General features: G+C 55.0%; 96 protein-coding genes, 3 pseudogenes and 1 riboswitch (1 of these 100 running past the window's edge). Of the genes and pseudogenes, 50 read left to right on the top strand and 49 right to left on the bottom strand.

Annotation, left to right across the window (positions count from 1 at the left end; translation table 11 throughout):
* Positions 1-66 precede the first annotated feature (66 nt).
* From melB to FY046_RS05370, 6 genes are all read left to right on the top strand, one after another.
* On the top strand, positions 67-1,521 hold the full coding sequence (gene melB / locus FY046_RS05395) for a melibiose:sodium transporter MelB (RefSeq protein WP_133842986.1): 1,455 nt from the start codon (positions 67-69) through the stop codon (positions 1,519-1,521).
* Between the two features lie 835 nt (positions 1,522-2,356).
* Positions 2,357-3,880, top strand: a complete 1,524-nt coding sequence (locus FY046_RS05390) for an ABC transporter substrate-binding protein (protein WP_446185844.1) — start codon at positions 2,357-2,359, stop codon at positions 3,878-3,880.
* A complete protein-coding gene (locus FY046_RS05385; protein ID WP_133842990.1) occupies positions 3,877-4,812 on the top strand; it encodes an ABC transporter permease in 936 nt (311 codons plus the stop codon). The genes FY046_RS05390 and FY046_RS05385 overlap by 4 nt, the downstream gene beginning before the upstream one ends.
* Positions 4,812-5,612: an ABC transporter permease gene (locus FY046_RS05380; RefSeq protein ID WP_446185948.1), complete on the top strand. Its 801-nt coding sequence runs from the start codon at positions 4,812-4,814 to the stop codon at positions 5,610-5,612. Before FY046_RS05385 ends, FY046_RS05380 begins: the two co-directional genes overlap by 1 nt.
* On the top strand, positions 5,609-7,018 hold the full coding sequence (locus FY046_RS05375; RefSeq protein ID WP_446185843.1) for an ABC transporter ATP-binding protein: 1,410 nt from the start codon (positions 5,609-5,611) through the stop codon (positions 7,016-7,018). Before FY046_RS05380 ends, FY046_RS05375 begins: the two co-directional genes overlap by 4 nt.
* Before the next feature lie 128 nt (positions 7,019-7,146).
* Positions 7,147-7,566: an ASCH domain-containing protein gene (locus FY046_RS05370; protein ID WP_446185842.1), complete on the top strand. Its 420-nt coding sequence runs from the start codon at positions 7,147-7,149 to the stop codon at positions 7,564-7,566.
* Positions 7,567-7,606: 40 nt separating this feature from the next.
* Here the strand turns inward: FY046_RS05370 and FY046_RS05365 are convergent.
* Together FY046_RS05365 and FY046_RS05360 are read right to left on the bottom strand one after the other, a co-directional pair.
* Positions 7,607-7,756 (bottom strand): annotated as a pseudogene (locus tag FY046_RS05365) (helix-turn-helix domain-containing protein); the annotation flags it as partial.
* 32 nt (positions 7,757-7,788) lie between these two features.
* Positions 7,789-8,250 carry a GNAT family N-acetyltransferase gene (locus FY046_RS05360; protein ID WP_446185947.1) on the bottom strand — a complete coding sequence of 154 codons (462 nt, stop codon included), beginning with the start codon at positions 8,248-8,250 and terminating at the stop codon, positions 7,789-7,791.
* Between the two features lie 221 nt (positions 8,251-8,471).
* Here FY046_RS05360 and FY046_RS05355 point away from each other — a divergent pair, with 221 nt between their 5' ends.
* From FY046_RS05355 to FY046_RS05345, 3 genes are all read left to right on the top strand, one after another.
* A complete protein-coding gene (locus FY046_RS05355) occupies positions 8,472-8,783 on the top strand; it encodes a hypothetical protein (protein WP_167864418.1) in 312 nt (103 codons plus the stop codon).
* Positions 8,784-9,293: 510 nt separating this feature from the next.
* Positions 9,294-10,517: a hypothetical protein gene (locus FY046_RS05350; protein WP_446185841.1), complete on the top strand. Its 1,224-nt coding sequence runs from the start codon at positions 9,294-9,296 to the stop codon at positions 10,515-10,517.
* Positions 10,495-12,711 carry a hypothetical protein gene (locus tag FY046_RS05345; RefSeq protein WP_446185840.1) on the top strand — a complete coding sequence of 739 codons (2,217 nt, stop codon included), beginning with the start codon at positions 10,495-10,497 and terminating at the stop codon, positions 12,709-12,711. Before FY046_RS05350 ends, FY046_RS05345 begins: the two co-directional genes overlap by 23 nt.
* A 492-nt stretch (positions 12,712-13,203) precedes the next feature.
* Here FY046_RS05345 and FY046_RS05340 read toward each other — a convergent pair whose 3' ends face one another.
* The 5 genes from FY046_RS05340 to FY046_RS05320 form a co-directional block, all read right to left on the bottom strand.
* Positions 13,204-13,686 (bottom strand): hypothetical protein, encoded by a 483-nt coding sequence (locus tag FY046_RS05340; RefSeq protein WP_446185839.1) that lies wholly within the window; start codon positions 13,684-13,686, stop codon positions 13,204-13,206.
* A gap of 798 nt (positions 13,687-14,484) precedes the next feature.
* A complete protein-coding gene (locus FY046_RS05335) occupies positions 14,485-15,087 on the bottom strand; it encodes a site-specific integrase (protein ID WP_167864420.1) in 603 nt (200 codons plus the stop codon).
* 110 nt (positions 15,088-15,197) lie between these two features.
* On the bottom strand, positions 15,198-16,193 hold the full coding sequence (locus FY046_RS05330; protein WP_167864421.1) for a serine hydrolase domain-containing protein: 996 nt from the start codon (positions 16,191-16,193) through the stop codon (positions 15,198-15,200).
* A 386-nt stretch (positions 16,194-16,579) separates the two neighbouring features.
* On the bottom strand, positions 16,580-16,963 hold the full coding sequence (locus FY046_RS05325; RefSeq protein WP_339457126.1) for a lysozyme inhibitor LprI family protein: 384 nt from the start codon (positions 16,961-16,963) through the stop codon (positions 16,580-16,582).
* A 100-nt stretch (positions 16,964-17,063) separates the two neighbouring features.
* The gene (locus tag FY046_RS05320; protein WP_167864339.1) at positions 17,064-17,345 is read right to left on the bottom strand and encodes a hypothetical protein; all 282 of its coding nucleotides are present in this window, start codon (positions 17,343-17,345) and stop codon (positions 17,064-17,066) included.
* 606 nt (positions 17,346-17,951) lie between these two features.
* On the opposite strand from FY046_RS05320, the gene FY046_RS05315 reads away from it, so the two are divergent.
* The 4 genes from FY046_RS05315 to FY046_RS05300 all read left to right on the top strand — a co-directional run bounded on the left by FY046_RS05315 (position 17,952) and on the right by FY046_RS05300 (position 19,397).
* A complete protein-coding gene (locus FY046_RS05315) occupies positions 17,952-18,161 on the top strand; it encodes a hypothetical protein (protein WP_242462162.1) in 210 nt (69 codons plus the stop codon).
* 48 nt (positions 18,162-18,209) lie between these two features.
* Positions 18,210-18,632, top strand: coding sequence for a hypothetical protein (locus FY046_RS05310; RefSeq protein WP_167864424.1), 423 nt, complete (start codon positions 18,210-18,212; stop codon positions 18,630-18,632).
* A gap of 116 nt (positions 18,633-18,748) precedes the next feature.
* Entirely contained in the window at positions 18,749-18,985 is a 237-nt protein-coding gene (locus tag FY046_RS05305) for a hypothetical protein (protein ID WP_446185838.1), read from the top strand.
* Between the two features lie 13 nt (positions 18,986-18,998).
* Positions 18,999-19,397 (top strand): hypothetical protein, encoded by a 399-nt coding sequence (locus FY046_RS05300; RefSeq protein ID WP_197931298.1) that lies wholly within the window; start codon positions 18,999-19,001, stop codon positions 19,395-19,397.
* Between the two features lie 152 nt (positions 19,398-19,549).
* On the opposite strand, the pseudogene FY046_RS05295 reads toward FY046_RS05300, so the two are convergent.
* The 5 genes and pseudogenes from FY046_RS05295 to FY046_RS05275 all read right to left on the bottom strand — a co-directional run.
* Positions 19,550-19,717, bottom strand: a pseudogene (locus FY046_RS05295) (integrase core domain-containing protein); the annotation flags it as partial.
* A gap of 200 nt (positions 19,718-19,917) precedes the next feature.
* Entirely contained in the window at positions 19,918-20,661 is a 744-nt protein-coding gene (locus FY046_RS05290) for an SDR family oxidoreductase (protein WP_167864747.1), read from the bottom strand.
* A gap of 192 nt (positions 20,662-20,853) precedes the next feature.
* A pseudogene (locus tag FY046_RS05285) lies at positions 20,854-21,087 on the bottom strand (tyrosine-type recombinase/integrase); the annotation flags it as partial.
* 110 nt (positions 21,088-21,197) lie between these two features.
* On the bottom strand, positions 21,198-22,391 hold the full coding sequence (locus FY046_RS05280; protein WP_446185837.1) for an MFS transporter: 1,194 nt from the start codon (positions 22,389-22,391) through the stop codon (positions 21,198-21,200).
* A gap of 133 nt (positions 22,392-22,524) precedes the next feature.
* Positions 22,525-23,661, bottom strand: coding sequence for an alpha/beta hydrolase (locus FY046_RS05275; protein ID WP_133843018.1), 1,137 nt, complete (start codon positions 23,659-23,661; stop codon positions 22,525-22,527).
* A 199-nt stretch (positions 23,662-23,860) separates the two neighbouring features.
* Here FY046_RS05275 and FY046_RS05270 point away from each other — a divergent pair, with 199 nt between their 5' ends.
* Positions 23,861-24,745, top strand: coding sequence for a LysR family transcriptional regulator (locus tag FY046_RS05270; protein ID WP_133843020.1), 885 nt, complete (start codon positions 23,861-23,863; stop codon positions 24,743-24,745).
* Positions 24,746-24,852: 107 nt separating this feature from the next.
* Here FY046_RS05270 and FY046_RS05265 read toward each other — a convergent pair whose 3' ends face one another.
* Positions 24,853-25,116, bottom strand: a complete 264-nt coding sequence (locus FY046_RS05265; RefSeq protein WP_133843014.1) for a DUF2798 domain-containing protein — start codon at positions 25,114-25,116, stop codon at positions 24,853-24,855.
* A gap of 129 nt (positions 25,117-25,245) precedes the next feature.
* Between FY046_RS05265 and FY046_RS05260 the strand changes: the two genes are divergently transcribed.
* Positions 25,246-26,148: a LysR family transcriptional regulator gene (locus tag FY046_RS05260; RefSeq protein ID WP_171149905.1), complete on the top strand. Its 903-nt coding sequence runs from the start codon at positions 25,246-25,248 to the stop codon at positions 26,146-26,148.
* On the opposite strand, the gene FY046_RS05255 is transcribed toward FY046_RS05260, so the two are convergent.
* The 8 genes from FY046_RS05255 to FY046_RS05220 all read right to left on the bottom strand — a co-directional run bounded on the left by FY046_RS05255 (position 26,145) and on the right by FY046_RS05220 (position 33,752).
* Positions 26,145-27,230 carry a mechanosensitive ion channel family protein gene (locus FY046_RS05255; RefSeq protein WP_159337028.1) on the bottom strand — a complete coding sequence of 362 codons (1,086 nt, stop codon included), beginning with the start codon at positions 27,228-27,230 and terminating at the stop codon, positions 26,145-26,147. The two genes, FY046_RS05260 and FY046_RS05255, sit on opposite strands and share 4 nt — an antisense overlap.
* A gap of 239 nt (positions 27,231-27,469) precedes the next feature.
* Positions 27,470-27,790, bottom strand: coding sequence for an addiction module antidote protein (locus tag FY046_RS05250; RefSeq protein WP_238337045.1), 321 nt, complete (start codon positions 27,788-27,790; stop codon positions 27,470-27,472).
* Between the two features lie 185 nt (positions 27,791-27,975).
* On the bottom strand, positions 27,976-29,097 hold the full coding sequence (locus tag FY046_RS05245; RefSeq protein ID WP_446185836.1) for an ABC transporter substrate-binding protein: 1,122 nt from the start codon (positions 29,095-29,097) through the stop codon (positions 27,976-27,978).
* 117 nt (positions 29,098-29,214) lie between these two features.
* Complete coding sequence (locus FY046_RS05240; RefSeq protein WP_227536050.1) at positions 29,215-30,429, bottom strand: FAD-dependent oxidoreductase; 1,215 nt, start codon at positions 30,427-30,429, stop codon at positions 29,215-29,217.
* 192 nt (positions 30,430-30,621) lie between these two features.
* Entirely contained in the window at positions 30,622-31,557 is a 936-nt protein-coding gene (locus tag FY046_RS05235; RefSeq protein ID WP_212814071.1) for an ABC transporter substrate-binding protein, read from the bottom strand.
* 34 nt (positions 31,558-31,591) lie between these two features.
* Positions 31,592-32,341, bottom strand: coding sequence for an ABC transporter permease (locus tag FY046_RS05230; protein WP_159337026.1), 750 nt, complete (start codon positions 32,339-32,341; stop codon positions 31,592-31,594).
* A complete protein-coding gene (locus tag FY046_RS05225; protein WP_133843034.1) occupies positions 32,338-33,066 on the bottom strand; it encodes an ABC transporter ATP-binding protein in 729 nt (242 codons plus the stop codon). The genes FY046_RS05230 and FY046_RS05225 overlap by 4 nt, the downstream gene beginning before the upstream one ends.
* Positions 33,063-33,752 (bottom strand): TenA family protein, encoded by a 690-nt coding sequence (locus FY046_RS05220; RefSeq protein ID WP_446185946.1) that lies wholly within the window; start codon positions 33,750-33,752, stop codon positions 33,063-33,065. Before FY046_RS05220 ends, FY046_RS05225 begins: the two co-directional genes overlap by 4 nt.
* A 66-nt stretch (positions 33,753-33,818) precedes the next feature.
* A riboswitch (TPP riboswitch) is annotated at positions 33,819-33,923 on the bottom strand.
* A 136-nt stretch (positions 33,924-34,059) separates the two neighbouring features.
* Between FY046_RS05220 and FY046_RS05215 the strand changes: the two genes are divergently transcribed.
* A complete protein-coding gene (locus tag FY046_RS05215; protein WP_167864434.1) occupies positions 34,060-35,085 on the top strand; it encodes an LLM class flavin-dependent oxidoreductase in 1,026 nt (341 codons plus the stop codon).
* A gap of 80 nt (positions 35,086-35,165) precedes the next feature.
* Here FY046_RS05215 and FY046_RS05210 read toward each other — a convergent pair whose 3' ends face one another.
* Positions 35,166-37,097, bottom strand: a complete 1,932-nt coding sequence (locus FY046_RS05210) for a methyl-accepting chemotaxis protein (RefSeq protein WP_446185835.1) — start codon at positions 37,095-37,097, stop codon at positions 35,166-35,168.
* Positions 37,098-37,452: 355 nt separating this feature from the next.
* Complete coding sequence (locus FY046_RS05205) at positions 37,453-38,406, bottom strand: LacI family DNA-binding transcriptional regulator (RefSeq protein WP_133843041.1); 954 nt, start codon at positions 38,404-38,406, stop codon at positions 37,453-37,455.
* A 293-nt stretch (positions 38,407-38,699) separates the two neighbouring features.
* On the opposite strand from FY046_RS05205, the gene FY046_RS05200 reads away from it, so the two are divergent.
* From FY046_RS05200 to FY046_RS05180, 5 genes are all read left to right on the top strand, one after another.
* A complete protein-coding gene (locus FY046_RS05200; protein WP_133843043.1) occupies positions 38,700-39,014 on the top strand; it encodes a PTS sugar transporter subunit IIB in 315 nt (104 codons plus the stop codon).
* An 11-nt stretch (positions 39,015-39,025) separates the two neighbouring features.
* Positions 39,026-40,354 (top strand): PTS sugar transporter subunit IIC, encoded by a 1,329-nt coding sequence (locus FY046_RS05195; protein WP_133843045.1) that lies wholly within the window; start codon positions 39,026-39,028, stop codon positions 40,352-40,354.
* 20 nt (positions 40,355-40,374) lie between these two features.
* Positions 40,375-41,775: a glycoside hydrolase family 1 protein gene (locus FY046_RS05190; RefSeq protein ID WP_446185834.1), complete on the top strand. Its 1,401-nt coding sequence runs from the start codon at positions 40,375-40,377 to the stop codon at positions 41,773-41,775.
* A complete protein-coding gene (locus FY046_RS05185; RefSeq protein ID WP_446185945.1) occupies positions 41,768-42,070 on the top strand; it encodes a PTS lactose/cellobiose transporter subunit IIA in 303 nt (100 codons plus the stop codon). Before FY046_RS05190 ends, FY046_RS05185 begins: the two co-directional genes overlap by 8 nt.
* Before the next feature lie 214 nt (positions 42,071-42,284).
* A complete protein-coding gene (locus FY046_RS05180; RefSeq protein ID WP_171149902.1) occupies positions 42,285-43,712 on the top strand; it encodes a carbohydrate porin in 1,428 nt (475 codons plus the stop codon).
* Positions 43,713-44,378: 666 nt separating this feature from the next.
* Here FY046_RS05180 and FY046_RS05175 read toward each other — a convergent pair.
* Entirely contained in the window at positions 44,379-45,506 is a 1,128-nt protein-coding gene (locus FY046_RS05175; RefSeq protein WP_133843051.1) for an ABC transporter ATP-binding protein, read from the bottom strand.
* Positions 45,507-45,832: 326 nt separating this feature from the next.
* On the opposite strand from FY046_RS05175, the gene FY046_RS05170 reads away from it, so the two are divergent.
* From FY046_RS05170 to FY046_RS05145, 6 genes are read left to right on the top strand one after another with little or no spacing between them, the layout of a single operon-like run.
* Positions 45,833-47,053 carry an extracellular solute-binding protein gene (locus FY046_RS05170; RefSeq protein WP_133843053.1) on the top strand — a complete coding sequence of 407 codons (1,221 nt, stop codon included), beginning with the start codon at positions 45,833-45,835 and terminating at the stop codon, positions 47,051-47,053.
* A 43-nt stretch (positions 47,054-47,096) separates the two neighbouring features.
* Entirely contained in the window at positions 47,097-48,401 is a 1,305-nt protein-coding gene (locus tag FY046_RS05165; protein WP_167864749.1) for a carbohydrate ABC transporter permease, read from the top strand.
* A 10-nt stretch (positions 48,402-48,411) separates the two neighbouring features.
* Positions 48,412-49,263 carry a sugar ABC transporter permease gene (locus tag FY046_RS05160; RefSeq protein WP_133843057.1) on the top strand — a complete coding sequence of 284 codons (852 nt, stop codon included), beginning with the start codon at positions 48,412-48,414 and terminating at the stop codon, positions 49,261-49,263.
* A gap of 36 nt (positions 49,264-49,299) precedes the next feature.
* Positions 49,300-50,460, top strand: a complete 1,161-nt coding sequence (locus FY046_RS05155; protein WP_425306603.1) for a glycoside hydrolase family 53 protein — start codon at positions 49,300-49,302, stop codon at positions 50,458-50,460.
* 47 nt (positions 50,461-50,507) lie between these two features.
* The gene (locus tag FY046_RS05150) at positions 50,508-52,565 is read left to right on the top strand and encodes a beta-galactosidase (protein ID WP_446185833.1); all 2,058 of its coding nucleotides are present in this window, start codon (positions 50,508-50,510) and stop codon (positions 52,563-52,565) included.
* A gap of 57 nt (positions 52,566-52,622) precedes the next feature.
* A complete protein-coding gene (locus FY046_RS05145) occupies positions 52,623-52,937 on the top strand; it encodes a glucose PTS transporter subunit EIIB (RefSeq protein ID WP_212814081.1) in 315 nt (104 codons plus the stop codon).
* Between the two features lie 80 nt (positions 52,938-53,017).
* Here FY046_RS05145 and FY046_RS05140 read toward each other — a convergent pair whose 3' ends face one another.
* Complete coding sequence (locus FY046_RS05140; protein WP_133843065.1) at positions 53,018-54,277, bottom strand: maltoporin; 1,260 nt, start codon at positions 54,275-54,277, stop codon at positions 53,018-53,020.
* A gap of 265 nt (positions 54,278-54,542) precedes the next feature.
* Here FY046_RS05140 and FY046_RS05135 point away from each other — a divergent pair, with 265 nt between their 5' ends.
* On the top strand, positions 54,543-55,613 hold the full coding sequence (locus FY046_RS05135) for a LacI family DNA-binding transcriptional regulator (protein ID WP_133843067.1): 1,071 nt from the start codon (positions 54,543-54,545) through the stop codon (positions 55,611-55,613).
* Positions 55,614-55,666: 53 nt separating this feature from the next.
* Here FY046_RS05135 and FY046_RS05130 read toward each other — a convergent pair whose 3' ends face one another.
* Positions 55,667-56,668: a substrate-binding domain-containing protein gene (locus FY046_RS05130; protein WP_167864442.1), complete on the bottom strand. Its 1,002-nt coding sequence runs from the start codon at positions 56,666-56,668 to the stop codon at positions 55,667-55,669.
* A gap of 9 nt (positions 56,669-56,677) precedes the next feature.
* The gene (locus tag FY046_RS05125) at positions 56,678-58,285 is read right to left on the bottom strand and encodes a methyl-accepting chemotaxis protein (protein WP_446185832.1); all 1,608 of its coding nucleotides are present in this window, start codon (positions 58,283-58,285) and stop codon (positions 56,678-56,680) included.
* A 384-nt stretch (positions 58,286-58,669) separates the two neighbouring features.
* On the opposite strand from FY046_RS05125, the gene FY046_RS05120 reads away from it, so the two are divergent.
* On the top strand, positions 58,670-58,951 hold the full coding sequence (locus FY046_RS05120; RefSeq protein ID WP_133843476.1) for a type II toxin-antitoxin system RelE/ParE family toxin: 282 nt from the start codon (positions 58,670-58,672) through the stop codon (positions 58,949-58,951).
* On the top strand, positions 58,951-59,268 hold the full coding sequence (locus FY046_RS05115; RefSeq protein ID WP_133843073.1) for a HigA family addiction module antitoxin: 318 nt from the start codon (positions 58,951-58,953) through the stop codon (positions 59,266-59,268). The genes FY046_RS05120 and FY046_RS05115 overlap by 1 nt, the downstream gene beginning before the upstream one ends.
* A gap of 71 nt (positions 59,269-59,339) precedes the next feature.
* Here FY046_RS05115 and entS read toward each other — a convergent pair whose 3' ends face one another.
* Positions 59,340-60,614, bottom strand: coding sequence for an enterobactin transporter EntS (gene entS / locus FY046_RS05110; protein WP_167864444.1), 1,275 nt, complete (start codon positions 60,612-60,614; stop codon positions 59,340-59,342).
* A 171-nt stretch (positions 60,615-60,785) separates the two neighbouring features.
* On the opposite strand from entS, the gene fepD reads away from it, so the two are divergent.
* The 3 genes from fepD to FY046_RS05095 are packed head-to-tail and all read left to right on the top strand — an operon-like array spanning position 60,786 to position 63,680.
* Positions 60,786-61,811 (top strand): Fe(3+)-siderophore ABC transporter permease, encoded by a 1,026-nt coding sequence (gene fepD / locus FY046_RS05105; protein ID WP_167864445.1) that lies wholly within the window; start codon positions 60,786-60,788, stop codon positions 61,809-61,811.
* Positions 61,812-61,821: 10 nt separating this feature from the next.
* The gene (gene fepG / locus FY046_RS05100) at positions 61,822-62,856 is read left to right on the top strand and encodes an iron-enterobactin ABC transporter permease (protein WP_133843079.1); all 1,035 of its coding nucleotides are present in this window, start codon (positions 61,822-61,824) and stop codon (positions 62,854-62,856) included.
* A gap of 2 nt (positions 62,857-62,858) precedes the next feature.
* Positions 62,859-63,680, top strand: coding sequence for an ABC transporter ATP-binding protein (locus FY046_RS05095; protein WP_133843081.1), 822 nt, complete (start codon positions 62,859-62,861; stop codon positions 63,678-63,680).
* A 626-nt stretch (positions 63,681-64,306) separates the two neighbouring features.
* Here FY046_RS05095 and FY046_RS05090 read toward each other — a convergent pair.
* The 3 genes from FY046_RS05090 to fes all read right to left on the bottom strand — a co-directional run bounded on the left by FY046_RS05090 (position 64,307) and on the right by fes (position 74,458).
* Positions 64,307-72,829, bottom strand: a complete 8,523-nt coding sequence (locus FY046_RS05090) for an amino acid adenylation domain-containing protein (RefSeq protein ID WP_446185831.1) — start codon at positions 72,827-72,829, stop codon at positions 64,307-64,309.
* Positions 72,830-72,921: 92 nt separating this feature from the next.
* The gene (locus tag FY046_RS05085) at positions 72,922-73,134 is read right to left on the bottom strand and encodes an MbtH family protein (RefSeq protein WP_133843085.1); all 213 of its coding nucleotides are present in this window, start codon (positions 73,132-73,134) and stop codon (positions 72,922-72,924) included.
* 1 nt (position 73,135) lies between these two features.
* Entirely contained in the window at positions 73,136-74,458 is a 1,323-nt protein-coding gene (gene fes, locus FY046_RS05080) for an enterochelin esterase (RefSeq protein ID WP_446185944.1), read from the bottom strand.
* A gap of 334 nt (positions 74,459-74,792) precedes the next feature.
* On the opposite strand from fes, the gene FY046_RS05075 reads away from it, so the two are divergent.
* The 7 genes from FY046_RS05075 (at position 74,793) to FY046_RS05045 (ending at position 85,045) form a co-directional block, all read left to right on the top strand.
* Complete coding sequence (locus FY046_RS05075) at positions 74,793-76,982, top strand: TonB-dependent siderophore receptor (protein ID WP_446185830.1); 2,190 nt, start codon at positions 74,793-74,795, stop codon at positions 76,980-76,982.
* A 506-nt stretch (positions 76,983-77,488) separates the two neighbouring features.
* Positions 77,489-79,675 carry a TonB-dependent siderophore receptor gene (locus tag FY046_RS05070; protein WP_446185829.1) on the top strand — a complete coding sequence of 729 codons (2,187 nt, stop codon included), beginning with the start codon at positions 77,489-77,491 and terminating at the stop codon, positions 79,673-79,675.
* 134 nt (positions 79,676-79,809) lie between these two features.
* Positions 79,810-80,448 (top strand): DUF998 domain-containing protein, encoded by a 639-nt coding sequence (locus FY046_RS05065; RefSeq protein ID WP_159337007.1) that lies wholly within the window; start codon positions 79,810-79,812, stop codon positions 80,446-80,448.
* The gene (locus FY046_RS05060; RefSeq protein ID WP_446185828.1) at positions 80,445-82,391 is read left to right on the top strand and encodes a sigma-54-dependent Fis family transcriptional regulator; all 1,947 of its coding nucleotides are present in this window, start codon (positions 80,445-80,447) and stop codon (positions 82,389-82,391) included. The genes FY046_RS05065 and FY046_RS05060 overlap by 4 nt, the downstream gene beginning before the upstream one ends.
* 15 nt (positions 82,392-82,406) lie before the next feature.
* Positions 82,407-83,153: a lipoyl protein ligase domain-containing protein gene (locus FY046_RS05055; protein WP_446185827.1), complete on the top strand. Its 747-nt coding sequence runs from the start codon at positions 82,407-82,409 to the stop codon at positions 83,151-83,153.
* A gap of 912 nt (positions 83,154-84,065) precedes the next feature.
* Complete coding sequence (locus FY046_RS05050; RefSeq protein WP_242462164.1) at positions 84,066-84,332, top strand: hypothetical protein; 267 nt, start codon at positions 84,066-84,068, stop codon at positions 84,330-84,332.
* 266 nt (positions 84,333-84,598) lie between these two features.
* The gene (locus tag FY046_RS05045) at positions 84,599-85,045 is read left to right on the top strand and encodes a putative T6SS immunity periplasmic lipoprotein (RefSeq protein ID WP_167864451.1); all 447 of its coding nucleotides are present in this window, start codon (positions 84,599-84,601) and stop codon (positions 85,043-85,045) included.
* Positions 85,046-85,136: 91 nt separating this feature from the next.
* Here FY046_RS05045 and FY046_RS05040 read toward each other — a convergent pair whose 3' ends face one another.
* From FY046_RS05040 to FY046_RS05015, 6 genes are all read right to left on the bottom strand, one after another.
* Positions 85,137-86,192 (bottom strand): 2,3-butanediol dehydrogenase, encoded by a 1,056-nt coding sequence (locus tag FY046_RS05040; protein WP_167864452.1) that lies wholly within the window; start codon positions 86,190-86,192, stop codon positions 85,137-85,139.
* A gap of 305 nt (positions 86,193-86,497) precedes the next feature.
* Positions 86,498-87,253: an alpha/beta fold hydrolase gene (locus tag FY046_RS05035; RefSeq protein WP_167864453.1), complete on the bottom strand. Its 756-nt coding sequence runs from the start codon at positions 87,251-87,253 to the stop codon at positions 86,498-86,500.
* Positions 87,254-87,517: 264 nt separating this feature from the next.
* Positions 87,518-87,982, bottom strand: coding sequence for a hypothetical protein (locus FY046_RS05030; protein WP_159337002.1), 465 nt, complete (start codon positions 87,980-87,982; stop codon positions 87,518-87,520).
* 169 nt (positions 87,983-88,151) lie between these two features.
* A complete protein-coding gene (locus FY046_RS05025; RefSeq protein WP_159337001.1) occupies positions 88,152-88,637 on the bottom strand; it encodes a GNAT family N-acetyltransferase in 486 nt (161 codons plus the stop codon).
* A gap of 221 nt (positions 88,638-88,858) precedes the next feature.
* Positions 88,859-90,316, bottom strand: coding sequence for an AMP nucleosidase (locus tag FY046_RS05020; RefSeq protein ID WP_133843115.1), 1,458 nt, complete (start codon positions 90,314-90,316; stop codon positions 88,859-88,861).
* 151 nt (positions 90,317-90,467) lie between these two features.
* The gene (locus tag FY046_RS05015) at positions 90,468-91,658 is read right to left on the bottom strand and encodes a LacI family DNA-binding transcriptional regulator (protein WP_167864454.1); all 1,191 of its coding nucleotides are present in this window, start codon (positions 91,656-91,658) and stop codon (positions 90,468-90,470) included.
* Between the two features lie 539 nt (positions 91,659-92,197).
* Between FY046_RS05015 and FY046_RS05010 the strand changes: the two genes are divergently transcribed.
* From FY046_RS05010 to FY046_RS04995, 4 genes are all read left to right on the top strand, one after another.
* Positions 92,198-92,641, top strand: a complete 444-nt coding sequence (locus FY046_RS05010) for a PTS sugar transporter subunit IIA (RefSeq protein ID WP_133843119.1) — start codon at positions 92,198-92,200, stop codon at positions 92,639-92,641.
* 19 nt (positions 92,642-92,660) lie between these two features.
* The gene (locus FY046_RS05005) at positions 92,661-92,948 is read left to right on the top strand and encodes a PTS sugar transporter subunit IIB (protein ID WP_133843120.1); all 288 of its coding nucleotides are present in this window, start codon (positions 92,661-92,663) and stop codon (positions 92,946-92,948) included.
* A gap of 11 nt (positions 92,949-92,959) precedes the next feature.
* Positions 92,960-94,219 (top strand): PTS ascorbate transporter subunit IIC, encoded by a 1,260-nt coding sequence (locus FY046_RS05000; RefSeq protein ID WP_133843122.1) that lies wholly within the window; start codon positions 92,960-92,962, stop codon positions 94,217-94,219.
* Positions 94,220-94,407: 188 nt separating this feature from the next.
* Positions 94,408-95,706 (top strand): NtaA/DmoA family FMN-dependent monooxygenase, encoded by a 1,299-nt coding sequence (locus FY046_RS04995; protein WP_446185826.1) that lies wholly within the window; start codon positions 94,408-94,410, stop codon positions 95,704-95,706.
* A 27-nt stretch (positions 95,707-95,733) separates the two neighbouring features.
* On the opposite strand, the gene FY046_RS04990 is transcribed toward FY046_RS04995, so the two are convergent.
* Together FY046_RS04990 and FY046_RS04985 are read right to left on the bottom strand one after the other, a co-directional pair.
* Positions 95,734-96,333, bottom strand: a complete 600-nt coding sequence (locus tag FY046_RS04990; RefSeq protein WP_159336998.1) for a hypothetical protein — start codon at positions 96,331-96,333, stop codon at positions 95,734-95,736.
* 16 nt (positions 96,334-96,349) lie between these two features.
* A complete protein-coding gene (locus FY046_RS04985; protein ID WP_133843129.1) occupies positions 96,350-96,646 on the bottom strand; it encodes a hypothetical protein in 297 nt (98 codons plus the stop codon).
* 309 nt (positions 96,647-96,955) lie between these two features.
* Here FY046_RS04985 and FY046_RS04980 point away from each other — a divergent pair, with 309 nt between their 5' ends.
* The gene (locus FY046_RS04980; protein ID WP_446185825.1) at positions 96,956-99,319 is read left to right on the top strand and encodes a membrane-bound PQQ-dependent dehydrogenase, glucose/quinate/shikimate family; all 2,364 of its coding nucleotides are present in this window, start codon (positions 96,956-96,958) and stop codon (positions 99,317-99,319) included.
* 33 nt (positions 99,320-99,352) lie between these two features.
* Here the strand turns inward: FY046_RS04980 and FY046_RS04975 are convergent, their stop codons facing one another.
* From FY046_RS04975 to FY046_RS04930, 10 genes are all read right to left on the bottom strand, one after another.
* Positions 99,353-100,507 carry a sugar diacid recognition domain-containing protein gene (locus FY046_RS04975; protein WP_446185824.1) on the bottom strand — a complete coding sequence of 385 codons (1,155 nt, stop codon included), beginning with the start codon at positions 100,505-100,507 and terminating at the stop codon, positions 99,353-99,355.
* A gap of 89 nt (positions 100,508-100,596) precedes the next feature.
* Positions 100,597-102,039: a pyruvate kinase gene (pyk, locus tag FY046_RS04970; protein WP_167864458.1), complete on the bottom strand. Its 1,443-nt coding sequence runs from the start codon at positions 102,037-102,039 to the stop codon at positions 100,597-100,599.
* Positions 102,040-102,103: 64 nt separating this feature from the next.
* Positions 102,104-103,255: a glycerate kinase family protein gene (locus FY046_RS04965; RefSeq protein ID WP_202879938.1), complete on the bottom strand. Its 1,152-nt coding sequence runs from the start codon at positions 103,253-103,255 to the stop codon at positions 102,104-102,106.
* A 115-nt stretch (positions 103,256-103,370) separates the two neighbouring features.
* Positions 103,371-104,072 carry an ArsR/SmtB family transcription factor gene (locus tag FY046_RS04960; RefSeq protein ID WP_446185823.1) on the bottom strand — a complete coding sequence of 234 codons (702 nt, stop codon included), beginning with the start codon at positions 104,070-104,072 and terminating at the stop codon, positions 103,371-103,373.
* A gap of 2 nt (positions 104,073-104,074) precedes the next feature.
* Complete coding sequence (locus FY046_RS04955) at positions 104,075-104,467, bottom strand: amino acid-binding protein (RefSeq protein ID WP_446185822.1); 393 nt, start codon at positions 104,465-104,467, stop codon at positions 104,075-104,077.
* The gene (locus tag FY046_RS04950) at positions 104,460-104,783 is read right to left on the bottom strand and encodes an antibiotic biosynthesis monooxygenase family protein (protein WP_167864461.1); all 324 of its coding nucleotides are present in this window, start codon (positions 104,781-104,783) and stop codon (positions 104,460-104,462) included. The genes FY046_RS04955 and FY046_RS04950 overlap by 8 nt, the downstream gene beginning before the upstream one ends.
* Before the next feature lie 131 nt (positions 104,784-104,914).
* Positions 104,915-105,703, bottom strand: coding sequence for an inositol monophosphatase family protein (locus FY046_RS04945; RefSeq protein WP_446185821.1), 789 nt, complete (start codon positions 105,701-105,703; stop codon positions 104,915-104,917).
* Between the two features lie 22 nt (positions 105,704-105,725).
* Complete coding sequence (locus FY046_RS04940) at positions 105,726-106,787, bottom strand: ABC transporter ATP-binding protein (RefSeq protein ID WP_133843147.1); 1,062 nt, start codon at positions 106,785-106,787, stop codon at positions 105,726-105,728.
* Positions 106,784-109,015: an ABC transporter permease gene (locus FY046_RS04935; RefSeq protein ID WP_133843485.1), complete on the bottom strand. Its 2,232-nt coding sequence runs from the start codon at positions 109,013-109,015 to the stop codon at positions 106,784-106,786. Before FY046_RS04935 ends, FY046_RS04940 begins: the two co-directional genes overlap by 4 nt.
* Positions 109,016-109,076: 61 nt before the next feature.
* Positions 109,077-110,105 carry an ABC transporter substrate-binding protein gene (locus FY046_RS04930; RefSeq protein ID WP_133843149.1) on the bottom strand — a complete coding sequence of 343 codons (1,029 nt, stop codon included), beginning with the start codon at positions 110,103-110,105 and terminating at the stop codon, positions 109,077-109,079.
* 232 nt (positions 110,106-110,337) lie between these two features.
* Here FY046_RS04930 and FY046_RS04925 point away from each other — a divergent pair, with 232 nt between their 5' ends.
* From FY046_RS04925 to FY046_RS04905, 5 genes are all read left to right on the top strand, one after another.
* Entirely contained in the window at positions 110,338-111,378 is a 1,041-nt protein-coding gene (locus tag FY046_RS04925; RefSeq protein WP_167864753.1) for a LacI family DNA-binding transcriptional regulator, read from the top strand.
* A 282-nt stretch (positions 111,379-111,660) separates the two neighbouring features.
* Positions 111,661-112,269, top strand: a complete 609-nt coding sequence (locus FY046_RS04920; RefSeq protein ID WP_241008326.1) for a TetR/AcrR family transcriptional regulator — start codon at positions 111,661-111,663, stop codon at positions 112,267-112,269.
* 204 nt (positions 112,270-112,473) lie between these two features.
* Positions 112,474-112,695: a hypothetical protein gene (locus tag FY046_RS04915; protein ID WP_171149654.1), complete on the top strand. Its 222-nt coding sequence runs from the start codon at positions 112,474-112,476 to the stop codon at positions 112,693-112,695.
* Between the two features lie 298 nt (positions 112,696-112,993).
* Positions 112,994-114,601: an AMP-binding protein gene (locus FY046_RS04910; RefSeq protein WP_446185820.1), complete on the top strand. Its 1,608-nt coding sequence runs from the start codon at positions 112,994-112,996 to the stop codon at positions 114,599-114,601.
* A 36-nt stretch (positions 114,602-114,637) separates the two neighbouring features.
* On the top strand, positions 114,638-115,343 hold the 5' portion of the coding sequence (locus tag FY046_RS04905; RefSeq protein WP_238337043.1) for a thioesterase II family protein. 17 nt of this gene lie beyond the right edge of the window; 706 of the gene's 723 nt are visible here — the first part of the coding sequence; the start codon lies at positions 114,638-114,640; its stop codon lies beyond the right edge, outside the window.

Here is a 115,343-nt window from a genome sequence, read left to right as displayed (position 1 = left end):
GCGCTTTGGCTCGTGGCGGCCACTTACGGTCGCCATTTACGATGACACTGGCAGGGATTAATCACGATGACAGTTTCGGTAAAAACAAAAATCAGCTACGGGCTGGGGGCATTCGGTAAGGATTTTGCCATCGGCATTATCTATATGTATCTGATGTACTACTACACCGATGTGGTTGGGGTATCGGTCAGTATGGTGGCCTCACTGTTCCTGGTGGCGCGCATTCTTGATGCCTTCTTTGACCCGGTGATGGGCTGGATTGTTGAGCGCACCCGCACCCGCTGGGGCAAGTTTAAACCCTGGATATTGATTGGTACGCTGAGCAATTCGGTGGTGCTGGTCTCCGTTTTCTGTGCGCATAACTTCGAGGGCGGTGCGCTGATTGCGTGGATCTGGGCGACCTATCTGCTGTGGGGTTTTACCTATACCCTGATGGACGTGCCGTTCTGGTCGCTGGTGCCCTGCATTACCCTCGACAAACGGGAACGTGAAGCGCTGATCCCGTGGCCGCGTTTCTTCGCCAGTCTTGCGGGTTACACCACCGGGGTGATCGGTCTGCCGCTGGTGAACTACCTGGGTGACGGCAACAAAGGGCAGGGGTTTATGCTGTTCTCGCTGATCCTGGTGGTGTTCTTTATCCTCTCTGCGATCATCACGCTGCGTAATATCGAAGAGAAATACTCTTCCTCTGCCGTGCCGAATGCGCCAGAGCAGACCACCATTAAAGCCGTACTCAGTATGATTTTCCGCAACCGCCCCTTGTTTGCGCTGCTGCTGATGGCGCTGGCCTGGAATCTGGCACATAACGTGATCACTGCGTTTGCCATCTACTACTTCACCTATGTGGTGGGCCGGGCAGAGCTGTTCCCGTGGTACATGATGTATGCCGGGATCGCCAACCTGATCGCCATCCTCTGCTTCCCGAAACTGGTGGCGCGCTTCTCACGGCGGGCGATCTGGATTAGCGCCTCGGTGCTGCCGGTGATGAGCTGTCTGCTGCTGCTGGTGGTGGGCATGTATGCGCCACAGAGCGCGACGCTGATTTCACTGTCCGGGATTCTGGTCAACATTGGCGGGGCGTTCTTCTGGGTGATGCTGGTGATTATGGTCGCGGATACCGTGGATTATGGCGACTACGCGCTGGGCGTTCGCATTGAAAGTATCGCCTTCTCGGTGCAAACCATGGTGGTGAAAGCCGGTGCCGCGTTTGCCGGGCTGCTGATTGGCGTGATGCTGGGTGTGGTGGGGTATGTTCCGGGCGCGCAGCAGTCAGCCAGCACCATCATGGGGATGCAGGGGATTATGATTGGCCTGCCGCTGGTGTTCTTTGTTCTCACGCTGTGGATCTACCTGCGTCACTACAAGCTGGATGGCGAAATCCTGCATGAAATGCAGCGGGCCTTACAGCATAAATATGGCGAAGGGCAGGGGGTGATGACGGCGCAGGTCAGGCCGCTGGAGAGTGACGCTGAGGGCAGATATGCATCTGAGACGTTGAATCCGGGTCACCTCAAACCGTAGGGGGTACCCTTTTCTCCGGTCGCCCCGTGGTAATGGCCTGCCGATGGTGCAGGTCAAGGTCCAGGTCAACGTCAAGGGCGTTTCGCTTTCCCGCTGCGCGGGCTGAGCGACCCAGGGTGGGCAGTCGCCCCCACCCTGGGGACCCGGGCTTGCGGCTGGCGCTGCGTCCACTGCGTGGATGCCTTCGCAAGCGCGGTTCACCGACGGACTGGTCGTGACGGCACATCCCTGTGCCGGCTCTCCCTCTCACCGCCGTCCTGGCGGTTCGTCCTGGTTCACTGTGCTTCCTCAGCGCTGCTGAATGCCGCCTCAACGTCAAAACCCAGGTCAACACCCAACCCGAAAACAACTCAGGGCGCGTAGATACCGTCTTGCCCGTAATGTTGAGCAGGACGCCAATCCGGAGTTACGGGGCGATCGGAAAAGATGATCGCCCCCTACGAAAGATCGCCATGCAGTCGGGGTTTTAAAATTTACAGCGAGCGCTATCTTGCGGGGATGGGGCCAGTTTGAGGTAAGCCGGACGTCACGCGACAGGACGTCGCGTGCCGAGGCCCGCAGGGAGGCGGATTTTGCCGATCCGGCGTGCTCAAACTGGCCTCAGACCTGAAGCCAGACTGCCAGCGACAAAAATGGCTGGGGATCCCTCAGTGGAAGACCTTTTTTCGGTCGTCCCGTGGCAGGCGTTATCTCCAGGTACACAGAATCCCCCGTTAAATACGGGGAATTGTAACCATAGATTGTCAATTGTAATGTTATAAAGTAACAGTTATCATCCGCAGCGCGGGCGTCAGCCTGCGTTGTTCCCTTTCTCTGGATAAAGGATTGATAACGGATGCACAAATTTTTACGCTCGCCGCTGCTGGCCCTGATGCTGGTGGCCGTTGCCGCCCCGGCCAGCGCAGCCCCTGAGCGGGTCGCCGCGCTGGTCGCCCCCTTCGAAATCAAAGGCACTGACCCGACGCTGTCTGGCGATATTTTCCTGAAAATGTCGATTGTCGAAACCCTCGTCAACGCGGATAGCGCCGGGCAGCCGCTGCCTGGCCTGGCGACCAGCTGGACGGTGTCTGACGATGGTCTGCAGTGGCGCTTTACCCTGCGTCCTGGCGTGAAATTCCATGATGGCAGTCCGCTGACTGCTGAGAGTGTGGTGAATGCGCTGGAAGTCTCACGCAGTAAACCCGGCCTGCTGGATAAAGCTCCGGTCACCGCCATCCGCGCCGAAGCAGGGCAGGTAGTGATTGCGCTCAGCCAGCCGTTTACGCCGCTGCTCAGTATGCTGGCGGAAAACCGTGCTCAGATCCTGGCGCCTGCTTCTTACGATGCCGCGCACAAAGTCGTGCAGATTATCGGTAGCGGCCCGTACCGGATGACCTCCTTGCAGGCACCGCAGAAGCTGACCGTGACCCGTTTCCACGACTACTGGGGCAAAGCCCCTGCCATTGAGCAGGCCAGCTACATGGCCGTGGGTCGCGCGGAAACCCGTGCCCTGCTGGCTGAAAGTGGCAATGCCGATATGGTGCTGAATCTCGATCCTGCCAGCCGCAGCCGTCTGAAAAACAACCGCAACGTGCAGTTGCTGTCAGTCTCGATCCCGCGCAGCGTACTGCTGAAAGTCAATGCCGGGCATCCGCTGCTGAATGATGTGCGTGTGCGCCAGGCACTGAGCATGGCGCTCGATCGTCAGGGCATTGCACGTGCCATCCTGCGTTATCCGGCGGCAGCCGATCAGCTGTTTCCTCCTTCCGTGGCACAGTGGCATAACGCCAGCCTGACGCCTCTGGCGAATCAGCCGCAGCAGGCCCAGGCGCTGCTGGCGGAGCTTGGCTGGAAACCGGGAGCAGACGGCGTGCTGCAACGTGACGGCAAGCCATTCTCCCTGACGCTGACCACCTATCCTGACCGCCCGGAGCTGCCACTGATCGCGGCGGCCATCCAGCAACAGCTGCGTGAAGTGGGCGTGCAGGTGGCGATCAACTCGACCAACTCCGGGGAAATTGCCGCGAAGCATCATGACGGCACGCTGGCGCTGGCGCTGGTGGCACGTAACTTTGCGCTGACGCCAGATCCACTGGGTACGCTGTTGCAGGATTATCCACCACAGGGCGGAGAGTGGGGCGCAATGAACTGGAGCAACGCCACGTTCAATCAGACCCTGGCCGACCTGGTGCAGGGCCGCGACCCGACGAAAAGCCAGGCAGAACGTCAGCAGTTAACGCGCATTCTGCAAACCGATCTGCCCACCATTCCGGTGGCCTGGTATCAGCAGACCGCCGCCGTGTCTAAACGTTTGAGTGGTGCCACGCTGGACCCGTTTGAGCGCACCTTCGGACTGGAAAAAATGAGGTGGGCTGAATGATACGCATGCTGGGCTACCGCTTGTTGCAGGCCGGACTGGTGGCGCTGCTGGTCGGCGGCCTGACCTTTGTACTGATGCGCTCGCTGCCGGGGGATATTGCCTACCGTATTGCGGCGGGGCGTTACGGTTATGACCGCGTTGATGCGGCGGCGGCCAGCGCGGTTCAGCAAGAACTGGGGCTGGATCGCCCGGCCTGGCAGGCGCTGGCAGACTGGTTTGTGCAACTGCTGCACTTCAATCCCGGTAACTCGCTGGTGTCCGGTGCGCCGGTGATGGAAGAAATAGGTCATCAGCTGGGGCAGACCCTGCTGCTGGCGGCCGTGGCGCTGCTACTGTCACTGCTGCTCGGCCCGCCGCTCGGCATTCTGGCCGGGCTGTCCCCCGGTGGGAAGCTGGATCGTGCGCTGCTGGCGATCTCCACCACGCTGCGTGCGCTGCCGCACTTTGTGCTGGGGCTGATTCTGGTGGTGATCTTTGCGCTCAACCTGGGGCTGCTACCTGCGGCCGGCTATGGCGATGTGCAGCATGTGCTGCTGCCCGCCCTGACGCTGGCCCTCGGGCTGGCAGCAGTGTCCAGCCGGGTGGCGCGCAACGCCATGCGTCAGGTGACTGACTCGGCCTGGTATCAGTTTGGCCGCACCAAAGGGCTGAAAGAGGGCACGCTGTTCTGGCGGCACGGTCTGCGCAACGTCAGCGTGCCGCTGGTGACGTACCTCAGCGTTCAGTTTATCTACCTGATTGAAGGCGTGATCGTGGTGGAGACGCTGTTCGCCTGGCCGGGGATTGGTCATGCACTGGTGCATGCGATTTTTGCCCGCGATGTCCCGATGATTCAGGGCACGGCACTGGTTATGGGGCTGATGTTTGTGCTGCTCAACGCACTCAGTGACGGGCTGTGTTACTGGCTCGATCCGCGAAGGAAAAACGCATGATGATGACGATAGTGCGCCGCAGTTCGCTGGCGCAACGGACTGGGGCAGCACTGTTACTGTTGCTGGTGGTGTTTGCTTTTGTGCTGCCGCTGTTGTGGCCGCAGGACCCGGTGCGGCAGAAGCTGATGCTGGCACTGCAATGGCCTGACCTCAGTGCCCCCTTCGGTTATGACCATCTGGGGCGCTCCCTGTTTGCCCGTCTGACAGCGGCGATCCGCCTGTCGCTGGGGCTGGCCTTTGTCAGCGTGCTGAGTGCGATGATCCCCGGCATTCTGCTGGGCGTGCTGGCAGCCTGGCGCGGGGGTGTGGTGGATCGTGGCGTCTCACTGCTGGCCGATGCGTTTCTGGCGCTGCCCGGCCTGCTGCTGGTGCTGCTGCTCACCGCGTTGGTGCCTGACTCGGCCGTGATGCTGTATGTCGGGATTTCTCTGCTGCTGTGGGTGGAGTATTTCCGTATCAGTCGTGCTATTGCACGCCCGCTGCTGAGCTCACCCGCCGTACAGGCATCGCGTCTGCTGGGTCTGAGTCAGTGGCTGATTTTCCGCCGTCATTTGTGGCCGGAGATGGCACCCGTGGTGCTGACCGTAGCGGCCTTTGGGGCGGCCAGCGCGATTATGGCGATTGCTGCGTTAGGCTTTGTGAGCGTTGGCGTTCGCCCACCGACCCCGGAGCTGGGGCTGATGATGACCGAGCTGCAGCCCTATTATGAAGAAGCGCCATATGCGCTGTTGCAGCCCGTGGTGGTGGTGTTTTTACTGGTGTTAAGCCTGCTGTTGCTGGCAGGCAGGGAGAAAGCATGATCCTGATGGATATTGAACAGGCGGCCGTTAGCGGCGGCGATTTACCGGTGCAGCCGCTGTCGTTTACGCTGCGTGCCGGGCAGCCGTTTACGCTGTTAGGGGAAACCGGATCGGGTAAAAGCCTGCTGGCGCAGGCGGTGATCGGCACGCTGCCCGCCGGACTGAAGGCCAGCGGCACGCTGCACGTTGATGGTCAGGCGCTGCCGCTGGCTTCTCGTCCGGCGCGTGCCTTCTGGGGGCATCGGCTGGGCATTCTGCCGCAGGAGCCGTGGCTGGCGCTGGACCCGACCATGCGTGCAGGCGAGCAGGTGGCCGAGAGCTACCGCTTTCTGCGTGGCATGAAAGCACAACCGGCCCGCGAGTCCGCCCTGCGCGATCTGGATGCGCTGGGCGTGGTCGCCGCAGCCGACCGCCTGCCGCAGGCGCTGTCCGGCGGGATGGCCCAGCGGGTGGCCTTTGCCGCGGCGCGGGCGGGTGGGGCGAACATTATTGTCGCCGATGAACCGACTAAAGGACTGGATGTGGCGCGGCGTGATGAAGTGATCGCCTTGCTGTTGCAGGAAGTACGCGCAGGCGGTGGGTTGCTGACCATCACCCATGATATCGAACTGGCCCGCCAGATCGGCGGTGAAGTGGCAGTGATGCTGCGCGGTGAAATCATCGAGCGCGGCAGTGCAGAGCAGGTACTGACGAAGCCGCAGCATCCTTATACCCAGGCGTTGCTGGCTGCCGATCCGGCTCGCTGGGCCGCACGTTTACCTGCTGCACACGCGCGTGACGTGGTGCTGGAAGCCCATAACCTGAGTATCACGCGCGGAGGCCGTCAGTTGTTCAGCGACCAGTCACTGCGCGTCCATGCCGGGGAGGTGATTGGCATTACCGGCCCCAGCGGCTGTGGCAAGAGCAGCTTCGGCGATATCCTGCTCGGGCTGCTTGCCGCTGACAGCGGGGATGTGGTGCGCGACCGCCAGTTAGCCGCGGTGAAATACCAGAAGATTTTCCAGGACCCGCCGTCGGCTTTTGCCCCGCGTGTCACGCTGCGTCAGGCATTAAGTGATGTGGTGAAACGTCATCGCCTGGACGGCGCACGCATTGCGCCATTGATGGAACGACTGAAGCTGCGCCCGCTGCTGCTGGACCGTTATCCCGGTGAGATTTCCGGCGGTGAGCTGCAGCGTTTTGCCCTGCTGCGCGTGCTGCTGCTCGACCCGGTGTTTCTGTTTGCCGATGAACCCACCTCGCGGCTGGATCTGCTGACCCAGCAACAGACCATTGAGCTGTTAGTCGAGGTCGCCGCAGAGCAGAACTGTGCGCTGCTGGTGGTCAGCCACGATGAAGCGCTGATTGACCATATCAGCCATCGGCGCATTCGTTTTGGGGAGGAGGGGATCCGTAGTGGAGGGTAACACCGCCACGGCATGGGTCACCTTTAATATTGAACGGCCCCATCGTAAACATTCATGTCAGGTCTTGATTGTGAGGGGCTGATGCTGGCTAATGTAGACTCAAAAATCTGTTTAAAAAGGATTTAGTGATGAGCATGATTGAACAATTAACCGTTAAGTACCCGGGCGCGATCGCATGGGCATTTGGGGACTCGCCAGAAATGGCAGATGAACTGGCTGAACTGGCTGAACTGGTAATTAAAGGGAAAAAAACGGCATCGTGTGGATCGCTTTCGTCGTTTAAAAACGAAGAGGGATCACCCACCATTGGCGGTTACAGCATCATCCTTAACGGCAGAGACGAACCGGTATGCGTCATCAGGACTATTTCGCTGCGTATCGTTCGCTTCTGCGATGTCGCTGAAGATCTTGCAAAGAAGGAGGGCGAAGGGGATCTCAGCCTGAAATACTGGAGGACAGAGCATAAAGCATTTTTCTCAAGAGAGGGCACATACCAGGAGGATATGGAGCTGGTTGCAGAAGAATTCGAGCGGGTTGAAGTCCTGTAGCAGGCGATTGTTGTGCCCGTCGCGTGCGCAACGTCTGTTATTACCGTCTTATTATTTTCCGGTAAACCGCAGGCGTGACGCCAGTCAGCCGGCTGAAAACACGCCGCATCACGTCCGGCCCGGAAAAGCCGCATTCTGCGGCCAGTTTTTTCACGGGCAGCATTTCTCTCTCGATCAGAAGCCGCGCTTTTGATACCCGTTCATTTTTCTGTGGACGAGTGGTTACTGCGCTTTGACATGATAGATATCAGGCCGGGTTATCGCCCATGCATAATTCGGTTTATTGACAGGCTCATAACCGAACTTTTCATACAGCCAGGGCGCGGTGGTGGTGAATAGCGTGATCCTGCGGAGCCGGACAAAAACCGGGTGACTGTGGATGGATTGCATCAGCCATTTTGCCAGCCCCTGGCCCTGATGTTCTTCCAGCACGTAGACGTCGCACAGGTAGGCAAAGGTGGCGTAATCCGTAATAAGGCGGGCAAACCCCACCTGCACCCCATGATGATAAAGGCCAAAGTTAAGGCTGTGACGGATCGCGTTCGCCACGGTATCTTTATCGATTCCGGCAGCCCACGTTGATCGGGTCAGATACTGGTGTATTGCCACCGCGTCTAACTTTTCGCTGTCGGTGCTGATCAGGTAAGCGTTGCTGTGCCACTCATGTATCGCGTTTTCGCCCATTTTTGCCTGTTTATCCTGTGACAGTTTGCGTGATTTCAACCTTATCATGGGGCGGAAGGGCCAGGGGGAAAATTCAGGAGGTGAGGGGCGGGGGAGTAAGAGGAAGCTGGCTGATCCTAATAATTAGTGTTTGAGTTACAAGAGATGTTATTTGGAAAATACGCCATAAAGTGACTTCCGATGGTATGGTTACATTCTTACCAATAAAAGGGGAAACGCTAATGATTGTAAGGACCTGGCACGGTTGTGTTCCACTAAAATATGCTGAAGCTTTTGCGAAACACCTTGAGAAAACAGGTGTAGAGCATTCAAAAAGCATATCTGGGAACAGAGGCGCTTGTGTGCGTCGAGAGACCCAGGGTGGCTGGGAGCATTTTTTTCTGGCTACTTACTGGCAAGATCTGCAATCGGTTAAGGCATTTGCCGGAGAAAGTTATCACGTCGCGGTGACTTACCCAGATGACGAAGAATTTGAACTACTTTCCGATCCCTATGTTTTCCAGCATGTCGTGGAAAACATTGTGCCGCTTTAGCTTCTTTTCCCGGGCAACCTGTCCGTTACCCAGGTTTTGTATAATATCCATACTTATTCAAATCGCTAAGGTCTGCTCCTGGCACTGAGCGAGCTGACGCAAGTAGAGGAAGGTCAGCTGTGAGCGATCAGCAGACGTTCGTAGTTGAGTCGCCATGGATTTCGCTAACAACGCCGTGTATCAATTCACTGGGAACAGGTCAACACTCGTTAGCAAATGCGGTCGTAGTCTTGCTAGCAGGTTCACTTAATTATATTGTCAAATGGCTGATGAACTAAATGTTGTTATAAATTTAGCTCTGTTTTTCAATGATGGTATTGCTCGAAAAGATCCAGAACTAGTGAGAAACCATTGGTAAGGGGCGCTGCAATGCCATACACTACAGAAAATGGATCTACATGATTTTTAACATTTTTACTGAAATAACTGTCGAATGAACCGATAACAGTATGATCACAGCAACAAATGTTTAAATGGGCCTAATGAGATTCATTAGATGGACTTAAACACATGTGGGAACCTGAAATGACCCCCATTCATGATGAAAGAATATTAACATTAGAAGATATTGAAAATGTTATAGATAGGGCGCAGGAAGATGCCATTGTAAGATTTTCAGCAGAAGCAATTAGTAAACGCCATGGGGCTCTTCGTGATGCAGCTCGGCTTCAGGCTCTTGTAACTATCGCTAAGAAATCAAAAGACCAACAATTGCATCTGAATGCAACACAGAACCAAGAGTCTACCCTGAGTGAACTATGCACTTATGCTCCTGGGCTGACAGCATTAAGGATCAATGATGCAGGGGTCAACCTTGGGGGAAGGGTGATTTCAAGAAGAAATATCCTGCCTTATGCGACAAAAAAAATGGTTGAAACAGACAATCAGGATTTTGCTAAGGTTCTTAATGGAAGGACTATAGATATTTGCTGTATTAGTGGTGCAGAACGACAATATATGTCTCCCCTTTTTACTGCAAAAAAATCCCTGGCTGTGAAATCACCAGCCGCAATGAGCAGAACAATTGTTGATATCTTAAAGTTGGTGACCACAAGCGATTTCAACCTCCTTGATTCTGGTCTATTAGATGCATTTGGTGTATTTGCCAACGAGTTGTTTAAAAATACTCAGGAACATGCTTGTCGAGACGAGTATGGTCAGGACTATATTAGTCACGTTGAGGGTATGATTACCTCCTTTATCGAAATGGATGCATCAGTTTACAAGAGGGATTATAGCGGACATAAGAGGCTACTTGATTACTGGGATTCTCGTTCAGAGAATAATGATGAAGGAACGCGTGAAAAATTTCGTTGTTTCCAAATTAGTTTTTTTGATACAGGTCCTGGCATAACGGGAAGGGCTTTTGGTGATAAATATAAAAATGCGTCATATCAGGAAGAGAGAAAAGGTCTTCTTAAATGTATAGAGAAGAATTTTTCATCTAAAAATCAAGTGGGTGCTGGGCATGGCTACCCCACAATATTAACTCAGCTTAGTAAAATTGGCGGGTTGATACGTATCCGTACGGGACGGCAATGCATATTCAACTGTTTCACTAAAGAAGATCAAGATAATTGGATGACAAATCCAACAGAACAAGTGGAATTACTTGAAGAGAAGCTAATGAATTTTGATGATTGGTCAAACAGGGAGTTATCCCCAGTTGCTGGAACAGTCGTTTCTGTAATTGTGCCTTTAAGGAAAGAAAGTGATCAGTACAGTTTATTTTAACATCGCACATGCAAGCAGTGATCATGATCTCGATCTTCTTTGTATTTATCTTTCAGATAAATCAATCCAGAATAATTCTGACTTTTATGAGCAGTTAACAGATTCAATAAGAGGTAGCAATACGCTACCTGACGCTATAATTGTTTTTTACTCTACAACTATTGAGTCGAAAGTGATTAATGCATGGAGTGATTTATCTCAAAATAAAGCTTTTTTACCAAGACTAGGTCCAGGAACTGGTATATCTGCTAAATCAATATTTTTTATCTCAATGAGTCAGGATGGGCTGAAACTAGATGGCTCGATTGGATTTAATAAAGGATCAATTTATTTAAAAGAAAGTGATTATTATAATTTATACCTTTCCGGTATGAATGGTCTTGCCGTAAAAAATAAGATATTACATGTTGCTCCCTCTGGTCATAGTTTTAGACATCCTTCAGGAACAACCAGTAAGCTATTCATTCAGGCAAAAGAAATTGCACGAAATGAAGCAGAGTTGCAATTCATTGCCAGAGGGATATGTCTTTCTTCAAAAGAGATAGCATGGAATGAGTTGAAAAGCGTGTTCATTGATTCGATGGGAATTTATGGAATAGTAAAAGAAGCTCTAAAATTTTCAGGATCAGATGCTAAAATTATTAACTTCCATTCGTATGAAAAAGTTGGAGAGATTAACGCTCCTGCAGATGACTATTTAGTTATCATTTCTGCATCTACTTCTGGTGGAATGGCAAAGTTACTCGTCAAATCTGGGTTTTCGCACAAAAGAATTATTACTCTTGCCGAGGTTAGTCTTCGCAACAAATTATGCTCCACACCAATTATAATCCCTCTTGAGAAAGATATTCAGAAAAAAACTGATTCTACTAAGAATCATGAAACTGAAATTGAACTGGTTGGGGAACAATTCACATCCAAAGCAAAGCAGCCGAGAGAAATTATTCTAGGCATCCGGCATAAACCAGATGCGCTTGAAGATGTTTTAAATACTTTTGCTTTTAATGGTCTCAATGATCTTAATACTAAGTTAGATTCATTTTCATCATCCGTTCCAGTACTAAGTTTGAAACCAGAAGCATTAATGGAATGTAAAGCATTTAATGAATGGCTTGAGGCTGAACTCAAATGGGAAGTTGCGGCTTCTATCTCTACCATTGTGTATAAAAAAGATGGTGCTTCAGAACTACTTGCTGCGAAAGTTAAAAAATTGTTGGATGAATTGAGACAGAGCAAGAAAGGTCTATCACTAATTGAAGCAGATGATTTAAAACATGACTCATTAATGGACTGTTCTGGAGTGATGGTGGTTTCTGCGTTCACAGGAGATGGCGGTCAATTAAGGCAAATAAGCAGAAGCTTAAGAGAGTATGAACCTCGTGTCATTCCTCGTCATTTCCTGACCGGCGTTGTTATTTCGCAGACAATGGAAGAGTGGAGCCGGCTTAAAAGATTCTTAGTTCAGAACGCAATGGATAGAAAATATGGTTTTTCAGCTTGGAAAACCCTACCCATAGGGCCTGACATAATGTCTGACTCCTGGAGTGATTTAACAGGCCTCGTTGCATATTTGAACTCATTATCATTAAGTGAAGATGGTCCTGTACTATCTGAAGAAGAAAGTCAATCCATTGCCTTACTTCAAAAGGTTGTTAAAGAATCAAGGAGTAGACTTCTTCCTAATACAGCTAATATCCCATTAAAGCTAACGAGTGGTTTTGTGTTTTTTTCAGAAACGCTTGAAAATAGGCTTTCTGAAATAAATCAGAGTGTTGTTTTGCTGGCAATTGCATCTGTGTTACAAGCTGCTCGAGAGCACTCAGTAGCTGAATTATGTCTTAAGTCAGATAATTATCAATCTGTAGTGCTTTCACCTGAAAATTTCCTTCGTTTTAACGATGATATCCTTCAGGCTTGCATATTAAGAGCCAGTCTTCCAAATGAAATTGACTATTCATTTGACTACGACCTGAGTTTAGTAATGAGTGAGTTTCTATTAAAGCTATTTAACCGACATAACCGTCCATACGGATATGCAGCGTTAGAGTTTGCCGCCGCATTAGCGACCGGAAAACTAAGGCTGAAAGAACAGCATTTGAAAAGTTTGATACATGATGTTTTATATCAAGGGAGGCTAGAACAAGGCTGTTTGTATGCTTTACTAATCGCAGCTAAAATCAAAAACAAGTTATAGACCAGTTCTAAGTTCTTTCAAAATTAGGTGTGCGGAGTTTCGATATACCCGCACCCTCATTTAATCCGGGTTAATCGGATGATATGAGCCAGTCAACAATATTGACTCTCGAACCCTATGCCATTTAATAACTGAACGGATTACCGGGACTGCGCTATCCGGCATGAACCGCCAGTTGCGGCGTTTCGGGCCTCACGGCTGGTGTCTGATGGCAACGTCCAACACTTGTAGCTAGCTCGCGCCGGTGCGCTCACTGCCCACTAGTCTCAGCGGCCGCTAAGGACCGGACCGGCAAAAAGCTGCCGCCCGGGGCTGTGTTCTGTCCATCACTGCTGCTCTGTTATAAATGGAATAATTTTCCTAGCGTGCTCGTATGTTAAATATCACAACTATTTTTGATCTTCAACTTTGTTTAAAATTTCGCTCTTTTGTTGCATTCTGCCCTTGTTTTCAGCCATAAGAAACATTGCAGCATTCTGCTCCCAGGAAATTTTAGATAAAAAATGATTTTTTTGAAAATGATTCTTCCAATTTACCTAAAAAGGAATCAAGCCACCAATAATACTCCCAGCCTTTAGTTGTTAGTAACGACCAAACATTAAAATCCACAGTAACCATCAATCTCACGGAATATGTTGACAATGAATGAAGTTCCTTACCTAAGGATAGCTTCTCAAAATTTCTTGGTAGATTGTCACCCCATCCTTCGAACAAAGGTCGATAATTTATTTTAAATCTTTTGGTAATAACACTTATGCTGGAGTCTCTCTCTCTTATGATCGAACTGCTTTTGGGAAGAACCATTTCAAAATGGTCAAAAATCGCGCATCCTTTGCCATGCGCATATACAATCTTACCTTTAGATGGTGAAGGACCATGGTCAATAAATTGCTCGCGTTCGTCCATGGGTCTAGAGAAAGTATCAATAAATCTATTCTGCATAAGAACACCGGGGATACTCTTTCTATCTAACATTAATAAATAATCCTCAGAAATGGACTTATTGCCATTAAAATGACTGCTTAAATGTAGCGCGAGCATTTTCAATACATAGCATTCTATTGCTTCAATATATAGGTCATTTGCTTTGCTTTTTTCATGGTTACCATGCCACCCTGAATATCATAACTAAAACCAATTGGGTTTTCAGTCCATAATTTATGGATGGCTTTATTTTCAGCACACAAACCTTTTAAGTAATGACTGACTTCCTCTGCGAAGTCATAACCTTCAATTGATATTAACTCTTTGCTTTCTATATCTAAGCAGACCACTCCTTTGATGTCATACTTTCCATTATTCCTGGGTAAGCGTTGCGTAGGAAAATTACGGAACCTAAAGTCATTAGTAGAGAGCCAACTATAACCATTGTCAAAAATGAGAGTCCGAAATATACAACAATCCCTGATGATAGTATGTTCACGCCCAAAGCAATTAAAACTGCCACAACGAAAACTTCGAGTATGTTTTTTTAAAAGACAGTAAGTCCGCTATTTTTCTATGCATTCCCCCCCCAACCTTAGCTTTAAATAAATTGGTTATCTATAACTTAACTAAAATTAGCACTTTCACTGCGATTCGATTCTTAACATTAAATCTTTTATATTATTTTTACAATCGGTTAAACATCTAGTAATGGCTTAGGTGCCGTTATTTTACGTCGAGCAAGAAAGAAGAATAGAGTTAGATGTGCTAACCTCACCCAGGTTAACACCCTAACTCTGTAGCTATGTCTGCCTTTGGCACAGGGCTGCTATTGCAGCCCTGACAACCTTAGACTTCAATCGATTCAGAGATCTCTAACGCATCATCGACTTCAATGCCCAGATAACGGACTGTGCTTTCCAGTTTCCTATGGCCCAACAGAAGTTGGATCACCCTGAGATTCTTAGTTTTCTTGTAGATAAGGTAAGGTTTTGTTCTTCTCATGGAATGAGTGCTGTAAAGCGCATCGTCGAGACCAAGTTTTGCTACCCACCCATGAAAAATCCGGTTGTATTGCCGGGTTGATATGTGCTGATTAGTACCGACCCGAGATCGAAACAAGAAGTCATTACTGTGCAAATTGCCAAGCTTTATCAATGCAGCAACAGCTTCTCTTGTCCCTTTAGTTATCTCAAATTGCACAGGGCTACCGGTTTTCTGTTGCAACACCGTTGCCCTGCTTGAAACAGAGCTGCCATATGCAACATCAGATACTTTAAGTTTTACCAGATCGCAGCCTCGTAGCTTACTGTCCAGGGCCATATTGAACAGAGCCAAATCGCGCGTCTTACCTTCCAGTTCAAGCCTGATTCGGATCCCCCAGATATGAGATATCTGAAGTGGTCTTTTTTGGCCTACGATACGGCCTTTGTTCCACGATGACGTGTTCATACTCAAATCTCCTGCATTGTGGGAGATTTGAGTATGGCTGTCCCTTTTGAGCGAGGAGCGGACGTGCAACTTATGCCCTTATCATTGAGCCAGATAAGAAAAAATATTTTTCATGCAGTTATTGAAGTCATGTTATTAAACAATCTTACAGCTATTGAACAGACATCATAATCTTCGATGTTTGATAATACTGCCAGAGTATAGGCTGCTTCCTGTGAGCGCAAAAAATATGTTTCTCTTCCAAACGTAGAACCCTGGTGACAATAAATTTTCCCTGATTTATCCTCATCGAGTTCAATGCCAAAGCAGTATGAATTATGGTCTTCAATCATAATGTTGGTGTCAGTAGTCAGGGGAAGAGGGATAAGCATTTTTCTTATCAACTCCTTTCCTCCGACCAAACCCGAAGAAAAATTCAGTCCCCATTTCATTAAATCATTAGCAGATGAGTGTACAAGGCCTGCTCCGGTAACGCCCCATGGGCTGTGAACAGGGAAAAATATATTGTTATCTTTTTCTTGATATCCGCTGACAGATTCCTTCTCCATAGAAACCCCATCGGAAACAAAGGAATCATTCATATCCAGAGGTGAAAATATTTCCTTTTTAACAAAGTCCGGGTAGCTTAGTCCTGAGACTTTTTCAACCACTTGAGCAAGTAAAATATATCCAGTATTACTGTACTCGTACCTGGTTCCGGGAGTAAATTTTAAATATTTCCTTTCGCTAATTCCTTTGATTATATCTTTGGTTTTAAATGGTGAGTAATAGTCAACACCTTTATCTTCAGCAATATCAAAAAGACACGGGAGTCCAGAGGTGTGATAGATTAAGTTTTCAAGTGTTATATTATCTGGAAGGGCTTTAACTTCTGGAATAAAGTCGAAGAGGTTGTTATTTAAATTCAGTAATCCATTTTTTTCCAGGAGAAGAATACTGAATGCTGTAAACTGCTTTGATACTGAAGCAAGATCGAATATGCTATTTTTATTGATTGGTACACCGGTCAGCATATCTTCAACACCCATGCTGAACTCGATAGTTCTGCCATCATCAAAGTGCATAAGTGCAATAACACCGGGTCTGTTAAATAATGAGTTGGTCATAATTATCCATCAAATCTGTTAGTTATTAATACATGCAATTTAATAATCAAAGAGATATTTTCAAAGAGGTAATTGTTCCTTCCTTGCAGTGTTTCTGAGTCGCGTTCGTCATACAAGCGTGGTTAATAGAGACATAATAATCGCCTTAAATACCATAATGTGTTAAATCTTTATAACTCCAGAACCGAAAGCATCTGTGGCTCGCGCGCGGTTTTCTTGTTATACAATATTCCAATGTTTGCATCTGGCACGAAGCAGGCCCTCTAAGGGTTAATATGTCCGCCAGAGCGAAGAGCGGACATAATTTGCAATACAGAAAAATCATAATCGCACTAACTCTGCCCGGGTCGAATTCGAATATCATTTAAAGGATCAATGCGAATTCTTCATAATGGACAGCTCACATCACCTTCAGGGCAGCTAAGCATGTCTTTCAGTTCTTTGGTACGTTGTTCAGTTTTTGCCTTGAGGCAGAGCCCGATATTCATTGAATTAACGGAACCTTCACGCGATGCAAAAGTCTGAAACTGACAATCAGCATCACGATATTCGATCCATTTTTTCTGGGCCTTCCGAAAAAGTGCTGTTTGTTCTCCAGAGGTGGATTTCAGAACCTGCTGATAGGTAGAATTCAATTCCTTGTCAGCTTTCTTGTAATCTGCATTCGCGCACTGGTTCATTTCAAGCTGGGTTTCTGCATTGTCACAGTCTGCTGCCGAGACCTGAGATACAGGCCAGAGAAGCAGCGAAGCAAGAATCAGTTTTTTCATAAATACTCCATTAATATGATGAACTCACGTTTAATTTGAAACGCCAGACGCAGGCTAAAGCAATGGGGGTTGCTGGTTTGCTGAATATGTCAGCAAAATTTTATCTGGTACTGAACGGCTTTTCATCTATTTTTACACGCATAAGTGCATAGGGTTTCTGGTGCATATCTTTATTCATATGAAACGCCGGCTGGCGATACGGCTGGTTCACAATAAAGTACAGATAGCCGTCTGACCTGCCCCCGGCCTGTCGCCACAGGCCTTTTTCGATTCGGCGTCCGAAACGGACACAGATACCGGTAGTTGCCGCCGACACTTCCTGAGTAAGACCTTTATTTCGTTGAGTTATGGAAAAATCGACCTGTCTGATGTTGAGCGTCACAACCTCTCCATGGGAAGAAGAAACATGACGCTAAGATTACAAACAGGCCAAAGTAATTGTCGCCTAATACCTCAGATTCAGACTGGTTATATAATAATGATATTTGCTTCTGCTTTTTTTGAATTTAGGGTTGTCACTTACTACTGCTGTTAAGAATAGCGCTTAATAAAAATGTAATATGTATCATTTCATGAAAAGAGTAAATTGTTAACAGAGTAATCATTAGCATTAAATGTCGTTTAATATCAATAATTTAGCCTAGCATTGAAAGCTTATAAACTTTCTTTTTAAATTAAAAAAACATTCTAAAACAACGAAAAACGTTTCATTACACTCCATGGTTTTTATTTTCCAGTTAATTTAACTTTAATGAAGTAGCTCATTAGCTACGGGGTGGGCCAACGATTATCTCATGTATTTATTACCTTTAAGGATGGATTATGAGACATAAAAAATTAATTCTTGCTTTAGGTGTTTTTGTCCTCTCTGCGACGCGACTTTCTGTCGCCGCACCCTTACATAACGAACCGTTTACGGATCACTCCCCACATACCTTCTTGCTTGTCGGCGATGCTAATGGCGGTGACGGCGGGAACGGGGGTTCTGGTGCCAATTCTCCTGGTGGTCCTGGAGGAGACGGAGGAAATAACAGCGCCAGCGGTAACGGGAACGGCAGTGGTAATGATAACGGTACTGGCAATGGCTCAGCTAATGGCAATGGTTCCGGAGACGGTGACGGCGGCGGTGATGGTGGCGACGGCGGTGGCGATGGTGGTGACGGCGGCGGAGCGTAATCAGGCTGCAGAATCTAACTAAAAATGGTCGCCTAATGAAGGCGGCCATTAATTAAAGGATGAAACTTTTATGTCAAAGCTACACAACACTCTGATTTTTCTTCCGCTGTCTGCAGGGCTGCTCCTTTCCCTGCCGGTATTCAGTCAGACACTCCCGCAGGACACTATCCAGCTGTCTGCCTGTGAGAGCCAGAACGGACAGGATGGGAACGGCACTTCGCCTGACGGAGAAAATGGTAAAGACGGCGTGCCTGGTACAGGCTGTCTGAACGGAGGTAACGGCGGTAACGGCTCTGCTTCAGGTGGTAACGGCGGAAATGGGGGAAATGGCGCAGGCGCCGCGAATGAAACCCATCACAAACACCACAAACATCATAAAAATACACACGGTAGCGCTAATGGTGGAAACGGTGGTGATGGTGGGTCAACAGACAATGCGCCCGGAGGTGCTGGCGGTGATGGAGGTAACAATGACCAGTCAGAACATCTGTAAACGATGCCGTACCGTACTAAGGTGCTCCACGCTGATACTGGCGGTTTTAACTCACTACGGTTATGCCTCTCCGGCATACCCGACCCCTTTTCCTGATTCCTTATCACTGATTTCTGATGGTGGAAACGGCGGGGACGGTGGTCCGGGTGAAAACGGAGGGGATGGCGGTAACGGCGGCAATGCTGGGACAGGCTCCAACTCAAATGGCGGAAATGGTGGAAATGGAGGCACAAACGGAGCCGATGGAGGGGATGGTGGCAACGGAGGAAGCGGGAATAATTCATCCGGTGGTGATGGTGGTGATGGTGGTGATGGTGGTGATGGTGGTGATGGTGGCGGCATATAATTTATAACGCAGAGGATGATATGAAAAACCTTCTCATGAAAGTTGTTTACCTCATTATTCTGACCTCAGCATTACTGAGACCTTTCATTGCCGTATTCACTGTAACGTCCTCTCTGGCGGCCGGAATATTCAGCACGGCGGCATGGGCAGACGGTGATGGTGGCGACGGTGGTGACGGTGGCGGTGAAGGAAACGGCGGAGACGGAGGGAATGCTGGCTCTGGCAGCAACGGAGATGGCGGCGATGGCGGTAATGGAGGTGAGAACGGAGGAAACGGAGGGAACGGCGGTAATGGTGACGGATCAGGTAATGGAGGAAACGGAGGCGATGCGGGTCCTGGCGGCGTCGGCGGTCAGGGTGGCAGTGGCGGGAATGAGGGAGGACATGATGGTTCTCCCGGGATTAGTGGCGCTAAATAGTTATCCGTCTGCCGTTAACGTGGTCTGCCGGAGGTTAATTACCCCGGCGACCTCATGCATACAGACTGAGCAGAAAGTAAGGCAATGCTGAGACACCGTGCTGCAGGGCCTAAACTGCGAAAGCCAGCACTGAACAAAGGGAACAGATCACTTCATTCTGGCTGCATATTCTGGCAACCGGCAGATTTTTCGGCAAATTCACAGGGCGTCATCCAGCCCGGTGCAGAATGAGGACGACTCTGGTTATAGTGTATGCGCCAGGCCCCGATTTTGCACCGTGCATCCTCCAGAGACATGAACCCGTTCTCGTTTAGACATTCCTGTCACTTCTGTTGAACGCAGATTCTGCCCCACACCGATCGCCAGGGCTACTCAGCCCTAAAGGGTTGCTTACCGGACTGAGTAGCCCTGGCTCAGGGATTAATCAATATCCTCTCCTGGCACGATGTAGACATGATGGTGCGAGTGGTCCGCTGTGAGCGAGGAGCGACGTTGAGTATTCTGCTCAACGTCACCCAGTTCAGCTCCTGGCGTTAAGATCTTCGCGAGTTGGACCTTGAAAGTAGATGCTACTTATATGGCAACTACGCGGTTGTGTCAGCACAAAACGAATCGTTTCCCAGATCGATCGTCCATTCATTAAACGTTCTCCCATTCTGGGTTGACTATCGACAGACGTATCTAACCCTGTCAATTCGAAATCCGGAGGGTACAACCCGGTAACACGGATATTTTCTTCAGGTAACTGCTGTGCCAGTTTAGTTGTAAACCCGCTAAGCCCGTGTTTACTGGCGAAAAAGGCTGGGTGGGCAATAGAATCCGTAAAATTCGGGATCCCACATGAAGATATAATTGAGACAATATCAGCATTTTCTGAACGTCTTAACCCAGGCAGCAGAGCCTGAGTCAGTAGAATCGAACCTGTCAGGCCTGAACTGACGGTATTGATAATTTCTGTGTCAGGCTGATCGTCCAATCTCCCTGACAACCACTGAGCAGCATTCAGGATTAAAATGTCTACAGGCTTGTCTGAAGTTAACAACTGTGAAGAAAACTGAGAAAGGGATTCAGGCCGGGTTAAATCACAGATATACCCTTTTGCAATGCCGCTTTCAGCAGCGATGATGCTGCAGGTTTTTTGAATATCTTCAGCCCGCCGTGCGCAAAAATCCACCTCGACGCCCTCTCGTGCCAGCCACACGCACAGCGCCTGGCCAAATCCCCCGCCTCCACCGGTAATAACAGCTCTTTTACCTCTCAGCATCTTCATTCATCCTTTTCCTGATGACTATGTGTGGATGTAGATATACATGAGAGAGTTAAGTGACATCTTTCAGTTAATGCTCTTTTTGCATGAGGAACAGAAATAAGCTGCACTGCAAATTGTTTAAGCGTGTGTCAGGGGATTAGCAACGTCCGCTTCTGGCACAGGGCTGTTGTTGCAGCCCTGACAACCTTAGACTTCAATCGATTCAGAGATCTCTAGCGTATCATCGACTTTAATGCCCAGATAACGGACTGTGCTTTCCAGTTTCTTATGGCCCAACAGAAGTTGAATCACCCGGAGATTCTTGGTTTTCTTGTAGATCAGGTAAGGTTTTGTTCTTCTCATGGAATGTGTGCTGTAAAGCGCATCTTCGAGACCAAGTTTTTCTACCCACCCATGAAAAATTCGGTTGTATTGCCTGGTTTTTCGTTATCCCACCGATGGACGTTTTCTCCCCTGGCAATCGGCGCTGAATTCAAAGGTAAGAGCATTTATTGCGTTTTTAGAAGAGGCGATTTAAGACGCTGGACGATCTAAAGTGCGCAGCGTGTTTGACGTGAAGTGAAAAATGTCAGCCCGGCTGCGCTAATCAGTAACAGGCCACTCAGTGCAAAAGCGCTCTGCCAGCCGAGGTGGTCAAACACCATCCCCCCAGTCATTGAACCCAGGGCTATAGAGAGCTGAACGACGGCAACCATGAGCCCGCCTCCCGCTTCTTCATTCCCTGGCAGCGTCCGTGCGATCCATATCCACCACCCCGTTGGCGCTGCAGTGGCAAGCATCCCCCAGCAGCCTAACAGTAGCGTAGCGGCCCAGACGCCGTGTCCGGTCAATATTAACCCCACGGCAATGGAGGCCATAAGGCAAGGGATGGCAATCAACGTCGGATAAAACCGCTTGTTCAGGAATGGGGTGATGACCAGCGTGCCAACCACCCCCATGAAACCGGTGGTGAGCAGAATCAGTGACAAACTGGACGTATTGACCCGGGTTACTGTTTCCAGAAAGGGGCGCACATAGGTAAATAACGCAAACTGCCCCATAAAGAATAATCCGCAGGCCAGTAAGCCCGTTGTCACGATAGGGTGCCTGAAAAGACGAAACACCGATCCGCGCGATGCGTCACTTTTATTGTTGTCCATGTTGGGCAGGCTAACCCACTGCCAGATGAAGGTCACAACCGCGATTGGGACCAGGCACAGGAAAGCGCCGCGCCATCCAATGCTTGCCCCAAGATAGCTGCCAAGCGGCGCCGCCACGACAGTCGCCAGCGCGTTACCGCCATTAAAAATGGCTAACGCACGGGCGACCTGATGCTTTGGCACAAGGCGAATAGCCGTTGCCGCAGACATTGACCAGAACCCACCAATCGCGATACCAATCAGGGCTCGTCCTGCCATATAAACCAGGTAGCTGGAGGCCAGGCCGATAATGGCTCCCGATATTGCCATCAGAACCGTCATCCCCAGCATCAGATGCTTACGATTAACGTTTCCGGCAAGGCCAGACAGTGTCAGGCTGGTCAGGACCGCAAACGCACCGGAAATGGCAATTCCCAGGCCCGCCAGCCCCTCCGTTACGCCCAGGTCTGTGGCTAAAGGCGTCAGTAAACTGACCGGCATAAATTCTGATGCAATCAGTACAAACACGCACAAGGTCATGGCAAAAACGCCGTTCCAGTGTGCAGGTTCTTCATGTTGTGGTGTTTTAAGACTCAGTGTGGACATTATCAGCATCTCTGAAGATCGCTCCGGCTCTGTTAAGGCAAACCGGGACGGACGCTATTCACAGAATAACGATCAAGCATCAAGGCCACCTTCACGATGTGGGTGGCCTTTGACGGGTTGAGGAGGACGGTTTTTATTTCAAGCTGGTTTTGAAGAACTGTTCAAAACGGACAAACGGTATCTTACCGGCGACATTGTCGTATAAATCCACATGGTTGGCCCCAGGGACAATCACCAGTTCTTTCTTGTTACTGCCAACGGCTTTATAGGCATCCTCTGCAAAATAGCGCGAGTGTGCATTTTCACCTGTCACGATCAACGTTGGGATCGTGATTTCCTTTGCATAGCTCAGCAGCGGCATATTCATAAAGGATAAGGGCGTTGTCGCCGTCCATGCGCCAGTGGAGTTCACGGAACGCTCATGGAAACCGCGCGGCATCCGGTAATAATCGAAAAATTCTTTGAGTATCGGGTTTGGATTTGCGGGTAACGCTTCCGGCAGAATACGCGCTGAAGTGCTTACGCTACCGTTCTTATCCACATAAATATCATGACCGGCGTGTGCGATAGTGCCGTTTTCCGCATCCTTCCAGCGCTGCTCATTAAGATACTGCAAAACGGCGCGGCGATCGGCAGTTGAATAACGGTCTTTGCCCTCGCCAACGCCATGCCCCATCGCCCGGCTCATATCGTACATCACGCTGGTGGCAACCGCTTTAACGCGTGTATCCATGGCTGCCGCGTTCAACGCCATTCCCCCCCAGCCACAGATGCCGAGTAAACCGATGCGGTTGCGATCCACCTCTTTTTGTAACCCAAGGAAATCAACTGCGGCACTAAAGTCCTCGGTGTTGATATCCGGAGAGGCGACATTACGCGGGTAGCCACCGCTTTCGCCGGTATAAGAGGGGTCGAATGCCAGTGTCACAAATCCCTGTTCTGCCAGCGTCTGCGCATACAGGCCGCTGGATTGTTCCTTCACCGCGCCAAAGGGACCACTCACGGCAATCGCAGCCAGTTTGCGTTCCCCTCGATTTTTGGGCAGGTAAAGATCCGCGACTAACGTGAGCCCATACCGGTTCTGGAATGACACTTTGCGATGATCAACTTCACTGCTGAGAGCGAAAGTTTTATCCCATTTTTCTTCCATTGAAACGGGGGCATTCGGATGGGCTGTGTCAGCATAACTCATCGTTGTTGTTCCTGATATTGATGCGCATAGCAGTAGGGCTGGCATTGCGGCGGTCAGTTTACGGGTGAAAACGCGCATTAAAAACTCCCCTGAAAACATGAGACAGGTACAGGTTTCATACGGACAACGCTGCGGTGTGTGATATCAATGTGCTGATTATAATGGGCATAAATAGTGCTGATTAGCCGGGCTAAAATGCTAAGATTAATATCATTTTGTTATGAATTCAGAGGCGGTCGTGGCGGCACCTTTGGCCAGATACGCTGAGGACACACTGATGGCGAAACGCGAGAACTATAATGATCTCTACTTGTTTATGCTGGTCGTGCGAGAGGGGAGTTTTACCGCCGCAGCGCGTCGGCTTGGGCTGGCACAATCAGGGATCAGCCGCGCTGTGCGCGAACTTGAAGAGCGGTTAGGGATACAGCTTCTGGTTCGAACCACGCGCAAATTATCATTGACGCAGGCAGGGGAACGGCTCTATCAGACCGTAGAATCCGGGTTTGATGCTTTAGATACGGGCCTTGCAACACTGGCATATTATCGGAGTATCCCCTCGGGTACGGTACGCATCAATGCCAGCCAGCATGCTATTGATAAAGTGCTGCTACCGAAGCTGGCCGTCTTTAAACAACGCTATCCGGATATCGAACTTGAGCTGATCAGTGAAAGCCGGTTTGTCGATATTATTGCTGAGAGATTCGATGCCGGTGTCCGTCTCGGGCCGGAGGTGGGCAGTGGCATGGTGGCGGTACGTATTACCCCGGATATGGAGATGGTCGTGGTGGGCACGCCCGAGCATTTTCGTCGCTATGGTTTTCCACAAACCCCGGCTGATTTAGTGATGCATCCCTGCATTGCCTACCAGTTTGCCGACGGCAGTCTGTACCAGTGGGAGCTTAATCAGGACGATAAAAAGATCACGCACCGGCCACAGGGACAATGGGCCTTTTCTGACAGCTATATGGAAGCAAAGGCAGCCAGGCTGGGGCTGGGACTGGCGTATGTCCCTGAGGAACTGGTGGCTGAGGATTTGGAGCAAGGGACGCTTATCAGAACCTTACGGCCTTACAGCCAGCGGATGGAAGGTTCGTTCCTTTATTATCCTCATCGCAATGTGTCACCTGCGCTCAGAGTGGTCATTGATACATTGAAAATCTGATGTGTCGCTAACCCGTCCCCTGTATGAGGACGGTAGCGCTGAGTCACCCGGAGATGCGTCGTGTCCGGGCCTTAATCTGGCAGGAGGATATGGGCACAGGGAAGGGCTCAGTGACCGTGAACCGTTAATCCGACCAGCCGGATAACAATCGGACGCACAACGAGTATGCAGACAAAGGCAGCAGGCATGGCAACCTTGTACGCATTCATCACACTTTCCATGTAATGTGGCCCCATGCCAAATTCCGCGAGAGTGATGACCAGGCTCATCATAAATGCCATGATGGTCGCCATATAAAGCGCAAAGATGTAGGGTGAAGTGTGCTTTGGAAGGCGCACGCGTGGGGTATTCCTGGCGACAGCATTCGTCATTACATTATCCTGTTTTATCAAGGGAGGGGGAAACGGCCACTAACCTAACAAGCTAACCAGGACGGCGGTAGAGCCGTTATGCTTTAATCATTATTAAGTAAAAGTGACGAATGAGGCATTGGGAACACTATGGATCTGTTGGGGCTGATGAGTAATTTTATCCGCGTGGTGGAGAACGGCAGTATCGCCGCAGCGGCGCGTGCCAAAGGAATGAGCCCGGCGGCGGTGAGCCAGAGCCTTTCCCGGCTTGAGGCTCATCTGGGCGTGCGTCTGCTATCACGCACCACCCGCAGCATGACCTTAACCGAAAGTGGTCAACGTTATTTCGAGAAAGTACGTCACATTCCTCATGATATTGACCTCGCCTCGCAGGCTGCTGCCATTGAAACCAAACCGCAGGGCCCACTTTGTATCGCGACGACGGCTGCATTTGGTCGGTACGTCATTGCTCCACTAATGCCTGCGTTCAAAGCGTCTTACCCTGATATTGATATCGAACTGATCAGTACCGATCGTAACGTCGATCATCGTCTGGAAGGCGTCGACGTCAGTATTCGTATTGAGGCGCAGCTCAACGATCAGCTGATTGCCAGAAAAATCGCCTCATTACCCTTTATATTCTGCGCCGCCCCCGCTTATCTGGCGCGTGCGGGCACTCCCCGGACTCCCGAAGAACTTAGCCAGCACGCCTGCCTGGTTTTTCGTTATCCCACCGACGGACGTTTTCTCCCCTGGCAATTTATCGTCGATGGACAACCTGTTAACGCGAAACTTAATCCCGAATTTGTCAGTGATGATATTGATATCATTGCAAAAATAGCAGAAAGCGGCGGAGGGGTTGCCCGTCTGGCAAGCTTTATTGCCCAGCCGTTAATCGACAAGGGGCGACTCACCCCTTTATTCTGCTCAGGCCTCAGCGGTGAGAGCGACATCGCGTCTTCACCGATGAATATTTATGCCTGCGTCAACGAACGTTCGGCGCTGAATTCAAAGGTAAGAGCATTTATTGCGTTTTTAGAAGAGGCGATTTAAGACGAAACGTCGGAGGATCGCACAGCAGAATCGGTCAGTGTGGCCCTCACATGAGGAAGGCTTTGCGGATAATTCTGCTGAATAAACTCAATCATCTTTTCCCGCACGTGGCAGCGTAAATCAAAGGCCGTGGGGGAATTCTGTGCCGTCATTAATAATCGGATCGTCATGGTTTTGTCAGTCGTATCGGTGACCTGGAGCACCTGAGTCTGTTGATCCCAGAGCTTTGTTTCACTGAGGACTTTTTCAAAATATTTACGCAGAGGATCTAATGGCATGGAATAATCAAGGTAAAGAAAAACAGAACCTAATATTTGTGCGTTATTACGCGTCCAGTTCTGGAAGGCGTTTTCGGTAAAGTAGGTGATGGGCAGTACCAGTCGGCGCAGGTCCCAGATACGCACAACAACATAAGTCAGATTGATCTCCTCAATCCATCCCCATTCATTTTCAACCACCACGGCATCATCAATTTTTATCGGTTGCGTGAAGGCGATCTGAATGCCGGCAAACAGGTTAACCAGCGACTTCTGCAGGGCAAAACCAATGATGATCCCCGCCACCCCAGCACCGGCCAGGATTGTGGTGCCGAATTTTCGAACCCCAGGAATACTCAGTAACACCAGGGAAAGACAGAATAGCACCAGTAATACGATAGCGACCTTTTTGACATACATTATCTGCGTGCGAATTTTACGGGCGCGAAGATTATTTGAAAGGTTAATGTCATAGCGAATAAAAAGCATATCCTGCGCGACATTAGTCAAGCGGATTAAAATAGAGCAAAATGATAATATAATAAATATATTAATGACTGTACTTATAAAAGAAAGTGAGTTCGGATTAACATTAATATAATTAACCCCTACATTGATTAACAGTAAGGGGATGAAAAGAAACATTGATCCACGAAGATGCTTTTCAAGTGATTTGAAGAGCTTTCTGTCACGACTCTGCCAGTATCGGATGAATCTTAAAAGTATAAATCGGGCCAGGAAACCCACTGCAAATGAGAGCGTGACGAGCAATACAGCAGGCACCCATGATGGAGCACCAGATAACTCACCGAATATCATTGGCATTCTTTTTCCCTTATCTTCCGCCAACAACCCATTGGTTGTCAGGTCAGTAATAAAACTCAGTAACCGCTCTCTTCTCAGTGATCTGCGGATGAAATGGTGAATACATGAGTGTATGAAAAATTGAGTGTCCTGACTGTCTTAACACAAAAAAACGTTGAAAAGAAAACGATTTTTGTGGGGCATCAGCGTGATCCAGCTCACCCCCGCATTCAGCAGTATGTCCGCCCAGGATGGCCTGCTTAACTTGCCTGACCCGCCGCTTTGGCAAACAGACGCACATCTGCTGCGCGGGTGATCGCCGTGAGTGTTTTGATGGTCGGGTTCCCTTTTTCGGAAAGCGTGCGGTAAAGTTGCTCACGGGACAGACCGGACTTAGCCGCAATTTCACCGATGCCGCCACGGGCATTGACCACGTGGCGCAGGGCGGTCAGAAAAGCACCGACGCCACCGTCTTCATAAATATCTTCCAGTGCTGTTTGCAGGTAAACCTGCGCGAATCCGGGATCCTCACGGAGCATGTCGATAACGGCAGTATCATGTTCAATTGCTTTACTGTGCATATCTTTACCTCGTCAATGGTGATATTTCATCCTTGATAATTCTAACTGTAGTTTAAATACAACAGACAGGCAAGTGACTACCTCGCAAGAAAAGCTGTACACGAATAAGTACAAATAATTGTTTTTTTTGAAATAAAAAAATCGCGCTGAATTTCAGCGCGATTGACGAGTTCAATGCAGGCAGTTTACTGCGGATGATATTCGATATTGATCGGCTCATCCGGCAGCTTAGTAAAGGTGCGGATAATGTAGTGATAGTCAGCGGTCGGATTCGTCTGGCTGAACTGCTGCGGGTAGAGGTCCTTCGCCAGCATCTCAATGCCGATAATGTTGTACGGATGGTTATAGAAGTGGTGATACACCGCCGCCACTTTGCCTGCTTTTACCGCCGGAATATCTTTCACCCCGGTACGATTGCGCAGGTTGTCAAAGCTGGCCTTAATCTCGCTCACCTCGGTGTTGTAACCCAGCGGGATCACCGGGCTGGTTTTACCCCCGCGCTTCGAGCCACTCATCACGTAGTAATCCGGGTTCAGGTTGATGACCTTTTCCACCGCGATGGTGCCGCTGGTGCCGGGCAACAGATCGGAACCGATATTTTTCGCGCCGGTAGCTTCTATCAGCGCGCCCCAGCCGTTATGGCCGTGGGTGAAGCAGCACTCACCGCCGCCGCCTATCCCGGCAATCGGCTCAACGAATACGCTCGGTTTAGGTGATACGTTTTTGACCGCGGCCTGAATGGCGTTGAGTTTCTGGGTATAAAAATCGGTGTAGGCGCGGGCATTGTCTTCCTTATTCAATACCTTGCCCAGCAGGGTAATGCTGGCCGCGGTATTCTGTACCGGGTGCAGCTCATCATCAACAAACAGCACCGGGATATTCAGCGCACTCAGTTGAGTCAGTACCCCGGTCTGTTTCAGCGCCGGTTTGGCGCGCAGCTGGGCAATCATCAGGTCTGGTTTTTTGGCGATCACCGTTTCAAGGTTGACCTCACCCTGGTCAGAAAAGCCCATATCGAGGATTTTTTCCGCGTCCGGCCAGCGTTTTTTTAGCAGGTTCCAGCTACCGGTATCCTGCTTTTTCATCAGGTTGTTCCAGGAGACGACACGCTGGAAAGGGTTGTCACGGTCAAGTAAGGCGAGGCTGAGGATTTCACGTCCGTCCTGGAGGATCACCCGCTGCGGTTCATGGTTGATGACCACTTTTTGCCCGTCCATATCGGTGACGGTCAGCGGGTAAGTGGTGGCGAATGCCAGTGAAGGCAGCGTCGCCAACAGCAGAGCGGGTAAGGTTTTCAGCGTTGTCATGGTACAAATATCCCGGCCAGTTAATAAACGATAATTGTTATCATTATTATTGGCCGGAGAGTAAACGAAAGTTAAACAGAATGTAAACGGCGCACCCGAAAATCGTGACGGGATTTGTCAGGATGGGGTTTTAAAGCGGCGCGGCTTCTCACGACGAAAACCCAGCCCGATGATCCAGCCGAAAACATAAGGCAGGAAAGGAAAGCGCTTGATGATACGCGGCAGCGGGCTGGATTCGCCCTCTTTGCGTTTTTTTCCGCTCATTTTGATCTGGATAAATTGCGTGGCGCAGGTCGGGAAATGGCGGCGTTTTTGCACTTTTTGCAGCAGGCGCAGGCTGACTTTCCCCTGGCGTAACGCGGGCGTCAAAATGTTGGCGCAGGCAACGGCATCCTGGATCGCGAGGTTGACGCCAACGCCGCCGATAGGCGACATCGCATGGGCGGCATCCCCGATGCACAGCACGCCGGGCTTCATCCACGCATCCAGTCTGTCGATGCGGATATCGAGTAGCCTGACCTGCTGCCAGTCGGTCATCTCTGCCAGCCTGGCGGCCGGAAAGGGCGCCACGGCGGCAACCTGCTGTTTAAACGCCTCGATTCCTGCGGCCTTCATTGGCCCGAACTCACCTTTGGTAATGGAGTAGCCGCACTGCCAGAAACTGCCGCGATCGAGCATGATAAAGTTTTGTTTGGGGCCTTTGTGGCCCATATTCCATTCCGGGTCCTCATCGCGTTTATCCAGCGGGAACCACAGCACATCGCGCGGCGATCCAAACGAGCGACCGGTCAGCCCGGCCTGCTGCCGGACCAGCGAATGCCGTCCGTCACAGCCGATCACCAGCTGTGCGTGGATGTCGCAGGTGCCGCTGTTGCTGCTGGCGCGCACGCCGCATACGCTGCCATTGTCATACAGTAATTCGCTGAATGCGGTGGACTGGCACAGGGTAAACGCGGGCAGGGCAGACGCTTTCGCCGCCAGAAAATTGAGGAAGTCCCACTGTGGCATAAAAGCAATAAAGCGGCATTTCACCGGCAGGCGGGAAAAATCGGCCAGCGTGACCTCTTCACCCCCTACTTCTGCCTGTAAACGCGGGGCACGCTGATGAGGCAGGCTGAGTAACTCCTCCAGCAGGCCCAGGTGATGCATGATTTGCAGCGTGGAGGGGTGGATAGTGTCACCCCGGAAGTCGCGCAGAAAATCGCCGTGTTTTTCGATCACGGTCACCTGCACGCCTGCGCGCGCCAGCAGATAACCCAGCATCAGTCCGGCCGGGCCGCCGCCTACGATACAGCAGTCAGTGGTGATGCGTTCAGGGGACGTTGCGTTCATGTTGGCTCCGGGTAGGTAATCGCTGGTTTATGGTAATGGTTATCATTATCTTTGGCGAGCGGTGATTTGCGCAGATTGGCTGGAACTGGCGACCCGGAACTGAAGGTCCATCATGACAGATTAATGCCTGCGAAGGGTTCGACCTTTTACCGGTCGAACCCTGTTGAGGGGGTGCGTCAGGGTTTTAGTCGATTAGCGCAACTCAACTGCATACTGCGCAACGGGCGTGATCTTCTTAATCAGCTTATTCTTCAACAAAAACTGTTCGTAAGCGTCATACCGTTTCACGTCCAGTGCCGCCGGGTCTCTGGCAAACAGCGGCAGGGTTTTCTGCCACGCCACATGGTTCAGCTCGGTATTCAGCTCCGGGTGCGCTTTGGCGAACACCTGCCAGCTCTCTTCCGGGTGGGCCTGTAAATAGTCGTTGCCTTTCTTCAGCGCCGCGAGGAATTTCTTCACCTTCGGTTCATTGACGCTATCGCGATTCGCCACAATCACCAGCTCGTCATAGGCCGGAACGCCGTAATCCTCAACGTTAAATACCACCGGATCTTTGCCCTGTAGCTTCAGCTCTTGCGCTTCAATATTGCGGTAACCTCCAATCACCGCATCCACCTGCCCGGCCAGCAGGGCGCTGGTCAGCTGGAAGTTAACGTTGACCAGCTTAATCTCCTTCAGGCTGGCGCGCTCCTGCTTCAGCATGGTGGTCAGCGTTGCCTGTTCAATACCGCTCACGGAATAACCCACCGTTTTCCCTTTCAGTTTTGCCGGTGAGGTGATGCTTTTATCGAGCGTCATCACCGTGTTCAGCGGGGTATTGATCAGCGTGCCCACGCGCACCAGCGGCAGGCCTTCATCGGCGAAAAAGTGCAGCTGCGGCTGATAAGTAATGGCGAGATCCGCCTGTTTCGCTGCGACCAGGCGCGGTGGCAGGGAAGGATCGGACGGGGGGACAATCTTCACGTCCAGCCCTTCCGCCTTAAATGCCCCGATCTGATCGGCAACCATAATCGGTGCGTGGTCCGGGTTGATATACCAGTCGAGCACCAGCGTCAGTTTCTCGTTGGCCATGACGCAGGTGGAGCAGGCACCGCTTAACAGCAGGGCAGCGCAGGTTTTCATCATCATTCTGTGTTCCTTTCAGATTTAAGGGGAATCAACATTATTCGGGTGCCCAGTTGATCAGGCGATGGAGCAGGGCATCGACCGCCATCCAGAGTAAGACGGTCATCAGCACCAGGATAAACAACGCGGCAAAGCACTGATCGGTTTGCATGCGCGCATTGGCATTCAGCATTACGTAACCCAGCCCTTCGGCCGAACCCACCCATTCGCCGATAATTGCGCCAATCGGTGCCACGGCAGCCGCCATGCGCAGGCCGGAGCCAAAAGCAGGCAGCGCCGCCATCAGCCGGACATGGCGCAGCTGCGCCCAGCGTGAGGCACCCAGGGTGCGGGCAAGGTCCAGATAGTCCTGATTAACCCGCCTCAGCCCGTCAAAGAAAGCAGAGGTCACCGGGAAGAAGATCACCAGCACCGCCATCGCCACTTTGGCGCTGATGCCAAAGCCAAACCACAGCACCAGCAGTGGCGCGAGGGCAAACACCGGAATGGCCTGGCTGGTCAGCACCACGGGCATCAGCCAGCGTTGCAGGCGGGGGGAGAAGATCATGCCGATCGCCAGCAGCGACCCCAGCAGTACGCCCAGCACCAGCCCGATCAGGACTTCTGAGGCCGTAACCAGGCTGTGATACGCGAGGAAAGCGCGGCCATCCCACAGCGCGCGGGCAACAGCGGCGGGCGACGGCAGCAAAAAGGCGGGAATATCACTCAGTGTGGCCAGCCACCACAGCAGCAGCAGCCCGGTAAAAATCATGACGCCACGTGCGCTGGTGGCGATTTTTCCGCTCATTCTGCGGCCCTCAGCAACTGCTGCAACAGTTCGGCCTGGCTTTTCAGCACGTCAGCATCATCCGGCGCACGGGGCGGCTGGCCACCAATGGTGTGAGTGTCGTCGATCCCGGCAGGATAACCAGACAACACCAGCAGGTGGTGACTCAGACGGCAGGCTTCCATCGGGTCATGGGTAATCAGCAATACGGTGTGGTCGGCCAGCAGTTCAGCGGCCAGCGTCTGGATTTTGGCCCGCGTCAGCGTATCCAGCGCGGAGAACGGCTCATCCATCAGGACAACGGGGCGTCTTTCATACAGCGTACGGGCAATCGCCGCCCGCTGGCGCATGCCGCCGGAGAGCGCCGCAGGGAGGTCGTTGCCGTGTCCGTGCAGTCCGACGCGTTCCAGCAGATGGGCAGCCCAGGCGGCATCCACGTTTTCGCCGCGCAGACGCGCACCCAGTGTGATGTTGTCGCTGATCGACAGCCAGGGATAAAGCAGATCTTTCTGCCCCATATAAGCAATACGCCCGGGCAACGGCAGGCCATCGCTACCGCAGACGGTGCCGGAGGTGGGCTTCGCCAGCCCGGCGATAATCTTCAGCAGGCTGGTCTTGCCGCTGCCGCTGGCCCCCAGCAGGGCAACAAATCGCCCCGGCGGGAGGGTAAAACTGAGACGGTCGAAAATCTGACGCGGGCCGAAGCACAGCGTCAGATCGCGCACCTCAATGCCGGGTGGGTTCATGTCCGGTGCACCGCATTCAGTCCCATCTGCCAGAATGCCGACTCGAGGCGCGTGGCGGTGGTGAAAATCTCAGACAGGGCGGTGAAGCGGCTTTCGGCCCCGCGCTGCTCACCGACCGTTTCCAGTAAACCGAGGGCGGCACGAACGCCGTTCAGATAGTCTGCATCACCATAGTTGCGGATCCAGGAGGCATAAGGGCTGCCTTGTAAAACCGTCTCCGGGGCGTTCAGCAGGCGCAGGCCAATCTCGGCGTAGCCCGCCACACAGGGCAGCAGCGCCACCAGCAGATCCAGCGCATCACCCGAGTGACCGATATCCAGCACGTAGCGGGTGTAGTTCATGGTTTCCGCCGCTTCCGGTTCGCGCATGATTTGCGCTTCGCTCAGCCCCCAGCTTTCGCAGTAGCCAACGTGCAGCGGCAGCTCAGCCACAATGGCGTTCAGCGAAGCCGTCGCCGCGCGCATTTCCGGCAGCGTGCGCAGTTTGCTGACCAGCAGCGCCCAGGCACGGGCAAAGTGAATCAGAAAAAGATAGTCCTGCGTCAGATAACGACGAAAGGCGCTCTCGGGCAGCGTGCCGCGTGAGAGTTGGTGAATAAACGGGTGCGCCACATAGTCCTGCCAGTCGTTACCGGCCTGCTGGCGTAAACGTCCGTACAGACCCTGGCTGAAATCAACAGGCTGAATAGTTTTAGACACTGAATCCCCTCATTTAAGTGGAGATCCGGGCACGCGGAGGTGTGAACAGGGCAGAGGTAACTGCCAACCCGTCCCTTCGCTGGCATGACCCAGATCAGGTTCAAAGGGTTCGGCTTGTTACGCCATCTCAGCCCATACAGGACACCCCTCGGAGGGCTCTTTTATACGGGATTTCATTTTTCATTACAATCCACCCGTCAGACTTCGAGCCGCAGATGCGTTGGCTGCACCTCGAATTATTTTGGGTATATACTGCTAATCAATCGTCATTTGTTTCACCCCACAGGATACCCCCATGAAAAGTATTGGATTTCTGTCGTTCGGCCACTGGACCCCTTCGCCGCAGTCCGGCACCCGTTCGGCGGCCGATGCGCTGTTGCAGTCGATTGATCTCGCGGTCGCCGCTGAAGAACTCGGTGCGGACGGTGCTTATTTTCGCGTGCATCACTTTGCCCGCCAGTTAAGCTCGCCGTTCCCGCTGCTGGCCGCCATCGGCGCGAAAACACGCCGTATTGAGATCGGCACCGGGGTGATCGATATGCGTTACGAGAATCCGATGTATATGGCAGAAGATGCTGGCTCTGCCGACCTGATCTCCGGTGGGCGTTTGCAGCTGGGCATCAGCCGGGGTTCTCCTGAGCAGGTGATCGACGGTTGGCGCTATTTTGGCTATCAGCCTGCGGAAGGGGAAAACGAGTCGGATATGGCGCGTCATCACACCGAAGTGCTGCTGGATGTGCTGCGTGGCGAAGGCTTTGCCAAACCAAACCCGCAGCCGATGTTCCCGAACCCGCCAGGGATGCTGCGCGTGGAGCCGTTCTCGGAAGGGCTGCGTGACCGTATCTGGTGGGGGGCCGGTTCCAATGCTACCGCCGTCTGGGCGGCGAAACTGGGGATGAACCTGCAAAGCTCAACGCTGAAAGATGATGAAACCGGTGAGCCTTTCCATATCCAGCAGGCGCAACAGATCCGCGCCTACCGGGAAGCGTGGAAAGCCGCCGGACATACGCGCACCCCGCGTGTTTCGGTGAGCCGCAGTATCTTTGCGCTGGTGAATGATATGGACCGTGCGTACTTTGGCAACAGCGGCAAAGAAGGGGACAAAGTGGGTTACCTCGATGAGAAAACCCGCGCCATCTTTGGCCGCAGCTACGCCGCAGAACCGGACCAGTTGATTAAACAACTGGCGCAGGATGAAGCCATCGCCGAAGCCGATACCCTGCTGTTAACCGTGCCGAACCAGTTGGGTGTGGACTACTGCGCGCACACTATTGAAGCAATCCTCAAGCATGTGGCGCCCGGCCTTGGCTGGCGCGAGTAGCACGTGCTGTCAGGCTCTCCCGGTATCCGGGGGAACCTGACAACGATGATCTTATTCACACTCGCCGGGGCGTAGTCGGTTTAAAACGAGGTCCACTCTTCCTCAAGGGCTTTAGACGTTTGTGCGCGGAGGGGAAGGGGGTTATGGCTTGAGGATCCGACAACAAACTCGCCTTCATGCACCCGGCTGGTGTTGATCTTAAAGATAGCGACCATCTCACTCAGTTTCTTTGCCTGCTGCTCCAGCGAAATAGCGGCGGCAGACGATTCCTGAACCAGGGTCGCATTTTGCTGCGTGGTCGAGTCCATCTCGGTCACGGCTTTCCCTATCTGTTCAATGCCCTGACGCTGTTCGTGAGAGGCACTAGAGATTTCATCGATAATCTGGCTGACATGGCTCACGGAGTTGACGATATCTCCCATGCTGTCACCGGCTTTATTCACCAGTTCAGTCCCTGTCCCAATACGTGCTACCGACTCGTTGATCAGCGACTCTATCTCTTTCGCCGCATCTGCGCTGCGTTGCGCCAGCGTTCTGACTTCACCGGCAACAACGGCAAAACCGCGCCCCTGTTCACCGGCCCTGGCGGCTTCGACAGCGGCATTCAATGCCAGAATATTGGTCTGGAAAGCAATACCGTTGATCACGCTAATGATTTCAGTGATTTTCTTTGAGCTACCTGCGATGCCATTCATGGTGCTGACCACCTCACTGACGATCTGACCCCCTTTACGGGCATCGGCGCTGGCGCTGGCAGCAAGCTTGCTGGCTTGCAAGGCATTATCGGCGTTAAGGCGTACCGTCGAGGTGAGCTCCTCCATACTGGAGGCGGTTTCCACCACGGCGGCGGACTGTTGCTCCGTTCTGGACGCTAAATCCGTATTCCCTGCGGCAATCTGTGATGAGGCACTGGCTAAGTGACTGACGCTTTCACGTATGCCCGAGATCATGTCGCATAAACGGGTATTCATCGCGCCCATTGTTTGGGTTAGCTCACCCAATTCATCTTTGGAGGAGGCGGTGATCTGAGCCGTAAGATCGCCACTGGAAATGCGCTGTGCCAGGGCAAGATTTTCACTCACAGGTCGTGTGATTTTACGCGTGATCGCCCAAGCGGTGACCAGCCCGGTAAACACCGCCAGTAATGAAAGGAGGGTGATAATGGTGATCGTGCGAGAAATTACCTGGGTGTTATATTCCGTCTGCATTTCAATTAATGTGGCTGCAGTGGTGTTCAGTTCGTTAGCACCCTGGGCCATGTTGTCGGCAGATAGTTGTGTTTTCGCGATGGCAGATAAATACGTTTCTGCACTCGCTTTCAAAGCCTCGTAGCGCATCCATACCGGGGTCAATACGTTTTTTGTCGCCTCTGGCCATTGTGCCAGGCTGTCATTATACAGCGATTCAGTGCGGCGATATAATGCGTCAAAGTCCGATATGGTTTCAGGAGTATGCTTTGCGATCAGTGTGTTGCCAGCCTCACTGAGCAGGGAAAACGCGAAGAGTAAATCAAAAATTTTATCGAGAGAGTCACTATCCGATGCGGTATTTTTTAAGTCATCTTGCAGGTTGGGGAGAAAGCGATTATCACTTTGTTGCAGCAGTTTTTTAGCGAGTTGATTACTGTGGCGGCTTTTATCGTAATAGTCAGTTCGTAACTCACTGTAGCGTTCAATATTGGCGCTGAGCTGTTCAAACTGCTTTTGAGCTTCTCCGCGCCAGGTGAACTGACTGGCATCCTTAATCAGCGTTTGCATCGATTTAATGGCATCGCCGTTCGCTTTCATTTTCTCATCATCACCCGTATGCATGTAAATCAAACGGTTTTGCCGGGCGGCATCCAGCTGGTTGCCAATATCATTGGTCAGCGTTGTTTTTATTGAGTTATGTTCTATCGTTTTTAACGCGTAAATACCGTAACCTGATATACCGATAATAATGCAGATTAAAAGAATAAATCCTGAAAAAAGTTTCTTACCTATTGAAAAGTCGTTAAATTTTAAAATAATCATATTAAGTCCTTTATTAAACATAATTAGTGTTATTGAAATAATTCTGCTTCCGGAGGTAAAACACGTGCCTGCAGGATTTTATCGGCAGTGAGAGCGGTTTCATTAAAAATGACTTTTATTGGGCAGTGATGGGATTTAGTGTGTTGATTTTAAAGTTTTTTTAATGTTAATAAGGGGGCTGATTATAAGATTGATGCGCGTTATTTCTGATGAAATAACGCGTTTTCTGATGTTTTGCTGGCAGACAGGGTACTTTTGTCAGTGGAATTAACTTTATGTAAATGGAGTTTTACATTTTTTTACATTTATATTGCAAGGTATCAGCGTTCTTTCTCGCAAACAGGCTGTTTATTTCTTAGCGTTTGCGGCTATCAGGAATAATCAAATCCCCGCGTAGCACGCATGCACCCAGCATGTCGCGGGTTTTCTCTGTCAGCCAGCTGACGATACGTGCTGCCATCGCATCCATGGAGTATTCAATCGAAGGAATGGACGGAATGCCCGGCAGATCCAGCGAACCGGCAAGGCTGAAGATCATAATGTCACCCGGTACGGTTTTATTAAACGCCTGCAGCTGGCCGATCACCCGCTGTGCTTCCTGCTCGTCAGCCACCAGCAGGGCGTTGAAATTAACGGTAGTGGCGTTATTCAGCAGCACCTGTACCGCAACGGACGAGGTGGTGGAATCCATAAACACCAGATTGCGGTTAAACGGCAAAAAGTTGTTTTCCAGCGCCAGCTTATAGCCCAGCAGCACCTGATCGGTATGACCGCTGGCCTCCGGATGGATCAGGGCAATCTGACGGCGGCCCTGGCTGATCAGATAATTACAGGCGGTCTCTGCGGCAAACGCATGGTCAAACTGGATGCTGTTTGGCGTGTCGGCAGCGACACAGTCAATCAGGATGACGTTGTCATCCGTAATATTCAGCGGGAAACGTGCGCCGATAATCAATACATCATCACAGAGGCCGCAGGAGAGTTCATCCAGCGCATTCATCACGCCCGTTTTGCTGTTGGCGAAACGCAGCAGCAGATGCTTTTGATGCTGGCTGAGGTGTTTTTCCAGTGCATAGAGATAACCGGTGGTCTGGTTAATATTCTCCTGTGCGCAGATCACGCCAATGCAGCCCGTCGACTGCGACAGTAGTGACTGCGCGATAACATTTGGCCGGTAGCTGAGTTCTTCGGCTGCTTTCAGCACCGCAAGGCGACTGGCTTCTTTCACTCCGCGCGATCCGCTCAACACCCGTGATACTGTGGCTTTAGACACCCCAGCTAAACGCGATACATCGTTGATTGTTGACATTTTTCTCCCCTGACACCCGGTAACAGCCTGCAAAAAATACCGCAAGAATGGCGCAAAATATCGCCACTGCCAGTATAGCGGCTTTGCATTTTCATGGAAACCGATTTTCCATATCACCTCAAAACTGTCCATATCGACCGCATTTTTGTGATGGGAATCCAGGAAAAAACCCTTTAACACCTGCGTTTATGATGAGTATCACATTTTTGTTTTCCTTAAATGGAAAACGGTTTCCGTATGGTGTCCAATCGTTTCCACATTTACGTTCTATTACATTTCGAGGATAACGGATTATGGTCAGGATTATGCTGTGCTGCTCTGCCGGGATGTCCACCAGTATGCTGGTGAGAAAAATGGTGGAGGCCGCCAATGAAAGAGGGCTGGAGGTGGACATTGAGGCGTATGGCGTCGCAGAGTTCGATACCCAGTTTCCCCGTTATCAGGTGGTGCTGCTGGGGCCACAGGTTAAATATATGCTGAAAACACTGTCAGAAAAGGCTGCCACGCAGGGTATTCCGGTTCAACCCATCGATCCGATGGATTACGGCATGCAGCGCGGTGACAAGGTGCTGGACTTCGCGCTGTCGTTGATTAACGCAGCAAACTAAAGGGTGTTCATATGAGTTCGCTATATCAGTCAATGATTGCCGTTATCGAGCAATCCATCACCCCGCTGGCGGGGCGTCTGGGTCAGCAAAAATACGTTATCGCCATCCGCGATGGCTTCACTGCCGCGCTGCCGTTTATGATCATCGGCTCGTTTATGCTGGTGTTTATCTTCCCGCCCTTTTCGGCGGATACCACCAACAGCTTTGCGCGTGGCTGGCTGGATTTTTCACTGACCTACCGTGAACAGCTGATGCTGCCGTTTAACCTGAGCATGGGGGTGATGACCTTCTTCATCTCTGTCGGGATTGGTGCCAGCCTTGGGCGGCAGTTTAATCTTGACCCGGTGATGTCCGGTCTGCTGGCGTTTATGGCATTTCTGCTGGTGGCGGCCCCTTATGCGGATGGTCATATCTCCACGCAGTATCTCTCCGGGCAGGGTATTTTCACCGCGTTGATCACCGCGATCTACTCGACGCGCGTCTATGCCTGGCTGAAGCAGAACAACATTACCATTCGCCTGCCAAAAGAAGTACCCACCGGGGTGGCGCGCTCCTTTGAAATCCTGATCCCGGTGGTGGTGGTGATGGGCACGCTGCATCCGCTGAATCTGTTTATTGAAGCGCAAACCGGCATGATTATGCCGCAGGCGATTATGCACCTGCTGGAGCCGCTGGTGTCGGCATCGGATTCACTGCCTGCGATCCTGCTGTCGGTGCTGCTGTGCCAGATTTTCTGGTTCGCCGGTATCCACGGTGCCCTGATTGTGACCGGGATTATGAACCCGTTCTGGATGGCGAACCTGTCGGCCAACCAGGCTGCGCTGGCCGCCGGAGCGGCGTTACCGCATATCTATTTACAGGGCTTCTGGGATCACTACCTGCTGATCGGCGGTGTGGGTTCAACACTGCCTCTGGCTTTCCTGCTGTTGCGCAGCCGCGTGACTCATCTGCGTACCATCGGCAAAATGGGCGTGGTGCCCAGCTTCTTCAATATCAATGAACCTATCCTGTTCGGTGCACCGATCATTATGAATCCGATGCTGTTCATCCCGTTTATCTGCGTGCCGATGATCAACGCCTGCCTGGCGTATGGCGCGACCAAACTGGGCTGGCTGGCGCAGGTGGTGTCGCTGACGCCGTGGACCACTCCCGCGCCAATCGGGGCTTCCTGGGCAGCTAACTGGGCGTTCAGTCCGGTAGTGATGTGTCTGATTTGTATGGTGATGTCGGCCCTGATGTACCTGCCATTCCTGCGCGCCTATGAGCGCTCGTTAATGAAAACCGAAGAGCAGAAAGCCCAGGCCAGCGCACCGTTAAGCGGCACCGTCAGCAGCAACTGAACATCATGGAGAACACAACGATGAAATATCAATTTCCCAAAGACTTCTGGTGGGGCAGCGCCAGCTCTGCGCTGCAAACCGAAGGGGAAAGCCAGCCCGCTCGTGGGGAAACCACCTGGGATGCCTGGTACCGCCAACAGCCAACGCGTTTTCACCAGCAGGTGGGGCCGCAGGATACCTCGACCTTTTACCAGCACTGGCGTGACGATATTGCCCTGCTGAAGCAGCTCAACCACAACAGTTTCCGTACCTCATTGAGCTGGTCCCGTCTGATACCGGACGGCACGGGAGAGGTTAACCTGGAAGCGGTGGCGTTCTATAACAACGTGATTGATGAACTGCTGGCGCAGGGGATCCAGCCATTTATCACCCTGTTCCATTTTGATATGCCGATGGCGATGCAGCAGCAGGGTGGCTGGGAAAGCCGGGACGTGGTGGCGGCTTTCAGTCGCTATGCGAACCTCTGCTTTGAGTTGTTCGGTGACCGCGTGCTGCACTGGTTCACCTTCAACGAGCCGATTGTCCCGGTGGAAGGGGGATATCTTTACGACTTCCATTACCCGAACGTAGTGGACTTTAAGCGGGCAGCGACCGCTGCATACCACACGGTGCTGGCCCATGCGCAGGCAGTGCGTGCATTTCGTGCCGGGCAGTACCCGGGGGAAATTGGCATTGTGCTGAATCTGACGCCGTCCTATCCGCGTTCGCAGAACCCGGCGGATGTGAAAGCGGCCCACCATGCCGACATGCTGTTTAACCGCAGCTTCCTTGACCCGGTGTTGCGCGGCGAGTATCCGGCCGATCTGATGGTCCTGCTGCAAAGCTACGATCAGCTTCCGGCTTGCCAGCCGGGGGACCGGGCGTTAATCGCTGACGGTAAGATCGACCTGTTGGGGATTAACTATTACCAGCCGCGCCGCGTCAAGTGCCGGGACAGCGCCGTGAATCTGCAATCGCCATTTATGCCAGAGTGGTTATTTGATAATTACGAGATGCCCGGTCGTAAAATGAATCCGTATCGCGGCTGGGAAATCTATGAGCCGGGTATTTACGATATTCTGACTAATTTACGTGTGAATTATGGTAACCCGCGCTGCTTTATTTCCGAGAACGGCATGGGCGTGGAAAATGAACAACGATTTGTTGATGACGGCCAGATTAATGACCACTACCGCATTGAATTTGTATCTGAGCATCTGAAGTGGCTGCATAAAGGCATCAGTGAAGGGAGTCATTGCCTCGGTTACCACATGTGGACCTTTATTGATAACTGGTCATGGTGCAACGGTTATAAAAATCGCTACGGCTTCGTACAGCTCGATTTAGCCACGCAGCAGCGCACGGTGAAAAAAAGCGGAGAGTGGTTTGCCCGCACCGCCGCCCGTCATGGATTTAATGAAGAAGGGGATAATGATGATTGATTTAGAAGAGGCAGTGATGGATATCATCGTCAACGCCGGACAGTCGCGCAGCCTGTGCTTTGAAGCCCTGCATGCCGCGCGTGGTGGGGATATTACCCGGGCGAAAGCCCTGTTGCAGGAAGCGGATGGCTTTTCGCGGCAGGCCCATCAGATGCAAACCAAACTGATCGAGCAGGATGCCGGAGAAGCCCGGCAGCCGATGACCTTGATTATGGTGCATGCGCAGGATCATCTGATGACCTCATTACTGGCCCGTGAATTATCCGAAGAAATTATCCATCTCTATCAGCGATAGAATCAAACATTCAGTGAGGAAATTAATTACCAGAATATATTAATCCGTCTTTACCTCTGTGTATTATAAAATAAACTGCTGGTTATGGTAGTGGGGTTGGTATTATTTAAACCATAACAAGACAGTTATTATCCAAAATAACATCGCTCACGCACACGTCTTTGCGCGGCATTGTGACGCGCAAAGACCACGGCTGGGTAATATTGAGATAATTATGAAAATATTTAAAAAATTGCCCGTGACGCTGGCGGTCATGGCAGCCCTTTGTTCTGGATCCGTCGTTGCACAAGAATTTACTCAGGCACAAATCGACGCCATCGTGGCGCGAGCCGTGGATAAAGCGTTAGCCGAACGTCAGGTCAAAATAGACACTGCCGTCGATAAAGCCCTGGCAGAACGTCAGGCCAAAGCCGACAGTGCCATGGCTAAAAAAGCGGATGTGATCACTGAGCCACAAACTACGGCACAGTCGCCTGACAAGGCAATTCCGTTTGGCGTGCAGTTCACGGGCTACGCTCGCTACGGTGCACAGTTCCAGGGGGGTGACCAGAAGTTTGTCGGCGTCGACGGTTCCTATAATGGTTCTTCTGCGATAGGCCGTCTGGGCAATGAAGGCAATGGCGGTGAGTTCCAGCTTTCCAAAGCCTTTAAAGGCGATAACGGCGCAATCTGGGACGTTAACGTGATGATCGATCACTGGGGCGATGAGGTTAACCTCAAAAAAGCCTACGCGGGCGTCACGAATCTGTTCGAGTCGAACCCCAATGCGTATCTGTGGGCCGGACGTGATTTCCACCAGCGTCCACAGCAGGGGATTAACGACTACTTCTGGATGAACCATGATGGGCAGGGTGCGGGGGTGAAAAACTTCGAACTCGGCGGCGTGAAGTTTGATGTGGCGACAGTGGCCGCTGTAGAGTCCTGTAATCCTGAAGTGATGGACGAAGATGGCAACCCGTCACGCATCAGCTGTACCGGCGGCTCGGGCACTGGCGACAAAGGTAACTATGCGGTCACCTCCAAAATCCACGGCATGAAGGTCGGCCCGCTGGATCTGGAGTTGTACGCCAACTACGGCTTTGATTCCAAGGCGGTGGAAAGTGAAGAGCGTCTGAAAGCCTGGCAGGGCGGTGTGGTTCTGAGCCACACAGGCGAAAACGGCGTGAACAAAGTGATCACCCGTTACTCCAACAACGCCGATAACAGCGTGTTTAATAAAACCGACGAGCTGACGGCGATCTATGCCAGCTTTGAAGGGAACTACAAGTTCACGCAGCAGGCGCAGGTGGAGTATCTGCTGGCCTTCCACGACTACGCGAATAAAGCGGATAACACGGATGATCGCCGTAACTACGGGGCAATCGTGCGCCCGATGTACTGGTGGAACGATGTGCACTCCACCTGGCTGGAAGCGGGTTATCAGCGTGTTGATTACGATCAGGGCGGCGATAACCACGGCTGGAAGCTGACGCTGTCGCAGAACGTCTCCATTGATATGGGGCCGGAGTTCCGTCCGATGCTGCGCTTCTACGTCACGGGGGGCGAAGTGGATAACAAGCGTACCGCACGTATCAACGGCAACGATGATAATACGCAGCTCGACTCCTTTAACGTCGGTGCGATGTGGGAAGCCTGGTTCTGATTGTCAGCGGATGAAACGGGAACAGAGGGGCGACCAGTGACGCTGGTCTGCACGCTGGTTCAGGTTCAGGTTCAGGTCAACGTCAAGGGCGTTTCGCTTTCCCGCTGCGCGGGCGAAGCGACCAAAGGGCGGCAGTCGCCCCGCCCTTTGGAATCCGGGCTTGCGGCAGGCGCATCGCCCGCTTTCAGCGGGTGCCATCGTCAGCTTCGTTCACCGACGGAGCGGTCGTGACGGCACATCCCTGTGCCGGCTCTCCCTCTCACCGCCGTCCTGGCGGTTCGTCCTGGTTCACTGTGCTTCCTCAGCGCTGCTGAATGCCGCCTCAACGTCAAAAGCCAGGTCAAAACCCAGATCCAAAACCCTGATTCAAATCAATCCGCAGAGACTGTCACGTGGTGGGGGTTGTAATACCCGCAGCGAGCAGACGTTCTGCGGGGATGGGGCCAGTTTGAGGTAAGCCGGACGTCACGCGGCAGGGACGCCGCGTGCCGAGGCCCGCATGGATGCGTCTTTTGCCGATCCGGCGTGCTCAAACTGGCCTCAGACCTGAAGCCGAATGATCAGCCATTCATTTTTGTGGGGATCTCTTAGGGGGCGGCCACTTGTATCTTAATAACGTAACGGGTTAGCTACCGTTACGCGAAGCGGGGTGACCCTTTTTTCCGGTCATCCCGTCATGGCTGCCTGGTCCTGCGGTAAGGGGATATCGGCGCTGATGCGCAGCCCGTCGCCATCAAACACCATACACTGGTGCGGATAGAACGCGGGGCGCAGCATCTGATAAGGGCGGAAATGCACATCACCCGGCAGCAGCATCTTAAAGCCGTCGTAGCCGTAAATCTGCCCGAACAGATAGGTATTGTTACCCAGCCGTTCGACCACCTCACAGTGAAAATCCAGCTGTAACGGCGCATCGCTGTTGATGCGCAGATGCTCAGGACGGATACCCAGCGTCAGTTCCTCACCCGGCTGCAACAGGCGTGCAGGTGCAGGCAACGTCAGCGTGTTCGCCCCCTCATTCACCGTAACGATCAGCCCCTGAACGCTGCAGTGCTGCACGCGTGCAGGCAGGAAATTCATCTTGGGTGAACCGATAAAGCCCGCGACAAAGCGGTTCACCGGGTTGTAATACAGTTCCATGGGTGACCCCACCTGCTCCAGCTTGCCGTAGTTCATCACCACGATTTTATCCGCCAGCGTCATCGCCTCAATCTGGTCGTGGGTCACATACACCATGGTGGTTTTCAGCTCCTGGTGCAGTTTGGCGATATGCAGACGCATATCGACGCGCAGCTCGGCGTCCAGGTTTGACAACGGCTCATCAAACATAAAGACCTGCGGATTACGCACGATAGCCCGTCCAATCGCCACGCGCTGGCGCTGGCCGCCGGAAAGCTCTTTGGGTTTGCGTTCAAGCAGATGGGAGAGTTGCAGGGTTTTCGACACCATCTCCACCTGATGGCGGATCTTCTCTTTCGCCACACCGTTCACTTTCAGCCCGTAACCCATATTTTCGGCCACCGTCATATGTGGATAAAGCGCATAGGACTGAAACACCATCGCCACGCCGCGATGGGCGGGCGCCACATCGTTCATCAGCTCATCGCCAATCAGGATCTCGCCATCACTGACCTCTTCCAGCCCGGCAATCAACCGCAGAAGGGTGGACTTACCACAGCCAGAGGGACCGACGAAGACGGTGAACTCACCGTCTTCAATATCCAGATGAATATTATTGAGCGTTTCTGTTTTACCAAAACGCTTGGACACGTTTCTCAGTCTGATGCTGGACATGCGGAACCTCATCGAAAGGGGGATTTAAATAATAAATGTATTACGTATTACAATTTATCTTGTGACACGCTAACCCTTGTGGCGTCTGGCGTGACTATAAACCCCTGATGCAGAGCACCCTAGAGTCGATTTTGATTTCTGTAATATTGATCACATATTAGCGAGAACAGGGTGGAGGAGTGACGCTGTTCCGCGTAGCGTATGACATCACGCGCTGTGACACTCTCCCTTCTGCAAGTGACGCTATATGGGGCTTGCGATGTGTAGGTCAGAAATTCAGCGGATTGAAAAACAGTTAAATGTTATACCTTCACATGAGGTCAGCAATGAAAGTCAAAACCGGCATCACTCTGCTTCTGTCTGCTCTGGCTCTGGGGCAGGCTGCACACGCAGCGCAGCAACTTACCGTCTGGGAAGATATTAAAAAATCCGAAGGTATCAAAACGGCGATTGCTGATTTTCAGAAGCAATACAACGTTGAAGTCAAAGTGCAGGAAATGCCCTTTGCCCAGCAGATAGAGAAGCTGCGTCTTGATGGCCCGGCGGGGATTGGCCCGGACGTGCTGGTGATCCCTAATGACCAGTTGGGCAGCGCGGTGGTGCAGGGATTGCTGTCACCGCTGGCTGTCGATGCGGCACAGCAGGCGGCCTATACCCCATCAGCGATGGCCGCGTTTATTCAGAATAAAGTGGTATATGGCGTACCAAAAGCCGTCGAAACTCTGGTGCTGATTTATAACAAAGATCTGCTGCCGCAGCCGTTTAAAACGCTGGATGAGTACCGTGCCTTCTCGCAGAAGCAGCGCGAGGCGAAGCAGTATGGCCTGCTGGCAAAATTTGACCAGATTTATTACAGCTGGGGGGCTATCGCCCCGATGGGCGGTTATATCTTTGGCCAGGACGGCAAGGGCGGGCTCAACACCCTGGACATCGGGCTGAACACACCGGGCAGCGTAGACGCGGTCAGCTATCTCAAGAGTTTCTTCACCCAGGGGCTGCTGCCCAGCGGCATCCTCGGTGACAACGGTCTGAACGCCATCGACTCCCTGTTTACCGAGAAAAAAGCGGCGGCGGTGATCAATGGTCCCTGGGCATTCCAGCCTTACCAGGCGGCAGGCATCAACTATGGCGTGGCGCCGTTGCCTGAGCTGCCTAACGGCAAACCCATGAGCTCCTTCCTCGGTGTGAAAGGCTATGTGGTGTCCACCTGGAGTAAAGATAAAACGCTGGCGCAGCAGTTTATCCAGTTTATTAACCAGCCGCAGTATGTGAAAGAGCGCTTCCAGAAAACGCAGGAAATTCCGCCGGTCGTCGCCCTGATGAATGACCCGCTGATTAAAAATGATGAAAAAGCCAATGCGGTGGCGGTGCAGGCGGCGCGTGCCGTTGCGATGCCGGGTGTGCCGGAGATGCAGGAAGTGTGGGGCCCGGCCAATGCGGCACTGGAGCTGAGCGTGACAGGCAAGCAGGAGCCAAAGGTCGCACTGGATAATGCGGTGAAGCAGATTGCCATGCAGATTGAAGCGATGCAGGCCAGCAACCAGTAAGCCCCTGCCGCTCGCGGTTTGAATAAATAAGGAAAAGGTTGTGATGATTTCCCCCAGTGAAAAACTGACGCTGCACAAGCGCTCACGCCAGCATGCTCTGGCAGGCGTGCTGCTGGCGCTGTTACCCGGTTTTGGCCAGTTTTACCACCGCCAGTGGGCAAAAGGGCTCTGCTATCTGATCCTGCTGACCAGCTTTTACGGTGTGTTTCATAACTTCCTCCAGCACGGGCTGTGGGGGCTGGCAACGCTGGGGGAAGAAGTCCCCCGCGATAACTCCATCTTTTTGCTGGCAGAAGGCATTATCAGCGTCCTGATTATCGCCTTTGGCCTGACGATATGGGGACTGTCGCTGCGCGATGCCTGGCTGAACGGCTGCCGCCGTGATGAAGGCAAACCGCTGCACGGGGTGCGTAAGCAGTATCAGCTGCTGCTGCGAGAGGGGTTCCCGTACCTGATGATCACGCCGGGGTTTTTCCTGCTGGTGTTTGTGGTGGTGTTCCCGATCCTGTTTGGGTTCGCCATCGCCTTTACCAACTATAACCTCTACCACACGCCGCCCGCGAAGCTGGTGGATTGGGTGGGGCTGAAAAACTTCGTCAATATCTTCACCCTGTCGATCTGGCGTTCGACCTTCTTCGACGTGCTGCAATGGACCGTGGTCTGGACGCTGCTGGCCACCACGCTGCAATGTTCGGTGGGTGTGATGCTGGCGATTCTGGTGAACCAGAAAGACCTGCGTTTTAAACCGCTGATCCGCACCATTTTTATCCTGCCGTGGGCGGTGCCGGGCTTCGTCACTATCCTGGTGTTTGCCGGCATGTTTAACGACAGTTTTGGCGTGATTAACAATGCGATCCTCGATTTCTTCGGCATTGCGCCGAAAGCATGGATGACCGATCCGTTCTGGACCAAAACCGCACTGATTATGATGCAGACCTGGCTGGGCTTCCCGTTTGTGTTCGCCATGACGACCGGCGTATTGCAGGCGATCCCTGACGATCTGTATGAAGCGGCGATGATGGACGGTGCCGGGCCCTGGACGCGTCTGAAAACCATCACTCTGCCGCTGGTGATGTACGCCATTGCGCCCATCATCATCACGCAGTACACCTTCAACTTTAACAACTTCAACATTATCTACCTGTTTAACAACGGCGGTCCGGCGGTGGCAGGGTCAAACGCAGGCGGCACCGATATTCTGGTGTCGTGGATCTACAAGCTGACCATGTCGTCATCGCAGTATGCGATTGCCGCAACCATTACGATTTTGCTGTCGATCTTTGTGGTCGGTCTGGCGCTGTGGCAGTTCCGCGCCACCAAATCGTTTAAACAAGATGAGATGGCGTAAGGGAACCGTTATGGCGAAGTCAGTCAGTATTAAACGTGAAAAATGGCTGCGTCTGTCGCTCACCTGGCTGGTGGTTCTGGTGGTCTCGACCATCATTATCTACCCGCTGGTGTGGACGGTCGGGGCGTCGCTGAATGCGGGCAACAGTCTGCTGAGTAGTTCGATTATTCCTGAGAACGCATCGTTACAGCACTACCGCGACCTGTTTAACGGCACGGTGCCGTACCTGACGTGGTACTGGAACTCGATGAAAATCAGTTTCTTTACCATGGTGCTGACCTTAATCAGCGTGAGCTGCACCGCGTATGCATTCTCGCGCTTTCGCTTTAAGGGACGGCAGAACGGTCTGATGCTGTTTCTGCTGTTGCAGATGATCCCGCAGTTCTCGGCACTGATTGCCATCTTTGTGCTGTCGCAGCTGCTGGGATTGATCAACAGCCATCTGGCGCTGGTGCTGATCTACGTTGGTGGCATGATCCCGATGAACACCTATCTGATGAAGGGTTACCTGGACGCGATTCCAAAGGACCTGGATGAGTCAGCGCGCATGGACGGGGCAGGGAACTTCCGTATCTTTATCGAGATCATCATGCCGCTTTCGAAGCCGATTCTGGCGGTGGTGGCGCTGTTCTCCTTCACCGGCCCGCTGGGGGACTTCATTCTTTCCAGCACCATTCTGCGCAGCCCGGATCAGTTCACGCTGCCCATCGGGCTGTACAACCTGGTCTCGCAGAAAATGGGGGCCAGCTACACCACTTACGCCGCCGGGGCGGTGCTGATTGCCGTACCGGTCGCCGTGCTCTATCTGGCGCTGCAAAAATACTTCGTTTCCGGCCTGACCTCAGGAAGTACAAAGGGATAAACCATGACACCTAAAACGCTGTTACTCGCCCTGGCAATGGCCTGGGCGACGCCTCTCTTCGCCGCAAATCCGCCTGTGATTCGTCCCATCGGCCCGGTGCCGGCCGATTTTGTCAAAGGGGCTGATATCTCCACGCTGCCGGAACTGGAAAAGCAGGGGGTGAAATTTTATAACGCCCACCATCAGCTACAGGACCCGATTGCCATCCTGAAAGCCAACGGCATCAATACTATTCGCCTGCGCCTGTGGGTTGACCCCTATGACAGCAACGGCAAAGCCTACGGCGGTGGCACCAACGACCTGCCCACTACCCTGGCGCTGGCGAAACGTGCCAAAGCCGCCGGGATGCAGATCCTGCTGGACCTCCACTACAGTGATTTCTGGACCGACCCGGGTAAGCAGTTCAAACCGAAAGCCTGGGAAAAACTGACTTTCCCGCAGCTGGAAACGCGCGTGCATGACTACACACGCGACACCCTTGCCCGCTTCAAAGCCGAGGGCGTGCTGCCGGATATCGTCCAGATTGGCAACGAGCTGAACGGCGGCATGCTGTGGCCGGAAGGGAAAAGCTGGGGGCAGAACGGTGGGGAGTTTGACCGTCTGGCGGGCCTGCTGAAAGCGGGCATCACGGGCGTGCGGGAAAACCTCAGCGATCCGGGCCAGGTCAAAATCATGCTGCACCTGGCTGAAGGCACCAAAAATGACATGTTCCGCTGGTGGTTCGATGAGATCACCCGCCGTCAGGTGCCGTTCGATGTGATTGGTCTGTCGATGTACACCTACTGGAACGGCCCGATTAGCGCCCTGAAAGCCAATATGGACGACATCAGCCAGCGCTATCAGAAAGACGTGATGGTGGTGGAAGCGGCCTATGCATACACGCTGAAAAACTGCGACAGCGCCGAAAACAGTTTCCAGGCGAAGGAAGAGAAAGATGGCGGCTACCCGGCCACCGTTGAGGGGCAGGCGGCCTATCTGCACGACCTGATGCAGGCGGTGCTGGCGGTGCCGAATCACCGCGGTAAGGGCGTGGTCTACTGGGAACCGACGTGGATTGCCGTGCCGGGTAACACCTGGGCGACGCCGGAAGGCATGAAGTATATCCACGACGAGTGGAAGCAGGGCAACGCCCGTGAAAACCAGGCGCTGTTTGACTGCCAGGGCAACGTGCTGCCGTCAATTCAGGTATTTCATTAATTTACAGGCCTGAGGGCCGGTGTCACTGACACCTCAGAGGAACCGCAATGACTAGATTTCCACCGCTCTTTGCCGGGGTCAACACGCTGCTGCACGGCGCGGATTACAACCCGGAACAGTGGCAACATACCCCGGGCATCATTGATGATGACGTCGCGATGATGCAGCAGGCGAACTGCAATGTGATGTCGGTTGGCATCTTCAGCTGGGCGAAACTGGAGCCGGAAGAGGGGCGCTATGACTTCGGCTGGCTGGATGACGTGATTGAAAAACTGCATCAGCGGTCGATTCGGGTGTTTCTGGCCACACCCAGCGGCGCGCGCCCGGCGTGGATGTCGCAAAAGTATCCGGAAGTGTTGCGCACCGGGCGCGATCGCGTGCCTGCGCTGCACGGCGGGCGGCATAATCACTGCATGACTTCGCCGCTGTACCGGCAAAAAGTTCGGGCGATCAACAGCCAACTGGCGGCGCGCTATGCGCACCATCCGGCGGTGATCGGCTGGCATATTTCCAACGAATACGGCGGCGAGTGCCACTGCGGGCAGTGCCAGCAGGCCTTTCGCGGCTGGTTGCAGCGCCGCTACGGCACTCTGGAGCAGCTTAACCACGCCTGGTGGAGTGATTTCTGGAGCCATACCTACAGCGACTGGTCGCAGGTGGTATCCCCTGCACCGCAGGGTGAAATGTCGATTCACGGGCTGAATCTCGACTGGCGGCGCTTTATGACCGATCAGGTCACCGACTTTTGTACCGAAGAGATCAAACCGCTGAAAGCGGCCAACCCGGACCTGCCTGCCACCACCAACTTTATGGAGTATTTCTACGACTACGATTACTGGAAGCTGTCGCAGCCGCTCGATTTTATCTCCTGGGACAGCTACCCGACCTGGCATAACGAGCAGGATGAAACCACGCTGGCCTGTTATACCGCCATGTATCACGACCTGATGCGCACCCTGAAACAGGGGCAACCGTTTGTGCTGATGGAGTCGACGCCGGGGGCGACCAACTGGCAGCCCACCAGCAAGCTGAAAAAACCGGGGATGCACATTCTCTCTTCATTGCAGGCCGTGGCCCACGGGGCGGATGCGGTGCAGTATTTCCAGTGGCGTAAAAGCCGCGGCTCGGTGGAGAAGTTCCACGGTGCGGTGATTGACCACGTCGGGCATCTGGATACGCGTATTGGCCGCGAAGTCAGCGAACTGGGTCGGATGCTGGCAGCAATGGCCCCGGTGCAGGGTAGCCGCGTTGACGCGAAAGTGGCGATCGTTTTCGACTGGGAAAGCCGCTGGGCGATGGACAATGCCCAGGGGCCGCGCAATACCGGCCTGCACTATGAGCGCACGGTGGCCGAACACTACCGCACGTTCTGGGAGCAGGGCGTGGCAGTAGACGTGATCAATGCCGATGTTGACCTCAGCGGGTATGCGCTGGTGATCGCCCCGATGCTGTATATGGTGCGCGACGGCTTTGCCGCCCGCGTGGAGCAACATCTGCGCCAGGGCGGGCAGTTTGTCGCCAGCTACTGGACGGGCGTGGTCAATGAAAGCGACCTCTGCCATCTGGGCGGTTTCCCGGGGCCGCTGCGGCCGCTGCTGGGGATCTGGGCGGAAGAGATCGACAGCCTGACGGACGACGAAACCAACGGCGTATGTGCTGTCGAAGGCAACATGCTGGGCCTGCGCGGCAGCTATCAGGCCCGTGAGCTGTGCGAACATATTCATCTGGAAGGGGCAACCGCGCTGGCCGTTTACCAAAGCGATTTCTATGCCGGCCAACCGGCGGTCACCGTTAACGACGTGGGCGCCGGGCAGGCCTGGTATATCGCCTCACGTAATGACCAGGCTTTCCATCGGGATTTCTACGGTGCCCTGATTGCCAGGCTGGCGCTGCCACGTGCGCTGGCGGTGGACCTGCCTCCGGGGGTGACCGCGCAACGCCGCACCGACGGCGAGTCCAGCTTTATCTTCCTGCAAAACTTCACGGCGCAGACGCAGACGGTCACGCTGCCTGCGGGTATCAGCGATCTGATTGACGGTGTGCCGCTCTCCGGCGAGCAGATCATGCCGCCGTGGGGCTGCCGCGTGCTGCGCGCGCCGCTGTAAACAGCTGTTCACCAGCGGGCGCAAGCCCGCTTTTTTTATGTCTGAAAGGAGAGGTATATGGTCAGTCTGAAATCGTTTAAGCATTACTTCAGCCGGCAGGAAACCCCGGAGGAAGCCGACGCAGCGGAGTGTGCGCTGCTGGATCAGTTAATGAGCTGCTTTGGCGGGCGCGAGAATATCGTGCAGGTGGATGCCTGCCTCACGCGACTGCGCGTCACGGTGAAATCGGTGGCGGCAGTGAATGCCAGCGGGTTACAGCAGGCAGGGGCAACGGGAGTGGTGATTCTGGGCCATGAAGTGCATGCTATTTTTGGCACGCGCTCTGACCGTCTGCGTCAGCTGATGGAAGCACACTATTTCCGTCAGCCATAAAAAAATGGATAACCGGTGACGGTTATCCAAATTAACGATCCAGTGCTTATCCAATGATGATGAAGGCGTTGATCAGGGCATTACCACCAGGCTTCAACCTGCACACCAAAGTTCCAGGTGTTGCTGGCCGTGCCGTCCTGGAAGCTGTTCCCCTGCTCGGAGTCATTCAGGTAAGAAGTGAAGATGCGCAGTTCCGGGCGTGACATAAATTCCGGACCCGCGGCCAGGCCCAGCGCGAGGGTATATTTCTGCCCGGCCTGTTTGTAGTCGCTGCCGTCTTTGTTCTGATCTTTCTGCATAAACGTCCCGGCTTCACCGATACCGCGCACATAGTCTGTAAACTGGTACTGGGCGCGCCCGACCAGGGAGAGCAGGGTACTTTTATCGGTGAACGCGGTGACGTTATCGGCGGAACCCCAGGTCACGACCTGATTCAGCGACAGGCGATCAGTGATCGGCAGCAGGCCGGTGTTGATCACGCGATAGCCTTTGGCATCACGGGTATCGTTCCACATGTCATACCAGCCGCCGCCCTGCGAGATCATATTCTGCGCCAGCCCTTTGTTGGCGTATTGCAGCACCAGTTTCTGATAGCCGCCCCACATATCCTGGCTGATTTCCCCGGTGACCATCACGCCGTTATCCGCGTCATACAGTTCGCCGTACTCTTTCTGTTTGTTGGTCGGGTTCGGCATGGCGTAGTCCACACCGAACTCTGTCCATGCGCCGTTCCACGGCTTCCAGCCAGCGTAACGGACATCGAGGTAGTTGATATTCACGTCGTTATCGCCGTCGGCACGGTAGTCAACATCGTTGGCATCACCGCGTATCCAGGCGACGGAGACGGCGCCTGGGCCAAAGGTGTAGTTTTCAATACCGGCACCGGAGCCGGAGATATTCCAGTATTTGGTATCAATGATATGCAGGTCATGGCGCTGGTAGTAGCGTTTACCGCCCCAGATGACGGCGTTTTTATCCCCGGGGATCAGGCCTTTGATTTGCAGGTTGAGCTGACGCAGCCCGAACTGGGCGTCGTCGCCGAAGGTGGTTTCATTATCGTTGGAGCCGTCGGAAAACATGCTGACCATTGAGTCGACATAGAAACTGACGTCATCCTTTTTGTACACTTCGCTGCCCAGTTCGATTTCACCGTAGGTATCGGCTTCGTTACCCAGACGACCAATCTTATTTTTTTGCCACTCCTCCATGCCTCCATCGCGCGAAACGCCCACACCGCCGCGCAGATAGCCGTGGAAATCAATGTTGTCGATGGCTGCGAATGCAGGAGAAGTCAGTGCTGCGGCAAGTGCCACAGCGGTCGCTGTCAGTCTTGTGTTCATGTCACCCTCTGTTTATATTTGTCATACGTTCACACGATGGCGACAGTAAACGCCTCACGATGAGCGTGAAGCAATTGGAGTAACGAAATTGTGTGATTTAGTGCAAGTATTTACCCGTTATTTGTAACGATTGGTGAAGTTGATCACCGAATTATGTATGTGAACGTCTGACTTTACTGTGGGTTTTTGACAGTGTGACCGACTTAACCTGAACGTCATTTGCACTGTGATACAATCCGGCCATCTGTAAACAGGGAAGCGAACCATGAAATCAAAGAGTGCCACCTTGGAAGATGTCGCCCGTCGCGCTGGGGTGTCTTATCAAACGGTTTCCAGGGTGCTGAATAAGTCTGCGAACGTTTCGGAAGGTACGCGCAGCAAGGTAACAAAGGCGATAGAGGAGCTGCGCTATGTGCCTAACCGCCTTGCGCAACAGCTGGTGGGAAAACAGAGCACCACGCTCGGTCTGGTGACCACGTCTCTGGCTCTCCATGCCCCTTCTCAGGTGGCGGCGGCGATTAAGCGCTACGCCAATGCGGCGGAGTATCAGGTGCTGATCGCCATGATCGGTGAGAACGTCAATCAAAGTTTGCAGGAGTCGATCAACGAGCTGAAATCGCAGCTGGTCGACAAAGTGATTATTAACGTTCCGCTGGATACCGCCTGTGCCGAGCAAATCGTCGAAGAGAACCAGGACATTATTTGCCTGTTCCTGGACGTCGACCCTTATTGTTCGGTGTTTAACGTTTCGTTTAACCCGGCGGATGGCACCCGTGCCAGCGTGAAATACCTCTACGAACAGGGGCACCGTGAGTTTGCGCTGCTGGCGGGGCCAGAGCACTCCGTTTCGGCGCGGCTGCGGCTCAGGAGCTGGCTCGAGACACTGGAGAGCTACCGGTTGGCCCCGGTGAGCGTTATTCACGGTAACTGGGATGCGCAGAGCGGCTACAGCGGCATCTTGCAGCTGCTGCGTGAAACCCCGCACTTCAGTGCGCTGCTGGTGGGGAACGATCAGATGGCCTTAGGCGTGCTGAGTGCATTGCATCAGCAGGGCGTAACCGTGCCGGGGCAGGTGTCCGTGGTGGGGTATGATGACACGTATGAGAGCGCGTTTTTCCATCCCTCGCTGACCACCGTGTCGCTGGACCTGGACTTACAGGGAAAAGAGGCAGTGCAGCGTATTTTACAGGCCAGCGAGGATGACCATAGCCGCTCATCCTCCATTCTGCCTGCACGTCTGGTGGTGCGCAGCTCAACGTCAGCAGCAGGTCAGCAGCAGCAGGATTTAAAACAGATAGCCGAACAGCTGCGCCTGATTGCCAGCCGTCTGGGATGACGGCTGAACGGTGATGGCTTCCGGTTGACCGACGTCCGCCGGAAGCTGTCGCGTTATTTCGCCCCAAAGCAGGCGTTCAGCCCGGCCTGGGTATCCTTGCTTGCCAGGCCGGGCATCGGTTTATCCGCGATAAGTGTGACACCGGTATCCACATACCCGGACACTTTCTTACCGTGCCGGGCGTAAGCCACCGCCGCATCAACGCCCATCGCTGCCATGGTTAAGGGATATTGCTGCGCTGTGGCAGCAATCTTCCCTGAACGCACGTTGTTCACTCCGGCACAGCCCCCATCGACCGAGACGATCATCGCCTGTTTACCGGCTTCCTGTAAGGCCTTGTACGCGCCGGCAGCGGCCGGTTCGTTGATGGTATACACCAGGTTGATATCAGGATGGCTTTTCAGGCAGCTGGCCATTACCTCATAGCCTTCCTTCTCGGCGCCTTGAGAAAAACCGGCACAGACGGTTTCAGCGGTGACCGACAGCTCACTGGAGTCGGCACCTGCTGCCGCTAATCCCAGCCCGCTCATAAAACCATTATGACGTCTTGCCCCGACTAAATGTCCGGGCGATAAATCCAGCATGGCAATCTTCAGTGGCTGTCCGGAAAATTTTAACGGCATGGCGGCTTTGGCATATTCGCCAATCAGCTGCCCGGCTTTATAGTTGTCAGTACCAAACAGCGCATCCACCGCCGTCATCGGATCGGTCGGGGAGTCCAGTGCGATGACCTGCACCCCTTTGGCACGCACTTCATCCAGTGCGGGCACAATGGCTTTGGCATCGCTCGGGGTGATCAGCAGAGTGGTCGCCCCTGCGGCCACCATCTCCTGGATGGCCTGAATTTGCGCCGGATAATCGCCGTCTTCTTTGCCTGCCGCCGTCAGGAGTTTCACCCCATGCACGGTAGCGCCCAGCATGGCACCTTCTTTCATTTTCAGGAAAAAGGGGTTGGTATCTGTTTTAGTGATCAGGCCAATAGTGATGCTGTCGTTACTGGCATACGCCGCTGAACTGACCATCGCGGCGAGAGCAAAAGCACAGGTTATTTTCATCTCAGATCCTTAGCGCATCGCTGCTGTTGTATCGTTGAGACGGCCTGCACGTGAAATATCAAACGCAGAGATCCCTTCCAGCAATAAATAAGCCTGCTGCTTAAGGCTGGCGGCAGCGGCGGCACTCTCTTCCACCAGGGCGGTATTTTGCTGCGTGGCTTCGTCCATATTGACCACGGCTTTATTCACCTGATCGATACCCGTGTGCTGTTCGCTGGAGGCGAGGGTGATTTCGGCCATCAGGCTGTTAACGCCCTTAACCGCATTGACCACTTCCTGCATGGTACTACCCGCCTCATCGACAAGCTTAGAACCGGTATTGATCCGCTCGACAGACTCATCGATCAGGTTTTTGATTTCCCTCGCGGCGGTGGCACTGCGCTGGGCGAGGATGCGAACCTCACCGGCCACAACGGCAAATCCACGGCCCTGCTCACCGGCGCGGGCGGCTTCCACGGCCGCATTAAGCGCCAGGATGTTGGTCTGGAAAGCAATCCCTTCAATGACGGTAATAATCTGGGTGACCTTGCCGGAACTGCTGGCAATGTCGTGCATGGTGCTGACCACACGTTCGACCACATTGCCGCCACGCTGTGCCACCTGAGAGGCACTGGTCGCCATCAGATTTCCCTGGTGGGCATTATCGGCGTTGTGCTTCACGGTGGCGGTTAACTGCTCCATGCTGGCAGAGGTCTGCTCCAGTGAAGAGGCCTGCGCTTCGGTGCGGCGGCTTAAGTCTTCATTGCCCAGGGTAATTTCACCTGACGCGGAAACTATGCTCTCAGCCGAGTTTGCCACCTGGCTGATCAGGTTATGCAATTTCTCCTGCATCTCACCCAGGGCAGCCAGCACGCTACCGGCCGGGGCAGTGACCGCGCCGTTAACCTGGCTCAGGTCGCCCTGAGCAATGCGCTGAACGACCTGACCTAAAATGGCCGGTTCTTCGCCTAAGGCACGGAACAGGGAGCGGATGATCATTGCACCGAGAATCACTGCCAGACTCAGCGCCAGCAGGCTGATCGCGATGAAAATAATCCGCGTTTGCTGATAGGCGCTCTCTGCGGTACTCAGACTCTCCGCCGCGCGCTCGGTGCTGTATTTAAGGTACTGATTCGCCGTGGTCAATAAGGTGGTGAGCTGAGGGCGTAATTCACGGTTCATACGGTCAATCGCTTCCGCCTTTTTCTCCGCCAGGGCTAACTCAACAATGTGGTGAGCAATGGGGCGATACCCCTCTTCCGCCTGTGCGATGGCGGAAACAAACTGTCGATCCTGGTCGGTTACGTCAGTGTGCTGCTTGATGGCTGCCTGTAACTGAGTCAGCGCTGCGGCGGTTTTCTCTTCTGCTGCGGCCACCTGTTTTTTACCGGCTTCAATGTCGGCGGCCTCACTGACCAGCACCAGACCGTACAGACTCAGTGAACTGTCCTTCACACCGCTGAGAATAAGATTGACGGAGGACTCACGTGCCGCCACCTGCTGCACATGGGTTTTGAATCGGTCATTCGCATTGCTGAGGGCGTTCATCGCGAGAAGAACGACGGCAAGCACAATCACCACTAACACGCCGAACCCGAGGAGGAGCTGAGTTCGTACGGTGGTATTTTTGAATTGCATAAATGGACACCCCTAAAATGGCAACTTGAAGGTCAGCCAGCGGCCGTGAAAACCGGCATGGCGCAGAATATATATTGTAATTGAATCGATTCAGCTACCCGGTTTGATGACACAGCAAAAAAGTGAGAGTGAAATGTCATTCAGACTGCGGATAGAATTTTGAAAATGCTGATCGGATTAACGGCGTGCAGGGGGGAAACTTGACGGTTCGACGCAGGCAAGACGCGGCTTTTTTGAAAAGTGTGATGAGAATCGCCTTATTGGTCAGTCGGCGATGGCCGGGTTTACTCGCGATACAATTCAGAGGATCGTGCCGGGAAAGCTGTTTCCTTCCGGGAAACAACTGTTATACTGTTTCCCGGAAGGAAACAAGGAGTGTTAGCCGTGATCAAAAGCTGGAAGCATAAGGGATTGCAAAAACTGTTCGAAACAGGAAATCCCAGTGGTGTGCAGGCCAAAGATGCCGAACGGATCAGAACGCGTCTGCTGGTTCTTGACGAAGCCCTGTCGGTAGAAGAATTCAGAAACTACCCTGGCTTCAGGTTCCATCCGCTGAAAGGCGACAGGCAGTATCTTTACGCCATTACTGTTCGTGCCAACTGGCGTATCACTTTCGAGTTCAGAGACGGTGATGCTTACATACTTAATCTGGAGGACTACCACTAATGGCTATGATGACCCCCCCGCATCCCGGCAGCCTGATTACCGAGTATCTTGAGGACTATAACGTCAGCCTGCGGACGCTGGCCGGAAACCTCGGGGTATCCCCCTCGGCGTTGAGCAAAGCGGCGGCAGGAAAAACCGCTATTACCCCTGAAATGGCGGTACGACTGGAAGCCGGGCTGGGCATTGCGGCCCGTCTCTGGCTGGCGATGCAGGCAACGTACGATATTAGCCGGGTCCGCGAAACGATTGATATCACGCAGGTCGTGCCCGCCTGCTATGACGAAACCGATGGTCAGCCAGTGAAGACCTGTGGATGATGACCTGAACCTGGCCTCATTACGCTCTTCACCGGCATCAGCACTCTTCATGCTAGTCGCATGATGCCCGGTTACGGATTGGTCACCGGGTCCTGCTCATCAGTCGGGCCTGCCTCCTCCGGCGGTGACATTGTCGCCCGGCGCAAGGTGCCGACCAGGCTTGCCAGCACCAGCGCTACGCCTGCGGCCACCGCGCCAAATGACAGTACGCTCACCACTGGCGTAAACAGCTTACCTAACACGCCTAATCCCAGAGCACCGACAGAATCCCCGGTTACATCCTGCGCGGTGCCCAGACTGTTCACGCGACCGAGCAAAGCGTCAGGGGTATGGTGTTGAATCAGCATATATTGCAGCAGCGAAGCGATCGCGTTGCAGTAGCCATACACCACCAGTGCCAGCAGGGCCGGGATAAAGTGGCTGTAAAGCCCCAGTGAGGCAATGGCCAGAAACGCGCAGGTGGCGCTGATCAGGACCAGCACACCTGGACGGGCATAACCCGGTACCCAGCCGCTGGTAAAGGCGCCAATCATGGCCCCCAGCGGCACGGCGGAATACATCAGACCAATCGCCGAAGCGTCAGCGTGATAGCTGATAGCCAGCGCCGGGAACAGAATACGCACCGCGCCGACGATGCTCACCAGCATGCCCAGCAGCACCACGGAACCCACCACCTTCTGCTGGCAGACAAACTGAACGCCGCTGGCCAGGGCGCGCAGCGGATGCTCCGGCTCCTGCACTTCCGGCTTCATCGACGGCAGACGCACCAGCGGGATTAACGTTGCCAGCGTACCGACAGCCGCCACGGCAAAGGCCCAGCCCACGCCGCCCGCCACAATAATCACCCCGCCAATGGCCGGGGAGAGGATAGCCCCGAGACGTACGGTCACCATACTCAGCGCACCGGCCGCGCCGAGGTTCTCACGCCCGACCAGCAGCGGGATCACCGCCATTAATGCCGTCATCCCCAACGCCCCGAAGAAACCGTCCCAGGCGGCCAGCAAATATAGTGCCCACAAAGAGGGTTCCGGCAGAAACGCATTCAGACTGAGGGCCGCGAAGCCGATGCCGCAGGTACCACGGGCAAACAGAATCAGCTTACGACGATCGAGGCGGTCTGCGAGGATGCCACCCAGCATCAATCCGATAAACATACCGATGCCATCCAGCATCACGGCCACACCCACCTGAAGCGTGGAGCCTGTCATGGCCTGGATCTGAATCGGTACGCCGACTGCCAGCATACCGAGTGAGAACACGGACAGCATGCGGGCACAAAAGATGGCGCGGAAATGGGCGTTATTTTTCAGCAGGCTGAAATCAAGCAGAATGGAGGGCTTTGCCATGAGTATCCATGTAGTTAATAGGGCTCAATGCCTGGCGGCCGGAATGCTGTCCGGTGCGGCGCGTAAGGATGCCGATGTTTTTCTGGCGGGGCGCATGGTAACATATTTGGTTAGTAACGTTAATGATAATAATACTCATATTCATTTGCATATGAAGAGGATCTCTCAGGGATGTCATTGCAGCAAGCTTCCCCCCCATCTGCTCCGTTGTCGCAAGGCCTTTCGCGCAGCGCGGGTGTCATCATCTGTCTGATATTACTGACGGCGGTCAGCCTGGCGAGTCTGATGCTTGGGGCCAAACCCATCGCGCCTGCCCTGGTGTGGCAGAGTCTGTCCGGCCAGATCACTAACGCCGATAGCATCATTATTCTCAATGCCCGTCTGCCGCGTACGCTGGCCGGGATCCTCGTAGGCCTGGCGCTGGGCGGCGCAGGGGCGGTGATCCAGGCACTGACGCGTAATCCGCTGGCAGACCCCGGCATTCTCGGCGTCAATGCCGGGGCCAGCTTCGCGATGGCGATTGGCATTACCCTGTTTGGCGTCAGCGGCATGGCAGGCTGGCTTGGCTTTGCCTGGGGCGGCGCGCTGATTGCCAGCATGGCGGTCTGGGCGATTGGCACACTGAGCGGTGGCCGGGTCAATCCGGTACGGTTGACGCTGGCCGGGGTGGCACTGAGTGCGGTATTGGGCGGGCTGACTTCGTCGCTGTCGCTGCTTAATCCGCAGACCTTTGACCAGCTGCGCTTCTGGCAGGCGGGAACGCTGGATATCCGTTCCTCAGCGAACCTGATGCTGGTGGCCCCGGCGATAGTCGTCGGCGCGGTGCTGGCACTCGCGGCATCGCGTTCACTGAACAGTCTCAGTATGGGTGAAGACATTGCCGCCGCGCTCGGCACCCGGGTGCTGCTGGTGCGCCTGCTGGCGCTGCTGTCGGTGATGCTGCTGTGTGGATCGGCCACGGCGCTGGTGGGGCCCATTGGTTTTGTTGGCCTGATGGTGCCCCATGTTGCGCGCTGGTGGGTGGGGGCCGACCAGCGCTGGATCCTGATTTATTCGTTTCTCATGGCCCCGGTGCTGTTGCTGACCGCCGATATTGCCGGGCGTTTTATGGCACAGGGTGAGCTGCGGGTGTCGATTGTCACCGCATTGATCGGTGCGCCAGTCTTAATCTGGTTAGTCCGTAGCCGCAAACATTAAGGATGACAGGATGCACAGTAAAACCTTACTGATCGGCCGTGCTGACGGCTGGCTCAATCTGCGCCTGGCGTCCCGGGTGCTGTGGGCGAACCTGACGCTGATCGTTCTCGCTGCACTGCTGGCGCTGTTTGCGCTGTGCTACGGCACGCTGAGCATCAGCCCGGGGCAGGTGTGGCAGGCGTTGCAGGGGGAAGGGCCTCGCGGATTTATGACCGTTATCGCACAGTGGCGTGCACCGCGTGCGGTGATGGCGCTGGTGCTGGGGGCGGGCCTTGGCGTCAGCGGGGCGATCTTCCAGTCGGCGATCCGAAACCCGCTCGGCAGCCCGGATGTGGTGGGTTTTAATACCGGGGCGTTTACCGGGGCGCTGGTGATGATTATCGGCTTTGGCGGCAGCTACTATCAGATTGCCGCCGGAGCGCTGGTGGGCGGTATTGGTTCGGCGGCGCTGGTTTATCTGCTGGCGTGGCGCCAGGGGATTGTGGGTTTCCGCCTGATTATTGTCGGGATTGGCGTGGGCGCGGTGTTGTCGGCGCTCAATACCTGGCTGATTGTCAGCGCCTCGCTGGAGAGTGCCATGAGTGCTGCGCTGTGGGGGGCGGGATCGCTTAACGGCATCACCTGGGCGAAAGGGCAGCCTGCGCTGCTGCTGGTGCCACTGACCATTATGGTGTCGCTGGCGCTCAGCCGCCGTTTGCAACTGATGGAAATGGGCGACGACAGTGCGCGGGCGCTGGGGGTGAATGCTGAGTCCAGCCGTCTGTGGCTGATGCTGTGCGGCATTATTCTCACGGCAATTGCCACCGCCAGCGCCGGGCCGATTGCCTTTATTGCGCTGGCCGCGCCGCAGATTGCCCGCCGCCTGACCGGTGCCAGCGCGGTGCCGCTTTTTTCCGCCGCCACCACCGGGGCGCTGTTGTTGCTGACGGCCGATGTGATCGCTCAGCATGCGTTTAACGGGGTACAACTGCCGGTGGGGGCTGTTACCGTCAGCATCGGTGGTGTTTATCTCATCTGGTTACTTATCAGGGAGTCACGACGTTGATCATGGATACTTCTTTATCCCCCCGTCTTCAGGCCGCTGGCGTGACGCTGGCCTACGATCAAAAAGTGATCGCCAGTGAGCTTAGCGTGCAGATCCCCGACCGCCAGTTTACGGTGATTATTGGCCCTAACGCCTGCGGCAAGTCAACGCTGTTACGCGCCCTGTGCCGCCTGCTGAAACCGCGTAGCGGGCAGGTGCTGCTTGATGGTCATGATATTCATCAGATGGGCACCAAAGCGCTTGCCCGCCAGCTGGGTCTGTTGCCACAGCATGCGATTGTCCCGGAGGGGATCAGCGTGGCCGATCTGGTGGCACGTGGACGCTATCCACATCAGAGCTTACTGAAGCAGTGGAGTGAAGCCGACCGTGAGGCGGTGGCGGCGGCAATGCAGGCCACCAACATCAGTGAACTGGCCGCGCGCAGCGTGGATGAACTGTCCGGCGGCCAGCGTCAGCGCGTGTGGGTGGCGATGGTGCTGGCGCAGCAGACGCCGCTGCTGTTACTGGATGAACCGACCACCTGGCTGGATATCGCCCACCAGATTGAGCTGCTGGATCTGTTCCGTCAGTTAAATCAGGAGCACGGGCATACGCTGGTGGCGGTGCTGCATGATCTGAATCAGGCCTGTCGTTACGCCGACCACTTAATCGTGATGAAGGAAGGGCAGATTATCGCCCAGGGTAAACCCGCTGAGATTGTGGATGCACAGCTGGTGCGGCAGGTGTTTGGCATGAGTAGCGTGGTGATTGACGATCCGGTATCACATACACCGATGATCGTGCCGTGCGGGCGTTATCATCAGCCTTTACAGGGATCGTTGTAGGGGTGAGGCACGCCTCGTCCGGTGCGGAATAACAAGGGTCGGGCATGCCCGACCCCTACGGGTATTGTTCCAGGGGCGAGGCACGCCTCGTCCGGTGCGGAATAACAAGGATCGGGTATGCCCGACCCCTACGGGTATCGCTGTAGGGGCGAGGCACGCCTCGTCCGGTGCGAAATAACAAGGATCGGGCATGCCCGACCCCTACGGGTATTGTTCCAGGGGTGAGGCACGCCTCGTCCGGTGCGGAATAACAAGGGTCGGGCATGCCCGACCCCTACGGGTATTGCTGCAGGGGCGAGGCACGCCTCGTCCGGTGCGGAATAACAAGGGTCGGGCATGCCCGACCCCTACGGGTATTGTTCCAGGGGTGAGGCACGCCTCGTCCGGTGCGGAATAACAAGGGTCGGGCATGCCCGACCCCTACGGGTATTGTTCCAGGGGTGAGGCACGCCTCGCCCGGTGCGGAATAACAAGGATCGGGCATGCCCGACCCCTACGGGTATTGCTGCAGGGGCGAGGCACGCCTCGCCCGGTGCGGAATAACAAGGGTCGCGCATGCCCGACCCCTACGGGTATTGCTGTAGGGGCGAGGCACGCCTCGCCCGCTGCGGGGCGGTCCCCCTTCTTTACGCCAGGTCCTGGCACGCCTCCATCAGCCCAGCCAGCAATGGCCCCAGCGTCACCAGCGTTTCCGGTGACAGGATATCCATATGCTCGCAGGCCAGTTCGTGGATCTGCACTTGCTGAAGATAAGGCGCCCAGCTGTCTTTCACATCCATTCCCTCAGGCAGGGTATTTTTCGCCACAAACAGCGTGGCCTGCCCTTCAAAGCGTGGTGTCCTGGCGGTACTCAGGCGCTCAACCGCATCGGCATAGTTTGCGACGATAGTGCTGAACATTTCCGCCTTCTCTGCCAGTAACAGCGCATCGTCATCAGTGGAGGCCATAAACTCGGCCTCCTCGCGCGCCATTTCGGCACGCGCATCCTCTTCCGACGGGCTGGTCCAGTCCTGGCCTTCCGGCGGATAGGTATCCAGCAGCCCGAGGAAGTTCACCTGTTCTCCCTGCTGTTGCAAACGTGCCGCAATACCGTGGGCGAGGGTGCCGCCCAGCGAGTAGCCCAGTAAGTGATACGGACCGTGCGGCTGAATGCTGCGCAGCGTCGCCAGATGGCGTTCGCACATTTCATCCACACTTGCGCAGCGGGCAATCACGCCGTTCGGGCGTGGCGATTGCAGGCCAACAATCGGGAAATTGCCCCCGAGATGACGCATCATGCCGGAGTACTGCCAGGCAAAGCCGGAAGCCGGGTGAATACAGAACAGCACCGGTCCTGTACCGCTGCGGAACGGCAGGCTTTCGCCGTTGGCACGGTTGTCCGCGTTCACGCCACGCGCGCTGTCATCCAGCAGGCGTGCCATGTTTTCCACGCTACGTGCGGCCATGATCTGCCCGATAGAGAGCGGTTGTGGCAGGCGACGGCGCAGCTCGGCGGCCAGGCGCATCGCCAGCAGCGAGTGCCCCCCCAGCGCGAAGAAGTCATCATCGGCATAGACCGTGTCACGCGCCAGCAGGCTGGAGAACAAGGTCACCAGCAGTTGCTCATGCAGGCCCTCTGGTGGACGACCTTCAGACTGCGGCGTCTGCGGCAACGGCAGGGACTTACGGTCCAGCTTGCCGTTAGCGCTGAGCGGGAAGTGGTCCGTCAGCACATAGCTGACGGGCAGCATATGCGCCGGTAAGCGCTGTGCCACTTGCTGATGCACAACGGCGGTATCCAGTGTGACACCGGGCTGTGCGATCAGCCACGCCACCAGCTGACGCGCATCGGCACCCACGGATGCCACACTGCCCAGTTCACGGGCGGCCACAACGGTCTGTGCCACGCCATCAACGGTTAACAATGCCTGTTCAATTTCGCCCAGCTCAATACGCTGCCCACGAATTTTCAGCTGATCGTCACTGCGTCCCAGATACTCAACGGCCCCGTTCTCCAGCCAGCGGGCAATATCCCCGGTACGGTACATCCGTTCACCGTCGGCAAACGGGTCGGCGACGAAGCGTTGCGACGTCAGGTCGGCGCGATACAGATAGCCGTCTGCCAGCTGCACGCCGCACAGGTAGAGATCGCCCGCCACGCCGAGCGGCACCGGGCGCAGCAGCCCGTCGAGGATGCGCAGTTCCGTGTTCCACACCGGGTAACCAATCGGCAAGCCTGCGCCGCTGCATTGTCGCAAGCTTTCGCCGCTGGCCGGATGGTATGTGACATCAACGGCGGCTTCGGTTGGGCCATAGAGGTTGTGCAGCGGTGCCGCGATCAGCGCCTCATAGCTGGCGGCCAGATCGCAGGAGAGGGCTTCACCGCTACAGAACACGCGTTGCAGGCTGTGGCACCCTTTGTCGCTGCCGTCACGGCTTTCCAGCGCGGTGACCCACGCGGCGAGCATCGAAGGCACAAAGTGCATTGTCGTCACGGAATAATCTTCAATCAGCTGTACCAGCGCATCCGGATCGCGATGGGCTTCCGGCGGTGCCATCAGTAACTGAGCACCGACCATCAGCGGCCAGAAGAACTCCCACACGGAGACGTCGAAGCTGCACGGTGTTTTCTGCAACACCACGTCATTCGCCTCCATCGGGTATTCATCCTGCATCCACCACAGGCGGTTAACAATCGCCTGCTGACCGACCACCACGCCTTTCGGGCGCCCGGTCGATCCGGAGGTATACAGCACATACGCCGGACGCTGTGGATCTGCGGCAGGCAACGGATGCGTCGGCTGACGCTGTTCGTCTTCCAGCCGATCAAAGGCCAGAATCCGCCCCATCACTGCAAAGCGTGCGGCTAAGGTGCTTTCACTGATAATCAGGCGTGGACGGGAGTCCTCCACCATCAGCGCAAGACGGTCGTCCGGATAACCGGTATCCAGCGGCAGCCAGGCGGCACCGGCCTGTAGAATGGCGGTCAGTGCCAGGCTCAGGCGTACCGAACGCGGCAGGGCAACGGCAACGATATCACCCGGTTGTACCCCGGCCTCAATCAGACGGTCGGCCAGCAGACGTGCCTGCTGCTGCATCTGGCGATAGGTCAGACGATGCTCGCTGTCCAGCAGGGCCAGCGCGTCTGGCGTGCGGTTAACCTGCTGTTCAATGGCCCCTTGCAGCGTGCCTGCGGCCACCGGGTAAGCGGTGTTATTGATGCTGGCAATCAGCGCCTGTTCGTCAGGGGTTTGCAGCTGCCAGCGTGCCAGCGGCAGGTCGGGCTGCGCCACCAACTGGGCAATCAGCATCAGCAGGCGCTCAGCAAAGCGTTGCGGATGTGGCACCGCATCGCGGTACTCCATCAGCAGATGCAGACGCTTACCCGGCAGCACCAGCAGGGTAAGCGGATAGTGGGTGTAACCCCGGTTGCCGATATGGTCGCAGCACAGGCCATTGTGGCCCTGCAACAGATCGGCGTTATCCGGGTAGTTTTCCACCACCAGCAGAGTGTCAAACAGCGTACCGCTGCCGGCCAGTTGTTGGATCTCACCCAGGCCGAGATCGTCATGTTCGATCAGCTGGATCTGCTGAGCCTGGTGATCGGCCAGCTGATCGAGTAGCGGACGCTGGCTGTCGAAACGCACGCGCACAGGCAGGGTGTTACTGAACAGGCCAACGTGCTGCTCCTGGCCGTCAATCTGGCCGAAGCGACCGGAAACCGGTGAACCAAACACCACGTCCTGGTGGCCGCTTTCAATCGCCAGCTGCATTCCCCAGATGCCCTGCATCACGCTGTTCAGCGTCAGGCCACGGCTGCGGCACAGTGCCAGCAGGCCGCGTTCCAGCTCGGGTTCCAGTACCAGGTCCAGGTCGTGCACCGGACCGTTATGGGTATCGTCACCAAACAGCAGCGTGGGACGCAAATCCTGCAACACCTGTTGCCACAGCTGGCGGGAGGCGTTGGCATCACGCGAGGTTAACTGACGCACGATATCCGCGTAGCTGAAGCGGTGCGGCGTCAGGGCCTGCGGGCCGTGGTACAGCGCGGTAAACAGATCGCCTAAGATCACCGGCGTTGACCAGCCATCCACCACCAGGTGATGGGCATTCAGCATCAGTGTAAAGCGCTCGCTGTCAGCATGCTGCACCAGCAGTGCATGCAGCATCACCGGCTGGCTGAACAGATCCCGTGCCAGCTCGCGTTTCTCCAGCGCCAGTAACGCCTCGGTTTCTTCAGCGGCTGACAGGGCAGGGAGTACGTGGCGATCCAGCGTCCAGAGCGACTGTTCCTGCGGGAGAGCCGGGATCAGTTGTAACGGCTGTAGCGCCTGTTCACTGTCAAAGCGGGCCGCCAGCTGCGGATGGTGACGGACCACCGCATCCAGTGCGGCACGCAGGCGATTCTCATCCAGCGCACCGCTAAAGCTCAGGCGCGTCAGTGAGTTATAGCTGCCGCTGCTGTCGGCGGTGGCGGCATGGAACAGCAACCCTTTTTGCAGCGGTAGCAGCGGCAGAACAGCGGCCAGCGGGCCATGACGCTCACCCAGCTGAACGACATCCTGCTGGCTGACTCCGTCAATGGCGACCTCGGCGGCCACTAAGGTATCCGCCGCTTCCTGTGGATGACGATGGGCGAAATCGCTCAGCGCATCGCAGGCACCGGCCAGCGCCAGGTGCAGGGCATCAATATCCTGCTCGCTGAATACCCCATTCAGCCAGCCCCAGTTAACCGCCAGCTGCGGCAGCGCGCCGGTTTCATCCACGAAGATATTAATTTCCAGGCTGTGCAGCTGCGGCATGTCAGGTGACTGATGTACCGCAAAGGCATCGCGGAAATGTTTACGCGTCCGCTGTGGCGTCCACAGGCCCTCTGCGGCACTGAAACGCCCGAGGTAGTTAAACAGCACTTCCGGCGCATGCTGCTGTGCCAGCGGCTGTAACTGGGTGGAACGCACCGCATCGAGATAGCGCAGCTGGCCGTAGCCAACGCCACGATCCGGCACGGCACGCAGCACACTTTTGACCGCGCGCAGGGCATCGCGCAGGCTGCCGCTATCGCCTTCATCCAGCGTGACCAGCAACGGGTACTCTGCGGTCAGCCAGCCAACGGTGCGGGCCAAATCATGGTCACCCGCCAGTTCGGCGCGGCCATGCGATTCCAGGGTGTAGCGCAGCTGGCTGACCTTAAAGCGGTCGATCAGCGCCAGTGACAGTGCGCACAGCAGCGTCTCTTCCACGCTGGCACGATACTGCTGCGGCAGCGTGCTCAGCAGCGCCTGGGTCTGCGCCCCGTCGAGCAGCGTACGCTTCTCTTTCAGTTCGCTGTGGGTATCCTGCGGATGCAGCGCCCGCTGGCCGAGCAGCGGCACCGGATGCTGCAACATGCTCTGCCAGAAAGGCAGCTCAGCGGCACGACGGGAGACGTTGCTTAACAGCGCAGCGGACCAGTCATGCAGTGATGTCTCTTCCGGCGGCAGGGTCAGCGGGGTGCCGCTGATGGCGGCCTCCGCTGCCTGACGCAGTTCATCCAGCAGTACACGCCAGGACACACCGTCCACCACCAGGTGATGGATCACCAGCACCAGGCCAAAGGCCCGCTCGTTCTGCTGGAGCAGCGTGGCCTGCATCATCACGCCGTTCTCCGGGTCGAGGCGGGTGACGGCGGCGTCGAAGGCATCTTCTGCGCAGGCTTCCGGGGCATCATGCAGCGGCTGGGCGGTGACCCAGCGGGTAAATCCGGCAGGACGAGGTTCACCCACCACCAGCTGCCCGTCACGGGTAAAGGCGGCCAGCGCCGGGTGTGCGCGGCTCAGCGTGGTCAGTGCCTGCTCAAGGTGAGCACGCTGCAATGCCTCAGGGACCTGCAGGAACACGCCGTGCGCAAAGCGCTGATTAATGCCGCCATGTTCGTTAAACCATTGCAGGATGGGTAAGCCGCTGATGGCACCGTGCTGCGCCACGTTATTGACGGCGGTGCGGGTGGTCAGCAGGGGCATATTTTGTGCCATACGTGCCGGGGTACGCTGGGCGAAGATATCGCGCGGACGCAGCAGATAACCCGCACGGCGGGCGGCCGTGCCCAGCCCCATCGCGGAAATACTGTCCCCGCCCAGCGCGAAGAAATCATCGTCAGCGCCGACGCGTTCCATTCCCAGCAGGTCAGCAACGGCCTGGCAGATCAGGGTTTCCTGTGCGCCCTGCGGCTCGCGTCCGGGTTTAAATGCCACCTGCTGCGGCTCAGGCAGGGCCTGGCGGTCAATTTTGCCGTTCACGTTCAGCGGCAGTTCATCCATCACCACCAGGATTGCGGGCACCATGTAGTCGGGCAGGGTGACTGCCAGTTTCGCCAGCAGTTTTGCGGATAACTGATCGTCGGCACGCAGGGCATCGTCATACACCGAGCAGTAGCCAATCAGGCGGTTGGTGGCACCGATAGGCTGAGCAATCACCACGGCGGTGCTGACCTCATCCAGCGCCACCAGCGCATTTTCCACTTCGCCCAGCTCAATACGGAAACCACGCACCTTGATCTGGTGGTCAACGCGGCCGATAAAGGCCAGCTGACCATCGCTGCGCCAGCGCATCAGATCGCCGCTGCGGTACATCACTTCCCCCTCCAGGAACGGGTTAGCGACAAAACGGGCGGCGGTCAGATCCGGGCGACGCAGGTAGCCACGGGCAATCCCGGTACCGGAAATGTACAGCTCGCCCACACAGCCGACCGGAACCGGACGCAGTTTGCTGTCCAGCAGCCACACCTGGGTGTTACCGACCGGGCGGCCAATCACCGGCTGGTCAGAGACCATCACGCTGGCACCCAGGGTATCGATGGTGTACTCAGACGGGCCGTAATAGTTATGGATCTCCAGCTCCGGGTGCTGCTGCATCAGCTTCCACAGCGTTGGCGTCGCCGCCTCACCGCCGATCATCACAAACGCCGGACGATGGCTTTCCGGCTCAAACAGTCCGGCATCAATCATCTGTGAGAAGAAGGACGGGGTGATATCCAGCAGGTCAACCGGCACCTGTTTCATCTTCTGCAACAGCGCCCAGGCATCGCGGCGCAGTTCTTCGTCGAAGATATTCAGCTCGCAGCCCATCATCATGCAGAACAGCGGTTCCCATGAGGAGTCGAAAGAGAAGGAGGCGGTGTGTCCGGTGCGCATACGGCGCGGCTGGCTGCGATGGAAGCGCTCAATCGCCGGGCCGAACAGGTTAGCCTGATGGGAAAGAAACAGGTTGAGCAGTCCGGCGTGAGTACTCATCACGCCTTTCGGGCGCCCGGTGGAACCGGAGGTGTAGATCATATACGCCAGGTGTTCACCACGCTGGGCAACACGGCGCTCGCTGTCGCTCACCGGGGTGGCAACGTGCGCATCACAGACGGCCCGTACGGCAGCATCATCAATACAGAGATACTCACCGTCCGGCATCTGGGCCACGGTGCTGCTGTGCGTCAGCAGCAGCTGCGGTTGCGCGTCATCGCACATCAGCGCCAGACGCTCACGCGGGTAGTCGAGGTCCAGCGGCATATAGGCGGCACCGCTGGCCAGCACACCGAAGATCGCCACCAGCGAATCAACGGAGCGCGGGATACCAATAGCCACCACGTCTTCGGCACCCAGGCCGCGCGCAATCAGCTCGCGAGCCAGCTGCATGGCACGGGCAGAAAGCTGGCCGTAGGTCAGGCTGATATCGCCGCAGGCCACGGCGACCGCATCCGGCTGCGCGTCCACCTGGCGCTGTAACATTGCCAGAATCGACACCACACCTTCCGGCGGCGTGACGCTGATCCCCTGAGACCAGCGGGTAATTTGCTGCTGTTCATCGTCGGCAATCAGCGCCAGGCGGGAGAGCGCTTGCTGTGGCTGCTGCGCCAGCTGGTTTGCCAGGAACGCAATGCGTTCACCGTGCCAGGCCAGCGTTTGCGCATCATATTTCTCGGCGTTGGCGACCAGCGTGACCTGCAACTGGCCGCGCTGGAAGCCGATTTCAAACTCCAGATCGTCCACCGGACCCATGGCCAGGGTGTGGCTGATGGCATCAATGCCGTCAAAGGACAGACTGTCGTGATAGACCTTCAGGTTGATCACCGGGCCATACAGCGACTGGCTGCTGCCGACCAGACCGAGGTCACGGCGCAGTTGTTCTGCCTCGTAACGTTGATGGCGGCGAACCTGTTTAATCTCGCTCTGTAAGGCCCGGCTGATATCGGCCAGCGTCATGCTGTCTTCAATATCCAGCAGCAGCGGCAGAACGTTGACAACCGGGCCGGTGGCGGCCAGCGCGGCGGAACCCATGCGGCGCATAAACGGGAAACCAATGCTCAGGCGGGATTCACCGCTGATGCGTGCCAGATAGGCGACCAGCAGGGCGCTGGCAATTTCTGCCGGGGCGTTCTCCTGCAAATCAGGCTGAAGGGTCAGCGCCGCCAGCAGCGCCGGGGGCAGGGTCACCTGTTGTTTTAACGGTGCGCCGTGGGCGCTGGCGGGGAAGGTTTCGCTGGAGAGTGAAATTGCCGTCGGGAAGTGCTCTGCGTGCTGTTGCCAGAACAGGGCGGCACGTTCACAGGCGGGTGAATGCTGCCAGGCCTGATACTCAGCGACCACTTCGCCAAAGGAGATAAACGGCGATGCCGCCGGTGTTTCACCCGCACGCAGCGCCTGATAGATCGCTGCCACGCGGCGTGTCAGGGCCTCAAAGCTGAAGCCGTCGAGCATCAGATGGTGGTAGCGCTGATACCAGAACCAGCGATCGTCACTCACGCGGATCATCAGCTGGCGGTACAGCGGGCGGGCACCGTCTGCGGGCAGATCGGCGGCCAGATCGGCCTGCATCAGGTCGTGCGCGGCCTGCACGGCATCGCTGCGTGGGCTGAAATCAACCCATTCAACAGGCTGTACCTGTTCTGGGGTACGCGTATGAGGGAGTCGCTGCACGGCGCTGCCGTCATCAGAAAGGCCAAAGGTGGCCTGCACGGTATCGGCTTCGGACATCGCCTGGCGGATCGCTCTATCCAGCATCGGGCGGTCAATATCGCCATGCAGTTCACTGTAGTGGGCAACGGCAAAGGTGTTTCTTGCGCTGGCGATCTGATCGGCGATCCAGATCCCCGGCTGCGCCGCAACCAGCGGATATTCGGTAAATTCGGCCTGTATTTCAGGCATGATCTGAGCTTCTGACACGGTGGCAATTCCTGTCGTAAGAGGTAAAAACTGATCCCGTAGGGGCGACCTTTTTTCCGGTCGACCCGGGCTGGCTAACCTGCCGTTTTCAGCACGGCGGGGCGCATGTCGTGCCAGTTTTCTTCGATGTAACGAATACATTCGGCGCGGGTATCCGGGCCGCTCACGGCCTTCCAGCCAGCAGGAACGTCGGAAAACGCTGGCCACAGGCTGTATTGCTGGCGTGCATTGAGCAGCACCAGGAAGTCGAGGGTTTCATCGTCGAAGGGATTTTGTTGTTCGGTCATGTTAATTACCTGTCTTTCCAGAATAGGGAGGTGTAATAAAGTCGGCGAGTAGCCAGCGTAAGCCGTCCAGCAGCCCGCCGCGCCAGCACAGGGCATCATGCCCGCCGGAGAAAATTCGGAAATTAATGTCATGCCCGCCCGGGAGCAGCGCCTGACGCATCTGTTGGTTAACCCAGGCCATATCGGCTTCGCGATCGCCCGCTTCCTGGAAGATCTTTAAGCGGCTGGCCGGCAGTACACCCTTGATCGCCTGCCCGGTCAGCCAGCCCATCTCCTGCTCACCGGCTTCGGAAAAGTGGGTGACCAGGCGGACGTTTGGCCACCAGAAGGAGCCAGACTGGCTGAGGATGCGGCCAAAGCGCCCGGGCCAGTGCAGCCCGGCATACATCGCCGCCAGGCCGCCGTAACTTTGCCCGGCGACCACGGTACGGTCGGCCTCTTCACTGAATTCCACACGGCTGCGCGCCAGCGGCAGCAATTCCTGCTGCACCGCCTGCCAGAATTCAGCATTGCAGGGCAGCTCTTTTTCGCGCCAGTCACCGTTAATCACATCAATCAACAGCCAGCAGGCGGCGGGCAGATGGCCGCTGTCGGTTTCGGCATGCAGCGCGGAATAAAGCGGTTGTCCGTCTGCCCAGTTCTGTCCATCCAGCAGAATCACCAGCGGGCGCTGCTCTGGGGTCGCTGTACTGCCCGTGGTATAGAGCCAGATACGGCGCTGATTCCCCAGCAGGGCGCTGTCCCAGGTAAACTGTTGCAGCTGGTGGTTATCGGGGTGTATCGGCTGTCCGCTGTCCAGCGCGTGCCACGCAGACTGGTCCGGCGCCGCGGGCATATGCGCGGCCGACAGCGCGTGCCCGCGGCTGTTGAGGTGGGCACAGCTGCGATTTAACGGGTCGGCAATCGCCAGCGGGAACAGAGATATCCACCATTCGCGCTGTTGTTTGCGGCGTGTGTCGTCATCGGTGCTAAAAGCGGGGGGGAGTTGCTCAGCGTTTACCGGGATCAGGCTGTAACTGCCACGCCAGTGCTCATCAATCTCCGTTGACCAGTGCCAGACATCGGTTCCCGCCAGGCGTTGCAAACTTTGCGGCTGCGGGCTGTGGTGGTCGGTCACGCAGTTAATATCCACATAAACCTGATGTATTGCAGAGCGGGTTTCGTCACCTGCCGGGTCACGCCAGAAATAGTTCATCCGGACTGTTCCTTCAGCAAAGGCTTCAACCAGTGGCGTGCCATGTTGCGCAATGTGCTGCCACCAGCTCTCTTCACCCACGTTATCGGCGGCCAGCAGCTGTGCCGCATGACCTGCGGGCTGACGCATCGGCCATAATGTGTGCCGTGTTGTCACGATAATTTTCCTTAATTTACATTTAATTACTTAAAAGGAGGGACTTTAATCTCTCTTACAGTAAATGACGCTAATACAAATAGTATTGAGAATAGTTTGCATTTGCAATAAGATGCGTCGCAACTTTCTTAAGGGCCTGTAAGTTGTACGTAAATATCGGTTTTCTTAAGAAGGGCAGAAGAATCGACGAAAGTAGTGGCAAACGTGATTCTCACATTTCACCGCGGCCAATCAGTTCTCCTTATCAATTGGCGGGTTTTAACGGGTTTTTTTTATCAGCAAATCTGTTCAGACGGGATACCAGAACATGTTTAATAAGATTAAAAAACAGGCAACACCAGGCATTGCAGTTCGTTCAGACAAACACACCCTGCGTTTATTACTGGCTTCAGCCCTGCTGATGGCGCCCGCCGTGCAGGCAGCCACCGAAGCCGAAAATACGCTGACGGTCACCGCAGACACCCAGGAAAGCGTCACCGCCCCGACCAAAGGGATCGTAGCGAAAGAGAGCGCTTCAGGCACCAAGACCGCCACACCGCTGCGTAAAACCCCGCAATCCATTTCTGTGGTGACGCGCGATCAGATGGACGATCAGGATGCTCGCTCAGTGGCTGATGCACTGAGTTACTCCAGTGGCGTGGTAGCAACCTACCGTGGAAACTCGAACCGTAATGATGAAGTGATCAGCCGTGGTTTCCGTTATGCACCGAAATTGCTGGATGGATTACATTTCGGTCTTTCTTCTGAGAATGGCGGGGCTGGGCAACTCGACCCATGGTTGCTTGAGCGTGTTGAAATCGTACATGGCCCGGCATCGGTACTTTATGGCCAGGTGAGCCCTGGTGGGCTGGTTCTGATGACCAGTAAGCGCCCGACAGCAGAAAGTATTCATGAAGTGCAACTCAGCACCGGTAATCGCCACTATGGTGAGGCAGCGGTGGACTTCGGCGGCAAGCTGAACGATGACAACACCTTGTTCTACCGCCTGAACGGCATTGCCAGCACCCAGAATGAGTTTGTGAAAAACAGCAAACAACAGCGTATGGCGATTGCGCCAGCGATCACCTGGCTGCCAAATGAAGACACCAGCTTTACGCTGTTAACCAGCTACCAGAATGACCCGAAAGCGGGTTCGCGTAACTTCTTGCCACGCGCAGGGACGCTCTATTCTACCGCTGCTGGCTATGTTCCTTATGACCTGAACGTCAGCGACTCTGACTTTACTAAGTCAAAGCGTGAACAGACCTCTATCGGTTACAGCCTGGAGCACAGCTTTAATGAAGCGGTATCGTTTACCCAGAACCTGCGTTACAGCCACCGCAATGAAGACTACAAATATCTGGTCTACAACGTGGATGACGGCAACCGTACACTGACGCGTCTGGCGCAGCATGAAACGGCGATGACTAACGAATTCAACGTCGACAATCAGTTGAAAGGGCTATTCGATACCGGTGAAGTGAAGCATACCGTCCTGGGCGGTTTCGATTACCGCTACTCGCATATTGATAGCAAACTGTATCGTGACTACGGCAGCAGTTACCCGATGGACTGGAGCAACCCGAGCCGTGTAGAGGTTGATGAAAGTTTGTTGGAGCTGGCCACCCATACCAAGAAATCCCTGAACCAGTACGGTGTTTATGTCCAGGATCAGCTGGAGTGGAATAACTGGAACCTGCTGCTGTCAGGTCGTAATGACTGGTCGCAGGTGAGCAACAAGGACCTCACAGCCGGGGGTTCAGATATCACTTATAATGACAGCGCGTTCACAGGGCGTGCCGGACTGCTGTATGCATTCGATAACGGTATTTCACCGTATGTCAGCTACAGCACCTCGTTTGAACCGGTGCTGGAGCAGGCGGCGGCAGGTGCCGATCCGCTGAAACCGACCACCGGTGAACAGACGGAAATCGGGGTGAAATTCCAGCCAGTGGGCGTGAATGCGATGATGACAGTCTCCTGGTTTGATATTAACCAGAAGAACGTCACCTCTTATAACCGTCTGACCAGTGCTTACGAGCAGATTGGTAAGGTCAACTCTCAGGGTATTGAGACAGAACTTCATGTGCAGCCAACGCCGGAAATTAAGCTGACTACCGCTTATACCTATACCGATGTGGTGACCAAGAGCTCAACAGATCCGGATAAAGTCGGTCACAGCCCAAATGCTATCCCGCGTCATGCTGCTTCAGCCTGGGGTAGTTACAGCTTCCTTGATGGTGTGCTGAATGGTTTGACTATGGGTACCGGCGTTCGTTATGTGGGTAAAGCTCCGGGTGATGATATCGGCGAATACTATGTGCCGCATTACACCCTGTACGATGCGATGGTGAAATATGAACTGGGCCAGGCTGTCCCGACTCTGAAAGGGACCACCTTACAGTTCAATGCGCAGAACCTGACGGATGAGCACTATGTGTCATCTTGTGCGGGTCAGTGGGCATGTTTCTACGGTGCAGGCCGTACGTTTGTTGCTTCTGTTAATTACCGCTGGTAATGGGTAGAGCAGGGCGTTCGTCGCCACTTTGAACTAAAGCGGGGTTCCACAGAGAACCGCGTTCCTGACAAGCTTCATTATCATCCTTTTAGCCACCCCAGACGGGGTGGCTATTTTTTTACCTGATCGTTCCCTCACCGCACGTCCTGCTTTTTTCTGACGCCAGTCTGTTTAGCCGAACCGTTATAAATCACACTGATTTTTTCTTTAGTTTACATGTTGTTACTTTTTATCGTCCATGCCAGTTATTTGTGTAATAAGAAATGCTAATACAAATGTTATTGAGAGTGATTTACATTTGCATTAGTATGCGTCGGAACTTCACACAGGTAAGAGGTAACTCTTCATTTAGTAAGGTTTTTTTTCATAAGCAGAGGGTGCGTTCGGACGTTAATGATCCGTGCCATTCCTGAAGTTAGCTACGGCCAATCAGTAAATCTAATGGGTTGGCGGGCTTTACTGGTTTCTTTCGTAGACAAGGCTGTTTCAGACGAGATAACACAACTATGTTGAAGAAGATAAAAACCCAGGCGCGCCCTGGTGTGGCAGTACACTCTGGAAATACCACCCTGTGCCTGTTGCTGGCGTCTTCACTGCTGGCGGCGCCGCTGGCGCAGTCCGCCACTGACAACACGCTGACGGTGACGGCGGAGTCCCAGGAGAGCGTGACGGGGCGAAACAGTGGTATTGTGGCGAAAGAGAGCGCTTCAGGCACCAAAACCCCCACCCCGCTGCGCAAAACCCCGCAATCGATTTCGGTGGTGACACGCGAGCAGATGGATGACCAGGCGGCAGCATCGGTTTCCGATGCCCTCAGTTATACCAGCGGTGTGGTGACCAACTATCGCGGTAACTCCAACCGTAACGACGAAATTATCAGCCGTGGCTTCCGCTACGCGCCAAAACTGCTGGATGGTCTGCACTTTGGTCTTTCCAGCTCCAGCGGGGGAGCCGGGCAGGTTGACCCGTGGTTGCTGGAGCGCGTGGAGATGGTCCATGGCCCTGCAGGGGTGTTATACGGCCAGGTCAGCCCGGGTGGCCTGGTGATCATGACCAGCAAGCGCCCGACGGCTGAAGCCGTTCGCGAAGTGCAGCTCAGCACCGGCAATCATCATCTGGGCGAAGCGGCCTTTGATTTTGGCGGTAAGCTGAACGATGACAACACGCTGTTTTATCGTCTTAACGGTATTGCCAGCACCAGACATGAAGAAGTGAAAAACAATAAACAGGAACGCGTGGCAATAGCGCCCGCCATCACCTGGCTGCCGAATGCCGATACCAGCTTTACCCTGTTAACCAGCTACCAGAACGACCCGAAAGCCGGATCGCGTAACTTCCTGCCGATGGTCGGGACGTTGAAAGAAGCCAGCACCGGGTATATCCCGTATGACCTGAATATCAACGACCCGAACTACTATGGTAACAAGCGGGAACAGGCCTCCATTGGCTACGAATTTGACCACAGCTTCAATGAAGCGCTATCGTTTACCCAGAACCTGCGCTATACCCATCGTGATGAAGACTATAAATATATGGTCTACACCACCAGCTCCGACCTCAACGACCACACCATTGAACGTCGCCCGCAACATGAAACGGTGATGACGAACGAATTCGGTGTCGATAACCACCTCAAAGGGCTGTTTGATACCGGTGATGTCGGCCATACCGTGCTCGGTGGGCTGGATTATCGCTGGAGCCGCGTTGCCAGCACCCTGTCACGCCATACCTCGACCCAGTACCAGCTCGACTGGGCAAATCCTGGTCGTGTTGATGTGAATGAGGATGATTTTACCCCCAGCATTAACACCGTGAAGCAGCTGCATCAGGTTGGGGTCTACCTGCAGGATCAGATGGAGTGGAATAACTGGAACCTGGTCCTGTCCGGCCGCAACGACTGGTCGCAAATCCGTACGATTAACCGCCTGAACGGCACCGACGTGAAGAATAATGACAGCGCCTTTACCGGCCGTGCCGGGCTGTTGTACGCCTTCGATAACGGTCTGTCGCCGTACATCAGTTACAGCACCTCGTTTGAACCGAACCTGAGCAATGGCGCACCGGGAACCGATCCGTTTAAGCCGACAACAGGGGAGCAGACCGAAGTGGGGGTGAAATACCAGCCGCCGGGTTCCAATACCGTGATGACCGTGTCGGTGTTTGATATCACTCAGAAAAACATCACCTCGGCGAATACGGTGACCGGTTACAACGAGCAGATCGGTAAGGTTGACTCTAACGGCGTGGAAATGGAAGTGCATGCCCAGCCGTTGCCGGAAGTCAAACTGATGGCGGCTTATACCTATACCGATGCGGTGACAAAAGAGACTTACACAACCGCTCAACTTGGACGTACCCCGGCCAGCATTCCGCGTCATGCGGCATCGGCCTGGGGCAGCTACAGCTTCCTGAATGGGGCTCTGAGTGGGCTGACCGTAGGTACGGGTGTGCGTTACACCGGTGATGCCCCGGCGGACAGCACCGGAACCAACGAAGTACCGCACTTCACGCTGTACGATGCGATGGCAAAATATGAACTGGGCGAGGCAGTTTCCAGCCTGAAAGGCACCACGGTTCAACTGAATGTGCAGAACCTGACTGACAAACACTACGTGGCATCCTGTAGCAACAGCGAAGCCTGTTTCTATGGTTCAGGCCGCAATGTGGTGGCATCGGTGAACTATCGCTGGTAAGCCGCGAATCGTCTGACGACGAGGTGACGCGTACACGCCTCGTCCAGCGAATTATCATCTTTTACCACCCCAGCCGGGGTGGTTTTTTTTTGACGCTCTGTCAGACTGAATGCTGCCAGTAACAGGAGAGAAACATGTCGCAGTTATCGGGCCGCAGCCGTGCAGGCGCGTGCTGTTTCGCCGCCGGGGGATTGCTGTATCTGCTGGCCGAACGTACCAGCGCGCTGGCCTGGCATCATCCGGCCTATCGCTACAGCCACAACTATATTAGTGATCTCGGCATTCCTGAATGCGGGCCGCAGATTTGCTCACCGCTGCATAACGTGATGAATGCCGGATTTGCGGTGGAAGGCGTGCTGTTTTTGCTGGCTTGCTTACTGTTGCGGCCGCAGCTGTCAGGGGGAATGGGGTGGGTGGCGTTGCTGGCAGGCGGCCTGCATGGCATTGGCGGCGTTATGATCGCGCTATTCCACAGCGGTGGGGAAGCTGATGGGGTGACATTGCATCAGGCAGGTGCGGTGATGGCGATTGGCGGGGGTAATCTGTGCCTGATCGCCACAGGCCTGGCGTTGCGCCGTTGCGCACCTGTGTATGCCGGGTTTAGCCTGCTGCTGGGAATGGTCGGCTTACTCTGTATGGTGCTCATCCCGTACGTAGCGTTGCCGATCGGCATCATTGAGCGTGCGGCGGTCTATCCCATCACCCTCTGGCAGGTGGTGAGCGGATTTTCATTGCTGTTACTGTCTTACCGGTTCAAAAGGAGCGTGTTGTGAATCAGAGTCAGCGTGAACATATTGCCACCGTGCTTGCCTGCACCCGCGAAGATGCCCGGCATCTGGTGCAGCGTCAGTATGACCAGACGATCCGTGACTCCTGGCAACGCTGCGTGGAAAGTCACGGACTTGATCCCAGCCGTATGCAGGCGGCGCGCATTCTCCCCTGGCAGGAGCTGCGAGAGCATCGCGAGCATCTTGAAGAGTTTCGCCATATTGCCCGGCACGGTTTGAGCCGGTTATACCAGCAGATTGCTCCGGCGGGCTATGTGGTGTTGCTGACGGATGCCCACGGGGTGACGGTGGACTATCTGGGGGATGACAGTGCTGAAATCAGCCTGCGTCGCGCTGGCCTGTTCCTGGGGGCGCAATGGTCGGAAGCCTGGGCGGGCACCTGTGCGGTTGGCACGGCGCTGGCGACCGGGAAAGCGCTGACCGTACATCACAACGACCATTTCGATGCCACGCATATTGCACTCTCCTGTTCGGCCGTGCCGCTGTTCGATCCGCAGGGGCAGCTTAACGCCATCCTGGATATCTCCGCACTGACCTCGCCGCAGCCGAAATCCGGCCAGCAGCTGGCGTTACAGATTGCGCGGATGCATGCCCACCAGATTGAAAATGCCTGGTTTGAGCATCGCCACCGTGCCGACTGGGTGCTGAAACTCAGCCCGTCCTCGCCGTTTGTCGAGGTCAGCCCGGATTACCTTATTGCTTTTGATGCCGATGGCCGGGTGATCGGGCATAACCACCGTGCGCAGCGGATGCTGGAGAAAGAGCTGGGCATTGATGCGCCGCTGCCGCACTGCCGCAGCATGCTGCTCGGGATGCCGATTGAACAGCTGTTTAATACTTCGATAGACAGTTTGCCGGACTGGCTGGCCAGCGCCAGCGGTCGTCAGGGCACGCTGGATCGGCTGCGCAGCGGTGAGAGGCTGTATGTGACGGCGGTGCAGCCCGCACGCCGCCCGGAGCGCACGGCGATCACCACGCCCGCCGCACTGCCTGCGCCGCTGGCGGCCCTCACGGGCGGCGATCCTGCATTGCAGCAGCAGTTACAGCGTGCCTCGCGCTTACTGAGTGCGCCGCTGCATCTGGTGGTGCAGGGGGAAACGGGCAGCGGCAAAGAGTATTTTGCCCGCGCTTTCCATCAGTCCAGCCAGCGCAGTGGGCAGCCGTTTATTGCGGTGAACTGTGCCGCGATCCCCGCGACCTTGATTGAAAGTGTGCTGTTTGGTCATCTGCCGGGCAGTTTCTCCGGGGCGGGCAGCAAAGCGCGGCGCGGCCTGGTCCAGGAAGCCGACGGCGGCACGCTGTTCCTTGATGAGATCGGTGATATGCCGCTGGAGATGCAGACGCGGTTGCTGCGCGTGCTGGCCGAGCAGGAGGTGCTGCCGGTCGGGGCTTCACGCCCGGTTGCGGTGGATATCCGTGTGATTTCGGCTTCACATCATGTGCTTGAGGAGCTGGTGGAGCAGGGGCGTTTTCGCGCCGATCTGTTCTGGCGTTTGCAGGGGGCGCGTATCACCCTGCCTGCACTGCGCAACCGTCAGGATCTCGACTGGTTAATCGACAACATGCTGGCGGGCAAAGCCCGACTGTCCGCAGCGGCGCGTCAGTGCCTGCATCAGCACGGCTGGCCGGGTAACCTGCGTGAACTGAGCAATGCGCTGGACTACGCGGTGGCGATGGCCGACGCTAACCAGATTGAAGCGGGGGATCTGCCTGACGGCATCGGCATTACTGCCCCGTTAACGTTAGTTCAGGAAAGCCCGAAAGAGGTGCAGGCGCTGCCGGACGAAGGGCAACAGCTGGTGGCCTGCCTGCGTGCCGCACGCTGGAACCACAGCGCCGTGGCGCGCCAGCTGGGCATCAGCCGGATGACGCTGTACCGCCGGATGCAGCGATATGGCATTCAGTCGCCCAACACTCAGCCTGCGTAACGGGAAGAGATGACGATGAAGAAAAGCGTTCAGGTAGCAGGTGACGGCCCGTTTATGTTGCCGCAGGGACGACTAGTGTACTGCGCGGACCCGACCGAGGCTGAAGACGGGCTGTTTCCGCTGGCCGCTGCAGGCCACAAGGTGGCACAGCTGTGGTATGGACCGCAGTCGCTGGTGGTGCCCTCAAGTTACCGACGTTTTACCGCGCTGGACCAGGTGCGCGAGCAGTTTGCTGCTGCCGGATGCCCGGTGTTTCTGCGTAAATCCGGCGGCGGGCTGGTGCCGCAGGGGCCGGGCATCATCAACCTCAGCCTGGCGTATCCGATCGCGCGTACCCTCGGTGAGGCTGCGGAAGAGGTGTATCGTCATCTGTGCGCGATTTTAAGTGATGCGCTGGGTGCGCTGGGCGTGGTGACGGGCTGGCAGGCGGTGGAAGGATCGTTCTGCGACGGGCGCTTTAACCTCGCCTGTGGCGAAGGGCAGCAGGCGAGGAAAATCGCCGGAACGGCACAATACTGGCGGGCAATCCCTGACAGTGATGCCGATGCTCCGCGTCGCCATGTGGTACTGGCCCATGCGGTTCTGCTGGTGGACTGTGATTTAGCGGCGGCACATCGCCATGCGAATCAGTTTGAGGCGGCGCTGGGAAGCGGGCGTTTTTATCAGGCATCAAAAACGGTCAGTGTGGCGCAGAGGCTGTCAGCCCGGCATCCGTATTTGCGTGATGAGGTGGTTGACGCGCTGATCGCGAGGATGACGTAAGCATCCCATGACGCGTTATATCATCGCCCAACCGTAGGGTGTGACCACTGAGGTATGCCCACAAAACAAGACCTGTATTATTTGCCGCCACCTGCTTTCCCGGCCCGCCAGTGATGCAGGCCTGCACGATGGTCCAGGTCAACGTCAAGGACGTTTCGCTTTCCCGCTGCGCGGGCTGAGCGACCCAGGGTGGGCAGTCGCCCCCACCCTGGGGACCCGGGCTTTGCGGCAGGCGCTGCGTCCACTGCGTGGATACCTTCGGCTGCTTCGTTCACCGACGGAATGGTCGTGACGGCACATCCCTGTGCCGGCTCTCCCTCTCACCGCCGTCCTGGCGGTTCGTCCTGGTTCACTGCGCTTCCTCAGCGCTGCTGAATGCCGCCTCAACGTCAAAACCGAGGTCAACACCCAAACCGAAAACAACTCTGGACGGGTAGGGGGTGACCACTGAGGTATCCCCACAAATATTAGTGGCTGATAATTCTGCCTCTGGTCTGAAAATAGAGTGCTCACTGTGGGTTTAAAACCGCCACGGCATCCGAACTTTCGTAGGGGCCGACCCTCTTTTCCGGTCGGACCGGCCTGAATGTATGCACCGCAGGCGAGGTCTGCGTCACTGGCTGACCGGAAAAGAAGGTCAGCCACTACCAATTAATCGCTGTTTTGTTTTATGGGGATACCTCAGGGGGTGACCATTTTTTCCGGTCTGCCCATGATGTTGAGCAGGGTGCCGAGGCCCGCAGGGATGCGGACATTATCCGTGGTGATGGTCTGCACAATGGTTCAGGTCATCATCAAGAGCGTTTCGCTTTCCTGCTATGTGACTGACAAATTAACCCTCGCAAACGTTAAACAGCACACACAAATGCTATCCTTGGCTGGCGATAATCATGGAAAAACTAAGGAATAGTAATGATTGATAAGGAAATGAAGGATGGCAGCTTGCGCCTGATGACACCAGGTGAAGTCAAAATGGCCAAAGATATTTTTCGCGAGACAATTAACTACTCGAAAGTGTGGGTACATAAAGGGAGTTATTTCTTTTTTGGACTACAGAATAAGAACACTTCCATGTCTCCCAATGGAGAAATGTATTTCCGAAATTATTACCACCCGGACTTCTCAAAAGCCAGTATAAGCAATCAGCACATTTTTATTCATGAGCTGTCTCACGTATGACAGTTCCAGCACGGTATGAGGGTTAAATTAAGAGGGCTGCTGAGTTGGGCAGCAAAGTATCAATATACCTTAAGCAGTTGGCCACTCAGCGTTTATGGCATGGAACAGCAAGCACAAATTATTGCAGATTATTATCTACTTACGCGTTTCAATGGACGAGAGGATTGGAATTCGAATACTTTATGTACTAACTGTAAAGACTTATCTGATGCGGATTTAATCAGCCAGTATAAGCACACGCTGAGATCCTTCCCGTGGAGTCTGTAATGAAGATGAAAAAAATAGTGTTTCCCGTGCTACTCACTTCACTTTTGACGGGATGCGGATTATTGGGCGATTACACGCCATTGCCTGAAATCGGGCAGGTTTCAAAGTCTCAGGCTGGATTCTGTTTCCAGATTAAAAATCCAGGTGACTATTACGTACATTTTCTTTCGATCAGAGAGAGAAGTGCGCCTGAGAGGTCTGGCTTCAATAGAGAGTTTCCTGCCTTGCCGATCGCTGATAATCAGCTGTGTATTCCACCGTCTTACTATCACTTCCCGGATGATGGCGAGATCAATGTTGATATAGCTTTACGCTCACCGACAAAGAAAAGGGAATATCGTCGAGATATCATTTCTGAATTCAGAATGGTGAATGGTATGCCTATGCCCTTTGCTCCAAAGGAATATTCAGTGAAAACCGATGACTATATACGGGAAATAGAATAACGGAGCTGAACGATCCCATTAAAATAATTATGGGGTACCTCTGGCCGTTATGGCCGACCTTTTCATTTGGTCGGCCAGCACAGCCTGAGGATTACTGCGGTGGACGAACCAGGATTTTCACCTGATTTTTCTCTTTCACCAGCGCTTCAAACCCTTCTGTTACCAGATCTTTCAGCTCAATGCGCTTGGTCACCAGCTTCTCAGCCTGGAAGTAGCCCTGGGTCATCAGCTCCATTACCGCCGGGAAGATATGACGGTAAGCGATGATGCCTTTGACGTTACGCTCGGCCAGCACCACTTTGTTCGGGTGGAATGAGGCTTCGCCTTCCCAGATAGACACAATGATGGTTTCGCCTTCGTAACGGGTGCTGTCGATGCACTGCTTCAGCACCACCGGCACGCCGGTCACTTCGAATGCGACATCCACGCCGCCTTTGCTCAGTTCACGAATGGTGGCAACCGCATCCTGTTTGCTCGGATCAATCACCACGTTGGCACCCAGCTCCCGCGCTTTCTCGCCACGCTGCGGTGACAGTTCCACCACATAAATCTCAGAGGCACCCGCAGCACGCAGGGCTTCAATCACCAGCAGACCGATAGGGCCGGCACCAAATACCGCCGCTTTGTCACCGGCTTTCAGCTTGCTCATACGCACCGCATGCAGCGCCACGGCGGCAGGCTCGACCAGCGCACCCTGCTCGTAAGAGAGACCGTCTGGCATACGGTGCACCATGTGCTCATCCACGGTAGTGAAGGAGGAGAAACCGCCACCGCCGCCGGACAGACCGTGGAAGCCCAGGTCACCACACAGGTTGTATTTGCCTTCGCGGCAGGCTTCGCATTCACGACACGCAAGGATCGGCTCGACGACCACACGGTCACCGGCTTTGAATTTGCTGACACCGGTACCGACTTCGACCACTTCGCCAGAGAACTCGTGGCCCATAACGATAGGGGCAATATCGTGGCTGATTTTATGCGGTTTATCGACCGGAACAAAGATCGGCCCGGCGAGGTATTCGTGCAAATCGCTGCCGCAGATCCCGGTCCATGCCACTTTGATTTTTACCTTGCCTGCAGAAACCTGGGGTTCTTCAATATCGTCAATACGGATGTCATGCGCTTTATACCAACGTGCTGCTTTCATCTTCTTTTCCCTTGAGATTGGTCAACATCCTGTCCATTGCCACTAATGCGGCCGGATCAGGAACTCAGGGCTGCATAGTGCGAAAAGCGTGCCAGGAATTGGGTGGTGGGTAAGTTGTTGATTTTTAGATGGTAGAGTGAGGAGGGCGCTGGGAGGGGAGGGGACAAGGCGGGGGAGTGTGACAGGTGTAACGGGGTGCGGGTGTAACAGGGTGGGCCGGTGGTAATAGTCAGATTTTGGTGCGTTGTTGAGTGTCTGCTGTGTGCCAGGAGCGGACATCATCCCAACTACCGTAATTTATTATTTTATGAACAAGTGGCAGATGACATTGAACCCTTTTGCGTTTCAATAAATTTGAAAATTTCATTTATTGATGCTTTGTCAGGCTTGTTAAATTCACTCAAATGATCTCCTTTCCCAAGGGTCATCAATAAACCATATTGTTGCGCTATCTCAGCCATAGGAGAGTTATAAGGGTCGTTGGCTCCGGCCCAAAGTAAAATTGGTGTCTTATAAGGAAATAAAGCTTCTTTTTTTTCAGAATACTTTCTTAATTCATTGAAAAAGCATCTGACACTTTCTTGATCATCCAGCGAAAGCCCAGAGACAAGTTCTGGTGCTGTGCTTCTTGCATAAGACATAAACATATCAAAACTAAGTTTGCCTTCAGGCGTTTCCGGAAGGCCATTCTTTAAATCCCATCCGCCTAAAACGACAGAATGCAGCCGTTCCGGATGGTGGTTTAGCAGCCCTAATGCTGCCCATGCGCCAGAGGAATACCCAATAACATGCGCTTTCTCATAGCCCAGCTCATCCATAATTTTCACAATGGATAAAGCCTGATTTTGTTGTGTATATAATTCTGGCACTGACGGTTTTACGCTTTCGCCGTGGCCTAAAAGGTCCGGACAAACAACGTGAAAAAATGGACTAAATAAGGAGAATAATCCATTATTTCGCCAAGATTTTCCGTCCATTAGAAGACCATGAAGCATTATAACCAGTGGGCCTTTTCCTTCTGCAATATATGACAACTGAGGTGAGCCTGATGTAGATGGCATATGTGTCCCTTTAAATTTAGAGTGGACAGAAAGCATACACGTCTTTAGACAAGCAGCTCAACGACTAATCGCATAACGTCAGCTCCTCGCTCAAAACTGCCTGTCAAAGTGGTTAAGCTCTACAACAGCTCAGAGGTACAAAAAATCACCTTAACGTACAATAATTTTCGATATCCAAACTGACCCCTTCCATACCGCTGGGGGCTATCAGTGAAGCAGGTAAACACAGAGTTTTGGCTTGGGTCTATCGTATTCATCCATCCCCTAAAACGGCAACCGAAACCATATGGCCCACAGGATATAAACGCCACCCGCGAGAAATAACAGGCGATAGACCCAGACAATGGCGTTTTCCTGCCGCAGGTAAAATTTCAGCGGGTTACGGTGCAGGTTGGCCGCATTGTGAGTTTTATGAAAATGCGTCATCTGTTGCGCGCCTCTGCTGGCTAGTGCAATCATAAAACTGGTCATCATGATCATCACTAATACCATATAGCTTTTCACCAGAAGCCCCAGGCTCAGGCGCAGCCATGAACTGTCACCCTTGTGCAAAACGACGACACCATGTTTTTTAAGCGCAATCGCAGCAAAGCTAAGCGTAAGGTGCACGACCAGCAGGATGACAAAATGCTTCGCATTGGTGCGGAAAGGATTCTTCAGTGTGATACCAAAGATCCAGGCGAAAAACAGCAGTGTTGATGCCAGCCACATCATTGAGTTTAGAATCATTCCAGGCCTGCTCAGTAAATTACTCAGTGGCATATTTTTGCCGAATGACGGTAAGAGCGCCAGGATGATTTTTGCTGCTAAATCGTAACTGACAATATTTCACGAATACTCGGGTTCTTTTGACTGACGGTTTTTTGCCAAAAGCTGACGTCAGATCCGCTAAATACAATCAGCGCAATGGCTTTGAGAAACAGACAGCTTCTGTCCTGCCTATGTATGGGCCATAATTCTCAATACGGATATAACCATTTTTCTCGTAGAAATTTACAGCCCGATAGTTCATGTGTCGGGTTTCCAGCCTAAGTTCTGTATATCCCATCTCTTTTGCCGATTTTTCAAGAAAAGTGAGTAAGGCACCGCCAATCCCTGACACACTTCGGTCTGAAAACATTCTTTTAAGCTCGGCGATATTTTGCGTTAATGGCCGTATAGCACCGCATCCTATAGCTTTGCCATGAGAATTCTTTGCTAATGCCCATAAAGCTTTGTCATCACTCATTGCTTCAACGGTGAAATTGCTTTTGCCATTATCACCAGTAATAGCGGCAAGTTCTACTGACAGCATTTCGATTAATCGATGGGATTCTGAAGAAAATGGATCTGATTTCTCTACTGTTATCATGGTTATACCCTGCAGGATGAGTGTGACCAACATAAAGCATCCTGTTAAGGAAAGCATCAGCCAATACGGGGGATGGGACAACACTGTTTCCAAACTATCCCGAGGGTATCATGCCCGCTCCTCATTCTAAGCCGCCATCAGTCCACTAACTCCCACATCAAAAAAAATGCCATCCCCCACGGGACAGCATTCCAAAATCATCCATACCGCTCCGACCTCAAAGACATAAGCGGTTTTACCCTATATATCGGTCATCACCTGAACGGCGGCTCATTAAACGTGCGCAGCTTACGCGAGTGCAGGCGGTCGCCCTCGGCGCGCAGCAGGTCGATGGCGCGAATGCCAATTTGCAAATGCTCGGAAATGGCGCCTTCATAGAAGCGGTTTGCCTGGCCCGGCAGCTTAATTTCGCCGTGCAGCGGCTTATCGGAAACGCACAGCAGGGTGCCGTAAGGCACGCGGAAGCGGTAACCCTGGGCGGCGATGGTGGCGCTTTCCATATCGACGGCAACGGCGCGGCTGAGGTTGAAACGCAGCGCGGAAGCCGAATAACGCAGCTCCCAGTTGCGGTCGTCGGTGGTCACTACGGTGCCGGTACGCAGGCGTTCTTTCACCGCTTCACCCGGCATCCCGCTCACCAGCTTGGTGGCGTCATACAGCGCGCGCTGCACTTCGGCAATGCTCGGGATGGGGATATCCGGCGGCAGCACGGCATCCAGCACATGGTCGTCACGCAGATAGGCGTGCGCCAGCACGTAGTCACCAATGGTCTGGCTCTCGCGCAGTCCGCCGCAGTGGCCGATCATCAGCCAGGCATGAGGGCGCAGCACGGCGAGATGGTCACAGATGGTTTTGGCATTCGACGGGCCCACACCAATGTTCACCAGCGTGATGCCCTGGCCGTCTTTGCCAATCAGGTGCCAGGCGGGCATCTGGTGTTTTTTCCAGGCGAGGTCAGACACTGTCTGTTCCGGGTGCGGCGTATCATGCGTGATGGTGGTGCCGCCCGCGCAGGAGAGCGCCAGATACGGTGACGTCGGGTCGGCAATCTGCTCGCAGGCCCACAGCACAAACTCATCGACATAACGCGTGTAGTTGGTGAACAGCACGTAGGGCTGGAAATCTTCCACCGGCGTGCCGGTGTAGTGGCGCAGGCGTGCCAGCGAGAAGTCGGTGCGCAGGGCATCGAAGTGCGACAGCGGGAAAGTTTCACCCGGCGGTAGCAGTCCGTCGGCATTCTCATCGCCAATCTGCGACAGCTCGGTGGTCGGGAAATGCTGGGCGATCCCGGCGCTCATGCTGCGATCCAGCGCCAGGCCGGAACCGTCAATCACATACGGGAAGGGGATCTCCTGCTGCGATGGCAGCACGTCAATCTGCACCTGATACTCCTGGGTCAGCAGCGTGAGCTGATCGCTGAGGTAGTGGCGCAGCAGGGCCGGGCGGGTAATGGTGGTGCTGTAGCTGCCTGCGCGGGTAAAGCGACCAAAGGCACGGGTCAGGCGCTGGGAGGGGGCCACGCCGTCCCAGGTGACGCGCAGCTGCGGATAAACAAACAGGCCAGCTGCGCGCTGCGTGGCATCAGGCAGGCTGCCGTCAGCGATAAACGCCGTGATGGCGTCGCGCAGGGCATCAACTGCCGCGTTGTAATGGTTTTCGAGGCTGTCGAGCGCTTCGGTGACGGTCAGGGATCGCGCTACGGGATAAGTCATGGTCTCTCCTTGCATCGTTTAATTTATACCCGTCATACTTCAAGCTGCCTCTTTGTTGGCGACGTTCACTCACCCGAATCACTTACCTGAGTAAGCTCATCGGGATTCGCTCTCTTGCCGCCTCAACGCACCTCGAATTATTCAGGGTATGTTAGCTGCTGGCACCGGGTTCCAGGCTGAATCTCACCTGTTCTTCCTGCGGCTGCGGGGCATTGTCCAGCATCGCCATCAGCTGCTGGCCCACCTGCTGGCCCAGCTTTTCGTAATTCAGTCGCATTGAGGTCAGCGCCGGAAAGGTGTGATCGCAGTTAGCCGAGCCATCAAGGCAGGCCACCGCCATATCATAGGGTACCTTCAACAGTCGCCGCTGACACTCAGACAGTACACCAAAAGCAATCTCTTCATGGCTACAGATAATCGCATCCAGATCCGGCTGATTTTGCAGTAGCTGCCCCAGCGCATAGCGGCCAAACTCCAGGCTTGGCGCATCCGGCACGGTGATCATCAGGTCCGCATTCTGATAGTGCATCAGCATCGCTTTATGCCAGCCGTTCAGCTGCTGTTTGTGCAGGCGGTTATCCGTGTGCGCGCCAATAAAGCCGATGCGGCGATAGCCTTTATCCAGCAGATGCGCCGTCAGGCGTTCGGCCGCATCATTGATGGCGATATCGAGGGTGATATCGGCAGAAAAACGCTCCGCGCCGCAGACGTTAACCGTCACCAGTTCAGCGGATTCAATCAGGTCGCAGGTCTTTTTGGAGAGCTGCGCCCCGAACAGTACCAGGGCAGAAGGGCGGTTTTGCAGCAGTTTTTCCACCAGCGGCGTTTCACCGTACTGATGATATTCATGGCAGGCCATAATCAGCTGGAAAGGCTGTTTACTCAGGGTTTGTTGCAGTGCCTGAACAAAGCGGGTGCTGGCACGATCGTGCTGAAAGGGGTAGAGCACGGCCACGGTATGCAGCTGGGACGAGGCGAGCGTGCTGGCGGCCTGATTGGGCACGTAGCCGAGGGTCGCGACCGCCTGTTGGATTTTGATGAGCGAGGCTTCAGAGACCTGGCTCGGATCGCGCAGCGCGCGCGATACCGTCATCGGGCCGATACCGGCATGGCGGGCGACATCCTGCAAGGTGACGCGGTCGCTGCGCCCGGCTGCCAGTTCGCTGGCTTCCGGATTGGCCTGATAGCCCAGTGCGCGGGCGGCCTGTTCTACTTTGTTACGAACACTGTCTGACACCAGCTCCGGTGTGCGCATCACGCGCGACACGGTCATGGCCCCGACGCCGACATAATCGGCGACATCCTGCAGCGTCACCCGACCGCTACTGCGACGCTTGCGCATCCTGGTTTCTCCTTCTTTGCTGGTTCCGGCAGGGCCGGGCGAGGCGTGCCTCGCCCCTACAAAAGTATATGTAATGGTGAGGCGTGCCTCGCCCCCACGAAATTAGCGTAGGGGTCAGGCATGCCTGACCCATTATCAACGCGCATGTGATGGTGAGGCGTACCTCGCCCCCACGAAATTAACCCAGGGGTCAGGCATGCCTGACCCATTATCAACGCGCATGTGATGGTGAGGCGTACCTCGCCCCCACGAAATTAACCCAGGGGTCAGGCATGCCTGACCCATTATCAACGCGCATGTGATGGTGAGGTGTACCTCGCCCCCACGAAATTAACCCAGGGGTCAGGCATGCCTGACCCATTCTCACCGTCAGTGTGCCGTTGCCGACGTCTGGCAACAAATTATTCTCCGGCTGATGATAAGCCGATCACAATTAATGATAGTTATAACAGTTAGCGTTATCTTTTTAGATGTTCGTCACATTAATCAGATGAGTCTCACACTACTCTGCTCGGGCGATTAAGAGAGAGGTGACACACATGCTTAAAGAATTACTGACAGCCGACGTTGTTCAGATTATCCCTGCCTGCACTGACTGGCGTGAGGCTGTCTCACTTTCCTGCCAGCCGCTGCGCGATAATGGCACCATTGAAGCCCGTTATGTCGAGGCTATCTACCGCTCACACGAGGCGATTGGTCCATATTACGTGGTTGGCCCCGGTATCGCTATGCCTCATGCACGTCCTGAAGACGGCGCAAACAAAATGGGCGTCAGCCTGACGGTGGTCCGCGAGGGTGTAAACTTCGATTCAGAAGGGAATGACCCGGTGCATCTGCTGATTGTGCTGGCCGCAACGGACAGTAACAGCCATATCGGCATTATTACCGCGCTCGCCCATCTGTTTGATACCCCTGAAGATACGGCATCGCTGATCGCAGCGACAGAGGTCGAACAAATTTTATCCATTATTTCACGCTATTAATTCTCCCAGAGGAAAAAAAATGAAAATCACCGTGGTATGTGGCAACGGTCTTGGTACCAGCCTGATGATGGAAATGAGCATTAAATCAATCGTTAAAGATCTGGGCGTGAATGCAGAAGTCGACCATGTCGACCTCGGTTCAGCCAAAGGCACCGCCAGCGATATCTTCGTGGGCACCTCTGATATTGCCGAGCAGCTCGTGGCTCAGCAGGTAGGCGGTAAAATTGTCTCCCTGAAAAACATGGTAGACAAAGTGGCGATGAAAGAGCGTATCTCTGAAGCTCTGACCGAACTCGGCGCGTTATAAGGGAGCCAAAAATGGAATTTTTCCGTTTTTTAATGAGTGATGTGTTGTCTGAGCCGTCCATTCTGGTGGGGCTGATTGCGCTGATCGGTCTGGTGGCACAGAAAAAACCGGCCACGGAAGTGATCAAAGGAACAGTGAAAACCGTGATGGGCTTCCTGATCCTCGGGGCCGGTGCCGGGCTGATTGTCTCTTCACTGGGCGATTTCGCCGCGATCTTCCACCATGCCTTCGGTATTCCGGGTGTGGTGCCGAACAACGAAGCGATCGTTGCTGTGGCGCAGAAGAGCTTCGGCACTGAAATGGCGATGATTATGTTCTTCGCGATGGTCATCAACATTGCGATTGCCCGCTTCACGCCGTGGAAATACATCTTCCTGACCGGTCACCACACGCTGTTTATGTCGATGATGGTGGCGGTGATCCTCGCGACTGCCGGCATGAAAGGCGCCAGCCTGATTGCGGTCGGTTCGCTGGTGGTTGGCGTGTCGATGGTGTTCTTCCCGGCGATTGTCCACCCGTATATGAAGAAGGTGACGGGTTCAGACGATGTGGCATTTGGTCACTTCTCGGCGATTTCTCAGTTACTGTCTGCCTGGATCGGCAGCAAATTCGGTAACAAAGAGAAATCCACCGAAGATATGGAAGTACCGAAAAGCCTGCTGTTCCTGCGTGATACGCCAGTGGCGATTGCCTTTACCATGTTCTTCATCTTTATCTTCACCTGTCTGGTGGCGGGCCCGTCAACGGTGAAAGAGATGAACGCGGGTGGCAAAAACTGGTTTATGTTCTCACTGATGCAGTCCATCACTTTTGCCGCCGGGGTTTACATCGTGCTGCAGGGTGTGCGTATGGTGATTGCGGAAATCGTTCCGGCGTTTAAAGGGATTTCTGACAAGCTGGTGCCGAACGCGAAACCGGCCCTCGACTGCCCGGTGGTGTTCCCGTATGCCCCTAATGCGGTGCTGGTGGGCTTCCTCAGCAGCTTTGTTGCCGGGGTACTGGGCATGTTCCTGCTGTACGCGCTGAATATGACGGTGATTATTCCGGGCGTGGTGCCGCACTTCTTCGTCGGTGCTGCTGCCGGGGTGTTCGGTAATGCCACCGGTGGGCGCCGTGGTGCCATCCTAGGGGCCTTCACCAACGGCCTGCTGATTACCTTTATTCCGGTGTTCCTGCTGCCGGTACTGGGCAGCATCGGTCTGGCGAACACCACCTTCAGTGACTCTGACTTCGGTGCCGTCGGCATCCTGTTAGGCCTGATTGTGCGTTAAGGTTCTTTGCCTGAAAGCAGGGGCTGGCGAGATTCTCGTCAGCCCCTGTTTGTTTTTAGCGGTGCCTGAACCCACCTTAAAGCGTCTTAGCTGAATTTCACCCAACCACATTCGTTTTTCTTAGTGGCGTAAAAACCTCAGCCCTTTATTTTTTAAGCCTCTGACCTGGCTGAAATAAGGGACTTAACGTGACGACTCAACACCGCAGACGACTGAAAACACTAGTGGGCGCGGGCAGCGTGATTTACGCCGCCAACGACACCGACCGCACTTTTGGCATTCAGCGCGCCGTGTCACTGGCGCAAACCGCTGAACGCGAAAAAATCACCGGGCTGTTTACCGCCGATCTGCTCCAGAGCGATCCCGCCGGGCTGGCCGGGATCACCGGCAGCCAGGACCCGATTGTCACGCTGGCGGCGTTAAGTCAGGTGACCCGCCAGATAGGCTTGATAGCCACCGTCACCACCACCTTCCAGCACCCGTATAATCTGGCGCGCCTGATCGGTACGCTCGACCATATCAGCGCCGGGCGTGCGGGCTGGAATGCGGTGACCTCCTCGGTCGGTGAGGAGAATTTTGGCGGGGGCGAGCTGCCTTCTCCGGCCGCGCGTTATGCCCGCGCCACCGAATTTATTGAAGTGATTAATGCCTTGTTCGACGCCAACGACCGGGACGCGGTGCAGCGCAGAAACGGAGGTGGCGTCAGCCTTGATCCGCGTAAGCTGCACCCGGTTAACTATCACGGTGATTTCTTCCGCGTGGCGGGGCCGCTGAATGTGCCCCCGCCACCGCAACATCGTCCGGTACAGTTCCAGGCCGGGCAGTCGGAGGAGGGGATCAGCCTCGGCGCCCGCTATGCCGAAGTGATTTACACCTCGCAGCCCACGCTGGATGATGCCAGTACGTTTGTGGCCGAAGTTCGGCGGCGTGCGCTGCTGGCAGGCCGCGAACAGCCCCCGCTGATCATGAACTCTTTCCATTCAGTTATGGGTGAAAATCCGGCCGATGTGGCACGACGGCTGGAAGAGAAGCACCAACGCATTGACTATCAGCGTGGACGACTGAAGGTGGCGGATATGCTCGGCGGGGAGGTTGACTTGCAGGATCTGGATCTCGACCGGACGATCCCGGAATCCCTGTTGCCGGATACGCGTCAGGTGAACCGACGTCGTGGACGTGCAGAAATTTTTACCCGCTATGCCCGCCAGGGGCTGACGCTGCGTCAGCTGATTATTGAAGCCGAAGAGACCGGACACTGGTTTGTCGCCGGAACCCCGGAATCGCTGGCCGATGCCATTGAGCAGCGCTATCACGCAGGTGTGCTGGATGTGATTTCGCTGCACGGGCTGGGGCAGCCAGACCAGGAAGATCTGCTGATTAATGGCCTGCTGCCGGAGCTGCGCAAACGTCATCTGCTGGATGAGGATTACCGCGGCGAAGATTTCCGCACCAGCCTTGAACTGCCCGCACGACTGCCGGGCAGGTGATACAGGTGTCACAGAGGCCGCGATTGATCAGGCGATTGCGGCAGCCATATTGCGTAACTCTGGCAGGCCGCTGAGATCCTGCTCCAGCACCAGGTCCTGATGAATTTTCAGGATCACCGCTTTCACCACATCAGAGGTTTTTTTCATCCCCTGCTGCTGCATCAGCTGGTTGAGTTCCGCCTGCTGCTTTTGCGTGATTTTCATCGAGAGGCGTCTTGACGCTTTCGCATCCGCCATGTCGCTGCTCAGCAATGTTTTCAGTTCCTGCTGCGGATAACGGCCGCTGGTCAGCGCATGCAGATACCAGAGGATCAACGCCTTGTTGAAGTTTTCGCTGAGGGTGGTATCAATCTTCTGCGTAGCAACATACAGAATATCCAGGTAGTGTACCGGCACTCTGATTTCCAGCGGGGAACTGGACTGTTCGAAGGCCTCTTTGATACGCGCGGTGGACTGCGCGGGGATAGCGGCCACCTCATCGCAGCGGTCGCAGACAGCGGCGAGAATATTTTTCACCGTGCCACGCTTATCGCTGAATGCGACATCACGTACCCGGTAGGTGGCAGATGTTTTACCGCAGTTATGGCACAGCAGCGTCCGTGTTTCGCCCTCTTTGACAATTCTCATGGTCACCTCTTCCTTGTTACAGATGCACGCTGATAAAAATCATATCAGGTTCCATAAAATAAAATTTAACGTACCACCAGCCGCCGCATTTCCAGCTGCGACAGATATGAACATCCACGTCAGGGGCCCGATGATGAGGGCTGCAATGATACCCCGACCCGCTGGTTTTCCTGATCAGTTCAGCAACCCAGACCTTATCCACCACGCCCGTCGCAAACAGGTTTTTTACGTCCAGATCCCGCCGGACTTCATGGTCATAAGCATCTTGCCTGAGGCAGTTGATTGCCTGCTTCTTCACCTCTGTGAGTGTCATATTACCTCCGTGTATTGTGTACGTTTCATTTCGTACTTTCAAGTGCCAGACACAATAAATCTGCCTGGATTGTAAACGCAGGTGCGACAGAAAGGATGAAGTCAGGGCGCTAAAGTGGCAGAAAATGACAACTTTCAGAGCAGGCTCGTAAAACTGACGTTGGGCAAAACTCTGCCCTGACCGAAATAGTTACCGATAACAATTAAAATAATTTTGTTTTTATATCAGATTTTTTTAGTTAAATTAGTGTAAGTACGTTGTAATTATTTGTCAGATAATAATTGCGCACTTTAACACTAAGGGATACCAATGCTTAACAAGATAACCAGTATTGTCATCGCAATCGTCGGGATCGCGATGCTCTACATGGGTACACAACTGCTGTTGATCGGCGGTACGCCGTTCTATGCACTGATGGGCCTCGGCCTGCTGGTCACGGCTATCACGCTGTTTATGAATAAAAAAATCGCTTTGTCTCTCTACGCTTTATTAATGTGGATGGTACTGGCGTGGATGATTTATGAAGTCGGCTTTGACAAATGGCAGTGGATCCCGCGCGGAGACATCATTGGCCTGATCGGCCTGTGGCTGGCGTTGCCCTGGGTGGTTCGCCCACTGTACAAAAAAGAAGGGCGCCGTTTTCATCCCTTCCTCGGCACGACGGTCATTCTGATTGTGGCGCTGGTGGTGGGGATGATGTTTTACGATCCATTGCCACAGGCAGGCAACATTACCAACCAGCGCCAGAGCGGCGACACCGAGGTGGCGGGCAGTGACTGGACGGCCTACGGTGGCACCACCAACGGCCTGCGTTTCTCCAGCCTGAAACAGATCACGCGCGATAACGTCAGCAAGCTGGATGTGGCCTGGACCTACCATACGGGCGATGTGCGCGATGCGGAAAAAGATGCCACGGAATACACCTTTGAAGCGACGCCGCTGAAGGTGAACAACAGCGTCTATTTCTGTACGCCGCACAATGAAGTTCATGCGCTGAACCCGGAAACCGGTGCGCTGAAGTGGAAGTATCAGCCAGCGAAAGATGCCTCTTATCTGCAACAGCATCAGACCTGCCGTGGCGTCAGCTACTATGACGGCAGCGCGGTACAGGCAGAGAGTACTCCCGCCCAGCCCGCCCTTTGCCGCAAGCGTATCTATAACGCCAGCAACGATGCCAAACTGATCGCGCTGGATGCGGATACCGGCAAGCTGTGTGCTGACTTCGGTAACAACGGCGTGGTGGATCTGCATGCCAATATGGGCACAGTGCGCCCGCATGCTCTGATGCAAACGGCAGCACCGCTGGTGGCGGGTAACCTGGTTATTGTTGGCGGTTCCGTCATGGACAACGGCTACAATACTGGAAATCCATCTGGGGTGATCCGTGCTTATGATGCGATGTCTGGCCGTCTGGTGTGGAACTTCGACCCGGCCAACCCGGAAAACACCCAGCCGATTGCCGCCGACCAAAGCTATCCGCAGGATACGCCGGTGGCGTGGGGTACGCTGAGTGCTGACCTGAAAAATGGCCTGGTGTATGTGCCGTTTGGTAATGCCTCGCCGGATGAAGTGGGCATTGCGCGTGATGCCAACAGCAACACCGAGAAGTTCCGCGACACCCTGGTGGCGCTGGATCTGAAAACCGGTAGCTTCAAATGGCGCTTCCAGTCCTCGAAAAACGATCTGTGGGACCGCGATAATCCGTCACAGCCTTCGCTGCTGGATATCGACTATCAGGGCCAGAAACAGCCTGTGGTGATCCTGCCGACCAAAACCGGCAACCTGTTTGTGCTTAACCGCCTGACGGGCCAATCGGTGTACCCGATTAATCAGATTGATGTTTCCACGCAGGGCATCAGCGGCGAGAAATATTCCCCAACGCAGCCCGTCTCTGCGCTGAACTTTATTCCGGCACCGCTGAATGAAAAAGCGATGTGGGGCCTGACGCCGTTTGACCAGATGGCCTGCCGTATTGACTTCAAGTCACTGCGTTATGACGGCAATCCGTGGACGCCAGCGACCGAAGCCGGTTCGATTATCTTCCCGGGCAATATCGGGGTGTTTAACTGGGGTTCTGTTGCGGTCGATCCTGAGCGTCAGATCCTGATCGCTTCACCGGTGCGTCTGGCTTACAAATACAACCTGATCAAACGTTCGGCGGCAACGGCGGACAAGCGTCTGTTCACCAAAGACGGTACGCCGTACTGGAATGAGAACTTTGAAGGTGATTACGCCATTCATATTCAGCAGCTCTCTTCCAGCCTGGGTATTCCGTGCATCGCGCCGCCGTGGGGCCGCATGGTCGGTGTTGACCTGAAAACCGGGAAAACCGAATGGCTGCGCCGCGTGGGCACCACCAAGAACCTGAACACCAGCTTCCTGCCGGGACGCTTCCCGATTGGCTTCCCAATGGGGATGGTGGCACACGGTGGCCCGTTAACCACCGCAGGTGATGTGGTGTTCCACGGTGCAACGGCCGATAACTTCTTCCGTGCTTACGATGTCAACACGGGTGAGTTACTGTGGCAGACCGAACTGCCCGCCGGGGGCCAGGCCACGCCTGCCACCTATATGGGCAGCGATAACCAGCAGTATGTGGTGATTGCGGCCGGTGGTCACGGTTCGCTCGGCACCAAAGCCGGTGACTCGGTAGTGGCTTACCGCCTGAAGTAATCTGAACCGGGGAGCGGTATCTGCCGTTCCCCGTCAGTCATTATCAAGCTGGTCGGCCACATACAGCAGGAAGCGGTCGTCCAGTTTGCTCAGATTCAGCCCGGTCAGGTCGGCAATGCGTTTCAGCCGATAGTCCAGGGTATTTTTGTGAATATAGAGGGCTTTTGCCGTGGTGCTGGCATGCAGATCATGACGAAACCAGGCACGTAACGTTCTGCGATAAACCCCATTTTCATCCATTGCTTTTAACCGTTTCAGTGGGCTGACCAGCTCAGCCGCCTGCCAGCCATCCGCTAAACTGTCCAGCAGCACTGGCAGCTTACTGTCCTGATAATCATAACAGTGCACCTCTGGCATACGCTGCTTACCCACCTTCATGGCCGCTTTTGCCGTGCGATACGATCGCTCAACGCCGCCCGTTCCCGGGAAAAAGTTCCCCAATGCCAGGCGTACTTTGAGTGAGCTGCCCTGTTGCAGGCGCTGATAAAGCCGCTCCATCCGCTGTTTATGCTCTTTCGGCTCCCAGCGTTCGGCATGCAGGTGAGCGGGGCGAAGGACCACCATTTCCGTCAGTGACACGATAGCCATCAGATCATCCTGCCCGCTTTCCAGCAGTAAAGACTGGAGTTGTTGCAGTTCACTCATGGCACTGGTGACGCCGAGCTGCCCGCTCTCCAGCTCCACCACCATGGCCACGCGCGGCTGTTGCAGATCCACATTGAGGCGCTGTGCCCATTCACTGGCGGTTGCGGTGTTCCCACTGTTGCGGATCAGGCTTAACACCAGCTCTTCACGCAGGCGGCTGTTATGGGCCAGCAGTTGCAGCAGACGCGCCTGCTCGAGTATCATTTCGGCGGTCATACGCACCAGTTCACCAAACTGCATCAGCCCCTGAGGGTCCCCGGTCAGTCCGATGACGCCAACGGTCTGGTTATTCAGTTTGAGCGGCAGATTGATGCCGGGCTTCACGCCGTGGAGCGAGTGCATCGATGCATCATCAATGGTGACGACGCGCTGCTGGGTTAACGCTAACAATGCGCCTTCATGCATTTCACCGATCCGCGCCGGGTCGCCGCTGCCAATAATGCGTCCATTGGCTCCCATCACGTTGACGTTGCAGTTGATGATCTGCATGGTTCTGTCGACGATGGAACAGGCAAGCCTGGCATCGAACAGAGATTCACTCATTGACGGACTCCGGAATAACTGACGAATGCACGCCGCGCAGTCGGGTCCTGCGCGGCGCTGCGGCACAGAGGCCGCAGAGAGAAGTGGACTTAGTCGACGATCGAAATACGGCAGGTGTTGGCGCTGCCAATCTGGCCAACGCTGTCTCCCTGCGTGACGATCACCAGATCGCCCGAGGCCAGGTAACCTTTTTCACGCAGAATAGCGATAGCATCCTGCGCCGACTGCACGCCTTCGGCATGACCGTTAAACAGCACCGGCGTGACACCACGATACAACGTGGTCAGATTGAGCGTGGACTGATGGCGGGAGAGGGCGAAGATCGGCAGGCGCGAGGTGATGCGCGACATCATACGTGCCGTGCGCCCGGATTCGGTCATGGCAATGACGGCTTTCACCCCGGTCAGATGGTTTGCCGCGTACATGGCAGACATCGCTGTCATCTCTTCGATATTGCTGAACTCAACGTCCAGGCGGTGTTTAGAGGTGTTCGTTCCCGGCACCCGTTCCGCACCCAGGCAGATATTATGCATGGAGGTGATGGCTTCTACCGGGAAGCTGCCCGCTGCGGTTTCAGCCGACAGCATGACGGCATCGGTGCCGTCGAGCACGGCGTTGGCGACGTCCATCACCTCTGCGCGGGTTGGCATCGGGTTGGTGATCATCGATTCCATCATCTGGGTGGCGGTGATCACCACGCGGTTAAGCTGGCGTGAACGCGCAATCAGGCGTTTTTGCACCCCGACCAGCGCCGCATCACCAATCTCGACGCCGAGGTCACCACGCGCCACCATAATGACATCGGAGGCGAGGATCATATCGTCCATGCTTTCCTGTGTTGCCACCACTTCGGCACGCTCTACTTTTGCCACAATCAGCGCCTTACAGCCCGCTTCACGCGCCAGACGGCGGGTGAAACGCAGGTCTTCACCGCTGCGCGGGAAAGAGACGGCAAGGTAGTCGACGTTCATTTTGGCGGCGGTGAGAATATCGGCTTTGTCTTTCTCGGTCAGGGCATTGGCGGAGAGACCACCGCCCAGCTTATTCACGCCTTTATTGTTCGACAGCACGCCGCCCACGGTGATCACGGTAGAGATCGTCGCGCCCGCCACGCGCAGTACGCGCAGTTGAATGCGGCCATCGTCCAGCAGCAAAATATCGCCGGGCACCACATCATCGGGCAGGGATTTATAGTCGATACCCACGCGCTGGTTGTCGCCCTGGCCTTTGTCCAGCAGGGCATCGAGGATAAATTCATCGCCGACCGTCAGCAGGGCTTTACCTTCTTTAAAGGTCGAAACACGGATTTTCGGCCCCTGGAGATCGCCTAAAATCGCCACCTGACGACCAAGGCGGCTGGCGACATCACGCACGCGCTGGGCGCGGGCAATATGGTCTTCGGCGGTACCATGAGAAAAGTTCAACCTGACGACGTTAGCGCCCGCTTTGATAATTTTTTCGAGGTTATTATCCCGGTCTGTCGCCGGGCCTAACGTGGCAACAATCTTGGTGCGTCTCAATACTTCAGACATGATCACGTCCTTGGTTAAATGTCACCCGTCGTTATCCTGGCGCGTTGATGCCAGTGATCGGGTATTAATGAGAACCTGCCGCTGTTTTTTTTATCAGTCGGCCAATATTTTCGCAGGTGCGTTCCATATTGGTTGTGCCTTCCTGCAACAGCGATTCTATTGCCGCCGCGTGCGGGATAATGCCAAAAATAGCATCAATGCCAGCGTCATACAGCGCGCCGACATCATCGCCAATACTGCCAGCAACTGCAATGACCGGAACCTGATGTTGTCTGGCGGTCTGTGCTACACCGAAAGGCGTTTTACCAAAACGTGTCTGGAAGTCGATGCGGCCTTCCCCGGTAAAGCAGTAATCAGCCCCGGCCAACTTCGCGCTCAGACCACTGTACTCAACCACGATTTCAATACCTTTACGCAGCGTACAGTGGGTGAAGGCCATCAGCCCGGCACCCAGCCCTCCCGCGGCTCCGGCTCCTGGCGTTGCTGCCACTTCGTAGCCGAGTTGCTGCGAGATAACGTCAGCATAATGAGCGAGGTGATGGTCGAGGGTGGCGACCATCTCAGGTGTTGCCCCTTTTTGCGGACCAAACACCGCCGATGCACCCTGCGGACCGCATAGCGGGTTGGTGACATCACAGGCCACCTGAATATCTACCTCTGCCAGTCGGCTGTCCAGCCCGGAAATATCAATGCGGTGTAAATCACCCAGTGCGCCGCCACCGGGCGCTAAACGTTCACCCTGTTTATCAAAGAAACGCACGCCCAGCGCTTCTGCCATTCCGGCCCCGCCGTCATTGGTGGCACTGCCGCCGATGCCCAGAATGATCTTCCTGATGCCTTTATCCAGGCAGGCGCGGATCAGTTCCCCGGTGCCCCAGGTGGTGGTCAGCAAAGGATTTTTAGTGTGCTGGTTAACGTAATGGATGCCGCTGGCCGAGGCCATCTCAATCACCGCAATGTCGCCACCGCCCATAATGCCGTAGCAGCCTTCCACCGGGGTACCCAGCGGGCCGGTCACCTCTAGCGTGAATATCTCACCCCCCGTGGCATCAATCAGTGACTGAGTAGTGCCTTCGCCGCCGTCCGCCATCGGAACGTGAATATAGTTGGCATCAGGAAACACGCGCTTCAGCCCGGCCTCCATCGCGAGGCAAACCTGCTTCGCCGTCATGCTCTCTTTGAAGGAGTCGGGTGCTAATACAAACGTCTTGTTCATAATGGGTTGCCTTATGTCATGGTGGGATCATCCCGGTGGGGGCATTTCTTATAATAGACAAAAGGGTTCAGCTATAGGAGCAAGAGAGGTTTTTCACAGGTTCAGGGTGGAGGAATTACAGGGCCAGCTTGAAATGTCTGTTCAGCATCATCCTGCCTTTCGGGGTGATCGTGACCATCCGGTAACCCGGCGTACGGACAAACCATCCCTGCGCTTCGCCGTGCTGGAAAAAAGCGGCACCGATATAGCCACCAAGATGAAATCGTCGCTCACTCCAGTCCAGGCAGGCGCAGCAGTGTTTTCTCCGGGTACCGGCATCGGGTTCAATCCCCAGTTCAGTCAGGTGTCGTCTGCCGGTATCGGTCAGCGCAGCGCCATCTGTCGTTATCCACTGCGCATCGCGCATTGCGTCATAGATCTGTACCGCAACTTCCCCCGCCAGATGGTCGTAGCAGGTGCGGGCATAACGCATATCGGCGGGCGTGCTGGGTTCTGGTGCCGCAACACGCCGCCATGACACTCCCATCATGGTTTCGATCAACTGCGCAATATCACCACCGGCCAGCCGGTAATAACGGTGCCGCCCCTGGGACAGGCAGGAAATCAGACGGCTTTGCACCAGACGTGCCAGATGCGCGCTGGCGGTGGAAGAAGCAACGCCCGCCACGGTACTCAGCTCTGTCGCCGTCCAGGCGCGCCCGTCCATTAAGGCGCAGAGTATTTTAACCCGTGAGGTATCCGCCAGGGCCGCCGCGACGGCGACCATGGAAAACGCCAGCACATCCTCATTGTCGGTCGTTATCGTCTGTTTGTGCATGGTTACTCAGGCACTAAGGCCCATTGTTTGGTAGCGCGTTCGGCAGCAGCGGGGTTGTCCGTCACCAGAATTAACTGATTCGCATGATCGCTGTACTGCGTCAGGATCGAAATCCCGGCGTCTGCCAGTGCGGTTGCGATCTCGCCCAGTTCACCCGGGCGCGTCTGCTTCAGCTTGCGGATCAGCGGCTGGCAGACATTCTGAACCTGAAACCCTTCTGCCTCAAGCACAGCCCGCGCCCGCTGGCCTTCGACCACCAGAAAGTGTGCATGACTGTGTTCACCTGCGCTAAAGACACCACCGCCTTCCAGGCCGATACCCTGACGGCCTAACAGGCTCGCCAGCGCGGCCAGCGCACCGGGAACATTGGGTAACAGGATATGGATATCAAACATGGTGTTGTCCTTTATTTTCTGATGAGTAATCCCGCAGTACCCCGGCAATGCGGATGCGGTAGAAGGAAAAAAGGTGGCGGCGTCCTTCAGCCTGGGCCGCCTGGTGGTGGGCATTCTGTTTCCAGGCCAGTACGGCGTCTTCGTCGCGCCACCATGAAAGCGACAGGATCTTGCCGTCGTCGGCCAGGCTACGAAAACGTTCAATGGCAATAAAACCATCAATATCTGCCAGCAGAGGTTTCAGTTCAGCGGCAAGTTGCAGGTAACGCGTTTGCCCGTCAGGGCTTATCTCGGCTTCAAAAAGAACGGCGATCATCAGTGCACTCTCTTGCAGGGGGAGAGGCAACTTTACTGATCTAAAAAAACAACACTTCGCTGGAGAACGAAATATGGAGGGGGAACTTGCGCAGCGCTATCCGGTGTTATGAGAGCGCTGCGCAGAAGGCACTAGAGTCGGGCAATACGCAGCAAGTCGTCTTTAGCGCCTGGCGCTACGGCCAGCACCGGGGCACCACGCAGCAGGTGCTCACCGGCGGTGTTAAACGTGTGGGTCCAGCCGCCTGCCTCATTGACCAGGCAGTAACCCGCCAGGCAATCCCACGCGTGCATATGGGGTTCGTAATAGCCCACCAGACGCCCGGCGGCAACGTATGCCAGCATCATGGCCCCCGAGCCGTTGCGGAAGAAGTTGCCGCCTGCGGCGGTGATCCCGGCGGCAATCTCACCCACGCGTTCCGGGGTGACATAGCTGTTAGCACCGAAGCCGGTGACGTGGTTCTGCATGGTGCGTGCCGGATCAACCTGCAACGGTTTGCCATTCAGCGTTGCGCCCTGGCCGCGTGCAGACACAAAGCACTCCTGCTGGCACGGTGCCATGATCACGCCAATGACCGGCTGCCCTTCGTTGATCACGGCAATCGATACGCACCAGTTCGGCATACCGTTAACAAACGGGCTGGTACCATCAATCGGGTCCACCACCCAGGTGAAACCTGAGCTGCCCGCCTGCAAGCCGAACTCTTCACCGAGAAAACCGTCATCCGGGAATGTCTGAGCAATCTGCCCGTTAATCAGCATTTCCACTTCGCGGTCGGCGATCGAGACCACGTCCTGCGCATCTCGCTTGGTTTCAATCACCAGCGTTTCACGGCGATGAAAATAATCGAGCGCTTTGGCGCCGGCTTCTCGTGCTACCTGTTCCGCCAGTCTCAGCCGGCGGGAAATGTCTTCACTCATGTTCAGTCCTTATTAATGGGGATCACTGGGCAATCAGCGCCAGTCCCTGAGGTTTGAAATCCACGAATACGCGGCTGCCCGGTGCCAGCTGGCTTTCCATCTGCACATCGACAATAAACAGCGCACCCAGCGCCGTCTGCACTTCATATTCGATGTGGTCCCCCAGCCAGGTGCTGTGGGTGACTTCACCGTTTAGTGCGCCTGCCGGTTCAGTGCGCAGCGTAATAAACTGCGGTCGCACCGAGAGCTGCGCGGCACCGGGGCGGGCGTAAGCGCCGGGTACGCGATATTCACGATTGCCCAGTGCGATCACCGCTTCGCTGTCTTCCACCCGGCGGATATCGCAGGGCAGGATATTGGCCTCGCCCATAAAGTCGGCGATAAATACCGACGCCGGTGACTGATACAGCTCCTGCGGTGCACCCTGTTGGGCAATATGCCCTTCTTTCATGACAATAATCTTATCGGAGACGGCAAGCGCCTCTTCCTGATCGTGAGTCACGTATACGGCCGTAAAGCCCAGCCGCTGTTGCAGATCGCGGATTTCAGTGCGCACACGGCGGCGCAGGCGTTCATCGAGGTTGGAGAGCGGTTCATCCAGCAGCAACACCTGCGGCTCCAGCACCAGCGCACGTGCTACGGCAATACGCTGCTGCTGCCCGCCGGACAGCTCCGCCGGAAGGCGCTGGCCCATATTCTCCAGGCCGACCAGCTTCATCCCTTCGCGGGCACGATCCTGCGCTTCTTTTTTCGACATTCCGCCGGAGAGCAGGCCGTACATCACGTTATCCAGTGCGCTCATATGCGGGAACAGGGCGTAGGACTGAAACACCATCGCCACATCACGTTCGTTAGCGGGTAGATGTGTCACATCTTTACCGCCAATCAGAATACGCCCGGAGGTCGGGTGTTCCAGTCCTGCCAGCAGGCGCAGGGTGGTGGTTTTGCCACAGCCGCTGGGGCCGAGCAGGGTCACCAGCGTGCCCGGTTCAACCGTCAGCGATAAGTTGGGCAGGGCGTTGAAATCGGCAAACTGTTTGGTGACGTTCTCAAACACCACCGAGCCGGAACGAATGGTCGTCATACGGCACTCTCCTGATGTAATGCCGGTGGTGGAGCCACCGGTGCTGTGGCAATGCGGGTAGCGCGGCGCAGGCGGCGTTCACCGACCAGCAGCTGGAAGGTGAGGATCACCGCCAGCATCACCACAATAAGGACGGAGGAGTAAGCGATAGCGACGCCGTATTCCCCGTTTTCGACCAGTCCGACGATATAAGAGGTGGCCATGTTGTACTGGGCGCTGACAAGGAAAATGACGGCGCTGATGGAGGTGATCGCCCGCACAAAGGCGTAGACCAGTGCGGCGCTGATCGCCGGTTTCAGCAGTGGCAGGATCACTTTGCGCAGCGTGCGGAAACTGCTGGCCCCTAATGTTAATGAGGCTTCATCCAGGCTGCGGTCGAGCTGGCTCATGGCGGCAATTCCCCCGCGAACGCCAACCGGCATATTGCGGAAAACAAAGCAGGCGACAAGGATCAGCGCTGTACCGGTGATCTCCAGCGGCGGCAGGTTGTACGCCATGATATAGCTGACACCAATGACGGTGCCGGGAATGGCAAAACTGAGCATCAGCATAAATTCAAAGGTCGAACGCCCGGCAAACTTCTGCCGTACGATCAGCCAGGCGGTCAGCAGGCCGACAATGGCCGTCAGCGGAGCCGCAATCAGCGCAATTTCCATGGTGGTCCAGAACGAGTTCCAGGCCACGCCGGTCCACACCATCTGGCCCTCGTTCCAGTGGAAGCCGAACGCGCGGGCGTAGTGCGCCAGCGTCAGGCTGCTGTCCAGGCCCCACGACTGTACAAATCCACCAATCAGGATCATGCCGTAGATCACCAGCGTGAACAGGCCCCACGGGATCACCAGTGCGTAAACACCGTAACGCAGGCCTCGCGGCAGACCGCAGTGCTGACCGGAGTCGCCTTTGCCGGTGACGGTGGCAAAGTTTTTACCCGACAGCCACAGTCGCTGGAGAATAAAGGCGCTGAGGGTAAAGCACAGCAGGATGATCGCCAGCACCGCTGCCCGGCTCGGGTCGTTTTGCGCCCCGACCACCGAGAAGAAGATCTCGGTCGAGAGCACGCCGTGGCTGCCACCCAGCACCATCGGGTTGCCGAAGTCCGCCATACTTTCGATAAAGCTGATCAGGAACGCATTCGCCAGGCCCGGTGCCATCAGCGGCAGCGAGACATAGCGGAAGGTGCGCCAGCGGTTAGCGCGCAGCGTTTGCGAGGCTTCTTCCAGTGACGGACTGACGCCTTCAACCACACCAATCAGCACCAGGAAGGCAATCGGCGTGAAAGAGAGAACCTGGGCTATCCAGATCCCGGTCAGACCATACAGCCAGCGGCCAGGCTCAATACCAAACACCGTTGCGAGCAGTTCTGTCACGACGCCTGCACGGCCAAACAGCAGCATCAGCGCCAGGCCAATAACAAACGGCGGCGTGATGATCGGCAGCACGGTCAGCATGCGCAGCGCTTTCTTAAACGGCAGCGGCGTGCGGGTCGCCGCCAGCGCAAAGGCCAGACCCAGCAGGGTAGAGCCAGAGGCGGTCATCAGCGCCAGCCACAGGGTACGCCAGGCCGTGCCGCAGCCTCCGCTGCCGTTCAGGCAGCCGAGGCTCCAGATAGCCGGGTCCTGAATATTGGCGATCATGCCATCCGGTTTAAAGGAACCGTCCACATCCTGTACGGAGGCGACAAACATACTGAGCACCGGGTACAGCACGAAGGTGGTCACCAGGGCTACCAGCAGTACAATTGCCGCCACCACAAAGGCATCACCGCGCAGCACGCCGCGTTCTGCCAGCGCAAAGGAGAACAGCAGCAGGAAAGTGGTCAGAAGCAGGATCGCCCCTGCGCCAAAAGCAGGCTGGCCGTCGCTGAGTGCGCCGAACAGCTGTTCGCTCCACTGCCAGTTCCAGCCTGTGTAACCAATCGCATGGCCTTCAAACAGCAAAAACAGGACGCCAAAGATACTGGCCCCCATCAGTAACCAGGAGCGGCGATTGCCCACGGGCAGTAAGCGCGCCAGGGCGCAGATCAGTAGCATCAGCACGGCAATAGTCAGCCAGGGACGCTGGAACTGGGCAATCTGCCACAGCGCCGGGGCCGTTTCGCGATCCTGCCAGAGTGTTGTCAGCCAGCCGAAGTCGAAAAATCCGGCTTCCAGGCTGTACCAGGGCAGCAGCAGGATGGCAAGTGCGCCCAGCACGAAAGCCCCGTCCAGGCGGCGGTTTTGAGCATTCATCATAACCTCGATCGTTTATGATCCGGCCTCCCGCACGGGCGGGAGGGGAAGGGAGGAAGAATTACTGGGCGCTGGCGCCGATCTCTTTATCCCAGCGGCTGAGCAACGCTTTGCGTTTGGCCGAGTCACCGTAGGTTTTGAAGTCGTAATCGATCAGTTTGATATTCTCGAAGCGCGGCGCGTATTCCGATATCGCCGCATTTTTATTTGACGGAAGCTGGAAGGATTTGGCGTCTTTCATGTGGGACTGTGCCTCCGCACTGAGTGCCCAGTCGTACCACACTTTGGCGGCGGCCAGGTTACGCGCCCCTTTCACAATCGACATGGAGCCGATTTCATAGCCGGTGCCTTCGCAGGGGGCGACGGCTTTCACCGGGAAGCCATCCACCTGCATGGCCACCGCATCATGCATAAAGACAATACCAATGGTGGTTTCACCGCGTGCCGCCGCTTTCACCGGGGCGGAGCCGGATTTGGTGTATTGGGAGATATTGGCGTTGAGCTTTTTCAGGTAATCGAAGGCTTTCTCTTCCCCCATGATTTGCACCAGGGTGGCAAGGGTATTGTAGGCGGTGCCGGAGGAGTTCGGGTTTGCCATCTGGATCTCCCCTTTCCATGACGGGTCCAGCAGATCGGCCCAGCAGGCAGGCGCTTTCAGTTTTTTCTCTTCCACCAGCTTGGTGTTGTAACCCCAGCCCAGTGCACCTGCATAGACGCCGACGGTGCGGAACTGTGCGCTTTCCGCCTGCTTACGTGCCCAGTCCTGCTGCTGGTCGAGCAGCGGTGATTTGTAGGCCTGGGTCAGGCCTTCGTCGGCGGCCTGCATATGCGGATCGCCCGTCCCGGCCCACCAGATATCGGTACGTGGGTTGCGGGCCTCGGTGCGGATGCGTGCATAGGCTTCGCCCGCAGAGAGACGCACCATGCTGACCTTGATATCCGGGTGTTGTTTCTCAAACAGGTTGGTCATTTGCTCACAAACAACCACATCAGCGGAGCAGATCATATTCAGTTTTTCAGCGGCCTGAGCCGGAAGGGCTGAGAGCGCAGAGCCAGCGGCGATGACCGCCATCAGAGTAATACGATGCATGGTGTTCTCCTTCGGTGTGTAGGGTAGGCGATACGTTGTCGCCAGGCTTTTTGTGCATACGTTTTGCACGTGTGTGCAATTAATTAATGCACAAAATTTATGCTGTCAATTGCGCTGGTGCGCATTTCAGTTGCCATGTCACAAAAATGAAACAATTACGCTACAAAAATAATTGCACAGCCGTGCAAAGTGCGACAGACTCATTCGCAACACAAAGCGGGCGGGTGTGATGATGGCGATGGAAAAGGCAGTGGTCAGTGCGAAAGATGTGGCAGAGAGGGCGGGCGTGTCGCGTTCAGCGGTGTCGCGCACCTTCACGACGGGGGCCAGCGTCTCCGCGGCCACGCGGAAAAGGGTCATGCAGGCCGCAGAAGAACTGGGCTATCACGTTAATCACCTGGCACGCGGGCTGGTGCGTAACCGCAGCGGCCTCGTCTGCCTGATTGTTTCCGAACTGGCCACACCGTACCGTGCCAGCCTCGTGCGGCTGGTGACGCAGCATCTGCAGGAAGCCGGGAAAATTGCCATGCTGATCAATACCGACCGCTCGGATGACAGCGTGTCGCAGGCATTGCAGCAGGCGATAAACTACCGTGCTGATGCTTCCTTTGTGCTCTCGGGAATGCCGGAAAGCGCCATTGCGCGTCAGTGTCATAAACACGGTCAGCGGCTGGTACTGATTAACCGCAACGATGTGCTGCCGGGATCATTGAGTATTAATCTGGATAACGAAGACGCCGCCAGCCGGGTAGTGATGGCGTTTGCGCGGGCGGGTTGCCAGCACGTGGCATTTGCTAACTCCCTTGCCGGAACGCCGAGCCTGATGGCGCGTGAACGTGGGTTTCTGCAGGCGGCAGAAGCTGCCGGGTTGAAGGTCAGCGTGGAGCACTTCGGCACCACCTCCTACGAGAGCGGGCAGATCCTGGCGCACCGCTTGCTCACTCGTCGCGATCGCCCCGATGCGGTATTCTGTGTGACCGATCTGCTGGCCTGCGGCTTTATGGATGAAGCGCGGCACCGTTTTTCCTTGCGCATCCCGCAGGACCTCTGCGTGGCAGGTTACGATGATATTCCCCAGGCGGCGTGGTCGTCTTATCATCTCACCACCTTCACCCAACCCGTTGATCGCTTTGCCCGTGACGCGGTCGAGTGGCTGGTGAATGAGGAGCAACGTGAAGATAACCAGCCTGCGGCGCTGGACGAGGAGATGCCTGGCGAAACACGGATGTACCATGCTGATTTTATCTGGCGCGGGACGATCCGCGGGGGATGAAAATAGCGCTGTGCTTTATTTTAATGTATTAATTATTGACGTGTATTAATGATATTCAATATTTTATTTATCTATGATATTAAACTTTGTGCTTTCTCTGGCTAATTCAATTCTCCATGTGGAATTATAATTTTGTGCAGAGGGTTATTGTTTTATTAATACCCTTGTCAGCACTTTTGTGAGTAAAATGAAAAGGTTTCTTTATAACCCAACAACCCCTCGCCAATCAGGTCAATATTGTCTACTATCTTACTCAAGTCCTGACTTGATAAAATGGTTAAAATGGAAATAAAGAAAACAGATCCTAAGCCACGTACGAAACCGGCGGAAGTCCGTCTTGATGAACTGATGGATGCTGCACAGCAGTTGTTCATCACTAAAGGGTTTGAAGCCACCACCATTAGCGACATCGTGCGCGATGCGCAAGTGGCAAAAGGCACCTTCTACCACTACTTCCCGTCAAAAAATGAGATGCTTTCCGCACTGCGTGAGCGCTTTACCCGGCATTTTATCGAAGAGATCCAGCTGGCCGTGGATGCCTGTCCCGCTGAAGACAGTGTTGCGCGTCTGCGTGCCTGGTGTGATGCCGGTATCACCGCCTATTTTAACGGCATGGCGCTGCATGATGCGTTGTATCACGATCATCATTATCACACGCGCGGTAATCAGGATCGTGATGCGGTACTGGATCAAATCCTGACAATCCTCAATCACGGCAGCACTTTTGGTGCCTGGCAGCTTGAGAACCCGCGTCTGACCGCTATCCTGATGTACCACGGCATGCACGGTGCGGTGGATGATGCGGTGGTCACTGATGAAAACGATAAAACGCAGTTGGGCCATCAACTTGCCTGCGAGTTTCTGCGCTTACTCGGCTACCACCAGCCATAATTCTCTGAAGGGGGCGTCGCGACTACGTCTCCTTCCGGCCTTTGTTCTCCCTTCCTCGTTCTTCTTCTGAATACCCTCATAAACATAAGTTTTATTAATTGTTTGTTTTACATTCATACAAACTTCTGTGGTGAAAAAGCTGTTGACCGACTGGCGGTCAATGCTAATAATAATCACTTTCATTAATCATTAGGTGAAACTGTTATGGATTTTAACGACATAATCTCCCTGCTCAATGAGATTGGTATTCCGGCAGATGTGCTGGATGAGGCAGACGGAAGTTGGCAGTTAAGGCGCGATCTGGCGCTATCTTCTGCCGAAACGGTGGCTCTGCAGGCACGATTACAGCAGCAAACCGGCAGGCAGTTTTCGTTATGGGGAAGCAATGACTACACCCTTGATGAAATTATTGCACTGGGTAACTAAAGCGAGAGGGGCAGTAGGGATTTATCTGATTCGTTATCGCAACAGAAGCGAAGGTACTTAGGTTGCGAGAAAAATACATATAAAATTAATCTATTTTTAATTGACTGACGGTCAGTCGTGGTGTGTAGTGTGGCCCATAACTAATAAATACCAGTAAGTAAATTTTTCTCTTCCATGTGAGTAAGCACGAGTAACAGCATCTTCGTTAAGCCAGGTCCGAAGAAGGGGTAACCCTGCATGATTGCGGTTGACCGTATTTTCAAAGCAGACAAATAGTGTGCGCATGATGGAGTTAAACATGGTTAAGTCTGGTGGTTCATTGAATCAAAACCTGCTGGCGGCGCTGCACGAAAACCGCCAACGCCGGGCATTGTTCGAGCAGGACATGATAATCACTCACGGTGAGTTAGCCGACCGCGTGGCCTCTTGTAGCTATCGCCTGCAGCAACGGGGTGTGCAGAAGGGAGATCGCGTGGCGATGCAACTGCGTAATACGCATCAGGCCGTGATATTAATGCTCGCTACGCTGATGATCGGCGCGATCCCCGTTCCTGTCCTTCCCTCTTATCGTGAAAAAGAGTTGCGTCATATTTTGCAAATGACCACGCCTAAAGTGCTGGCTGTGCAACGCAGTACTCGTCGTTATAACCCTCTGGCAATATTACAAAATCTGCAGCAGGAGGGGCTTAATGTCGATCTGGTGCTGGTGGAGGAGGGCGCTAACTGCCACCAGGACTCACGTTATCTTAATTTGCAGGATTTCTGCGCGTTGCTGGCGCCCGTTCCCGTGCAAAAGCTGGCGACGATGGCCGATGACGATGTCGCCATGATGCTGCTCTCCAGCGGCACGACCGGTCTTCCGAAGGCTATCGCCCGTAAAAACGCCGGCTATAGCTATATGATTGCCTGCGGGTGCGACGTTTTTGGCCTGACTGAGCGCTCCGTTTATTTCGCGGTAATGCCGGTTTCTCACGGATTCGTGATCAATTGCCCGGGGATGCTGGGCACGCTGTTGCGGGGAGGTGCCGTCGCACTGGCCGATGTGCCCTCTGCGGTGCAGGCACTGGATTTCATCGCCTACTGTGGCGTCACACATACCACGCTGGTTCCGGCGCTGCTCTCGCAGTGGGCGGAGGTTCAGCGCGAAAGTCCCCGCTTTATCGACTCGCTGTGGCATGTGCAGGTCGGTGGCGCACGCGTGACACCGGAGCTGGCCGCATCCGCCTCTGACGCCCTCGGCATTACCCTCCAGCAATGCTATGGCATGAGCGAAGGGCTGCTCTGTTTTAACGCTCTCGAAGATGATGACAGCCTTCGTTTCCACTCGCAGGGACGGCCGCTTTGTCCTGAAGATGAGGTGCGCATCGTTGATGAACAGGGGGAAGACGTTCCGCCGGGACATTCGGGCGAATTAATTACCCGTGGCCCTTATACCATCACCCGTTATTACCAGAATCCGCTGGCCGACAGCCTGGCGTTTACCGCTGACGGGTTTTATCGCACCGGCGACCTCGCACACGTTGATCGACAGGGCAATGTCTTTATCGATGGACGAGTTAACGACGCGATTAACCGTGGCGGGGAGAAGTTCTCACCGAATGAAATTGAAGAGCTGGCGCTTCATCATCCGGCGATCCGGCAGGCCGCCTGTGTGGGCATGGCGGATGCGTTGTATGGCGAAGTTCCCTGCCTGTTTGTCACCACCGACGATAGCGAATTGACCCTGGGGGCGGTGCGCCGTTTTTTTGAACAGCAGGGGCTCGCCACCTTCAAGGCCCCGGAAAGACTGATCCTGATTGATTCCATCCCGATGAAAGGCATTGGCAAAATTGACCGCCTGGCCTTGAGGGCGTTACTGGCGCAGCAAGAGGCGCCTCTTCCTGGCACGATGACAGAGCGAACGTAGACGATGAAAACCACCCTCAGTCATAACAGAACAGTCATGCGCTTCAGCACCGGTAACGTTGCACCCGTACAGCAGCAGCTGGTGGTCTTTCCTCATGCTGGCGGCAGTGCCGCGTTTTACCAGCAGTGGCGTGAGCGACTCCCGGCAGAATGTGACCTGCTGGTGGTGCAATATCCGGGGCGGGAAGAGCGCCAGGCAGACCGTCCCTGGTCGGGCGCACAGCAGGCGATCGCGGCCTGTAACCACGGGCTGCGGGAATTACTGGGCGTGGCACCGGTAACATTTTTTGGTCACAGCATGGGCGCATTGCTGGCATTGCAGGTGGCCACTGCGCTATGGGATTCACGCTTTGCCTGCCAGCGGGTGGTGCTCTCCGCACAGCGGGTGCCGTCAGAACTGGTGATGCTGCAACAGCCGGGCGCGCGCGAGCGACTGCTCGACACCATCCTCACCTACAGCGAACAGAGCGGCATCATGCGCCTTGACGAACTGACGCGCCCGAGGGTCGCCGCTTTAATTTTGCAGGATCTGATGTTGCTCGGGCAGTTGGCCGACCTGCCGGTCGCCGATATCCCGTTACTGATTGCCGGTGGGGAAGAGGATCCGCTGGTGGAACGGTCGGCGCTGGAAGCCTGGTCGACAACGGTGACGGAAAGTCAGCTTAAGCGCTGGCCGGGCGGACACTTTTACTTCCAGGACAATCTGGATGCCTTTTTACACCAGCTGTTGCCGTCATGCGCAG

The organism is Erwinia sp. 1181_3, from assembly GCF_052824965.1.
This window is presented reverse-complemented; position numbering and strand designations above follow the sequence as displayed.

Coding starts and splice junctions, on each gene's coding strand:
- melB (WP_133842986.1), top strand. CDS start 67: ATGACAGTTTCGGTAAAAACAAAAATCAGCTACGGGCTGGGGGCATTC.
- FY046_RS05390 (WP_446185844.1), top strand. CDS start 2,357: ATGCACAAATTTTTACGCTCGCCGCTGCTGGCCCTGATGCTGGTGGCC.
- FY046_RS05385 (WP_133842990.1), top strand. CDS start 3,877: ATGATACGCATGCTGGGCTACCGCTTGTTGCAGGCCGGACTGGTGGCG.
- FY046_RS05380 (WP_446185948.1), top strand. CDS start 4,812: ATGATGACGATAGTGCGCCGCAGTTCGCTGGCGCAACGGACTGGGGCA.
- FY046_RS05375 (WP_446185843.1), top strand. CDS start 5,609: ATGATCCTGATGGATATTGAACAGGCGGCCGTTAGCGGCGGCGATTTA.
- FY046_RS05370 (WP_446185842.1), top strand. CDS start 7,147: ATGAGCATGATTGAACAATTAACCGTTAAGTACCCGGGCGCGATCGCA.
- FY046_RS05360 (WP_446185947.1), bottom strand. CDS start 8,250: ATGGGCGAAAACGCGATACATGAGTGGCACAGCAACGCTTACCTGATC.
- FY046_RS05355 (WP_167864418.1), top strand. CDS start 8,472: ATGATTGTAAGGACCTGGCACGGTTGTGTTCCACTAAAATATGCTGAA.
- FY046_RS05350 (WP_446185841.1), top strand. CDS start 9,294: ATGTGGGAACCTGAAATGACCCCCATTCATGATGAAAGAATATTAACA.
- FY046_RS05340 (WP_446185839.1), bottom strand. CDS start 13,686: ATGTTAGATAGAAAGAGTATCCCCGGTGTTCTTATGCAGAATAGATTT.
- FY046_RS05335 (WP_167864420.1), bottom strand. CDS start 15,087: ATGAACACGTCATCGTGGAACAAAGGCCGTATCGTAGGCCAAAAAAGA.
- FY046_RS05330 (WP_167864421.1), bottom strand. CDS start 16,193: ATGACCAACTCATTATTTAACAGACCCGGTGTTATTGCACTTATGCAC.
- FY046_RS05325 (WP_339457126.1), bottom strand. CDS start 16,963: ATGAAAAAACTGATTCTTGCTTCGCTGCTTCTCTGGCCTGTATCTCAG.
- FY046_RS05310 (WP_167864424.1), top strand. CDS start 18,210: ATGTCAAAGCTACACAACACTCTGATTTTTCTTCCGCTGTCTGCAGGG.
- FY046_RS05305 (WP_446185838.1), top strand. CDS start 18,749: ATGGTGGAAACGGCGGGGACGGTGGTCCGGGTGAAAACGGAGGGGATG.
- FY046_RS05300 (WP_197931298.1), top strand. CDS start 18,999: ATGAAAAACCTTCTCATGAAAGTTGTTTACCTCATTATTCTGACCTCA.
- FY046_RS05290 (WP_167864747.1), bottom strand. CDS start 20,661: ATGCTGAGAGGTAAAAGAGCTGTTATTACCGGTGGAGGCGGGGGATTT.
- FY046_RS05280 (WP_446185837.1), bottom strand. CDS start 22,391: ATGTCCACACTGAGTCTTAAAACACCACAACATGAAGAACCTGCACAC.
- FY046_RS05275 (WP_133843018.1), bottom strand. CDS start 23,661: ATGCGCGTTTTCACCCGTAAACTGACCGCCGCAATGCCAGCCCTACTG.
- FY046_RS05270 (WP_133843020.1), top strand. CDS start 23,861: ATGGCGAAACGCGAGAACTATAATGATCTCTACTTGTTTATGCTGGTC.
- FY046_RS05265 (WP_133843014.1), bottom strand. CDS start 25,116: ATGACGAATGCTGTCGCCAGGAATACCCCACGCGTGCGCCTTCCAAAG.
- FY046_RS05260 (WP_171149905.1), top strand. CDS start 25,246: ATGGATCTGTTGGGGCTGATGAGTAATTTTATCCGCGTGGTGGAGAAC.
- FY046_RS05255 (WP_159337028.1), bottom strand. CDS start 27,230: ATGCCAATGATATTCGGTGAGTTATCTGGTGCTCCATCATGGGTGCCT.
- FY046_RS05250 (WP_238337045.1), bottom strand. CDS start 27,790: ATGCACAGTAAAGCAATTGAACATGATACTGCCGTTATCGACATGCTC.
- FY046_RS05245 (WP_446185836.1), bottom strand. CDS start 29,097: ATGACAACGCTGAAAACCTTACCCGCTCTGCTGTTGGCGACGCTGCCT.
- FY046_RS05240 (WP_227536050.1), bottom strand. CDS start 30,429: ATGAACGCAACGTCCCCTGAACGCATCACCACTGACTGCTGTATCGTA.
- FY046_RS05235 (WP_212814071.1), bottom strand. CDS start 31,557: ATGATGATGAAAACCTGCGCTGCCCTGCTGTTAAGCGGTGCCTGCTCC.
- FY046_RS05230 (WP_159337026.1), bottom strand. CDS start 32,341: ATGAGCGGAAAAATCGCCACCAGCGCACGTGGCGTCATGATTTTTACC.
- FY046_RS05225 (WP_133843034.1), bottom strand. CDS start 33,066: ATGAACCCACCCGGCATTGAGGTGCGCGATCTGACGCTGTGCTTCGGC.
- FY046_RS05215 (WP_167864434.1), top strand. CDS start 34,060: ATGAAAAGTATTGGATTTCTGTCGTTCGGCCACTGGACCCCTTCGCCG.
- FY046_RS05210 (WP_446185835.1), bottom strand. CDS start 37,097: ATGATTATTTTAAAATTTAACGACTTTTCAATAGGTAAGAAACTTTTT.
- FY046_RS05205 (WP_133843041.1), bottom strand. CDS start 38,406: ATGTCAACAATCAACGATGTATCGCGTTTAGCTGGGGTGTCTAAAGCC.
- FY046_RS05200 (WP_133843043.1), top strand. CDS start 38,700: ATGGTCAGGATTATGCTGTGCTGCTCTGCCGGGATGTCCACCAGTATG.
- FY046_RS05195 (WP_133843045.1), top strand. CDS start 39,026: ATGAGTTCGCTATATCAGTCAATGATTGCCGTTATCGAGCAATCCATC.
- FY046_RS05190 (WP_446185834.1), top strand. CDS start 40,375: ATGAAATATCAATTTCCCAAAGACTTCTGGTGGGGCAGCGCCAGCTCT.
- FY046_RS05185 (WP_446185945.1), top strand. CDS start 41,768: ATGATTGATTTAGAAGAGGCAGTGATGGATATCATCGTCAACGCCGGA.
- FY046_RS05180 (WP_171149902.1), top strand. CDS start 42,285: ATGAAAATATTTAAAAAATTGCCCGTGACGCTGGCGGTCATGGCAGCC.
- FY046_RS05175 (WP_133843051.1), bottom strand. CDS start 45,506: ATGTCCAGCATCAGACTGAGAAACGTGTCCAAGCGTTTTGGTAAAACA.
- FY046_RS05170 (WP_133843053.1), top strand. CDS start 45,833: ATGAAAGTCAAAACCGGCATCACTCTGCTTCTGTCTGCTCTGGCTCTG.
- FY046_RS05165 (WP_167864749.1), top strand. CDS start 47,097: ATGATTTCCCCCAGTGAAAAACTGACGCTGCACAAGCGCTCACGCCAG.
- FY046_RS05160 (WP_133843057.1), top strand. CDS start 48,412: ATGGCGAAGTCAGTCAGTATTAAACGTGAAAAATGGCTGCGTCTGTCG.
- FY046_RS05155 (WP_425306603.1), top strand. CDS start 49,300: ATGGCCTGGGCGACGCCTCTCTTCGCCGCAAATCCGCCTGTGATTCGT.
- FY046_RS05150 (WP_446185833.1), top strand. CDS start 50,508: ATGACTAGATTTCCACCGCTCTTTGCCGGGGTCAACACGCTGCTGCAC.
- FY046_RS05145 (WP_212814081.1), top strand. CDS start 52,623: ATGGTCAGTCTGAAATCGTTTAAGCATTACTTCAGCCGGCAGGAAACC.
- FY046_RS05140 (WP_133843065.1), bottom strand. CDS start 54,277: ATGAACACAAGACTGACAGCGACCGCTGTGGCACTTGCCGCAGCACTG.
- FY046_RS05135 (WP_133843067.1), top strand. CDS start 54,543: ATGAAATCAAAGAGTGCCACCTTGGAAGATGTCGCCCGTCGCGCTGGG.
- FY046_RS05130 (WP_167864442.1), bottom strand. CDS start 56,668: ATGAAAATAACCTGTGCTTTTGCTCTCGCCGCGATGGTCAGTTCAGCG.
- FY046_RS05125 (WP_446185832.1), bottom strand. CDS start 58,285: ATGCAATTCAAAAATACCACCGTACGAACTCAGCTCCTCCTCGGGTTC.
- FY046_RS05115 (WP_133843073.1), top strand. CDS start 58,951: ATGGCTATGATGACCCCCCCGCATCCCGGCAGCCTGATTACCGAGTAT.
- entS (WP_167864444.1), bottom strand. CDS start 60,614: ATGGCAAAGCCCTCCATTCTGCTTGATTTCAGCCTGCTGAAAAATAAC.
- fepD (WP_167864445.1), top strand. CDS start 60,786: ATGTCATTGCAGCAAGCTTCCCCCCCATCTGCTCCGTTGTCGCAAGGC.
- fepG (WP_133843079.1), top strand. CDS start 61,822: ATGCACAGTAAAACCTTACTGATCGGCCGTGCTGACGGCTGGCTCAAT.
- FY046_RS05095 (WP_133843081.1), top strand. CDS start 62,859: ATGGATACTTCTTTATCCCCCCGTCTTCAGGCCGCTGGCGTGACGCTG.
- FY046_RS05090 (WP_446185831.1), bottom strand. CDS start 72,829: ATGCCTGAAATACAGGCCGAATTTACCGAATATCCGCTGGTTGCGGCG.
- FY046_RS05085 (WP_133843085.1), bottom strand. CDS start 73,134: ATGACCGAACAACAAAATCCCTTCGACGATGAAACCCTCGACTTCCTG.
- fes (WP_446185944.1), bottom strand. CDS start 74,458: ATGCGTCAGCCCGCAGGTCATGCGGCACAGCTGCTGGCCGCCGATAAC.
- FY046_RS05075 (WP_446185830.1), top strand. CDS start 74,793: ATGTTTAATAAGATTAAAAAACAGGCAACACCAGGCATTGCAGTTCGT.
- FY046_RS05070 (WP_446185829.1), top strand. CDS start 77,489: ATGTTGAAGAAGATAAAAACCCAGGCGCGCCCTGGTGTGGCAGTACAC.
- FY046_RS05065 (WP_159337007.1), top strand. CDS start 79,810: ATGTCGCAGTTATCGGGCCGCAGCCGTGCAGGCGCGTGCTGTTTCGCC.
- FY046_RS05055 (WP_446185827.1), top strand. CDS start 82,407: ATGAAGAAAAGCGTTCAGGTAGCAGGTGACGGCCCGTTTATGTTGCCG.
- FY046_RS05050 (WP_242462164.1), top strand. CDS start 84,066: ATGATTGATAAGGAAATGAAGGATGGCAGCTTGCGCCTGATGACACCA.
- FY046_RS05045 (WP_167864451.1), top strand. CDS start 84,599: ATGAAGATGAAAAAAATAGTGTTTCCCGTGCTACTCACTTCACTTTTG.
- FY046_RS05040 (WP_167864452.1), bottom strand. CDS start 86,192: ATGAAAGCAGCACGTTGGTATAAAGCGCATGACATCCGTATTGACGAT.
- FY046_RS05035 (WP_167864453.1), bottom strand. CDS start 87,253: ATGCCATCTACATCAGGCTCACCTCAGTTGTCATATATTGCAGAAGGA.
- FY046_RS05030 (WP_159337002.1), bottom strand. CDS start 87,982: ATGATTCTAAACTCAATGATGTGGCTGGCATCAACACTGCTGTTTTTC.
- FY046_RS05025 (WP_159337001.1), bottom strand. CDS start 88,637: ATGTTGGTCACACTCATCCTGCAGGGTATAACCATGATAACAGTAGAG.
- FY046_RS05020 (WP_133843115.1), bottom strand. CDS start 90,316: ATGACTTATCCCGTAGCGCGATCCCTGACCGTCACCGAAGCGCTCGAC.
- FY046_RS05015 (WP_167864454.1), bottom strand. CDS start 91,658: ATGCGCAAGCGTCGCAGTAGCGGTCGGGTGACGCTGCAGGATGTCGCC.
- FY046_RS05010 (WP_133843119.1), top strand. CDS start 92,198: ATGCTTAAAGAATTACTGACAGCCGACGTTGTTCAGATTATCCCTGCC.
- FY046_RS05005 (WP_133843120.1), top strand. CDS start 92,661: ATGAAAATCACCGTGGTATGTGGCAACGGTCTTGGTACCAGCCTGATG.
- FY046_RS05000 (WP_133843122.1), top strand. CDS start 92,960: ATGGAATTTTTCCGTTTTTTAATGAGTGATGTGTTGTCTGAGCCGTCC.
- FY046_RS04990 (WP_159336998.1), bottom strand. CDS start 96,333: ATGAGAATTGTCAAAGAGGGCGAAACACGGACGCTGCTGTGCCATAAC.
- FY046_RS04985 (WP_133843129.1), bottom strand. CDS start 96,646: ATGACACTCACAGAGGTGAAGAAGCAGGCAATCAACTGCCTCAGGCAA.
- FY046_RS04980 (WP_446185825.1), top strand. CDS start 96,956: ATGCTTAACAAGATAACCAGTATTGTCATCGCAATCGTCGGGATCGCG.
- FY046_RS04975 (WP_446185824.1), bottom strand. CDS start 100,507: ATGAGTGAATCTCTGTTCGATGCCAGGCTTGCCTGTTCCATCGTCGAC.
- pyk (WP_167864458.1), bottom strand. CDS start 102,039: ATGTCTGAAGTATTGAGACGCACCAAGATTGTTGCCACGTTAGGCCCG.
- FY046_RS04965 (WP_202879938.1), bottom strand. CDS start 103,255: ATGAACAAGACGTTTGTATTAGCACCCGACTCCTTCAAAGAGAGCATG.
- FY046_RS04960 (WP_446185823.1), bottom strand. CDS start 104,072: ATGCACAAACAGACGATAACGACCGACAATGAGGATGTGCTGGCGTTT.
- FY046_RS04955 (WP_446185822.1), bottom strand. CDS start 104,467: ATGTTTGATATCCATATCCTGTTACCCAATGTTCCCGGTGCGCTGGCC.
- FY046_RS04950 (WP_167864461.1), bottom strand. CDS start 104,783: ATGATCGCCGTTCTTTTTGAAGCCGAGATAAGCCCTGACGGGCAAACG.
- FY046_RS04945 (WP_446185821.1), bottom strand. CDS start 105,703: ATGAGTGAAGACATTTCCCGCCGGCTGAGACTGGCGGAACAGGTAGCA.
- FY046_RS04940 (WP_133843147.1), bottom strand. CDS start 106,787: ATGACGACCATTCGTTCCGGCTCGGTGGTGTTTGAGAACGTCACCAAA.
- FY046_RS04935 (WP_133843485.1), bottom strand. CDS start 109,015: ATGAATGCTCAAAACCGCCGCCTGGACGGGGCTTTCGTGCTGGGCGCA.
- FY046_RS04930 (WP_133843149.1), bottom strand. CDS start 110,105: ATGCATCGTATTACTCTGATGGCGGTCATCGCCGCTGGCTCTGCGCTC.
- FY046_RS04925 (WP_167864753.1), top strand. CDS start 110,338: ATGGCGATGGAAAAGGCAGTGGTCAGTGCGAAAGATGTGGCAGAGAGG.
- FY046_RS04920 (WP_241008326.1), top strand. CDS start 111,661: ATGGAAATAAAGAAAACAGATCCTAAGCCACGTACGAAACCGGCGGAA.
- FY046_RS04915 (WP_171149654.1), top strand. CDS start 112,474: ATGGATTTTAACGACATAATCTCCCTGCTCAATGAGATTGGTATTCCG.
- FY046_RS04910 (WP_446185820.1), top strand. CDS start 112,994: ATGGTTAAGTCTGGTGGTTCATTGAATCAAAACCTGCTGGCGGCGCTG.